General features: G+C 52.8%; 65 protein-coding genes. 60 read left to right on the plus strand and 5 right to left on the minus strand.

Features of this window, described 5'->3' with window-relative positions:
- From F4Y39_04385 to F4Y39_04425, 9 genes are all read left to right on the plus strand, one after another.
- A partial coding sequence (locus F4Y39_04385) for a hypothetical protein (protein ID MYC12945.1) occupies positions 1 to 702 on the plus strand: 702 nt, incomplete at its 5' end.
- A 38-nt stretch (positions 703 to 740) separates the two neighbouring features.
- On the plus strand, positions 741 to 1,769 hold the full coding sequence (locus tag F4Y39_04390; protein ID MYC12946.1) for a Gfo/Idh/MocA family oxidoreductase: 1,029 nt from the start codon (positions 741 to 743) through the stop codon (positions 1,767 to 1,769).
- Positions 1,770 to 1,876: 107 nt separating this feature from the next.
- Complete coding sequence (locus F4Y39_04395; protein ID MYC12947.1) at positions 1,877 to 2,905, plus strand: hypothetical protein; 1,029 nt, start codon at positions 1,877 to 1,879, stop codon at positions 2,903 to 2,905.
- A gap of 89 nt (positions 2,906 to 2,994) precedes the next feature.
- Positions 2,995 to 5,235 (plus strand): DUF3604 domain-containing protein, encoded by a 2,241-nt coding sequence (locus F4Y39_04400; GenBank protein ID MYC12948.1) that lies wholly within the window; start codon positions 2,995 to 2,997, stop codon positions 5,233 to 5,235.
- A 75-nt stretch (positions 5,236 to 5,310) separates the two neighbouring features.
- Positions 5,311 to 6,690 carry a sulfatase-like hydrolase/transferase gene (locus F4Y39_04405; GenBank protein MYC12949.1) on the plus strand — a complete coding sequence of 460 codons (1,380 nt, stop codon included), beginning with the start codon at positions 5,311 to 5,313 and terminating at the stop codon, positions 6,688 to 6,690.
- Between the two features lie 58 nt (positions 6,691 to 6,748).
- A complete protein-coding gene (locus F4Y39_04410) occupies positions 6,749 to 8,050 on the plus strand; it encodes a DegT/DnrJ/EryC1/StrS family aminotransferase (protein MYC12950.1) in 1,302 nt (433 codons plus the stop codon).
- Complete coding sequence (locus F4Y39_04415; protein MYC12951.1) at positions 8,029 to 10,215, plus strand: DUF3604 domain-containing protein; 2,187 nt, start codon at positions 8,029 to 8,031, stop codon at positions 10,213 to 10,215. Before F4Y39_04410 ends, F4Y39_04415 begins: the two co-directional genes overlap by 22 nt.
- A gap of 680 nt (positions 10,216 to 10,895) precedes the next feature.
- The gene (locus tag F4Y39_04420) at positions 10,896 to 12,560 is read left to right on the plus strand and encodes a sulfatase-like hydrolase/transferase (GenBank protein ID MYC12952.1); all 1,665 of its coding nucleotides are present in this window, start codon (positions 10,896 to 10,898) and stop codon (positions 12,558 to 12,560) included.
- A gap of 20 nt (positions 12,561 to 12,580) precedes the next feature.
- A complete protein-coding gene (locus F4Y39_04425; GenBank protein MYC12953.1) occupies positions 12,581 to 13,564 on the plus strand; it encodes a hypothetical protein in 984 nt (327 codons plus the stop codon).
- A gap of 61 nt (positions 13,565 to 13,625) precedes the next feature.
- Here the strand turns inward: F4Y39_04425 and F4Y39_04430 are convergent, their stop codons facing one another.
- Positions 13,626 to 14,672, minus strand: a complete 1,047-nt coding sequence (locus F4Y39_04430; GenBank protein ID MYC12954.1) for a hydroxyacid dehydrogenase — start codon at positions 14,670 to 14,672, stop codon at positions 13,626 to 13,628.
- A 280-nt stretch (positions 14,673 to 14,952) separates the two neighbouring features.
- Here F4Y39_04430 and F4Y39_04435 point away from each other — a divergent pair, with 280 nt between their 5' ends.
- The 5 genes from F4Y39_04435 (at position 14,953) to F4Y39_04455 (ending at position 20,626) form a co-directional block, all read left to right on the plus strand.
- Positions 14,953 to 15,759 (plus strand): phytanoyl-CoA dioxygenase family protein, encoded by an 807-nt coding sequence (locus tag F4Y39_04435; GenBank protein MYC12955.1) that lies wholly within the window; start codon positions 14,953 to 14,955, stop codon positions 15,757 to 15,759.
- A gap of 141 nt (positions 15,760 to 15,900) precedes the next feature.
- The gene (locus F4Y39_04440) at positions 15,901 to 16,953 is read left to right on the plus strand and encodes a Gfo/Idh/MocA family oxidoreductase (protein ID MYC12956.1); all 1,053 of its coding nucleotides are present in this window, start codon (positions 15,901 to 15,903) and stop codon (positions 16,951 to 16,953) included.
- A gap of 250 nt (positions 16,954 to 17,203) precedes the next feature.
- On the plus strand, positions 17,204 to 17,878 hold the full coding sequence (locus F4Y39_04445; protein MYC12957.1) for a sigma-70 family RNA polymerase sigma factor: 675 nt from the start codon (positions 17,204 to 17,206) through the stop codon (positions 17,876 to 17,878).
- Positions 17,872 to 19,452, plus strand: coding sequence for a hypothetical protein (locus F4Y39_04450; GenBank protein ID MYC12958.1), 1,581 nt, complete (start codon positions 17,872 to 17,874; stop codon positions 19,450 to 19,452). The genes F4Y39_04445 and F4Y39_04450 overlap by 7 nt, the downstream gene beginning before the upstream one ends.
- A gap of 247 nt (positions 19,453 to 19,699) precedes the next feature.
- Positions 19,700 to 20,626, plus strand: coding sequence for a hypothetical protein (locus F4Y39_04455; GenBank protein MYC12959.1), 927 nt, complete (start codon positions 19,700 to 19,702; stop codon positions 20,624 to 20,626).
- 24 nt (positions 20,627 to 20,650) lie between these two features.
- On the opposite strand, the gene F4Y39_04460 is transcribed toward F4Y39_04455, so the two are convergent.
- On the minus strand, positions 20,651 to 22,075 hold the full coding sequence (locus F4Y39_04460) for a sulfatase-like hydrolase/transferase (protein ID MYC12960.1): 1,425 nt from the start codon (positions 22,073 to 22,075) through the stop codon (positions 20,651 to 20,653).
- A gap of 38 nt (positions 22,076 to 22,113) precedes the next feature.
- On the opposite strand from F4Y39_04460, the gene F4Y39_04465 reads away from it, so the two are divergent.
- The 8 genes from F4Y39_04465 (at position 22,114) to F4Y39_04500 (ending at position 35,953) form a co-directional block, all read left to right on the plus strand.
- The gene (locus tag F4Y39_04465) at positions 22,114 to 24,117 is read left to right on the plus strand and encodes a hypothetical protein (GenBank protein MYC12961.1); all 2,004 of its coding nucleotides are present in this window, start codon (positions 22,114 to 22,116) and stop codon (positions 24,115 to 24,117) included.
- A 24-nt stretch (positions 24,118 to 24,141) separates the two neighbouring features.
- On the plus strand, positions 24,142 to 26,376 hold the full coding sequence (locus F4Y39_04470; GenBank protein MYC12962.1) for a hypothetical protein: 2,235 nt from the start codon (positions 24,142 to 24,144) through the stop codon (positions 26,374 to 26,376).
- A gap of 43 nt (positions 26,377 to 26,419) precedes the next feature.
- The gene (locus F4Y39_04475; protein ID MYC12963.1) at positions 26,420 to 28,519 is read left to right on the plus strand and encodes a hypothetical protein; all 2,100 of its coding nucleotides are present in this window, start codon (positions 26,420 to 26,422) and stop codon (positions 28,517 to 28,519) included.
- 34 nt (positions 28,520 to 28,553) lie between these two features.
- Positions 28,554 to 28,868, plus strand: coding sequence for an L-rhamnose mutarotase (rhaM, locus tag F4Y39_04480; GenBank protein MYC12964.1), 315 nt, complete (start codon positions 28,554 to 28,556; stop codon positions 28,866 to 28,868).
- A gap of 82 nt (positions 28,869 to 28,950) precedes the next feature.
- On the plus strand, positions 28,951 to 31,548 hold the full coding sequence (locus tag F4Y39_04485; GenBank protein ID MYC12965.1) for a hypothetical protein: 2,598 nt from the start codon (positions 28,951 to 28,953) through the stop codon (positions 31,546 to 31,548).
- A 64-nt stretch (positions 31,549 to 31,612) separates the two neighbouring features.
- Positions 31,613 to 32,995: a hypothetical protein gene (locus F4Y39_04490; GenBank protein ID MYC12966.1), complete on the plus strand. Its 1,383-nt coding sequence runs from the start codon at positions 31,613 to 31,615 to the stop codon at positions 32,993 to 32,995.
- A gap of 94 nt (positions 32,996 to 33,089) precedes the next feature.
- On the plus strand, positions 33,090 to 35,081 hold the full coding sequence (locus F4Y39_04495; protein ID MYC12967.1) for a sulfatase-like hydrolase/transferase: 1,992 nt from the start codon (positions 33,090 to 33,092) through the stop codon (positions 35,079 to 35,081).
- A 26-nt stretch (positions 35,082 to 35,107) separates the two neighbouring features.
- Positions 35,108 to 35,953: a phytanoyl-CoA dioxygenase family protein gene (locus tag F4Y39_04500; protein MYC12968.1), complete on the plus strand. Its 846-nt coding sequence runs from the start codon at positions 35,108 to 35,110 to the stop codon at positions 35,951 to 35,953.
- A gap of 76 nt (positions 35,954 to 36,029) precedes the next feature.
- Here the strand turns inward: F4Y39_04500 and F4Y39_04505 are convergent, their stop codons facing one another.
- Positions 36,030 to 36,947: a hypothetical protein gene (locus F4Y39_04505; GenBank protein ID MYC12969.1), complete on the minus strand. Its 918-nt coding sequence runs from the start codon at positions 36,945 to 36,947 to the stop codon at positions 36,030 to 36,032.
- Between the two features lie 20 nt (positions 36,948 to 36,967).
- On the opposite strand from F4Y39_04505, the gene F4Y39_04510 reads away from it, so the two are divergent.
- The 4 genes from F4Y39_04510 (at position 36,968) to F4Y39_04525 (ending at position 42,339) form a co-directional block, all read left to right on the plus strand.
- Complete coding sequence (locus F4Y39_04510; protein ID MYC12970.1) at positions 36,968 to 38,353, plus strand: sulfatase; 1,386 nt, start codon at positions 36,968 to 36,970, stop codon at positions 38,351 to 38,353.
- A gap of 118 nt (positions 38,354 to 38,471) precedes the next feature.
- On the plus strand, positions 38,472 to 39,899 hold the full coding sequence (locus F4Y39_04515; protein ID MYC12971.1) for a sulfatase-like hydrolase/transferase: 1,428 nt from the start codon (positions 38,472 to 38,474) through the stop codon (positions 39,897 to 39,899).
- Positions 39,900 to 40,088: 189 nt separating this feature from the next.
- Positions 40,089 to 40,835, plus strand: coding sequence for a phytanoyl-CoA dioxygenase family protein (locus F4Y39_04520; protein MYC12972.1), 747 nt, complete (start codon positions 40,089 to 40,091; stop codon positions 40,833 to 40,835).
- 19 nt (positions 40,836 to 40,854) lie between these two features.
- Positions 40,855 to 42,339, plus strand: a complete 1,485-nt coding sequence (locus F4Y39_04525) for a hypothetical protein (protein ID MYC12973.1) — start codon at positions 40,855 to 40,857, stop codon at positions 42,337 to 42,339.
- A 368-nt stretch (positions 42,340 to 42,707) separates the two neighbouring features.
- Here the strand turns inward: F4Y39_04525 and F4Y39_04530 are convergent, their stop codons facing one another.
- On the minus strand, positions 42,708 to 44,270 hold the full coding sequence (locus tag F4Y39_04530) for a hypothetical protein (GenBank protein ID MYC12974.1): 1,563 nt from the start codon (positions 44,268 to 44,270) through the stop codon (positions 42,708 to 42,710).
- A gap of 267 nt (positions 44,271 to 44,537) precedes the next feature.
- Here F4Y39_04530 and F4Y39_04535 point away from each other — a divergent pair, with 267 nt between their 5' ends.
- The 20 genes from F4Y39_04535 to F4Y39_04630 all read left to right on the plus strand — a co-directional run bounded on the left by F4Y39_04535 (position 44,538) and on the right by F4Y39_04630 (position 68,771).
- Positions 44,538 to 45,632, plus strand: coding sequence for a hypothetical protein (locus tag F4Y39_04535; GenBank protein MYC12975.1), 1,095 nt, complete (start codon positions 44,538 to 44,540; stop codon positions 45,630 to 45,632).
- A gap of 81 nt (positions 45,633 to 45,713) precedes the next feature.
- Entirely contained in the window at positions 45,714 to 47,183 is a 1,470-nt protein-coding gene (locus F4Y39_04540) for a hypothetical protein (GenBank protein MYC12976.1), read from the plus strand.
- A 111-nt stretch (positions 47,184 to 47,294) separates the two neighbouring features.
- Positions 47,295 to 48,776, plus strand: a complete 1,482-nt coding sequence (locus F4Y39_04545) for a sulfatase-like hydrolase/transferase (GenBank protein ID MYC12977.1) — start codon at positions 47,295 to 47,297, stop codon at positions 48,774 to 48,776.
- Between the two features lie 2 nt (positions 48,777 to 48,778).
- On the plus strand, positions 48,779 to 50,194 hold the full coding sequence (locus tag F4Y39_04550) for a sulfatase-like hydrolase/transferase (protein ID MYC12978.1): 1,416 nt from the start codon (positions 48,779 to 48,781) through the stop codon (positions 50,192 to 50,194).
- A 3-nt stretch (positions 50,195 to 50,197) separates the two neighbouring features.
- Positions 50,198 to 51,670, plus strand: a complete 1,473-nt coding sequence (locus F4Y39_04555) for a sulfatase-like hydrolase/transferase (protein MYC12979.1) — start codon at positions 50,198 to 50,200, stop codon at positions 51,668 to 51,670.
- 40 nt (positions 51,671 to 51,710) lie between these two features.
- Positions 51,711 to 53,051, plus strand: coding sequence for a sulfatase-like hydrolase/transferase (locus F4Y39_04560; protein MYC12980.1), 1,341 nt, complete (start codon positions 51,711 to 51,713; stop codon positions 53,049 to 53,051).
- Between the two features lie 70 nt (positions 53,052 to 53,121).
- Complete coding sequence (locus F4Y39_04565; GenBank protein ID MYC12981.1) at positions 53,122 to 54,270, plus strand: ATP-binding protein; 1,149 nt, start codon at positions 53,122 to 53,124, stop codon at positions 54,268 to 54,270.
- Between the two features lie 22 nt (positions 54,271 to 54,292).
- Positions 54,293 to 55,639, plus strand: coding sequence for a sulfatase-like hydrolase/transferase (locus tag F4Y39_04570; protein ID MYC12982.1), 1,347 nt, complete (start codon positions 54,293 to 54,295; stop codon positions 55,637 to 55,639).
- A gap of 62 nt (positions 55,640 to 55,701) precedes the next feature.
- The gene (locus tag F4Y39_04575; GenBank protein ID MYC12983.1) at positions 55,702 to 56,148 is read left to right on the plus strand and encodes a sulfatase-like hydrolase/transferase; all 447 of its coding nucleotides are present in this window, start codon (positions 55,702 to 55,704) and stop codon (positions 56,146 to 56,148) included.
- Positions 56,145 to 57,461, plus strand: a complete 1,317-nt coding sequence (locus F4Y39_04580; GenBank protein MYC12984.1) for a sulfatase-like hydrolase/transferase — start codon at positions 56,145 to 56,147, stop codon at positions 57,459 to 57,461. Before F4Y39_04575 ends, F4Y39_04580 begins: the two co-directional genes overlap by 4 nt.
- A gap of 170 nt (positions 57,462 to 57,631) precedes the next feature.
- Positions 57,632 to 60,142, plus strand: coding sequence for a PDZ domain-containing protein (locus F4Y39_04585; GenBank protein MYC12985.1), 2,511 nt, complete (start codon positions 57,632 to 57,634; stop codon positions 60,140 to 60,142).
- A 67-nt stretch (positions 60,143 to 60,209) separates the two neighbouring features.
- Entirely contained in the window at positions 60,210 to 61,058 is an 849-nt protein-coding gene (locus F4Y39_04590; protein MYC12986.1) for a hypothetical protein, read from the plus strand.
- Positions 61,059 to 61,071: 13 nt separating this feature from the next.
- The gene (locus tag F4Y39_04595) at positions 61,072 to 62,010 is read left to right on the plus strand and encodes an aldo/keto reductase (protein MYC12987.1); all 939 of its coding nucleotides are present in this window, start codon (positions 61,072 to 61,074) and stop codon (positions 62,008 to 62,010) included.
- A 10-nt stretch (positions 62,011 to 62,020) separates the two neighbouring features.
- Positions 62,021 to 63,655 carry a sulfatase-like hydrolase/transferase gene (locus F4Y39_04600; protein ID MYC12988.1) on the plus strand — a complete coding sequence of 545 codons (1,635 nt, stop codon included), beginning with the start codon at positions 62,021 to 62,023 and terminating at the stop codon, positions 63,653 to 63,655.
- Positions 63,656 to 63,683: 28 nt separating this feature from the next.
- Positions 63,684 to 65,255, plus strand: a complete 1,572-nt coding sequence (locus F4Y39_04605) for a sulfatase-like hydrolase/transferase (protein ID MYC12989.1) — start codon at positions 63,684 to 63,686, stop codon at positions 65,253 to 65,255.
- Between the two features lie 55 nt (positions 65,256 to 65,310).
- Positions 65,311 to 66,153 (plus strand): phytanoyl-CoA dioxygenase family protein, encoded by an 843-nt coding sequence (locus F4Y39_04610; GenBank protein ID MYC12990.1) that lies wholly within the window; start codon positions 65,311 to 65,313, stop codon positions 66,151 to 66,153.
- A gap of 15 nt (positions 66,154 to 66,168) precedes the next feature.
- Entirely contained in the window at positions 66,169 to 67,026 is an 858-nt protein-coding gene (locus F4Y39_04615; GenBank protein ID MYC12991.1) for a sugar phosphate isomerase/epimerase, read from the plus strand.
- 8 nt (positions 67,027 to 67,034) lie between these two features.
- On the plus strand, positions 67,035 to 67,526 hold the full coding sequence (locus F4Y39_04620) for a CocE/NonD family hydrolase (GenBank protein MYC12992.1): 492 nt from the start codon (positions 67,035 to 67,037) through the stop codon (positions 67,524 to 67,526).
- A gap of 62 nt (positions 67,527 to 67,588) precedes the next feature.
- Positions 67,589 to 68,065, plus strand: coding sequence for a hypothetical protein (locus F4Y39_04625; GenBank protein MYC12993.1), 477 nt, complete (start codon positions 67,589 to 67,591; stop codon positions 68,063 to 68,065).
- The gene (locus F4Y39_04630) at positions 68,028 to 68,771 is read left to right on the plus strand and encodes a hypothetical protein (GenBank protein ID MYC12994.1); all 744 of its coding nucleotides are present in this window, start codon (positions 68,028 to 68,030) and stop codon (positions 68,769 to 68,771) included. Before F4Y39_04625 ends, F4Y39_04630 begins: the two co-directional genes overlap by 38 nt.
- 94 nt (positions 68,772 to 68,865) lie before the next feature.
- Here F4Y39_04630 and F4Y39_04635 read toward each other — a convergent pair whose 3' ends face one another.
- Positions 68,866 to 70,668 carry a hypothetical protein gene (locus F4Y39_04635; GenBank protein MYC12995.1) on the minus strand — a complete coding sequence of 601 codons (1,803 nt, stop codon included), beginning with the start codon at positions 70,666 to 70,668 and terminating at the stop codon, positions 68,866 to 68,868.
- Positions 70,669 to 70,848: 180 nt separating this feature from the next.
- On the opposite strand from F4Y39_04635, the gene F4Y39_04640 reads away from it, so the two are divergent.
- The 14 genes from F4Y39_04640 to F4Y39_04705 all read left to right on the plus strand — a co-directional run.
- A complete protein-coding gene (locus F4Y39_04640) occupies positions 70,849 to 71,691 on the plus strand; it encodes a phytanoyl-CoA dioxygenase family protein (GenBank protein MYC12996.1) in 843 nt (280 codons plus the stop codon).
- Positions 71,692 to 71,724: 33 nt separating this feature from the next.
- Positions 71,725 to 71,964, plus strand: a complete 240-nt coding sequence (locus F4Y39_04645; protein ID MYC12997.1) for a hypothetical protein — start codon at positions 71,725 to 71,727, stop codon at positions 71,962 to 71,964.
- Complete coding sequence (locus tag F4Y39_04650; protein MYC12998.1) at positions 71,961 to 74,066, plus strand: hypothetical protein; 2,106 nt, start codon at positions 71,961 to 71,963, stop codon at positions 74,064 to 74,066. The genes F4Y39_04645 and F4Y39_04650 overlap by 4 nt, the downstream gene beginning before the upstream one ends.
- A gap of 13 nt (positions 74,067 to 74,079) precedes the next feature.
- On the plus strand, positions 74,080 to 74,886 hold the full coding sequence (locus tag F4Y39_04655) for an endonuclease/exonuclease/phosphatase family protein (protein ID MYC12999.1): 807 nt from the start codon (positions 74,080 to 74,082) through the stop codon (positions 74,884 to 74,886).
- A 33-nt stretch (positions 74,887 to 74,919) separates the two neighbouring features.
- A complete protein-coding gene (locus F4Y39_04660; GenBank protein MYC13000.1) occupies positions 74,920 to 76,008 on the plus strand; it encodes an aldose 1-epimerase family protein in 1,089 nt (362 codons plus the stop codon).
- A gap of 210 nt (positions 76,009 to 76,218) precedes the next feature.
- The gene (locus F4Y39_04665) at positions 76,219 to 77,580 is read left to right on the plus strand and encodes a TolC family protein (GenBank protein ID MYC13001.1); all 1,362 of its coding nucleotides are present in this window, start codon (positions 76,219 to 76,221) and stop codon (positions 77,578 to 77,580) included.
- A gap of 7 nt (positions 77,581 to 77,587) precedes the next feature.
- Entirely contained in the window at positions 77,588 to 78,787 is a 1,200-nt protein-coding gene (locus F4Y39_04670) for an efflux RND transporter periplasmic adaptor subunit (GenBank protein ID MYC13002.1), read from the plus strand.
- Complete coding sequence (locus F4Y39_04675) at positions 78,787 to 81,918, plus strand: efflux RND transporter permease subunit (GenBank protein MYC13003.1); 3,132 nt, start codon at positions 78,787 to 78,789, stop codon at positions 81,916 to 81,918. Before F4Y39_04670 ends, F4Y39_04675 begins: the two co-directional genes overlap by 1 nt.
- A 159-nt stretch (positions 81,919 to 82,077) precedes the next feature.
- Positions 82,078 to 83,496 (plus strand): hypothetical protein, encoded by a 1,419-nt coding sequence (locus F4Y39_04680; protein ID MYC13004.1) that lies wholly within the window; start codon positions 82,078 to 82,080, stop codon positions 83,494 to 83,496.
- Between the two features lie 17 nt (positions 83,497 to 83,513).
- The gene (locus F4Y39_04685; protein ID MYC13005.1) at positions 83,514 to 84,452 is read left to right on the plus strand and encodes a hypothetical protein; all 939 of its coding nucleotides are present in this window, start codon (positions 83,514 to 83,516) and stop codon (positions 84,450 to 84,452) included.
- 39 nt (positions 84,453 to 84,491) lie between these two features.
- Positions 84,492 to 85,781 (plus strand): hypothetical protein, encoded by a 1,290-nt coding sequence (locus F4Y39_04690; GenBank protein MYC13006.1) that lies wholly within the window; start codon positions 84,492 to 84,494, stop codon positions 85,779 to 85,781.
- A gap of 41 nt (positions 85,782 to 85,822) precedes the next feature.
- Positions 85,823 to 86,788: a carbon-nitrogen hydrolase family protein gene (locus tag F4Y39_04695; GenBank protein MYC13007.1), complete on the plus strand. Its 966-nt coding sequence runs from the start codon at positions 85,823 to 85,825 to the stop codon at positions 86,786 to 86,788.
- Between the two features lie 37 nt (positions 86,789 to 86,825).
- Entirely contained in the window at positions 86,826 to 87,710 is an 885-nt protein-coding gene (locus tag F4Y39_04700; protein MYC13008.1) for a carbon-nitrogen hydrolase family protein, read from the plus strand.
- Between the two features lie 52 nt (positions 87,711 to 87,762).
- Positions 87,763 to 88,225: mandelate racemase (locus tag F4Y39_04705; GenBank protein ID MYC13009.1), on the plus strand; the 463-nt coding region annotated here is incomplete at its 3' end.

The raw sequence follows: 88,225 nt of genomic DNA on the forward strand, positions 1-88,225 counted from the left end.
AACGAACAGGCCAAATATCTGGCCACTCTGGAGATCAACGCCCTCATAGACGGTGCTCTGGAAGGAGGCGCCACTGACCCTATCGTGCTGGACGGACACGGCAGTGGTGGAATCAATATCGAACATATCCACCGTGAAGCCCGGGTGATATACGGCCGCCCCAGGGGCTCTGCGTGGGAGATGGGATTGACATTTGAGGCGCAATTTTTGTATGGCCATCACGCGATGGAGAACACCCCTGATGGTGTGCTGTGTCACAGCTGGAGTTCCCGAAGCATTGCCAACTGCTGGTTGAACGATGAACTGATCGGCGAAATTGGCTTCAACATAGCCCATGCCGGTGAGGTTGGCGTGCCCACGGTTTTCGTCAGCGGGGATCGGGCTGCTATAGATGAGGCTCGACGTTATGTTCCCGACATCGAAAGCGTTGTCGTGAAAGAGGGGCTCAGCCGCACGGCTGCCCTCTCCCTCTCCCCCACTAAAGCTCGGGATCTGCTCCGAGAAGGCGCTCGCAAAGCTATGGGGCGAATCGGAGAAATCCCACCTTATACAATCCCATCTCCGTATATATTCGCGACCGAATATCAGTCCGCTGATAGTGCCGAGGCCAGAGCTACCCGTGAAGACGTTGAGCGAGTAGATACCCGCACCGTCAAAATAACCGGCGATACCATCGCTGAAATTAGTGCAAAAAGAAGATAGTGAACGTTCGAATTTCAGAAAAAATTGAGATATTTGCCATGAAGCGTTACAAACTCTTGATTAGCGGCTGTGGAAGCGCTGGCCGTAATGTGGCTCAGGTAGTCGATGGACGTGGAGAAATTGTGGGTCTCGTCGATCCACAGCAGGCACAGTTGGACATGATGCATGAGCAATATCCGGATGCCTTGACTGGCCACGAGTACGCTCAACTCCTGCGAGAAACGCAGCCCGATATTGTAGTCGTGGCAGGACCGGATCACTTGCACGCCGACCAGACTGTCATGGCATTGGAGCAGGGCTGCCACGTCCTGGTGGAAAAACCGCTTGCTACCACAGTGGCAGATGCCCAACGCATCCTCGACGCAGAGGCAGAGAGTGGCCGGCATGTCATGACCGACCAAACCATGCGCTACCTGCATCCCTGGCACGAAATGGCACTGATGGCCCAATCCGGTGAGATTGGCGATGTTTTCTTTGTCCAGGGCGATTACATCCATGACATGTGGAGCCATTATTCACCTGAGGGTAAAAGTCACACACCCTGGCGCATTGATCAGCAAAATCCCCAGAATATCCTGCTGGGCGGCGGCTGCCACCCACTTGATCTGATTTTGTGGACCGTCGAATCCCCGGTTACGGAGGTCTATGCCTATAGCAATAAGCTCAGCATCCCGGTATTTCCAGATGATGACTGTTATATTGTGATCCTTCAATTTGAAAATGGCGTCACAGGCAAAGTCTTTGTGACAAGCGGCTGCTCCGGACATGGCATGGGCGAGGGAATGGGCGGTGGTTTTTTAGCCGTATATGGCACCGAAGGCACGTTGTGGAAAGGCCAACTCTTCCGCCGTGGCCATGAGCCAGTTCCAATCGAAGAATCATCTGCTCATGAAGTAATTGGTGGACACGGCTGGGGGCGCTCTGTGGTCGATTATCTAAATCTGCTCGATGGCAAAATCAGTAATCCGATCCCGGCTCGATGGGGTGCGCGCATAGTTTCTATCTGTGAGGCAGCACTGGATTCGATTCGCACGAAGCGCCCGCAATCCCCTCATTGGTTTGAATAGCCCGCAACCAAAGAATCCCGGGAATCCCAAAGAGATTTGGATTCGCTTGTGCTTTTCTGAATTAAATTTTATACTGACCTGCAGTCAATCCTGACCGAGACTGGACAATGAGACCCATCATCTTCGAAGATGACCTTTCGCAACTGCTGGATCAGTTTGAGCCTTCAATGCTATTCGATGGCTCAACGGTCGATGAACTGGAGAGGTGGCAGGATCGATTTCGATCAACAGTAGTGGAACTGTTGGGCCTTCGCCCGGAACGGTCGGACCTTTCTCTGGAATTCCTGACTGAAACGGATTGTGGGGACCACGTACGCCATCGCATTCGCTACCAGACGGAGCTGGACGTGTTCGTACCGGCTTATTTGCTCGTTCCCAAGGAGTTACAGAATCGGACTCCGGGTCTCCTTTGCCTGCACGGGCACAGCCAGTTTGGGAAAGATGGTGTGGCGGGGATCGACAATTCACCCGAGCGGAAAGAAGAAATTGTAACGAAGGGATACAACTTCGGCCAGAAATTCGCACAGCAGGGCTACGTCACCCTGATGCCCGATCTACGCGGGTTTGGCGAACGACGGTCCAATTATCCAAATCCCCGGGTTGACTATTGCATGCGCAACTACCTTTGTGCAACGCTGATGGGCACAACCGTTGTGGCACTACATCTGTGCGATCTACAGGCTGCACTCGATGTGCTTCAGTCCCTTGATTATATCGACAGTGAGATGCTTGGCTGTGCAGGGATTTCGCTCGGAGGTCGAATGGCCATGATGATCTCTGCTTTTGATTCACGGGTCAAGATTGCCGTACCCTCGGGCTGTCTGAGCATGTACCAGGAACGTTATCAGGCTTTGAAGAAGTGCGGCGCACAACTCATCCCGGGACTTCTCCAGTATGGGGATACGCCGGAGATCTTCTCTCTCATCGCCCCCCGCCCTATGGTGATTGAATGGGGGTTGAGGGATCGACTGGCGCCACACGAATGGGCGGAGAGAGCATTGGTCAGAGTGCGGAAGGCATATGGGGCAGCCGGCGCTTCGGATCAGTTATTTGTCGATCAATTTGATGGCGGACATCAGTTCAACATGAAAGTCGCCAGTGATGTTCTGGACAAATGGAGGAACGGTGGTCTCTGATCACATTGCAAATGAATCCCATCCACCGAATCTTGAACATGAACTTGTTCTGGCGCCGTGATACGTCGAACGGCTGTTGAGGAGGACCCATGCCGAAATCACGAGTGCAGCGCGTCAGCATCACAGTCCAACCTGTACCGGGTAACGAGCCCGATGCGTTCGAGGTCGAATTTCACGGAAGTAACGGCTCACGTAGCTGTGGGCACGATCTGGAATTGCCCGCAGGCAAGTTGGGGATGTGGAAGATTACTGCCACCGCATCAGAAACCATAACTGCCGGCGGCGGTTTTCTTTTTCAGCGGCACTCGTTTCTGTTCTCGCATCGAATTCAGGACTACAACCCAGAGGGACGTGATTTCGTCACTCTAAAAACCCAATGTGATGCGACCTTACGCCTGATCGTCAATTCAGAAAAGCAGTCCCACCGTCCGGGATTCGCCCAGGTGCTGGTCGATGAGGGTGAGATGAAAACCGGTGATTCCTTCACCATTCAGATTGGCGATTCGAGCTATGGAGGCGCGGGGAGCGCCGTTTATGACGGAACGACTCTGGGGCGGATTACCGGCGCCGTGGATCGGACAGGGGATGGCGTCTATCGGGAACTGGCCTGCAACCCTTGCAGGATTCACATCACATCCAATCCTGTGCCGGCGCTGCTTCGGCTTCTGGGCCCGTCGATCGTTACGCCCGATGAGGCCTTTGCACTGCATCTGATGGCCTTCGATGCAAACCACAATATCTGCGAACAATTTGAGGGTCGAGTGACCTTCTCTGGTCCGATTTCAGCGGTTGAGGGTTTGCCCAAATCCATCTCGTTGGGCTCCAGTGACAGCGGGCTCGTGATTCTGGAAGACATTCGCATATCAGAACCCGGCCTTATCCGTCTGATCGCGGAAGACAAACGCCACGGTCTAAGGGCAGTGAGCAATCCCATCCTCTGCAAGGAACAGCACGGCCGCCGTCTCCTCTGGGGAGATCTCCATTGTCACGGATGGGGCGACATTAGCATGTCGCTACTGGACGATCCCACCTTCAAGATTCATCCTGAGCGGAGACACGAACAGTTGCGGAGAGTCGGCCGGCTGGACTTTGGAGCGCCTGGACCGGCCGTTCCGCCAATCCAGGAGGATCGACCAGAGTTGTGGCGTGCCTATCAGCAAGCCTATCGGAACAACGATGAGCCGGGGACTTACGTTCCTTTTCTCGCTTCAGAGGTTCACCCGAGACCTGGAGGGGATCGGAACGTAATCTACCGTGAATGGACTGAAACCTACCCCCCCACCTTCTGCACCATGGACGAAGTGATGGCCGAGTTTGGAGATCGGGAGGATGTGATCCTTGAAGCCCACATCGGGGGTGGTCCCCCCCAATGGTACGATTATCGTCCCAGTCACGAGCCGCTTCTTGAGGTCGCCAGCGGGCATGGCTGCTTTGAATGGGTGCTCCAGTGGGCCCTGCGCTGTGGCTTTCGCCCGGCCGTTATTGGATCGGGGGACACCCACCTTGCTACAATGGGCGCTCCAATCGCCGCCAAAGACTACTTCGGGAGGTGGCACAATATTGGTTTGAACTTCCGAGACACCGGGTATGGGAACGGACCGATCGCCGCCGTTTGGGCAGCGCGCTGCGAGCGTAACGAAATCTGGAAGGCAATTCGGGATCGGCGCACCTTCGCCACCACTGGGGCGCGCATCATCCTGACCGTAGATGTCAACGGACACACTGCGGGCAGCGAGGCCAAAATCTCGGCGCCTGCTGAGATCACCATTTGCGCGCACGCCTGTGCTCCCGTGCAGCGAATAGACTTGATTCGGAATGACCGTTGTCTCCACTCATGGCATCCCGATGCAATCGATATAGATCTGACCTATACCGACGAGATTCCGCTGCGAGAGGGAGCCTATTACGTTCGTCTCCGCCAAATCGACGGTGAATACGCATGGTCCACGCCAATCTGGACCTTCTGTCCGGATGGATCTGAGCAATATGACCTGCCCAGGTGGAACGCGCACGAGCCTCTTGATCTCACGAGCCTCAGGCCCAACCAGGCGGAGTCTTACGAAGCCGATCTGCACCGTTACCTGGAGGTGGAAGAAGAGATTGAAGAGTTTCACGATCTGACCCCTTTCGACGTAATCGAGGAAGTCACCGGAAAATGTGCGCTTTTCCTCGGATATTTTGGTATCGATCGAGATCCCATCAGTATTCGCTGGTATTTTGAATTCGACATGCCCAAAATCCATGTGGACTGGGGGTGGAGAGATTTTGGACTCCGACCGACCCCTCCCAGAGTGGAAGAGCGTATCCTGGAGTCTGGCGGGCATCTCTGACTTGAGTCTCTGCGTATAAAACAGACCGACTGGCTCTCGGGTCAAATTCTGGCATTGGAAAATAGGAGATAGGAGATGGATCAGCGGCCAACGGACGATTGGACCAGAGATAAAAATATAGGTGAGACAGAAGGGAGACCTCCCAACATCATCCTGATCCTTCCTGATCAACAGAGGTTTGATTCATTGGGATGTTACGGCAATCGGAATGCAATTTCTCCTCATATCGACCGACTGGCAAGTGAAGGTGCCTGTTTTGAATCGGCTTTTGTGACCCAGCCTCTCTGTTCCGCGGCCCGATCTTCAATCCTGACGGGACTATTTCCCCACAAGACTGAGGTCTGGGACAACGATGTGACTTTGACCGACCACACAACATCTTTTCCGAGGCTCCTGCACGATATGGGTTACACCACCGGCTACGTCGGTAAATGGCATCTGGGTCCGACGCCTGAGCCTTTCGATCGACCTGTATCGGGAAGACCGATCCAGCCTCCTCCGGACTACTTTGATGTCTGGCAAGGTCATGACGGGAGTGAATCACAATGGGTTGGAGAGCCCATGAAGAAATGGACCGTGCCCGACAATCACGAGTCTGCAATTCCCGATTTTGGTCGTGAAGAACCAGGCGAGTACCGTGTTGACTTCGAGTTCGACCGCGGAATCCAGTTTATTCGCGAACACCACCAGAATCCATTCTGCTTGATCGTATCTTTCCGGCCTCCGCACACACCGTGGACCGCTCCCCCGAAAAACTGCGAGCGATTTCAGGGAAAGGTCCAGTACCCCACGTACTATGCAATGGTTAACAGAATTGATGAAAACGTTGGCCGGATGGTGGATGTCCTGAATACTTTGGGCCTCGAGCAAAACACCTTGATTGTATATACATCGGATCACGGGCATGATTTTGTCTACCGATGGAATCCTCAGCCAAAACGGAATTGCTACGACACGGCGAGCAGAATTCCTCTGATCTTCTACTGGATCGGAAAGATCAAACCTGGAGTCCGAAGCGAACTCGTCAGTCACGCAGACCTGGTGCCCACCATCCTGGATCTCTGCGGGCTAGACATTCCCGATGGCCTGCACGGTCGCAGCGCGAGAGAACTCCTGCTTTCTGGCAAAGGTCCATGGCGTGACTCTGTTTATATTCAGAACCATCCATATCGTCAGGATGGTCTCTACTGTCCTCCGGAAAGTGACCCTACGATGTTTGAAAGGTGTATTGTAACAAATGAATGGAAACTGATCGTCAACTCAGAGCGACCTCCGGAACTCTATCATCGTCCCACTGATCCAGACGAAATAAACAACAGGCTCCGCGAACCCGGGCTGGAAGAAGTGCTGCGGACGCTGTTCGGGAAACTCGAAGATTGGGCGTGGCAAATTGGAGATGGGCAGGCGCTGAGCAAATGGCTTTTATACAAATGGAATAGAGGGCTGGACGGATAAGAACCTTTTTTGATTCCAAAAATCTCAACCAGGGTAAAGATTACTTTAGGAGAATACCATGGCACAATCACTTCTGGCAATTGAAGGGGGCCCAAAGGCCGTTACGGCTCCTGTAGGAGATGGGTGGGAAAATATCGGCCCGCTTGAAAAGTCGTACGTGAACGAGGTACTGGACGATCCGAACACAGCCCGGCGACATCTCGAGCTCTTCGAATCTGGTTTCAGCAAACTGGTAAAGACCCAGCACGCGATCTGTACGTGCAACGGAACCGCAGCTTTGCACTCGGCCATTTTTGCTGCGGGCGCCGGTGTTGGCAAAGAAGTGATCGTGCCATCAGTCACCTGGCATGCCACGATTTCACCCATCCTCCACTGCGGCGCAACACCAGTATTCTGCGAGGTAGATCCGAACACCTTCTGTGCGGATCCGGAAGATGTAAAGCAACGAATCACAGACAGGACATGCGCGATTGTCGTCACACACGTCTATGGGAATCCGGCGGATATGGATGGACTGCTGGACCTGATCGCCGGAACCGATATCAAGCTGATTGAAGACGCCTCTCACGCACACGGCGCTCTGTGGGATGGCAAGCCAGTGGGCAGCATTGGCCACATTGGATGCTTCAGCCTGCAGGGCAGCAAGCCAGTTACGGGATTGGAGGCCGGGGTGGTGGTGACAGATGACGATGATCTCTATGATCAGATGATGGCATTGGGACAGTACGGTCGTTGCGGGGGATCGTGGAAAACCGATCGGTTTAAGGGATTGCACAACATGGGCCTGGGCGTCAAATACAGAGCGAATCCTTTTGGTATCGCGATGGCTCGAGGGCGGCTCGAACGCCTTTCAGAGCTCAACGAAAAGCGCCGAAAGTGGTTTGCACAAATGGACGAGCTTCTCGAGAATGTAGAGGGGGTTGAGACTCAGAAGGCCTATCCAAAGGCTACCCGCGGCGGTCTCCTGTTGTATGCGGGTCTGGTCGATCCCGAAGCCTATGGAGTACCCGTGTCGAAGGTTCTGGAAGCGCTGGTAGCCGAAGGAGTGCGGACAAAGCCGGAGATAACGCCTTACGGGTATGGTGTAATGCATCTGGAGTCACTGTTCAACGATTTCTCATTCGAGGGCCTTGGGGGTCCCTGGGGATATCTTCCAGATAACGCGAGAAAATCGTATCGACCGGGCAGCCTGCCGATCAGCGAAAGGATACATAGCACGTGCTTCTGGCTATCTACCCCTGTAGATCCCGATCCGATCTGGGTCGAACAAACGGCAGAGGCATTTCAGAAGGTATATGACAACCGTTCGCGGCTTTCTGAATTAACGGATGATACCGTATGTCAAAAAACGCTCGCATAGAATGGATCCATGCCTCGATTCCCGGGGATGAACCCGACGGATTTGAGGTCCTGTTTCGGGGTGCAGATGGTTCTGTTGCATCGGGATCCACATTCAATCTGCCTGCTGGGAAAGTCGGCACGTGGGAGATCACATTTACTGCTGCAGCGGATGTGCAGGACGGTGGAGGATTCTGCTTCTTCCGCCGCGGATTCCTCATGGGCCACGCCCCTCAGCTGAATAACCCACTGGGACGCGACTATGTGACAATGGCGTCAAATTCTGACGCCGGGCTGGACCTGACTGTCAATTCCGACCACGGTCACGAACCCGAAGTTGCGAGAATCCGAGTATCGAAAGGGATCCTTCGAAAAGGAGATTGGGTCAGATTGCGAATCGGTGATCGCTGCGGGGGTGGTCCAGGTGCTGAAGTTTATGACTCGACTACAATGGCGCGACTGGAGGCAGCGGTAGATCGCAATGGCGATGGTGAATTTGTCAGAATCGCGGGTGGAGAGATCCGGATTCGCATTACTTCAGAAGCATCCGCAGATATGCTGCGAATTCTGGGACCATCCATTGTCGAACAGGGCGAATCGTTTCACCTCAATCTGGTCGCTTTCGATATCCATCGAAATGTGTGTGAACAATATCAAGGCGTCGTCCAGTTAACTGCCCCCGACAATGTATCGGGCCTGCCGGATCGAGCCGTGTTTGAGCCAGTACATAACGGCGTCCTGAGGTTGGAGGACGTGCAGATTAGCCACCCTGGCGTTTATCGCTTTGAAGCGAGGGATGGAGACCTTCGAGCCATAAGCAATCCGATATTCTGCCAGAAGTCTCCGGACTTCCGGCTGCTCTGGGGAGACTTTCACTCCCACGCCTGGGGCGATACGTCCATGGCGCTGATGGACGAGCCCAGCTTCAAGTTGGATCCGGATGCCCGACACAGGCAAGCCCGCGAAGTGGGACGGCTGGATTTTGCGGCTCCGGGCCCCATGTCGCCACCAGATCAGGCTGACGAACCTGAACTGTGGGAAGCCTTTCAACAGGCATATACCAATCACGATGAGCCCGGAATATATGTGCCCTTCCTGGCATCGGAAGTTCACACGCGCTCTGGAGGGGACCGAAACGTCGTGTTCCGGGAGATGGAAGATGGGTACCTGCCGACTTTTTCGTCGATGGAAATCCTGCTGGAAACCTACGGAGATCGGGAGGATGTTCTTCTTGAAGCCCACGTTGGAGGAGGACCGCCAAATTGGGACGCATTTCGACCAAATGTCGAACCACTGCTGGAAGTGGCCAGCGGTCACGGCGCTTTCGAGTGGCTCCTGCAGAAGGCCCTGAGGTACGGCTATCGACCGGCCGTTATCGGATCGGGAGATATCCATTTGCCCACACTGGGCGCCCCAATGGCCCCCCATTGCTTCCGGGGTCGGTTCAACAAGGTGCTCAACATCCGTGACACCGGATTTGGGTCGGGCCCTCTGGCAGGTGTGTGGGCCACTCGCTGTGAACGAAAGGCCATCTGGCAAGCTGTCGCTGAAAAACGAACCTTTGCAACGACTGGGGCTCGAATCATTCTGATGGTTTCGCTGGGAGGCAATCCCGCTGGCAGCGAGATACAGCTTTCAGGCCCAGCCAGGGTTCGTGTGGTAGCTCACGCATGCTCAACAGTGCAGCGCGTAGATCTCATCCGGAATGATCGACGCTTGATGACCTGGCGTCCGAACACGCTGGACGTAGATCTGACTTACGTGGATGAGCATCCGCTCAAAGAGAATGCCTACTACATACGCCTTCGCCAGAACGATGGAGAGTTTGCCTGGAGTACACCGATCTGGGCAAAGGCGGCAGACGGAGAATCTCAACCAGCATCGGACTTGCCGTGGTGGAATGAACATGAGACACCCGTTCAGGTGAATTCCAGCGGCGCCGAAAACCACACAAATGATTTGCTGCGTTACCTGGAAGTGGAAGAGGATCCGAACCTGTTGTCGGAACTCACGCCTGCAGGGATGCTGGATGAAGTGACGGGCCGATCTGCTCTTTTTTATGCATACCTGGAACCTCAACACGAACCCGTGAGTATTCGCTGGTATTACGAGTTTTCCATACCCCGAATCCATCTGGATTGGGGCTGGCAGGATTTTGGTGCAAAATCCGGCAGAGGAAAAGATTAACGCAATACGAACAACGGGGGTAGAATCAATGTCCGATCTGAATCCGATTCGCCTGCATTATGTTCGGGAATTCACCCGGTTGAGCCTTTGGTACGCGAACAAACGGCTGCGGGAAAATCTCGGCGATTTGGAAGATACCGTCAACGTGCGAGTCAATCTGTACCGGAATACCTCACTCTACGACGGCAACCACCATCCGGCAGCGGGAGATGAAGATCCCGAATGGAACGTCATTGTAGGGAAATTGGGAGAAATCTTCGACAAGTATGGTAATGATAGTGAATCCGTGGAGATCAGGGGACTTGCGATCCTCTGGCCACTTATGGAAGCGCGCATTCGCACGTTGGGTAACGAACAGCCCAGACCTGGTGACCGTTCACACGAATGTTGGAATCATGACTACAAGCACGAGGACTCGTTGAGCCTTCATATTGCCAATGTTTACCAGCCAAAATCTCCCCTCAGCGATATGCACATACAGTTTGCGGCATCGCTAATCAGGCTGCTCAGAGATTCGCAAGTACATCGGCCGGAAGTAAAAGTGGTTCGATGCGGCAGCTGGATGAATTCGGCACCGCGGTTTCAAATGCTGTTTCCCGAGGCCTGGATTCAGAGCGCTGAGAGAAGAACAGAGATGCGATACACGATGGGACACTGGGGGCAGTTCATGGACCGGCGGGGTGATTTTCACGAAAAGAATGGGGCATTTTTCCGGCGTACCGGCGAGATGCCCTATCCCAGTTCTTTGTGCAGGTGTAAGATTGAGATGGTTCTCGACCACCTTCACGAGACCTTCCCCGAAGCTGTGGCATATAACAATCAGCTGGGATATGTTCCAACGGCTTAAGATGCCGACATTGACAACGCGCACCGAGGTGACTGCTATGAATGTCGTTTATATCATGACCGATCGACACAACCCGGAGTTTTCCGGTTGTTACGGTAGTTCCATTACCCGTACGCCTCACATCGATGCGCTCGCCAGACGAGGAAAGAGATTCGACAGTGCCTATTGCCCAAGTCCTCTGTGCGCGCCTTCGCGGGGAGCGATGATGGCGGGACGGTATGTTCACGAGATCTCTACCTGGGACAATGCGTTTCCCTATTCAGGAGTGCCCAGAGGCTGGGGGCATTACTTTGCAGAAAATGGCGTCGTGCTTACGACCATTGGCAAGCTCGATTACAAACCGGGCAGTGATGCTGGAGTGGAAGATATGCGCCTGGCCAAGGCACGGGAGAGTCTGGACGTACACACGCTGTTCGAAGAGGGCCGCGTGCAACCCCGATACCATCACCTGCATCGATTGCGGGAAGCGGGTCCTGCAAGTGGGCGTGGGGAACACCAGCACGACGCGCAGGTCGCAGAAGAAGCGGTACAGTGGCTGATGTATGAACGCCCACAAGATCGCCCCTGGGTCCTGATCGTGAATATCAAACAGCCCCATCCCGGATGGAATCCGCCGCAGGAGCTATGGGACTACTACGATCCGCTGGTGCGAACCGAAGACCTGGACGAGCGCTATTCGGAACCCGTTTCTCGACTGCACCCCTTCCACCGGGATTTTGTTCGTTACACGTGCAGCGATCTTTGCACACCCGAGGAGTTGCGCCGTGGTCTGGTAGGCTACCACGGCATCTGTGAGATGGCAGATCGCAACGTGGGGCGCGTGCTCAAAGCCATAGACACCGAGAATCTCTGGGATTCGACGCTGGTCGCCTATGCTTCGGATCACGGTGGCAGCATGGGGGCACATCGCAATTCCGGAATGGGATCGATGTATGAGGATTCAATTCGCGTACCCCTGATCGTGGCTGGACCCGGCATAGAGTCAGGAGGGTCCGAGCCTGCACCTGTTTCACATCTCGATCTTTTCCAGACATTCTCGGAAGCCCTGGAGTTGCCTTCGCCAACACACATGCGGGGGACATCCTTGCTGGGATCCTTGAGGGGCGAGCCGGGTGCGGCGCTTCCCGAATTCGCTATCAGTGAATTCCATGGGCCGGGCCTTCCAGGAAGCGCATTTGCTCTTCGATCGGGTTCAGATAAATATGTGGCGTGCGTTGGGGAAAGACCGATGTTGTTTGACCTTGCAGAGGATCCTTTGGAGATGCAAGATCTTGCGGAGCGTCCCGATGCGTCTCAAAAACTGGCTCGGCTTCGGCGAATTCTATACCAGGTGTGCTGCCCGGAAGCGATTGATCAGAGGGCAAAGGCGGACCAGCAGGCGCTTCGCGAAGAACTGGCTAAAAGTGGAAGGCTTGTGGAGGAGTTGTGGAAACGAGGTTACGAACGGAATCCGGAACGCATGATTCCACGGCCGGAACTTGTCGTGCAAAAACCGTGAGATGATAAAGGTTTCTCGATATGTCACCTATCATACCACCTGACATCCAGCCAGCATCCACATCTGACCTTGCCGACTCAGATATCCGTGCAAAGCTCATAGAGCTTCTGGGGCTGGCTACAATCCCCGACAGGGTAGATTTCACAACCTTAGAAACGCGAGAAATCGAAGACATTCGCGTCACCCATCTGAGCTATCAGAACTCACTGCGCGAAACCGTTCCCGCCATCCTCATGGAACCACCTGGGCATACGGGAAAAATGCGACCGGGAATCGTATGCATTTCTGGCACATCCGGCTCTGCAGAACGGGTCGCGCATCCACAATTCCATCAATCTCCCGATGGTCCATTGATTGGCTGGGGACGTGAACTCGCGCGAAGAGGGTTCACGACACTGGCCATCTCGATCAAAGGCACAGAAGGAAGACGCCGCAGCATTGAAGAATGGGCAACCGAGAACAAGCTCCTGGCTCCGTATGGACGAAGCCAGATGGGCATTCTCGTCGAAGAAACACTCAGAGCCGCTCGAATTCTTTGCGCGATAAATGGCGTTGACAAAAACCGCATTGGCCTGACAGGCATGTCGCTTGGCGGCAACGCAACCTGGTATTCGATGGCGTGTGCACCCTGGATCGCGGCAGGCGTAACTGTCTGTGGTGGCCTTGGCAGCCTGGCCAGCGTCATTCACCAGAGCGACAACGAACGACACAGTGCTTATTACTACATCCCTAACTTCCTGTGTCATTTTGATCATCCGCGCGTCGTAGCCACCTGCATGCCCCCGCGACCTTTTATGATGATCTCGCCCACCCGGGACGAAGACATGCCGCGCCAAGGCGTCGATACCCTTATACCCGTTGTACAAAAAGCCTATGCCTCAACAGGGCACGACGATCGTTTCAAAGTCTATCAACCCGACGGCAATCATCGCTTTCTCGTTGAGTACTTCGAGCAGATGGTCGCCTGGTTTGACCATTTTCTGCTTTCACCCAAAGAGACTTAAAAAATGAAGACCTTAAATATTTGTCCTTTAGGGTGGGAGTAATCACTAAACCGACCTCTTTTTAATAAGTGGCGGGGCGACGGCCGCTACGGTCGTCCAGGGTGCGCTGGGTCAATTCGAAATAGGGCTCAAAGCCGTGAAAAAAGCGGTCTAGTTCGTCCACCATCAGTTCGAAAAAGCGCCAGTAGGCGGCCCGGGTGACGCCGGCGATATGGGGCGTAAGGAATACATTGTCCAGCCCGGTTATTTCGTGGCCGTCGGGGATAGGGTCGGGGTCGAAAACATCGAGGCCAGCGATAATATCGCCGCGCTTGAGGCGTTCGACCAGGGCGACCGAATCGATGATGGGACCGCGGGAGACGTTGACCAGTACAGTCCCCGAGGGGATCAGATCCAGTTCTGCCCGACCGATCATGCCCTGGGTCCCGGGGGTCTGCGGGGCCAGACAGACAATCGCATCGGAGCTCGACAGGACCTGTTCGAGTGAGGTCAGGAGAAAGCCCAGGGCTTCGGCCATGGATCCAGGCAGGTAGGGGTCGTAAACCTGAATGGCAACCCGGAAAGGGCGCAGCAATTCTATTAGGCGACGGCCGGCATGGCCGCAGCCGATCAGTCCCACGGTCTTGCCGGTGAGTTCGCCACGCAGGAAGCTGGGGTTGTCGCGGGTTTTGCGGCAATTTCCCTCCATGTAGCGGCGCAGATAATAACCGGCGTTGCGCAACGATACGAGAATAAGGCCCAGGGCCCACTCAGAGACAGGGTAGGACGAGCCATTGGTGGTGTCAACAACGCGGATATCCCGTTGCCAGGCCGCCTCCACGTCGATGCGCTCAGCGAAACGATCGCCGTTCAATTCGCCGATGAGGCGTAGCTCGGGGGCTTGTTCCATGAGTTCGGGGCCGATATGGGGCGCCCCCGAATAGACGACCAGGGCCTGGACGGACGCCAGCCGGCGCGACAATTCGGTCTGGTGACCGGGCTGGACCTGACCCGCTTCACAGGGGAGCCATGTCCAATTCGCAAAGCTATCCAGGCGCTCTAGATCGGCCGGGGCCAGATAGAGATCGCGCTCGGGACCGCCCAGCACCAGGATTTCGGGATCAGCCATGGAAGGCCTCCTGGAAATCTACTCGCTGATCTGCAGGTATGCAAAACGACAAACGCGCCATGGATTTCATAAACTTAAGCCTCAATAGGGTTGGGAACTGGGCAAGATCATAACAAAAACTTAACAAAGTTTAGAAACTGTTCAAAGATGATTTTACATCTCGCCCACTGCCGATGGTGCGTGAGTGTTCGCGGTGGGACTATGACAACAACGGAAAATAGCTTCTTTGATTCTAAGGGGTCCAAATTCACTGTTTTGACGAAAGGCAAGGCTGACGATAATGACCGAAGAACAACGCTATCTTTTTGATCTATGCGGTTTTCTGCACCTGAAGAACGTCCTGACTCCGGAGGAACTGGATGCGGCTTCGGAGGCTACCAGGCGCTACATCGACAGCGCACCGGAAGACCTTCCGCCGCATTTTGGACAATCAGAAAATCTCAAAGGCTTTGCTCACGGCTTCGCCTTTGACCGGGCGCTGGAAAAGCTGGTCTTTCTGCCCGCAGTCTGGCCCATCGTGCTGGAGTTGACAAACGGCAAACCTATGCTCGCCAGCGGTACCCTCATGGTCGACGATCCCGACGGACACACCGAGGCGAGTCCGCTGCACTGCGCCCGCGACGACTACGGCTTTGAGAGCGCCCGTTACGAGATACACCAGGGCCGTATCTATTGCGACGACTTTGTGGTGTTTCCCTACCTGGACGATGTACATCCAGGTGATGGCGGGCTCCTCGTGCTCCCGGGTTCGCACAAAAGCCAGTTTGACCGGCCACCGCAGCTATTTTCCCAGGGTCGCATCGAAGGAGAAGTACCGTTGGGAGTCATCAATATCACGCCCTCAGCTGGGGATGTGGTCATTATACCCGAATGCCTGACCCACGGGGTCCTGCCCTGGAAACCCGTCGATCGCCAACGCCGGGTGTTAACGTTGCGCTACCGCCCACACCACCGCCAGCCCGGCCGTCCCATTCCTGAGGCGGTCAAAGAGCGGCTGGCGCCCGAAACACTCGAATTGCTCGAAACGGCGCACTACACCCACAAAAAGGAAATCGCCACTCGACAACGGGTGTGCCTCAGCCAGTAATCAAAGGAGGCCTTTGTGGCCCATAAAAAGCAACCCAATATTGTATTCATATTGACCGACCAGTGGCGAGCACAGGCGACCGGGTATGCCGGTGACCCCAATGTGCAAACGCCACACCTCTTTTGATGGGGATAGAGAACGATGAACAATCCCTTGAATTTAGACCCACAGCGCAGATTGAAATTCGGTATTATCGGGATCGGAGAACGGTGCTGGCAGCACATCGAACGGATCAACAACAACAGCGATTCATGTCAGATCCTGGCGATATGCGATATCCGCCAGGACCGACTCGATTATGGCCTAAAAATCTGTCGCGGCACACCGATAACCTGTACGGATTACCGGGAAATGCTCAAGCACCCAGACCTGAATGTGGTCCTGATCACAACGCCGCACAACCTCCACGAGGCCATGACCATAGACGCCCTCAATTCCGGCTGCGATGTCATGGTAGAAAAACCCATGGCGATGAACGCCACCGAATGCGATCAGATGAATGCGGCGGCCCGTCTCAACAATCGCATTTTAATGGTAGGAGAGCAGCACCGATACTTTGCACTGAACCGTAAAGTAAAAGCGCTTATCGATGTCGGATCAATCGGCGATGTCATCTGTATCAATGCCCCGTCCTTCCGCGGCCCCTGGTCAGATGGCAAACGCTGGTTGAACTTTTTTACAACCTCTGGCGGCGGTCTGCTCTCCGAGTCTTGCCACGACCTGGATGCCTTTTGTTGGATCATTGGATCACGTCCTGTAAAAGTGGTCGGCTTCGGAGGGATTGAAGTCTTTCAAGATCAGGATACGCTTGATCATGCCCAACTACTGTACGAATTTGAAAACGGCGTGAAGCTCTCCTACGGATTCGGTATCTTTGTCCCGGGTGGGTACAGGGATATTGGAATCCTGGGAAGTCACGGACGGCTGGAATACACGCGATATGGAAAGAAGATTTATCAGTATAAATACAGACCGGGTGATCGGCAGCCGGGAAAGCCTATTGTTCACGATCTCACTTTGGAAATGGCGGAAACCGGGCATGCGGGAACAAATGCCATGTACCGGGAATTCATTACCTGCGTTCGAGAACGCCGTGAACCCCTTACTGCCGGCACTGTAATCGTGGATTCTGTTCGCATGTGTACAGCCGGACAGAAGGCGATTCGCCAGGGGAAGATAATTAATTTGAGGTGATGTTCCTGAATACAAACTTTTCGACGGCTATCCTAGCCCCGAAGGCTTTGAAACCTACTTCTCCAATATCTACAAAGGCATTTAAATTCATCCAAACACACGAGCCTTCCTAACGCTTGATTTTCTCACCAAACCTGCCTCATCTTCTTCACACACGCATTTAATCAATCTCGTGGGCAAATTCTCTCTGTTTGAAAACAAACCGTGTTCAAAAATAATTTCTTTGACCATGTAATATTTTTTGACCCAAATGGGACTTAAATACAGGAGGCCTTCTACAGTATCTATGGAAACACCAAAGACAAAAAAGTTAGACACCCTGGTTCGAGCAGCTCAGTTGGGCAAAAGCGAAGCTTTCGGGCATATTGTTTCTCGTTACCAGAGCATGGCATATGCCAGCGCTTATGCTCAGACCGGCGATTTTCACCTGGCTCAGGATGCCGCACAGGAAGCTTTTATTGAGGCTTTTCTCTGCCTGGATACTTTGCGAGAACCCGCTGCGTTTCCGGCCTGGTTTCGCCGCTTTGTGGTTAAACACAGCGACCGCCAACTGCGCAAGTCGCGGCCTCTGGTGATGGATCCAGCAGAGATTCAAACCCTGCCTTCAGATCTGCCCAATCCAGAGGTGCTTTTCACCCAACAGCAAACTCGACATGAAGTGCGAGACGCCATTAATGCTTTGCCGAGCGCACAACGCGAAGCCATTGCCCTCTTCTACCTGGAGGGGTATTCACAAAAGGAAATCGCGAAGTTCTTGGGTGTGTCGGTCGGAACCGTTGGGAAACGACTTTACGATGCCCGTAAAGGGCTAAAAAAAAGGATGGAGAACATGGTCAAAGAAACACTGCAACAAAACCAACCAGACGAATCGTTTGCTACGAGAGTGCGATTCTTTATCGCTTTGAAACAGCTTCAACATTGTTAGACGCCGATGCTTCACTCGCCCAGGCTGAAGCCGATTGGTGGACAGGCGCCGACCAGAATGTCAACCCGGGAACGACACCCATGACATGGGCGACATCGGTCGGTGATGAGGCCATGGTGGATCTATTGCTCAAACATGGGGTAGACATAAACACCGCAGACAAGGGCGGAAACACCCCACTATTGAATGCAGTTATGCAGGGACAGCACCAGATGGCTCAAATGCTGCTGGACAGAAAGGCCAACGTCGAAGCGAGAGGCTGGTGTAAACACACGCCATTGCATCGCGCAGTGATGCGCGGCGACGAGGTCCTGGTAGAACTGCTTCTCAATGCAAATGCCGAAATCGAGGCCGTAGATGCAAAAGGCTATACCGCCACTGACTGGGCAGTGCTAAAGGGCCGCCAGAATTTGGTGAATCTTTTGGTGAAGCGCGGGGCAAAAAAGCCAAGTGTTCCCGTACGCAAACCATTGAAAAAAACAAAACCTGTATCTCAATCTCGCTCAGTCATTGCCGGTGCTTCGGTTCTCGGACGCATGATAGATGCAGACTGCGCACCCATAGACGGCGAAGATCCAATAAGCGATTCGGAGCAACAGCTTGTATGCGGTGGGGTTAAAGACGCTGTTTTGCCGATTCTTGAAACCGGCATTAAGGCCGTAGATCTTTTTGCGCCATTTAAGCGGGGTGGTCACGTTGGTGTGGAGAAGTGCATTGGTGTGGGCGTACTGATGCTGGGTGAGCAGATTGCCCGCAACTTTATTGCGCAACATAATGGCCGAATCGTTTTTGTGGGATTTGCCGGAGAAGATCCAGCGGTGAAGTTTAAAGAGTGGCGGGAGTTCGTTTGTGATGGCAAGCTGCTAGAAGAGAACACCGTCTTCGTACTGGCTCGTGAAAAAGACGCTGAATCCAGGCACCACCATGTTGTTGAAACAGGCCTGACCATAGCCGACGGCTTTCACAACCAGGGCCATAATGTCCTACTGATCGTAGAAGCTGGATTGGCGCAAAAAAAAGGCATCATCCCATTTCTCAGATCGCGCGCGCTCGTCACACCAGAAGCAGCCATTACCACCTTCTATTGGGGATGTCAACCCTCAGATCTCAATGGTGATACTTTCGGTTTTTTAGATGCTGTTATTGCCATGAGCGGTCACCGAGCCAAGGAGGCTCTGTATCCAGCAATTGATCCTCAGCGGTCGCGCTCAATCCTTCTGAGTGACAACCGGCTTGAGATGGCTCACAAAGAAACGGTGGCGCAGGTGAGACAAACGCTTGTGCAATACGATAACCAGAATCTACAAGCGGCATTCAAAGAAGGGCGTTTGGTTGAAAGCCTGATTGATGAAAATATAAAAGATCTTGCATTACGCGCCCGGCGTTTGGCCCTCTTTCTCACACAACCCTATCACGGTACAGAATCTTGGATAGGCAAGCCGGGCGAAACCGTGGCTCTGCAAGATACGCTTGAAGGGTGCAGGCAAATTCTGGATGGCTGCCACGACGACGTGCCCTTAGGCTCATTTGGATTTATCGGTAGCATCAATCAGGTGCAGCGCAATTCGGATTGATGCCTCCGGTCGGTTTTTTATGGCGTAATACATAAAAAAAAATGCCAATCGCTGATTGGCATTTTTTTGTGACTACATTTTGAGCATTCACGCAAACCCTGCAAAGGAAATGTCAACTCCCTGCTTTTTTTGACATCAGGCTCAGAACACCCAGCAAATTGAATTGCCAGCAAGCGATTAAGGTATTAACATGCCTTATCTCAACAACCTGAAGGAAAACCGCAATAACAGAAAGGAGTTAGGTGCTATGAATCGAGGCCGTCCAAACCTGGAGCCTGATGCGGGCAAAATGTTACCGACAACCAATGCCGATGGGCTCCCGGTCATTCCCATGACCGAAGAGCACAAGTACCTGTTTGATATGAAGGGCTGGATTTGCCTGCCGGGATTGATTGAGGGCGATCAGTTGGCAGAGATTCACGAACACCAGATGAAGCTCGTTAAGGAGCCTGAGTCGCTTCCACCAGAAGAACGGAATCCAGTAGGAGGACCTTCTCAAGCACTGCTGGATCATCCCGTGATTGTCGGGATTTTGAATGAGATTGTTGCAAGTCAGCAGTTGGCAACCGAGGACTGTTATGGGTTTACATTTGAGCGCACACGCACTGACTATCGCGAGGCGGGATACGATCAATTCAAGCCTCACGGAGGCAGCGGCTATTTCAATCTCATCGGAAATTCACACATCTACCAGATGCTTCCGGGTAAGGTGCATTCAGGATTGACACGCGTGGTTTGGGAATTAAATGAGATCAAACCAGGTGACGGGGGCACCATGCTGGCTTCTGGTAGCCACAAGGCAGCATTTAAACGACCCGAGTCATTGAGCAACCGCGAGAGCGAAATTTGGGATACATATACATGTCCTGCAGGTTCTGCGCTGATCTTCACAGAAGCACTATGCCATACCGGTACTCTGTGGACAAACGAGCATCGCCAGCGGTTGAGCTTGTTTCACCTCTACAATGCCGTAAACAGCAGATGGGGAGGTCGCAGCGTACCCAAAGAAGTGATTGCTACAATGCCACCAAAACGACAAACGCTGTTTCGCGCCGTGTGGGTAAGCGGAGGGAATAACATACGATACAACAGGTATTATGACGAAGACAATGCGGCTTTTGGGGATGAAAAAAGCGAAACGCGGACTTCTGATCAGAGAGTCGTTGCTAATTAGACGTGCCGGTCTCGGAGGCTGTTTTCAAAGGTTCACGCTGTCCATGACAAACGCGCTGGCCGCGAGGCGGCGAAGCAGTGTGTCCCGCATCTCGTTCTCCGTATCCCGATGCTCGGGATCGCCGATCAGATTGTGCTGCTCATCCGGGTCCTGCTGCATATCGTACAGCATGTACCCCCTGCCGTGCTGATCCATGACGTACTTGTGGCGTTCGGTTTTCACCATCGTATTGCGCGAACCGCCGTAGAAAATCTCTGACAGTACCTCGGTGCGGTGGTGCGCGGTCGGCTCCGCGAACAAATGCCCCAGCGACTGCCCAAGGGACATCTGCAACTGGTCGAGCCCCAGGGCTTCCAGCAAGGCAGGGCCGACGTCGATGGTTTCCACCAGCGCATCGCATACGGTACCGGACGGTAGCCGTCCGGGCCAGCGCAGGATCAGGGGGACTCGCAACGCAGATTCGTGAAAGGTGCGTTTGAACACCCTGCCGTGATCGCCGGTCATTTCGCCGTGATCGGACCAGAACACGACACAGAGATCATCGAGCCAGCCGCGCCGTTCATATGCCGCAAGGATCTCACCGCACCAGTGATCGACAAATGTGATCTTGCCATCGTAATTTGCCCGGATCGCGGCGGCGATTTCAGCGGTCAGACCCGGCTCCGTCTTGAAGTCCTCCTTCTGAGCGACTTCGTCGGGAAGCGTGGCGGGTCGCGGCGGCACGCCGATGGCGGGCGGCGAATCAGCCGGATCATACATAGTGGCGTACTTCCCCGGCGCGTCCCAGGGGTCGTGAGGTCCGGGGAAGTTGACGAACAGACAGGTCGGACGGTCCCCGGGCGCAGAATCGACGAACTCGACCGAGCGCCTGCCCACGTACCCGTCCATGTGGTCGTCCTCCTCAAACACCGCCGGTTTGACGAGCTTTGGGTCGCGAACCCGTTCGCGCGTATCGCTGACGAAGAGCTCGAACAGATCCTTCTCGCGCAGGTAGTCGGTGAAGTACGAGTCCGAGTTAAGACTCCCCCGCGGTCCCCCGAGTTCGTCGATGACGTCAAAGCCGAGCGCTTGCATATACGGCTCGCCTTCGCGCAAATGAGACACCTTTCTGTGGCTCCAGAGGTGCGACTTGCCCACGGTTGCCGTGTGGTAGCCAGCGTCTCGCAATTGGGAGAATAGCGTCGGGTAGTTGATCGGCAGTTCGCCGCGGTTGTACCAGATGCCGTGGTTGTGAGGATAGGTGCCAGTGATGAACGACACGCGCGACGGCTGGCAGACCGGCGACACGGTGTGGCAATTGCTGAACCGCATGCCGTCGTTGGCAAGCGAGTCGATGACCGGCGTTTTGACCCGCGGATGACCGGCGCAGCCCATAGAATCCGCCCGTAGCTGGTCCGCCGTGAGAATGAGTATGTGTGGTCGTTCTTGTGCCATATGTATTCTTCCCATTGTTTCGAGTTGCGTGTGAGTGTAGAACTACTGCGTATATGCATAGTACAAACAAAAATGAACCTCAATCAAGACATTTCGTTGTGCAACGCCTCATAGCAAGACACAAAATGTTCAAAAAGATTGGATTTGGCAGATTCGCGGCGTGCATTCTGCTTATATCCATACAGTGTATGATCAGCACGCCGGTTTTCGCCGAGGCTTCGATGCTTGTTGAATCTGGCAATAGAATCATCCTTGAGAATGGTTCCGTCTCGATGACCATCCAAAAATCTACGGGACGGATTATCTCGCTGGCGCATCAGGGGGACTCTCTCCTATCTCCCAAACAGTTCGGATATTTCACCATCCTGGCCAGTTATGTCGATGATACGGATACAAATTATATGGCGGGCAAAGAGTCGAACGTGAAGGCAAAGTTTTTGCGCGACCAAAGCCCTGAGTTCAACATCCACGTCAATAATCCGGAAATGGTCGATATTTCATTCACCCCCAAACAACCCGCAGGTTTCCCGTTCAAGATGGAGCTCCATTATGTCCTGAGAGCGGGTGATTCGGGGTTCTATTATTATGTTGTAGCCAGCAAACCCGGGGATACGGGCGACGCCGTACTGACACAGCTTCGTTTTGGGATGCGCCTAAACGATTCGATGGTGAATATCAGGGTCAATGACAAGCTCTCTGGTGTGATTCCGGATAGCAAGGCAATATCCAGCGCAAAGGGCATGGTGATGGATGCCACACATGCGCTCCAATCGGGAGAAGTGGATACAAAGTATAACTGGTCATCTCCAACTCAGGAGGCTCTTGTACACGGTTTGCACAATGGAAAGCAGGGCGTGTGGATGGTCTCGCCGAGCAATGAATACCTCTGCGGCGGTCCGACAAAACAACACAATACCAGCCACGCGACTGATCGGGGGCCAATCATCCTGAAGCTGCTCTATTCTCACCACTACGGCAGCAGAGGGGATTACGTCAGCGGTAAATGGGAGAAGATCTTCGGACCGGTTTTTGTTTATATGAACAAAGGTGAAGATGCCCGGCATTTGTGGTATGATGCAAAGCGCGAGGGTGAAAAACATCGAAAGCGCTGGCCCTACAGCTGGCTGGAACATCCGGAGTACCCGATCGACAGGGCTGTGGTTACGGGACAATTCAAAGATACGGGTCTAACACATCACAGCAATGGATGGGTCGTTCTGGCGCGGCCCCAGGAATATCGAGGACTGAACTGGCAGCAGCAAGGCGCAGAGAACTACATCTACCGCGCCAGGATGGCGGCTGATGGTTCCTATGCAATACCGGCTGTCCGAAAAGGAAGATATACGCTTTATGCATTTGCCCCTGACATGATTGGTGAGTTTAGAAAAGATGACGTCACGATCGACGCAACCGGCGAAGTCAAACTCGGCAGTCTGCAGTGGTCACCCCGTTCTTTCGGCAAGTTGCTCTGGCGTGTCGGAAAACCAGACCGAACTGCTGCTGAATTTCGACGCGGAGATGACCATCGCCACTGGGGGCTATGGTTCAATTACCAGAAGGATTTTCCCGAGGATGTCGATTTCGCGGTCGGAAAGAGCAAAGAGCGAAGCGACTGGAATTATGCACATATGGCAATTTGGGAAGAAAAAGGCGGATGGCAACCCCGCATACAGCCTGCTGACCGGACTGGAGAAGGCAACTGGCGACTACCTACCTGGAAGATTCGATTTCAATGCGATGAGCCAATGTCCGGGCGCGCGACCCTCACAATCGCTCTGGCGTCGGTAAATCGCGATGGGGGAATCGCTATCGGCCTCAATGGCAAACCTCTGGATAAGATTACCGGTTTGGAGAACGACAGTGCGCTTCCCCGCAGTGGCATCTACGGGCGCTTCAGCGAGCACTTTATCGCGTTTGATGCGTCGCTGTTGCGCACAGGAGAGAATGTGTTGACGCTCGACCTCCTCCCACGGAAACAACACCGCGGGCAACGACAGAACTACCCTCACTTTGGCGTTATGTACGATTATTTGCAACTGGAAATCGATTTACAATAACCAACTTAAAACAGGAGTATTCACATGTATCCGGACAAAGAAGCTGATCTGCTCAAGGCGTTTTCACCTGCTGAACCCATATTTACAGTAGATCCCGATTATATCAAGCGGGCGCGCTCGTTGAGCAAACGGGAAGATAACCCGTGTGGGCAAGCCCTTAAAGCCCTGCTTGTGAAAGCGGATGCCGCTTTGAAGCAGGAACCGCTGACCATTGTGAACAAACCGATCTTGCCTGCCAGTGGTGACAAACACGATTACATGAGTGTTGGACCTTACTGGTGGCCAGACCCCGATAAGCCTGACGGTTTGCCTTATATCCGACGAGATGGCGAGGTCAATCCCGAGGTTGAAAAAACGGACCGCCCTTTGTTGGCAAAATTCATTTCAACGGTGAAAACGCTGGGGTTAGCGTATGGTTTTACACATCGAGAAGACTACGCTGCTCAGGCTGCATTGTTGTTGCGAACATGGTTTATGAATCCCGAAACCAGGATGAACCCAAACCTTTTGTTTGGGCAGGCCATACCCGGGATATGCGAAGGGCGAGGTATCGGGCTTATTGAGACGGCTGCATTTGCACGCGAGATGCTCCCTGCGGTCAGTTTTTTGCGCGACTACAGGAACTGGTCCCAAAAAGATATGGAAGATTTGCAGGCCTGGTTTCACGCGTTTCTCGAATGGATGTTGAAGCATCCTTATGGGGTTGACGAAGCGCGTCATGGCAATAACCATTCGAGTTCTTATGATATTCAGGTTGTGACATTCGCGCTTTTTGTGGGGCAATCAGATCTTGCGCGAATGATATTAAAAGGGGTGGGAGAAAGAAGGATTGCTGCTCAGATTGAGCCAGATGGTCAACAGCCTCTGGAACTCGCACGCACAAAGGCACTTGGATACGCGAGTATGAATTTGGAGCTTCTTTTAGAACTCGCTGAGATTGGCCGACAGTGGGGTATTGATCTCGCCAATTTTGAATCTACCGATGGGCGATCCATGCGACGCGCCTTTGATTGGCTTTATCCCTACTGGACGGGCGATCGCGAGTGGACGCTTCCACAGATTCAACCCTTTTCTGGGGAGCCCGCATTTAGATGTCTGAGGCTCGCCGCTTACCTTTATTTAAATATGGATTTTGAGCCTGTGAAAGCCGAATTGGCATGCGTGAATCAGAAAGAGAAAGCGCAACAAATCTACAATCTTTTGGTACCGCCATTTGAAGGAAGCGGTTTACACGCGCTCAGAATTTCCGAAGACGTCGTCATCCGTGATCCCCATGTATTGGTCGATCCAGAATTAGCGAACGGAGACCCCGCTCTCTTGCCCGATCCAGAATTTGTGAACGGAACCCCAACCCTCAGTGAAGTCGAAGTCGCGTTTTTCAAAGAGAATGGTTTTCTTGTGAAACGTGGGTTTCTGCAAGAGAAGGAGACATTTGACCGGATCGTGGATTATGTGTGGGAAAATGTGCCGCGTGAGATTGTCAAACGCGACGATGTGCAAACGTGGTTCGATGCACCACACGGACAGTGGACAGAGGCGGATGCCGAACAGGCAGGGCACTTTTCGCGCGGCACATGGAAGATGCGCTCGCGTAAAATTGGTACAGAGCCTTTTTTTGTCGATAAGATCGCCAACCACCCACGTATGCGGCAGTTGGTTTCATTGTTTATCGGCGACCCGGTTAAGCGTGCAAATCGGGTGCGAGGGGTCTATTGTATATTTCCAAAACCACCAAATTCAGAAAGTCGTTTGGCCCCCCATGGAGACCATACAGCGGCTCAATTGTCTGCAATGGTTTTTGTAGATACGGTGCCTCCGCACTCTGGTGGCTTTACAATCTGGCCGGGGTCACATTACATGAGTCACCTGTATCACACTACTGTTTACGGTCCCCTTGACCCCGACCTCGCAGAGCCATATAGCAAAGCCCGTGACAATGTGCTGAGAGAGATTGCGCCAGTGGAGTTTTCCGGCAAAGCAGGGGACGTTGTTTTCTGGCATCCTCGCCTTATTCACGGGGGAGGTGTCAATCGCTCTGCTGACCGCGATCGCCCTGTCGTGCGTCTCGTCGTTCCTTGTGAGTATCAAAGAGATGGTATGACGCCATATTTTAACCTGTCGCACGGACCGGCACCAAACCGTCAGTGGTGGGTCGATACCCGGAACTTTCGAGAGGATGTGCCAGCGACCGTTGACAATATGTGGGATGGATGGGCATTTGATACCGGTACAACAGACGCCGGGGACTGCTCAGCGTGAGCGCAAATGAGATACCTCCTTATGGCTCCAATAGAGAAATAATATGCCCGAAGCAGATGCTAAAAACAGTTGGTTTCGATCCCTTCTGGAATTTGGTGATTCACCCGCCGACAAGCGTATCACCGAATTAATGGCAGAAGAATTGGAAACGCGTCCACAACGCATTCAACAAGCCTTTGAAGCAGGTGCAAAATCAGACTTCTCGGGCAAAGACCGTCAGATGTTTGATCAGATGTGGCTCAACCAAAATCTAAACGAAGTCAACAAAGAATTGACAATAGATTTTCAAACCGAACTGGCAAACCTCGCAGAATGTGAGGAGAAAGGCATACAACCCGGGCAGAGTCTCTACAGCCTGTGGCGCAATCCAAGGCTAATTACATTCTACAATTGGTTTGGGTCTAAAAGTACACAGATGCCAAATCGACTCACGCCTGAAACAGAGCGAATTTTGCTGACTTTACTATGGGCGCGAACCAGGTACAAGAATGATATTTCTGTCGCAAAAAAGAGCACCTGGTGGATCGCGGGTAGTGAGAATCACGACCTGAATACAAAAGCCTGTAATCTTTTAAGTGCGCGTATTTTTGCCAATGAACCCGAGTATGTTGACCGCATTTATCCCGACCTCGGTTATGGAGATGGCATCGGATATGGCGAGTCGGGCTATTGTGGGCAGGGCAGCAATGATCGACACGGTGGTGGGCGCGCAAATTGGGCGGACGGAAAATCTTATAACGCAGCCGATCATTACGATGCCTGGTTGCCCTATCTCAATGACTATTTCACTGAGCGTGCAAAGCGGGGATTCTTTCTTGAAAATGGTTCGCCTACCTATATGAAGTACACCATCAGTTATATTCTTATGCTCTACAATTTCTGTGGTGATGAGGGGCTAAAAAAGAAAATTGGCATGTTTTTAGATCTGATGTGGGCCGATTGGGCACAGCTACAAATTGCAGGTTTACGAGGTGGTCCCAAAACGCGCCACCACAAGACTGCTGGTGGATACGATTCTATGTCGGATCTTGCCATTTTCTACCTGGGTGGTGAGGGCAAAACCTCGTTCAACTATCCGCAACAACTCTTAAGCGACTATGCCTGGCCAAGAATCGTATGGGAATTAGCTCTGGATCGAAAAGGGCTCGGGTCATTTGCATATCTCTCTCGGGGCATTGGAGAAGAAGAACCTACCAGCCCTCGTCCATTGGGCACGGAGCGCACCGTGATGGGAGATACGCCATCGCGGTTTGTCAAATACACATGGGTAACGCCAGATTATGTGCTGGGTACTCAGATGGATCACCCTTATGCGCTTTACAACCACCTATCAACCGCCGGGCGCTGGCAAGGTCTGGTGACCAAAGATCCCAACACCCGTCTGGCAACCATTGCACTGGATACGCCAGAAGGAGAATGCGAAGGTGAAAATATCTACGATATGGAATTGGTGTATCACAGCGTCCAGCATAAGCAAGTGCTGATCACCCAACAAAGAAGACGTTGGGCACAATCCAATCCAGACTGGTATCCAGCCAATGACAATCGGTATGATCGGGAATTCGGGTTATTCTTAGGCAACGGATGGGATCGTATTGATGAAACAGATGGATGGATATTTGCAGAGAAGAGAAATGTCTATGTGGCAATACGGGTTATTCTTTTGGAAGCAGAGGCCGATGCCAAAGCCTGGGCAAAAGGGACCGATAGATACCGGGGCAACGTGGTTCTTAGAAACGACAGCTATAGATTCAATAACGATCAGACGATTTTGCAACTGACCAACAGATACAGTCCCGTTCTGATAGAAGCAGGTCGCAAGGCAGATCACCCAACATTGGAAAATTTTAAGCGTATGATTTTGCAGGGCGAACTCACACTCTATAGAACCGTGGTAACAAGAGAAACAGGCATTGTTGTCGTTTACAAGAGTGCCGCGCCTGAAATGGCAGAAATAGTATTTAATGCGGCCAATACAAGCGATGTGCCTACAATTGGTGGAAAGTATGTCGATTATGAGCACCCAAAAGTTTTCGACAGCCCTTATATCCAATCCAATTATGATAGCGGCCAGATTGAAATTTGCAAAGGCGATTACAGACTCAACCTCGACTTTAACAATAATTTAAGGGACGAATGCTAACACCCTTCATCCTCAAAGTCAGGAGTAAAATATCATGCAACGCAATGCTTTCAAGATGCAGCTAAAGCCCGGTTACGAGGCCGAGTACAAAAAGCGCCACGATGAAATTTGGCCGGAGTTGGCTGAAGAATTGAGCAAAGCTGGCGTCTCGGACTATTCAATTTTTCTCGATGAAGAAACACTGACACTCTTTGCCGTGCAGAAGCTATCCGACGACAATACTGCAGATGAGTTGCCGGAGACCGCAATCGTCAAGCAATGGTGGGCCTACATGGCCGATATCATGGATACCAACCCCGACAACTCGCCGGTCTGCATACCGCTGAAGGAAGTTTTTCACCAGGATTAGCAGAGTGTTTATAATGCGAATCATCAACCGTATAATGCTGATCGTTATACTTATAACTGGGCAGACACAAGGAGCTGAATCAGTGAAGAAGAATTTTACCTCCGAAGCGGTCGTGGCTGGCTTTGAACAACGAGTGGATGCGATGTTTCGCGCTGAATCCGGCAAGCCGTTGGTGCGGGCAAAGAAACAGAAGCCACTCGATCCCGGGCGAGGAAATTATGTGCGGGCCTATTCCTATTCCATGGTGGGGTTTGCCGCACGTTGCCTCTACCTGAACGAGATGCTGGAAGAAGCCAATGCCGCACTTGTCGAAAATGCCCAGCATTATCTCGACAATCCCATGGACATCAATGATCGCGACAGTTTTCACTGGCATGCGGAGATCGTCATGCGGCTGATTGAGATGTACGGCGCCAACGGTAGTAATCGCATCACCAAAAAGACCGAAGCCCTCGCTCTCAAGCCAATTTGGGAATACGTCAGGAAGGTTTCCAGGCTTGATAAGGCGGAATACGAGAAATCCAGGACCTGGCACATCTACCTGTCGGAGAATCATCATGCCATGAGTTTTACGGTCTGCTGGCAATTTGCCAAAATCGCGAAAAATCGGCCCGAATACAAGGATCTCAAGTATGATGACGGCGCTACGGCGGCGGAACATTATCGGGCCTGGAATGCGTATTTTGTGGTTTACTGCCGTGAACGTGCGCGCAAAAGCCTGTGCATCGAAATGATGTGCGACGACTATAACAGCACATTGATCAAGGGTTTCTACAATTTCTACGACTTTGGTGACCCGCAGGTGAGATGGTCAGCCGGGCTGTTGCTCGATCTTTATTTTGCCTATTGGGCGCAGGAACAGATTGACGGCGTTCAAGGTGGTGGGCGGTCGCGCATCTATTTCTGGAAAGGGCTTAAGCAAAATCGGGATCATGGCAATGCGCCGCTGGCCTGGTTCTACTTTGGTATCGGCAAGCAGCCTGCTGTTTATGGTCATGACGTAAACGCGGCTCTCAGCGACTACCGACCACCAGCCGTGGTGGCCGATATCGCAATCGACGTGGCAGGACGAGGACGCTACGAGGTGCGGCAGCGTCCTCAGGGTCTGGGAAAAACGGGGCGCCCTTTGAAGACTGCTGATACACAAGTGCCGACCAGGATGCGAACCGATGGAGGGGGTATTCTGCGCTACAGCTACTGCGATCCCGCCTTCATCATGGGAACGCCGATGACGGAAGCGAGGCCTCTGAAGGATTGGGCTGCGATCAGTGCGCAAAACCGCTGGCAAGGCGTGATCTTTGCCGGCGAACACGATGCGCGTATTGTTCCCATCGTTCGCCCCAAAGACAACCGGGTGGCCATGAATGCACAGTGGTCCGTGCAGAGCAAAGGCAGCTTGATTACCCAGAAGCTCAAGCACCATAAGGACGGTGCCGAGATGATCATCTGGATGTCGAAGAGCGGGTTGAGCGCGCCAGTGGAAGAGGATGGCGTGGTCTATGTGGAGGCCAAAGGCGCTTATGCGGCAATCCGCGTAGCCACAGGCGGTTTCAAGTGGATGGATGGCGAGTTTGAAACGGATCGCTTTGTTCCCGAAAACGCGACCATGATCCCCAATGATGAATACGCACCAGTGATCATTGAAGTCATGGCCAGGAGCGATGTCACGAGTTTCGACGCTTTCAAAAAAAAGGTGAAGGTCTGTGAAGTTCATATAGATGGGACGGTGCTGCGCTACAAAACCATCTATGGCGATCAGTTGACCTTTGATACCAGCGCCAAAGCGGTCCCCTCAATCAATGGCAAGCCAATCGACTACGCGCCAAAGAAAGTCTTTGAAAGCCCCTTTCTCAATGCTGAGTGGAACAGCGGGGTTGTCACCATCAGCAAGGGAACGCGGAAGAAGATCTTGGATTTTACAACAGACAACCCCGGGTTCCTGTACACCAGGCAGGGTAGTGATCCTTCCTGGTCGTCCATTCTCGAAGAGAAACAGATTCCGATCGGTACGAACTCCTCTGCGGGAATAACAGGTTCAATAATTGACGTCAATAACGAGGTGGTAGAAAAGGGACCCCATGCATTACGCCCCATAGAAAGTGAAATCAATATTCACACACCGGGCAATAGTTTGATTCCTCGACGCGATTTTCACAAATGGTCGCGATGGTATCAAGAGGACGGAAACACACAGGTGTTTCGCCTTTTTGATGGCGAGCACAATGTGCGCAATGCACGTGCCAATGCGGCCCGGATCGAGGCGTTTAGCAAAAAGAGGTGGAACCGCGGTACCTGGCATGAATGGATTGGCACCTACACGATTGTGAAAGCGCAGGGGTGTGGCATCTTTCAGGTGAAAAACAGTGGTGAAGACTGGTCTATAATGTTGGTTATGACCGCTGATGGTGACGTCGTATTCCAGCCGCGCAGAGCGACTTCTAAGACAGTATTAAAGAACATGGAAGGCAAGTCTTTTGATGTCCGCATTCGCGACAACGGCCATACATCTGAATGCTACATCAATGGAGAATTTGTAGGCCGCCACGACTGGGAAAGACCCAGTGGTCGCAGTACCTTTCGATGGGGTATGTACGTGGGCGGCAAGAAGCTTTCCAAAGATGCCTTATTATTTGTAACAGGCGCTACAGTAGATCCTGAAGGATCCCCCACCAGGAAGTAGATAGTGGCACTCCTGAAAATTGAGCGTCCTTCTTATTTCACCGATTGCATTTGGAGGTCAGGCTGTGGACACTGAGAAACAAACGGATTTTTCTGTTGTTCCCTTTGGAAGTGGGGGACAATTAAAAATGATCTATGACAGAAGGCAGCGCCCTCAAGCCATCTATATCAACAATCGAGTATATATCGTTTATAATGGCGGGGCACCAATGGATGCTGAGACCAGAGAAAAGACATATCCTTTTGTTATCTCTTTTAACCCCGAGACAAAGTCCTTTTCATCTCCCCTACAGCTGGGAACCAAAGGCTCAAACGACCAGCATTATTGCCCCATAATCTGGGCTGATAATGATGACCTTTTACATATTTTGTCAGGTTGTCACAAAACGCCAGGAACACATTTAATATCCAAAAAGGTAGCGGATATTGGAAACAGTGTAGAAGACTGGTCTCCAGCCCCTGAAATAAGAAACTCGCTTTCTTACCCTACGGTTTATCACATATACAATAATAGACAAGTGGTTTATTTCCGAACAGGAGAGCACAGAAGTTCGTGGTCATATTTAATTTCAGACAATGAAGGTAAAACCTGGTCAGGACCTGAAAACGATGTCACAGATTTAAACATGGGGGAAGAAACAGCAACAGTAGATGATCCGATGGACTTGAATGAGTGGTCTTCTTATCACACTTGCTTTCCGAGTAAAGATGGAAAGTTTTTGCACGCCGTATTTTGTTCTTATGATGACAATAAGAAGGATATCCCAGAAAAGTTTTACAATCCTCGTTATGGAACCAAAAAGAATCTCGGGATCAAATACAACCTCTATTATGTAAAAATCAACCTTCAAACGCATGAGGTCGCGAATTTTGATGGCGAGACAGTCAGACCGCCCATTGATATTGGCACTGCAAATGACAAATGCAAAATTTGGGATACCGGTTGGAGAGGCGCAGGCGTTCCACCTGATATTGTCATAGATGAAAATGACAATCCGGCCTTTTTGCATGTGCTATCAGAAGACGTGCCCGACAGGTGCAATTACTATTATGTGAGGTATATTAATCATGAATGGATACAGACGGTTATCACCCCTGCCACTGATGATTGGAACAGTTGCTATCTCAGGCAGGATGAAAGTGGCACGCTGCATGCTTATCTGATAGTAGGTGATCACAAATTTATAAAAGGAAAACGTGGCAACATGGACTCCAAAGGTGGAGGAGATATTGAAGAGTGGATCTCCACAGATAGTGGATTCACCTGGCAAAGAGCGAGAGATTTGACGCCACGTGCCCCGGAGTATGCCGGTTGGAAATTTAACAATATTCAACCGATTAAAGATCCAAAAGGAAATGTAAGAGATGGCATGCTCCTCTTTTACGGGTGGAAAGACAGTGAACTGTGTAAAGCGAAAGGGTTTCTGATTATAGACCAGAAATGGTGAGGGGTTACAACGCGATTGGCAGTTCGCATTTTTATCGTCTGATGCGTATTGATATCCAATCATCACAAAATCTTTTTTCTCGAGAACCAGATAGATGACAAAACAAGACAGACCCAATTTCCTCTGGATCAGTAACCACGATTCCAGTGCCTGGAACTACGGTTGCTACGGAGATCAATACGCACATACCCCAAATATTGACCGCCTATCGGCAGAAGGTGTGCGCTACACCAACGCGTTCACCGCTGGCCCAATCTGCTCACCGTCGCGCACGGGCATCTATACCGGCATGCATCCGACCACGCTGGGCACACATCATCACCGCAGCGCGATCATCCGCCCCGCAGGAGTTGAGTTGTTAAACACAATGCTGACGGACGCCGGTTACGCCTGCACGCAGCCGGATAATGACATCAATCTATACGTCTCCAAAGAGGAGCGTGAACAGTATTACAACGCTGAAGATTTCTGGGAGAATCGTCCTGAAGATAAGCCGTTCTTCATGTATTACAGACTGGGCAGTTCCCACGCAAGTGTATTCAAACTGACGCCCGAGGATGCGCGGAAAGCGCGTTCCTCGCTCTTGAGCGACGACGAGTTGCACGATCCGAATGATGTGCCGGTTCCGAGCTTTGTTCCCGACACCCCCCTGTTCAGGGAACGGATGGCGCTCTTCTACGACGCCCTTGCCAATGTCGATAAGCAGGTCGGGGAGATCCTGGACGAGCTTGAAGCACAGGGGCACAGTGAAGACACTATTGTGGTCTATTGGGGAGACCATGGCACGGGTTATCCCCGGGGCAAGATCCACGCATACGACGACGGACTGAATATCCCACTGATCATGCGATTCCCGGAGAAGTATCAGCACCTATCCCCGGCAGAACCCGGTAGTGCGGTTGATGAACCCGTCCTGCACCTGGACCTCTGCGCGACGACCCTGCAACTGGCAGGTGTCCCTATCGCCGAACACATCCAGAGTCGCAACCTGTGCGGCCCCAACAGAGATGAATCGAGGGACTTTGTCTGCAGTGCCAGGGATCGGCTGGACAACAATCCGGAAGTAATCCGCACAATCCGCACAAAAAAATACCGTTACTTCCGCAACTTCCTCCCCCACCAGCCATACGCTTCGTTCTATCCAGACGGCGGATTCTTTGCGAAGGTCCCGGAGGAAGGAACGCCGGAACGCGCCTTCTGGGAGACCTCTTGCCTACCGGGCAAACAGAAGGTCCACGACCCCGACGGCGTATTTCTGATGCTCGGCCCGCCGGTCATGATCAAACAGGACGGGTTGCCTGAGCATTACCGGCAGTTCCAGATCTGGCAGGATCACAAACCCGCCGAAGAGTTATACGATATCGAGAACGATCCCGAAGAGATAAATAACCTGGCAGATGATCCTGCTTACAGCAATGTGAAGGATGGCTTGCGACAGAAGCTGTTCGACTGGATGATCGAGACCCGCGATCTGGGGTTGATTGATGAACCGGAAATTGCTGCACGAGCAGAGCAGTACAACGGCATTTGCCATGCAGTCGGGGCCCACTGTGATAATTACGAGCGAATCCTGGAAACAGCAGACCTGGCACGCATGGGTGACGAAGCAAAGGAAGAACTCGCAAAACGACTTGGTGATCCCGACTGCGCCGTGCGTTTCTGGGCTGTTACCGGCCTTTGCTCGCTCGGTGTGGAACGCGAGATGATCAAGCAATTGTCACCGCTCCTTGACGATCCCTCAATCAGCGTCAGCCTGGCCGCCGGAGACTATCTGGTGCGGGCAGGCGAAGGCGCCCTGGCCCTGCCTGCTTTTGAGCGCGCGCTGTCGAGCGATATCCTCTGGGCGCGGCTACGAGCCGGTGCCTATCTGTCATACCGCAGCCGCGAAGAACTCCAGCCCATGAAACCGCTTATTCCCGCCCTGGCGCGGGCCATAAATAAACAGGAGATGTTCGGACCGGAACACAATGCGCAACTCGAAAAGAACAATTACACAAGCGGGCTTGGTGGGCAGCGGGACGGCATCGTCAGGGTGTGGGTATTGGAGCGGGTGATGAAGAGAATTGAACTGTCCGCTAACTTTTAAAAATTGTTGAATGGAGGATAGCTCAGATGACAGAATCGTCAATTGATCTGGACTGGTATGCGCTTTCAGCGCAAGAAATCAGGCAGTTTGATGAGCAAGGCTATCTCATTGTGCGCGACGTGCTCGATCAGGACATGATTGACCGGGTCGTTGAGGCTGCTGATCGGTTGATTGCGAGTGACGACCAACACATGCGCACGGGACGACTGGGCTTTAAGAATTGTATTGTGAAAGATGATGCTTTTATTCCCCTGCTAACCCACGCCAAATCGCTGTCGGTTGCGGTACAGCTTTTGGGTGCACATATCCAACTGATGGTATCACAACTTGCTTATAGAGGCTCTTCCGATCCCTCGAAGAAAGTTCGGCGGGTCGGATGGCATCGCGATTATGGTGCAGCGACAAAAGTATTGGGAAATCATGTGCCCCGTGTTTTGTTAAAGTGCGCGTTTTATCTCAATGATCTGACCGAACCAAACTCGGGTGTGACGCTGGTTGCGCCTGGCTCCAATCGCCACAGCAACCCCATTGAAGTCCCTGAAGGAGAGCCTGGACCAAAAGGTTATGTTGAGGCTTCTTTAAAGGCGGGTGATTGCCTGTTCTTTGAAAATCGAACCGGGCATGCAGCAGGTATAAACACATCGGGTAACATGCGAAAGGCGATCATGATTGGTTATGGCTATCGTTGGGTGATGCCGCTGGACTATCGGAGTCAAGAGCCTGCCTTTATGGATAAACTGGATGAATTGGGTCGGTATTTGGTGGGTGAAAGATATCCAAAAATAGAGGGGTACAAAGCTGGCGGTGGAGATAGCCCGCTTACGCCGTGGTGTGAAGAGAACGGTGCGCCAGAGATCAGACCGGTTGTTTAAGAAGGAATCAAATCTTTTTGATATTTCTGTGATTCGTTGACGCGCTTTTGTGTAACGCGGTATTATGGGATGAGGCCTATGGCGTCCAAAAACCCCAATGATCCGCCTTGGGCCAGGTCGTGTAGCATTTTTCGCACGAACAAAAAAAGCGCATCATAAAACGTGGTTTAGCCGCAGTATTGACCGACCCATTGTGGCCGAACAAGTGTTGAAAAAAAAGGATATCACCGCGCTTCGGTGTCAGTTCGATACCGGGTTCCAGATCTAACGAGGGGATGTCCTTGTTCAGATCTTTCAGGTGCTTGTACTTGACCGGATCGGATTCAGCCAGGGCGCGTATCTTGCTGGGCGAACCAGGCCAAACACAGGTCCCTCCGCCCTGCGGTTCGATATCGCTTAGATAGAGGAGGCTGGTGATGCGATAGGGCCCGGGAAAGGTCTTGGGCACATGCTTCGGGTTGAGGCCGTCGATGTGCGGGTGCCGTGGCATGGTCCATTGCCCCGGACGCCCCAACAAATTTAGTGCAAAGATCGCTTCGGGTGAGTGCAACGAATCAATCGGTTCGCCCAGCAGCTGCGCTACAGCGTTGAGGTAGTCGTCTGTGGCGCAGGCCATCAAATCGGGATCCTGCACCCCGTTAAAGATCACCGCACCGCTGCCTTTGTTATACGTATCGGCGGTCTCCGGCACCATCGACCAGGTGGACGCATCCCCCGCGTCCATGTCCATCAGCTTCCACATCGCCGCTTCGGCTTGAGCCGCGATCTGATCAGAAATCAGGCCGGAGGCCAGCAAGTAGCCATTTTGTCGGTAAAAGGTGAGTTGATCTTCGTTTAGAGCCATAGAGTATTCCTCATTCGATGGTTTACAAGCCTTTTCTGCCATGTCCCATAATAAGTTAATTTCTGAACTACGGCAAATACTCTTCATTTTTTGTTTTTGTGGGCTATATTGATTATCAATATTTGTTTGATTATCATGAGGTATGGACAACTTTTTCGTATCGTGATTGCATTCTGATTGTTGTGCAATTAAGTAGGGAGGTTTTTGTGGCCAACAAAGAGAAGCCCAATATTGTATTCATTTTGACCGATCAGTGGCGCGCACAGGCAACAGGGTATGCGGGAGATCCAAATGTTAAGACACCCAACCTCGATGCCCTGGCTCAAAAGAGTATTCGGTTGGATACGACTGTGTCAACGTGCCCGGTTTGTTGTCCGGCTCGTGCCTGTCTTTTGACCGGGCAATATCCACTGACGCATGGGATCTTTTTAAACCAGATTCGGCTTGAGCCCGATACGACCACATTCGCTGAGGTTCTAAAGTCACACGGTTATGACACCGCATACATTGGCAAGTGGCATTTGGACGGAGATACCCACGAGCAAAATTTCATCCCACCTGAGCGACGGTTGGGCTTTGACTTTTGGCGCGCGCACGAATGCTCGCACAATTATTACGATTCGCCCTATTATGATGACTCGGGCATTATGAAAAAGTGGGAAGGATACGATGCGTTTGCACAGACCGATTGTGCGATTGAGTATCTGGAGGGCAGGCAGAATGAAGACGATCCCTTTTTCCTTTTTGTTTCATATGGCCCGCCTCATAACCCTTTCCACAAAGTGCCGGAAGAATACAGAGCGCTCTACAATGAAGATGAAATCGTATTGAGAGACAATGTGCCTGCTGAGTGTGAGGCGATTGCCCGGAATGATATGTGGGGTTATTATGCGCATATTACGGCACTTGATCACTGTGTTGGGCGTGTTGAAGAAGCACTTGAACGCCTCGGGATGACAGAGGGTACAATTCTTGTGTTTACCTCTGATCACGGTGAAATGAATGGGTCGCAAGGCCATGATCGGAAAATACGGCCCTGGGATGAATCTATGCTTGTGCCCTTTCTGTTGCGATTGCCAAATGGGATTGGTCGCCAAATCGACACCCCTTTTGGCATACCAGATATGATGCCGACGTTGTTGGATCTGGTGGGCGCGCCTGTACCGGAAGGCGTCGAAGGGGTGAGTTTTGCCAAACACATGCTCGGTGAAGCCGATGCGCCTTTGGAGGCTTCACTTTTTGGATGCTACGTTCCGTTTGCCAATTATTCTTATGAACATGGTGGCAGGGAATATCGAGGCGTTCGCACGAGCCGTTATACTTATGTGCGTGACCTGGAGGGGCCCTGGTTGTTGTATGACAATGAGGCAGATCCTTATCAGTTGGAGAACCTTTGTGGTCGGCCTGAGGTAGAATCTGTTCAAACGCATCTGGAAGGTTTGCTTTCAGATCTGTTGAAGGAACATAATGACGCGTTTGAGAACGGGCAGGAATTGTTGGATCGATGGGGGTATGAAATCGTCAATCCCCACGCATTTCGCAGGAAACAAGTGTGAACGAAAATCAAAAAGTACTGTGAGCGAAAACGGATTGCAGCTTCTTTGGTTTAACAAGTAGGGAATACCGCGAACGACAGAAGATCGGCATTTTGAACGACAAATTTGAGGGATAGATATGAATCAACCGAATATTCTTTTTGTGTTCACAGATCAGCAACGCACAGATACCATGTCGTGTTACGGCAATGATTGGATTCAATCGCCGCATTTGAATGCGCTTTCGGAGCGGTCTTTTGTTTTTGAGAATACGTATGTTGGTCAGGCTGTGTGTACGCCATCGCGGGGTACGCTGATGTCTGGGTTGTACCCTCATTCGCACGGATGTGTGGCGAATGGGATTCATCTACGAGAAGATACAAAGTCGATTGCGGAAATGATGCCAGATACATATCGCAAGGCATATATGGGCAAATGGCATTTGGGCAACGATACCGTTCGCCAACATGGGTTTGATGAGTGGATCAGTATTCAGGATAATTTGCGGCATTTGAATACGATTCAAGATGCGCCGATGAGTTCCCACTATGAGTGGTTGGTGGCGCAGGGCGTTGAACCACCCTCGCATTTGGCACCGGACTTGAAACAATTTTCTGCAGGAGATCGCGCGCGTTTGCCAGCGGAACAACAGGTCGGGGCGTTTGTCGCGCAGGAAGCGGATCGGTTTATTCGAGAAAATGTCGATCAGCCCTGGTTGCTGGTGTGCAGTACGTTTGAACCGCACCCTCCATATACAGGGCCGTATGACGGTTTGTATGATCCTGAGGAATTGCCGGTTGGCCCGACGTTTTTGAAACAACCTGAAGGGCATTCGCGATTTAATCGGGTGCGAGCAGAGCATTATGCAACGAAGAAGGAGGCAGGTGAAGATTTAAGTACGGAATTGGGATGGCGAAAAGTGAGATCGCAATACTTCGGAAATATGAAGATTGTTGATGATGCTGTGGGGCGGATCATTCAGGCATTGGAAGAGACAGGGCAACTGGAGAATACGATTATTGCTTACACGAGTGATCATGGAGAAATGGTGGGCGATCATGCGATGATGGAAAAGCGGACGTTTTACGAAGAGTCTGCGCGAGTGCCGTTTTTGCTCAGTGTGCCGTGGTTGAATAAGGAACAGAAACGAATCGATGGTGTGTTTGGGCATGCGGATTTGGTGCCGACACTTTTGGATCTGGCGGGCGTTGAAGTTTCAGATCAGTGTGAAGGGGAGAGTTTGGCTGGTGCACTCACCGGTGAGCGCGATTTGAAGGATCACGTTGCATTTATGGAGTGGAATGGGATTGGCGATCGCAATTTAGGGAATCCAAGCATTAACTTGATGGCGACATTGCCCTGGCGATCTGTGGTGACGGGTGATCGCTGGAAGTTGAATTTGTGTGCTGGTGATCAGTGTGAGTTGTTCGACCTTAATACAGATCCTTATGAAGAAAACAATCTGTTTGATGTTCCTGAACATCGCGATCGCATTCGCGATATGGCGGCGAAGATTCGATTGTGGCAACATGAAACAGGAGATACTGTGCCTTTGCCGAGTGTTTAGAATCCCCTCTGTGTTTTTATCAATACTGATTTTCTGGAGATGTAATGGAGCAAATATTAACGCAGGAACAAGTGGAACGCGCGCGCCTGAAATCACGCCGGTTGTCTAAAAAAGATAGGGGACGGAACAGAGGAAATAGAAGCGAACCAGGGTCTGGTTTACCTGACCATATAGAAAGGGAGATTCTCCGTGACACTTGAAGAAAAATTCATATTTGACCTGCAAGGATACATCGTTGTCAAAAATGTACTCTCTCAAGCCGAAGTAGACGAACTCAATGCAATTGCCGATCAAAAAATGGCCGACCAAGAGGAAGTGAATAACGGACTCAAGATTCCCCGCAGAGTCTCGCTCTGGGGCAAACCCTTCCAAAATCTGTTTGACCACCCCAACATGATTCCTTACCTCAGCGAACTCCTCGGCCCCCAATTTCGTGCCGACCACGACTACGGCATCTTTATGCGTCAAGGTGGGCGCAAAGGTGGCCTCCATGGTGGGGACCATCGTGCAGGTACGCACTATTACAAATATCGCGACGGCGTCATGCGCAATGGCTTGACCGTAGTCGTCTACTTCCTTGCACCCGCCCCCCCAGGTTCTGGCGGATTCTGCTGCGTACCCGGTTCACACAAATCCAATTTTGCCCTCAACGTCCCTGAAGAGGTTCGCTCCTTTAAGCGCATCCCTCACTACCTCGCCAATCCAAGTGCAGAAACAGGCGACGCCCTCATCTTCACAGAAGCGACGATGCACGGAACCTTGCCCTGGACTGCTGAAAACGAACGCAGAACCCTACTCTACAAATTCACCCCCGGCCACGCTTCCTACGCATCAATATACTACAATCACGAAGACTACGAAGACCTGACCGAGCAACAAAAACGCGTTCTCACGCCCCCATCCGTCCGCCGTCCTAACGTAGTGGAAACGGCATAGAGACAGCAAGGAGAAGGCAATGGATAGAATTAGAATAATGGCATCGCTGTTTATTCTCGCGACTTTTACGATTTCCGTAGCGTTTGCTGCCGATTCCGAGAAGGATTCTGGTATGAATTGCGACATGTTCAATATTGAAGAGATTCTGGACGAAAGTACGCTGGATATAAAGACGTTGGAAGATTGGCACACGGACAAGCCGACAGGCACGACGCGACAGAAGCTAATCGAAATCAACGTCGCCGAATGGTGGCCTGGACAAGATTATCGGATTCCAGTGCGCATGATTGTGCCGCTCGAAGGTAAAGCAAAGGGCTTTCATATCACAGGAGGAAGTCCATATGAAGCACTGATGAAAGATTCGAAACCAAACGCCTTTCAGGCAAAACTGTTAGCCAATGGCGTTGGCATTGTCAGGACTGTTGTCAAGGTGTTCAATCAGATCCCGGGAAAACAGGGACTGGAACAAGAGATGGGGCAATTGTTTCTGAAAGACCTTAACCCGCGATACACGACGGTCTGGATTTGGTCGATGACTTTAATGCGGGCTGTAACCGCCGCGTATGCGGAAACCGATCATTTTGAAAAAGGCAAAGTGGCCGGCTCAGGCGGCTCCAAGAACGGCATATCGCCTGCTACCGCCTTGATTAATGACGAGCGTTTTACCGCGACATGCTCCAATAGAGCCTTTGCTTACTATTCTCCGACTCGAAGATTCGACAAGGAAGAGATGGATAACGTGCGAGCGGCAAACAAAGCATTCTTTGAGGCTGTCAAGGCAGGCAATGTCGATTTAAACAAACAACGCGCGCGTTGGTATCAAGCCAATATGGTGGGATCAAAGAGGAGTCTGCATGAACTTGCGTTGAAAGCGGGAAGATCCTGGGACGAAATACACCACCTGGCAGATTGCATTCTTAGCAGATTGTGTGTGACAGAGAATTGGGATCGGCTAACGGAGCGAGGCGTCGATATGCTTTTTCAGCCGGGAACACATGACTACGTTGCATTTGACATTCTTTGGGGCGCGCGAAATCATCCTCAGTTGCCAGTCTATTACGAACCCAGTGGTGGACACAGACAAACACCGCATAGCGCGGCAGCAAAAAATAATCAGAATCTCAATGCCTTCCTCTGGAATCACTTCTTTGGCGGCGAGCCTTTGCTACAGCCTCCGAAGTCAAATTATACAATCTCCAAGGACAAACTAAGTGTCAGCGTGAGTTTTAATGAAGGACCTCAGCCGAAAAGTGGACGCATATGGTGGATCTACGATCGCGCTCCGGCAGGTTCCGCCCCATTCTTGCACGAGCAAATCCCCGCAGACCAATGGATGGAGATGGAATATGATGCAAAGACTGGCGTATGGACGGCAGCCATACCGTTAAAGGAGGGGTTTTCTCGGATCGATTTCTTTAGCAATCATGGACGAGAGGTTAACGGCTACAAGCAGTATCTTTCATGCCCTTATACCCGAGTGGAACTTTCGCCATCTCAGCATTGATGGCTAAGGTGAAGCAAATGGGATCATTGGGGTTGCGCGTTCGTTTTCCTAAAAATTATGGCAAATCCTACCAGTCTACAACCGATCCATCATCGAGATCGTAACTGGTGCTGCGGGGCCGGGGTTCGCCAACCTGTGCCATGAGTTTATCTTCATCGATGCTAATACCCAAACCAGGCTCAGTTGGTATTGTTCATCTGTTAGACTCCTGACTGATTGATTTTCTCCAAATGAAAAAACTGGTTTTACTGATGTGATTCCACCGTATTGAATCGTAAACTTCCAGTCCCATATTGTGCTCCTCCAATCAGGTGGTTTTAGTTTTTTGCATGGTCACTTCCCTATTTCTCTGTAAGTTGAAATTGTATTTATTTTTCACCTATTTCAGTTTCGCCAACACGATCCTGAGGATTTATCACCATCCATAAACGCAGCACATTTTCCATTAATTCTGGGCCACCTGTTATGGCTTCATAATGTTCACTTTGGTTTGATGCTTTTGGCAGAGGGGATTGATCACTCAGAAAAGTTTCTACCGATAAGTCCATATACGTTTTTGCTTTGCTTAAAAAACGTTCTGCCCCTGTTAATTCATACGCACTCATCATCATATTAAATATGCTGGAATAATTGCTGGGATAAAGTACTGCTGACGGCGGAGGATCTTCGTTGTAATAGGCATTCACCGCTTTCATAAAAAGGATTCTATAGCCTTCAATACCTGTTAGTTTATACCGCGCATAACATTTGTTTGCCTGCTCGGTACTTCCCGATCCCACCCCATAACCAGCCGACCACATTTCAGTCCAGGCATCCGTTCCAGTACTTGACCTCCGAAAATTCCCCGGTACAAGGGTCATAAGATTAGCAGATTCAAGAAATCCTTTTCCGCCTTTTGACGGATCGTGATCAAAACTTAAATACAAAGAATCTGTTCCTTCTGACAATTTCTTCATCCTATTTGCAAGGTCTGCGGGCATAAAATCCTTTGCGCGATAGAGATTGGATGCCAGATTCATACTTTGTTTCAAAGAATATTGCTCAGGAAAATCTGATGCATATAAGATCGCACCTTTATCGGTTGTATTTCGCTCATAATAATTCAATACGGTTTCAATGGCGGTTAAAAAAACTTCTTTGCCAGTTTCCCGATATGCTTTTGTCCAAACATAGATATAATTGCCGCCATGTGCGGGAAAAGCTCTTCCTTTTCCAGGACTATGCGTGTCATAACTGGCATGTCGGCTAAACTCGCCCGCTTCTGGTCCTTCGTGCGCATAAATCTGGTGTTCCCATAATCCCAGTGCAAACTTTTCAGCAGCTTCCGGATTAAATTCCCACACCTTGTCCCAATAATTGAAAATTTTGTACTCGTGTGTCAAAGATCGAGTACCCATTTTAATAGGCGCCTCTGTAAAAAAATCCCAACCGATGTGTTCTCCCCAGGCCATAAATCCCGTTTCAGGACTTTGGCAGTTGGCAAAAAACCATTTGATTGCTTTATCCGCTTCCCGTGCATACTTGTCATCTCCTGTGATTTCCGTCAAGTGATAAAGTATGCTGTATAAACCATTATCTTTTGACGTATTTGAACCACGCCAAGTGCGATCGCCATTGCGGATACCTTTGGGTGCATCGGGAGGATTTTCGCGATATACATTTCCGGTTTCCCGGTTAAGCGTTGTGGCAAAAAGGGGCGAATGTTCTTTTCCGTAACGGTCGCGCCCGCGGGTAATCATATAATCGGCATAAGCCTTTACTATGAGAAAGTATTTAGCACCTTCCGATTTTGACAAATCAATCGTGCTCAAATCTTTGGCTGGCAGCTCGGTGGGGCTTTGGGCCGCGACGTTGCCCGAGGTCAAAGCCAATAGCAATGCAATGGTCAGACCCCTGCCTATCTTCGCACCTTTGAATGGTCTTGCTTTCATCTTTCTTCCTCCTCAATGCATTTGAAATCACCAAAACTACTGCTGGTGTCCAGGGGCAGGATCCGGATGCATACTACAACAAGGGACGGACATGAAGCAAGCGAATTTGTTCAGGGTGATTTCCGAGCAAAATTCCAAATAACATACATCGCCTTCCGTAAGTACCTGTCTTTTAAGAATTGTTGAAATCCAACTCTTTTTTTTGTACAATGGTTCAGTATTGAAGTTCGTACAATGGTTCAATATTGAAGAAAGAGGGCTTATTCCATGAATACAGCATTGGCAGCACTGAGTACAGAAGAGATCCAACAATTTATTACGAACGGATTCCTCGTGAAACGAAAGATCCTCGACCCCAAACTTTGTGCTGCTGCACGAGATAGGTTGTGGGCAGGAAACACTTCAAGTCATTTGCGCCGAGACGACCCTCAAACCTGGCTAAACGGTGTCCCGGAGGCAGATCGTCAAAGCACCCCTGATGGCATGAATGATCGCACCGGTGACCACGGCTGGCGATTGCGTGAACTCTCTGGCGACGAGGACCTGATCAACTTGCTTCCACGCCGTGTATTCCCGTGGTTTGAGCAACTTCTCGGCGAAGGTGAAGTTGTGACACCAGAGGTAACTTCCTCCGCGGCCGATCCAGATCCGCGTGGAAGTCGGTTGCGTGGTTGGCCAGTCTGGGGTGGCAAGGAGTTGCGCGGTATGTATTGCGTGTTGCCGAGAGAGCGTCCGAGCGACTCACCTGCTCTGGCGGATGCCGTCCGTGCCGGTGCACACATTGATCCCGAGCCGGTGCATCTGGTGGCGAGCGCATACGTTGACCAGGTTCCCAAGGGTGGAGGTGGCATTGCTCTCTTTCCCGGCAGTCATCGCTTGCTCTACGAAGCAGAGCCGGATTCCGCAGACCTCGCTCGCTATTCAATTCTACATTCGCCCCATCCGGAAAGCGGCGCTGCGGCATTCGTGCTGCCGCAGCCCCCAGGTCTCAAGGACGCACTCGCCGACATTGAGCCCTTTGAATTTTTTGGTGACGAGGGCGATGTGGTTTTGTGGCACGGACGCATGTTCCACTCGGCAACGCGGAACTACAGCAATCCTCCGCAGATTCGACAGATGATTCTTTATGATGCTTACAAAAAATCTGTATATGACAGAGTATATAACGGCCGTTATGTCAAAGGGCCACGACCATCGCCACCGCCCAACGTGAGAAAACTCCACGAACTTGAACTTGGGCCAGAAGTTCCCCCGCCAGAGCCTCGCCCGGAAGGTCCGGGGCTTTGGGATGATTGGAGCGAGGCTGTTCGCACGGTTGCAGCTTCTTTCGCATCGAGGCCATCGGCGAGACGGAGCGCCTGAAATCAGGCCGGTTGTCTAAGAGACAGCCTGGAACCAAAATAGGTCTTAGCGAGCCACACCAAATCTGCAAAGGAGAAGGCAATGGATAGAATTAGAATAATGGCATCGCTGGTTATTCTCGCGACTTTTACGATTTCCGTAGCGTTTGCTGCCGATTCTGAGAAGGATTCTGGTATGAATTGCGACATGTTCAATAGTGAAGAGATTCTGGACGAAAGCACGCTGGATATAAAGACGTTGAAGGACTGGCATGTAGATGAGGTGACAGGCACGACGCGACAAAAGCTCATCGAAATCAATGTCGCCGAATGGTGGCCGGGACAAGATTATCGGATCCCGGTGCGTATGATTGTGCCGCTCGAAGGCAAGGCGAAGGGCTTTAGCATTACGGGAGCCAATCCCTATGAGACGTTGATGAAAGACTCGCGCCCAACCGACTTTCAGGCAAAACTGCTGGCAGGTGGCGTTGGCCTCGTTAAGACGCACGTCAAGGCGTTTAGGCAGATTCCGGGGAAACAGGGTTTGGAGCAAAAAATGATGCGCAGGTTCATGAAAGACCTGAATCCTCGATACACGACTCTCTGGATTTGGTCGATGACCTTAATGCGGGCAACCACCGCGGCGTATGCGGAAACCGACTACTTCGAAAAAGGCAAAGTGGCCGGTTCGGGCAGCTCCAAGAACGGCATGTCGCCTGCGGTCGCCTTGATACATGACGAGCGTTTTACCGCGACATGCTCCAACCATGCGTTTGCTTACTTTTCGCCGACTCGAAGAGCCGACAGGGAAGCAACGGCGAAAGCTGAAGAGGCAAACAAAGCATTCTTTGAGGCTGTAAAGGCCGGCGATATCGACCTGGATCCAAAACGCGCCAAATTGTATCAAGGCGTTATGGTGGGATCTGAGCGCAGTATGGGTAAGATGGCGCTGAAAATGGGGAAATCCCTGGACGATATGCAAAGCTTTGCGGATCGCTTACGGCCCGGGGTGAGCGTTACGGAGAATTGGGATCGTCTGATGGAGCGCGGCGTTGATATTCTTTTTCAGCCGGGAACGCATGACTATGTCGCCTACGATATTCTCTGGGGAGCGCAAAACCATCCCCAGTTGCCTGTCTATTACGAACCTAACGGTGGGCACTCGCAAACGCCGCATGTCGCTGCTGCAAAGGACGAACAGAATAAAGACGCCTTCCTCTGGCATCACTTCTTTGGTGGCGAGCCTTTGCTACAGCCTCCGAAGTCAAATTATACAATCTCCAAGGACAAACTAAGTGTCAGCGTGCGTTTTAATGAAGGACCTCAGCCGATAAACGGACGCATATGGTGGATCTATGATCGCGCTCCGGCAGGTTCCGCCCCATTCTTGCACGGGCAAATCCCCGCAGACCAATGGATGGATATGGAACGCGATGCAAAGACTGGTGCCTGGACTGCAACCATACCGTTAAAGGAAGGGTTTTCCCAGATCGATTTCTTCAGCAATCATGGACGAGAGGTTAACGGCTACAAGCAGTATATTTCAAGCCCCTATACCCAGGTGAAACGCTGAGCTGATGGATTTGCGACCCAATTTGGCATAGGATTTTCATATTGCAATCAAGAGAAAATAGAAGCGAACCATGGTCTGGTTACCTGACCATATAGATTACGGAGAACCAAAATGAACGATGATCAATTGAACCGTCCGAGCAACATTTTATACATCTTCACCGACGATCAGAGCTTTCGGTCTGTGAGTTGCTACCCCGAGGCGCATTCGTGGATCAGTACGCCAAACATCGATCGTCTCGCCCATGAGGGGATGCGTTTTTCCAACTGCTATACCAGTGCCTGGTGTGCGCCTTCACGCGCCACGTACCTGACCGGAAAATTGCCGCATGGCGTGATGAGCATGCACCTGCCCTCGAGCTACCCAAACTATGTCCGCGATCCAGACCAGTGTCCGTACTGGCTCGAGAATCTCCGCGAGAACGGTTGGTACACAGGCATCGTCGGCAAATGGCACACAGGTCCCGATCACGGTCACGGTCGGTACTGGGATTTTTCTGCCATCTGGGACCACAGCCAACCCGAAAAATATGGGCCCTATTATGTCAATCAAAATATGAGTATCAACGGGGGGCCGCCGGAACCGGTTGGCGGCTATTCTACCGATAACTACACGGAGTATGCACTTGAATTTCTCCGCGGACGAGCAGAAGAACCGGATAAGCCCTGGCATCTCTGGCTGTGCTATGACGCAGTACACGGCCCCTGGAAAGTGGCTGACCGCCATCTCCAGGACTATCCAGATGTTTCCCAGGTCCCCACGCCAGAAGACATCTATCCGCCGCGCCCGACCAAGGCGACACATATGCGGGACTATGGTGTTTGGCGCGAGGGAGATCAGGGCCAACCGGTAGGCATCCGGGATGGACGGACACTCACCGATTGGGAACAACAATACAACCGGGGCGTGCGCGCACTGGATGAAGGGGTTGGCAGGGTGATCGGCGCCATAGAGGAGATGGAGCAGTTGGATGATACCCTGGTCGTCTTTACGTCGGACCAGGGATTTGCCTGGGGACAGCACGGCTTTCGACTCAAGGTGGCGCCCTATGATGCCAATATCAAAGCGCCGATGATCATGCGGCTGCCGGGACGGATTCCTGCAGGCACAGTATGCGATGTGCCAATCGGCGGCCAGGATATCCCGCCTACCTTTCTCTCGTTGATCGGCATGGAACAACCCTGGAAGATGCACGGGGAGGACCTGACACCATTGCTCTCCGATCCCAACGCCGAATGGGATCGCCCGCTGCTGATGGAGTGTACGGGTCATTATTTTGGAGAAGATACCGATGTCGGCTGTGGCGAGCCAATAGGCAATCCGCCTATCCCCTGGTGGGTATCTCTGTGCACGGGAAAGTACAAATATATCCGCTGGCTCGTCCCCGGGGAGATCGAAGAGATGTACGATCTCGAGAATGACCCCGAGGAACTGGAAAACCTCGCTTTGGAATCCGATCACCACGAGTTGCTCGCCCAACTTCGGCAAGGGACGATTGATGAGCTTCGACGCACGGACGCGGGAATGGTCGATAACCTGCCACCAATCAAGGTAATGACCAGAGAGCAGCTTCTCGGCGGGGCTGACAGGTAACAATGCGGGGATTGGAGCGGGTGATCATTATGGGCACAAAACCAAATTTTCTCATCATTGTTACAGACGATCAGGGCTACGGCGATCTGACTGCATTCAGTCATCATGCGCCAGACGTGCAAACGCCAAACATGGACCGGCTCGCTGAGCGCGGCGTTCTCTTTTCACAGGCCTATGTGACAGCTCCCGTATGCAGCCCTTCGCGTGCTGGATGGAATACGGGGAGACACCAGGTGCGTTGGGATCCGAAATCTTCCTTTTTTTGCGGACATCCTGAAACAGAAAAGAACATCGCCGAAATCATGAAGGCTAACGGCTATACCACAGCGCGTTTCGGCAAGAACGATTACGGCCTGGGCTTTCACGATCACGAGGCTCACGAATATCCGTTGAACCACGGCTACGACGAGTTTCTTGGATTCTCGGCACACGGCCACGACTATTTCCTCCTCACCAAAGACATCGAAGACCGCACGCCCGATCCAAAAGGGCACAGCGCGGTTGTTGGGCCGCTCATGCACAACCGGGATTACAAAGAATTTGGGCAAGGGTATCTGACGGAAATCTTCACCGACGCGACAATCGATTTTCTCGAGAGCCATCAGGAAGAACCTTTCTTTGTGACACTCTCTTACAACTCCGTGCATCACCTGATCCACCAGGTGCCCAAACGATACCTCGACAAGCACGGCGTAAGGGAGATTCCAAACTACGACCCGGAGACCATGGGCGGGTATGGGGACTGGTTCAAAAGGTATAGAATCCTCGGCGAGATCAATGCCGACGAGTTTCGCAGATACTATCTGGCGAACCTGAATTGCCTCGACGACAATATCGGTCGCCTTCTGGACACGTTGGATCAGCTATCGCTTGCAGACAACACCATCGTGATCATGTTTTCAGACAACGGAGGCGCACCGAACACCGGTGCCTGCAACCTGCCGCTTGCCGGGAGCAAGTTTACGCTCTGGGAGGGCGGGATTCGCGTGCCATTTATCCTCGCCCGTCCAAATGAGTCGGCATCTGGAACGATCTGTAACAGGACGATCTCAACACTCGATATTCTTCCGACCTGTTTACAGGCGGCAGACATCAATCAGCCAGAAGGTTTGGACGGTCAACCCATCCCAAAAGATGTCACAAAAATCGCAGACCAGCGAGACCTCTTCTGGCGCTGGGGCGATAGTTATGCCGTGCGCTCTGGTGATTGGAAACTGTTGCATAAAGGTGGCAGGAGAGGTCAAGAGCCGTCCTGCGATGGGATCGTTGAACGCACAGAGCTTCTCCAGAATACCTGTCTGTTTAACCTGAAGGAAGATCCCTCAGAGAGCCAGGATCTGATCGATCAGCATCCCGAAGTCGTGGAACGCCTGCAGGATCTGTACGCGGCCTGGTCTGAGGAAGTCGATGGGGGCTAAGAGATGAAAAACATTGTCGTAATCACCATTGAGCATCTTGCCGCTCGCGCATTGGGATGCTATGGCAATCCCGTCGGAGCGACACCTCATCTGGATCGCTTTGCCAGCGAAGCCATCAGGTTTGAAAACTGCACCGTACCTTCTCCGCTCTGCGTCGCATCACGGGTCGCATTTTTCACGGGTCGTTATCCCAGCGTTACAGGTTCCAGAGACAACACGCTGTTGATGCAAGAAAAGGAAGGATTTCATCTGCCAGGGCTATTGAAAGATGCTGGTGTCGGCTGTGGCCTATTTGGGAAAAACCACTGCTTTCCAGATGCCGAAACTGCAGGATTTGAAGCGTGTATTGAAGAATCGCCACTTCGGCACAAGCAGCGAGAAGCCTATGGGAAGCCATTTCCTGGGCCTGCAATACCCATCGACCCATCCGTGTTCGAATCACAAACAAGACGTTTCCGTTGGGGAGATCACCCAAATCCAATCTGGTATGGCGGAACCTACCCTTTCGATCCTGCTGAAACGCCAGCAAGAGCCAACGTGAATCATGCCCTCGATTATCTCGAACGGAAGGGTGACGAGCCTTCGTTTGTGTGGTTGAGCTTTTCCGATGTTCATCCGCCCTATCGGGCTCCCGAACCTTTTGCCACGATGTACAGACCAGAGGACATGCCTCTCCCACATAGACCAGAGAGTGAATTGGACTCAAAACCGTTCGTTCAGCAAGTCTATTATCACGGCGGGTGGCTGCATCTCATGGATGACGAGCAACTGCGCCAGACAATGGCGTACTACTATGGCATGCTCAGGCACCTGGATGAATGCCTGGGCAAATTCTTTGATGGACTAAAAGCGCTTGGTCGTTGGGACGACACCATCATTGTTGCCACAGGTGACCACGGTGAGTACCTGGGCGAACACGGACTCATTCGGAAAACAGCTGCATTCTACGACTGCATTGTCCAGGTCCCATTGATCGTAAGGGGTTTGGAACATGCACGGGATGGTGCAACAAACGCACTGCAGATTGAGCAAATCGACTTGATGCCCACATTACTCCAGAGTAGCGGAATCTCGATCCCGTTGGGTGTTCAGGGTAGAAGTGTGACAGATATGATGTCGGGTATGGCTCCAGAGAGAGACTGTACCTATGCGGAAGTTGGCAGCCGTCAGCCATTGCCAGAGGGAGGACCAGAAGCAGAACTGGACGCGCTGAAAGCCGGCATAAGTCGGACGGAGCCCGTACCGGAATTGCCGCTGGTTGAGTCGGGAACGTTCTTCCTTTCTCGGGGTCGCATGGTTCGAAACGAGAAGTGGAAATACGCACATTATGTGAATGATCGTTCTGAACTTTACGACTTGCAGAACGACCCGGGCGAACTGGTGAATCTGGCAGGAAATCCGGATTATCGAGATCGGGAAGAAGCAATGCGCAGCAGGCTGCTGGAACGAACAATTGAAGCTGGCGACCCTCGTTGACCTCTTGCTACAATTCGTCCGCAACGCGAAAGGAACAGATATGGAACGACCGCATATCATTCTCATAACAACGGACCAACAACATCACAGAATGGCGAGCTATTCCGGTGACCCTTATGTCAGTACGCCCAATTTGGATAAACTGGCTGCAGGTGGTAAGAGATTCGAGCTCACCTACGTTTCCAATCCAGTTTGTGTCCCATTCAGGTACGCCCTGGTCTCAGGCCATATGCCGCACACTTTTGATGGCCTGGAGCATAACTCCAAGGGGATGGCTTCGGAACATCCGCGGATTTTGGACCATATTGATACGCCATTGATGGGGACACTCCTCCGAAATTGTGGATATGATACGTACGCCGGCGGTAAGCTGCACGTAGAGGGCACCCAGGTTTTCACAAAAGAAAAGGCAGAGGAATTCGGATTTGAGTCGCTCACAACCGATCAGAGGGATGAGCTTGCGGAGAGATCTGCTAATTTTCTCAAAAACAGAGATTCCGATCGCCCGTTCTTCCTCTGGGCATCGTTCATTAATCCACACGATATATGTAAAGTCCTGGATGAGGATGGGAAGCCGACACATCCTTCGGATCCAGGAGACAACTTGCCTCCCTTGCCGGATAATCACGCACCCCCTCAGGATGAGCCAAAGTGGATGCAGAGATTCCGTGATGGGACACTGGGAGACGAGGAGACAATCGAAATCGGCCTCAACCGAAGATTCGGTCAGCGTGCAATCCACTGGACCGAACACGAGTGGCGGACCTACCGTGCGGCTTACCGTTTTTATATGGAGGACCTGGACCAACAGTTGGGTGTGATACTGGATGCGCTCGATGACACCGGTCTGCGGGAGAGTACGGTTGTCATATTTACAAGTGACCATGGCGATCATGATGGGGAACACGGATTGACAATGAAGCGGTCGTTCTACGAAGCGTCGTCACACGTACCGCTCACGATCAGTTGGCCTGGAAGAGTTTCTCCAGGTCAGATCGATGCTTTGGTCAATAATGGGATCGATCTGCTTCCGACGTTATGCGACTTTGCCGAAGGAGAAATTCCAGATTCACTACCCGGTAGAAGCTTGAAACCCCTTGCTCTGGGCGAGCAACCCGATTGGCGGGAATTCGTCGTTGCCGAAACTGTTGGCGGTAGAATGGTAAGGTCTGCCAGGTACAAGTACTCCATTTTCCACTACAATGGTACGTCGGAAGAAATGCTTGTCGATATGGTTTCGGATCCCACTGAAACAAAGAACCTCGCCAATGATCCTGAATTCATTCAGATCCTGACGGATCACCGAAACCGACTATCTGATTGGGTCCAGGCACACGCCGACACGCAAGGCGCCACCTACCTGAAAGCCCTGGCACCGTAGGGGCGTAAAGGCTTACCGCCTACTGTGTTTTATCCTTGCAAATCGGGAGTCAGACTCCCATATTACAAGAATGAACATCAACAGAAAAATTCAGACAAAGGTCTCTGAATACGCGAGGTACTTCCCTGTCACGGCAATTCTGGGGCCTCGCCAGTGTGGAAAGACCACCCTGGCCAAGACGTGGCTTGCTGAACAGCCGGCGTCACACTATCTCGACCTTGAGCTCCCCTCCGACGTCGCACGTCTGGCCGAGCCTGAAGATTACCTCCGCCGCCATCGGGATCACATCGTCTGCCTCGACGAGATCCAGCGCGTCCCCGAATTGTTCCGCGTACTTCGCGGGCTCTGCGATGAGACCGGTTCTCCGGGACAGTTTATGGTGCTGGGATCGGCTTCTCCAGATCTGCTCCAACAGTCGTCTGAGACGCTCGCCGGTCGCATCGGTTTCATCGAACTGGCGCCCTTTGTCGAAGAAGAGATCGGGGTGGAGAATCAGTCAAGGCTCTGGCTGCGAGGCGGATTCCCGCGAAGCTATCTGGCCCCATCAGACGGAATGAGCCGGGCGTGGCTGGACAGTTTCATCCAGACGTTTCTCGAACGCGACATTCCTCAACTGGGTATCCGCGTACCCGCGATAACGCTACGACAATTCTGGGAGATGTGCGCTCACCTGCACGGGGATCTGTGGAACCACGCCAAAGTGGCTTCTTCCCTGGGCGTAACGGGCAAGACGGTTGGACATTACCTCCGCATCCTTGAGCAGGCCTACATGGTAAGGCGGCTTTCGCCCTGCGCGGCCAACGTCAAGAAGCGCCTTGTGAAGAGCCCCCGTGTTTATCTCAGAGATACCGGCATCCTTCACCGGTTGCTGCGTTTGGATTCTTTCGACGACCTGGATGGCCATCCGGTTCGCGGCAACTCCTGGGAAGGATACGTCATCGAGCAAATCGCCGCGGCGGTGCCCGACGCCGAACTGAGCTTCTACCGGACCTCGGCTGGCGCTGAGATCGACCTGCTGATCCGACGGAGAAATAAGCTCGTCGCGGTGGAGATCAAAGCATCGTCGTCGCCCCGCCTCGAGCGCGGCTTCTGGTCGGCGCAGGACGATGTCCAACCGGATCAGTCCTGGGTGGCGGCACCAGTGGGTGCACCGTTTGCCTTGAGCGAAACGGTAACAGTTGCGCCACCTGCCGTCATCTGCAATGCACTGAATTCGTGAATCGATATTAAGGAGAACCGCAATGGCTGAATCGAAAAGACCCAATATCGTATTTGTCTTCGCCGACGATTGGGGGTGGGGTGACTTGAGTTGCTACGGCCACCAGTTTGTAAAAACGCCAAATCTGGATCGGCTCGCTTCGCAGGGCATTCTCTTCTCACAATTCTATGTTTGCTCGGGTGTGTGCTCACCCAGCCGGGCAGCGGTCATGACGGGTCGATTTCCTGCCCACTGGGGCATACATGGCCATTTTGCCCGTCACGAGCAGAACGCCCTACGCGGCATGCCAGACTGGTTGGATCCCGATGCAACGACCATCACGGGTCTCCTGCAACAAAGTGGCTATGCTGTTGGCCACTTTGGCAAGTGGCACCTGGGAAGTGGCGAAGAAGCACCTAATACCACGGCTTATGGAATTGACGAATCCAAAACATTCAATGCGGTCGGACCCCCCATTGAGATTCCCGAAGGCAGATCTCAATCTACAGAGGTAATTATAGATGAAACCATATCCTTCATCGAAAGACATCAGGATGAGCCTTTCTTTGTTCAAGCGTGGTTGCTTGACACCCACGCCACTCTGGATCCTACAGAGGAGCAGATGGAACCCTATATGAATCTTACCGCTCAGGGCCTGGAAGACAAACACAAAGGTGCACTACGCATCTACTATTCTGTCGTTACCAACGCAGATTACCACATTGGACGGCTCATGGATCGGCTGGATCAACTGGGCCTTTCCGACAACACGATTGTCATCTTCTCAGCTGATAACGGCCCTGAGGATATCCACGTCCGAAATGCGTCACACAGTGGCGTCGGTTCTTCTGGTCCCTTTCGAGGTCGTAAAAGAAGCCTCTACGAAGGCGGTGTGCGAACCCCTTTCATTCTTCGGTGGCCAGGCAGTGGCGGACCAAAAGGCAAAGTTGACAACACGACGCCCTTATGTGCCGTAGATCTGTTGCCTACTTTTTGTTCCATCGCTGGCATAGACATTCCAGACAACATTGGTCTGCAGGGCGAGGATATGACAGCCGCCTTTCGAGGTAACTCGGTAGATCGCACGACGCCGTTGATGTGGGAGTGGCGATTTCGAGTTCACGGCCATTGCCTTCACAAAAGCCCGATCCTTTCAATCCGCGAGGGTGACTGGAAGCTGCTTCTCAACCCGGACAGAAGTCGTGTCGAGCTGTACAACATTCCTGCAGATCCGATGGAACTCGTCAATCACGCCAAATTTGAAGAGCCCCTGGTCAAGCAGATGTCAGAGCAGGTCATGGATTGGCAAGCCACACTGCCGGAAGGCCCCATCGATGATGATGCTGGATCCAACGCTTACCCGTGGCCCGGGACAATTTTCGAAAAATAAAATGACTGTAGAAACAAAGATTATCGACTAAAAAGCTCAAAGAGCGCATCAGGGGAGTCATTATGCAGTCACAAAACAAACCCAACATCATCGATCAGATGGGGGCGAAGTGGCTGGAAGCGGCCCTGAACGGCATCTGCGACCTGCCGAACCTGAAACGCCTCCAGAGCATGGGCGTAACCTTCACCAATGCATTTTCCAACAACCCGGTCTGCTGTCCGGCTCGGGCGGGCATTGCCACGGGACTCACCAGCCGAGGCCACGGTCTGCTCTCCAATGGCTACCGACTCAATCCCGACATCCCCACCTTTATGAAGACATTGCAGATGGCCGGGTGGCGAACCGGCGCGTTTGGCAAGATCCATTTCTATCCCTTTGACTCAGAATACTACCCGTACCCGGACTACACGGCTGGGATGTGGTACACAACACCGAAGACAACCGGACCGGCGAGTGGCACGACTGGATCGAAGTGGATCGCTGAGGATGCTGCCGCACTCAAGGAATGATCATTATGGCCACAAAACCAAATTTTCTCATCATTGTTACAGACGATCAGGGGTATGGAGATGCGGGTTGTTATTGGGATACAGAGGTCGATACACCAACGATGGATGCGATTGCAAAAAATGGGGTGCGTTTTACACAGTTGAGGGTCAATCCACTTTGTGCGCCAACGCGTGCATCTCTTTTTTCTGGGCAGTATTCTTTGGAATGCGGCATGTGGCGTGGCCCATCACTGCCGGGGCAGAAAACAGATACGTTGCCAAGGCGCATTCATGATGATGTAAAACTTTTACCCGAGTTTTTGAAGGAAGCAGGATATAAAACTGGCATGTTTGGCAAGTGGCATTTGGGATATGATGCACCCAATGTGCCCAATGAACGCGGTTTTGAAGAATTTGTCGGATTTTTGGGTGGTGCACACCCCTATTGGCCTTTTGATGGTAGTCGCCTTTTGCACAATGACCAGCCCATGGTGCATGAAGATCATTTGACGGATGTGTTTACTGGTTATGCGATTGACTTTATTCGGAAACATCGTGATAAGCCGTTTTTTTGTTATGTGCCTTACAATGCTGTGCATGGTCCCTTGTGGCGAGAACAGGCACCCAAAACATCGGGCAAAGCCGAGTGGTTAAAAAAGTATGAAGATCGCGGTATTGAGTTCCCCAAGCGCGACTATTGTGCGGTGCTGGATCATATGGATGATGGTGTGGGTAAAATCATGGCGACATTGCATGAGTTGGCTATCGTAGATAACACACTTGTCATCTACTTGAGCGATAATGGTGCAATGATTGATAAATTTCCAGGCAATAATGGCCCTTTACGCGGGCAAAAAGGAATGACATATGAAGGTGGAATCCGCGTGCCTGCGGTGATGCAGTGGCCGGGTGTTATTCCCAAAGGGATGGTATCTGATGCAGGTGCTGTGCATTTTGATTTGTTTGCCACTGTGCTGGATGCGGCTGGCATTGAGATTCCCAAAATGAATGGACAGCATCCAGTTCATGGAGTGAGTTTGCTTGCGCATTTGAGATCACATGGGCAAGAAGATTTGCCAGGGCGGTATGTGTTTTGGGATTTGTTTGGGAAAATGGGAGCGGTAAAAGACGATTGGAAACTGGTTGGTACAGGCCCTAATCATCGCGGGCAATTTGCCGAGGCTATTCCGGTTATTGAAGAATTGCAATTTGAATTGTACAAGCTCGATCAGGATATTGGCGAAGCCAATGATTTGGCCAGTCAATATCCTGATATTTATAACGATCTTAAAAGCCAACTCATTGACTGGTTTCAACGGGCGAAAGGATCGTGATGATGGGTGATAACAACAGCGGTTCCTACCCGAATATCGTGATCAGCCCTTTTACACATCCACAGAGACAGGATAAGAGATGAAAAGCATTAATGCCTGGGAACTGTACGCGACCTGGTCTAAGGAAGTCGATGGAGATCGAAAAACAGGTTATGATAAGGAGTGATTTTATGGGGCAGACGCTTTTTGTTTCATCTAAAGGTGACGATAGAAATTCTGGCACCGAAGAACAACCTCTTGCTACGCTAAAACGGGCGCAAGAGGTTGTTCGTGCATGCAAACAAAACGGGCCGATAACAGTGTGTTTGAGACAGGGAACTTACTATTTGAACGAGACGCTCATTTTTGGTGCAGAAGATTCTGGGACGAAAGATGCGCCCATTGTTTATCGGGCTTATGAGGACGAAGAGGTTGTTGTTAGTGGGGCAGAGTCTGTGAACTTGATTTGGGAAAACGCCGGAGATGGGCTGGTGAAGGCTAAGGTGCCTGAGGGCTTGGATTTTGATCAGCTTTTTATCAATGGTGAAAAGATGGTTCGCTGTCGCTATCCAAATGCTGATCCGCGAGATGGGTTTTTTGATGGCAGCATTCGATGGGTTTCGCCAGAGACCTCTCAAGATGCCATTGATTCGGCGCGCTTAAAAGGATATGCCAATCCGGTGGGTGCTTTTGTACACGGGATGATGTCGATGGGGTGGGGTACATTGCACTTTCGTATTTTGGAAAAAGATCCAGATGGGGTTTACACCTTTGAGTACGAGAAGGATCGGAAGGTAGAAGGTGGGTGGCAAAACAGTGGGCGAAGAACCAATCCGTATGATGTGTTGGCTGAAGGGCGGATGTTTATTGAAAACGTGTTTGAAGAATTGGACGCGCCTAAAGAATGGTTTTTAGATCGAGAAACTCATACACTGTATTTCAAGCCTGAAGAAGGACAGACTCTTGACGATGCCACAGTGGAAGCTGTGGTGCTGAGGCATTTGTTTGAGTTTCGAGGGTCGGAGGACAACCCCGTTTGTTATATCACTCTGGATGGGCTGACACTGACCCATACGTCTTACACGTTTATGGAAACGGATGTCATACCAAGTGGTGGAGATTGGAAGGTGTATCGGGGAGGCGCTGTTGTTTTTGAAGGCGCTGAATTGTGCACCGTTCAAAATTGCTCGTTTGAGCGCATAGGTGGGAATGGGGTTTTTATTCAAGATTATAGTCGGGACGTCACTGTGAGCGGGTGTCGGTTTGTAAAGACGGGTGCGAGTGCTGTTTTACTTGAGGGAAATAATTCTGCCGTGAGGTCGCGATGGGCACATTGGTGGGGGTGGCCTGAAGGTATGCGGGGTGAAACACCGATGGTAAATGGCAGGCCATTTGAGAATGAGAGTATGGCAAAGTTGCCGTCTGAAATGCTGGATGAAGGACAGGAGTTGGTCGATTTAGAAGCAGGGCCTCAGAACAATAATTATCCGGCCCGGTGTGTGATTCACGACAATTTGATGACGCAGTTGGGCAGTGTAGAGAAACAGATTGCCGGTGTGTTCATTTCTAAGGCCAAAGAGATTACAGTCAGTCATAATAGTATTTACGATGTGCCGCGTGCTGCGATCAATGTGAACGATGGATGTTGGGGTGGACATGTGATTGAATGGAACGATATTTTTGATACGTCAATGACCACGCGAGAACACGGAGCTTATAATTCGTGGGGACGGGATCGGTACTGGATGAAGCTAAAGGGCGAGGCAACACCTGAAGAATTCGCCCGCATGCGCACGATGGCGAAGCTGGATTGTGTCGATCCAATTGCTTTGCGCCACAATCGGATTCAATGTGCGCATGGATACGATATTGATTTAGACGATGGGTCTGGGCATTATCACATTTATGGCAATTTGTGCTTGCAAGGTGGTATCAAGTTGCGTGAAGGCTTTTTTCGAACTGTAGAGAACAATATTTCTACCTTATTCAGCCCACACGTTTGGTATCCCAATAGCGGCGATGTGGTTCGGCGAAATATTCTTGTTCGTCGAGAAGCTTATTCACCGCGTGGAATGGGAATGGCGGGTTGCCAGGGCGAAGATAATTTGGTGGATGAAAATCTGTTTGCGGTTTATGAGCCTCCGGAAGATCACAGGGCGTTGGGTCTGGACGTGCATTCGAAAACATGTGATCCAGGTTTTTACAATCCATCATCTGGAGATTATCGGGCGAAATTTGGATCTGAGGTCGGATTTGAAAATTTCCCTATGGATCAATTTGGTGTGCAAGATTCGAGGTTCAAATCTGACGTGCGCATCTGGTCTGGTCTGGGGCAAGCGTTTGATAAAAACGCTGAGTTTTGGGGCACCTATGTCAATGCTGATCTGTATGACTGGATGGGGGCGACCTTGCGTAGTCTGGTAAATTATGGTAGGGAATCTGCGGTGATTGGGGCTGTGGAATTAGAGCACAATGATGGTGTTTTGGTAATTGATGTTCCAGCAGAGTCAGAAGCCGCTCAGGTAGGGTTATTGGGCGATACTGTAATTTTGTCTGTGGACAATGCGAAGGTGAGAAATATTGAGGATTTGCAGCACATGCTATCCATAGGTGGTGGTGTTACAATTCAGTTTTTGGGCGACGAAGGTATGCGAGAGATATCTTTTATGCCGAACAATATTCCCGAGTTAAAAAAAGACTGAAGGACAAACATTTCAACTCGCCTACAAAACTGTTACACATCTACAGAGACTGGAAAGGAGTCAACCTATGCAACCAGTCCATCCAATGAGCGACGAGGAATTGGACGCACACGTAGCCGACCTGCAAGAAAACGGTTATGTCATCCTGCGGGAGCAAATCGCACCCGGGTATCTCGACCCTCTTCGGGATATCGCCCAGCGTGCTGCGGATGATTACATCGCCGAGTGGCGAGGGGGGATGAAGTTGCCAGAAGTGCGCATTCTCGATGGAAACGGGAAACGCAACTTCACAATCAATCCAAATGCCCGCATCTGTTATATGTGGGGCGAAGCGGCCATAGAGCTTCTCGACCACGATACCGTTCACGCGATCTGCGAACGTGCTATGGGTACTTACTATTTATTAGATCTCATTGCTAATACTGTGCGCTATCATCCGGATGCGCGGCAGGGACGCTTCCATCGCGACTTCAGACCCGGCCTCACGGAAGAAGGTATGCACAACGGTCTGTGGTTCTTTTTTATACTTGACGGCTATTCAGAGAAAAATGGCGGTACAAAAGTGATTCCGCGCACCCATTGCTTTAAAGCCGATGAACCCGAGATCATGGATCCCGAGCCGGATTCAGACAGCAACAAGATTCAGGCGACTGGCGATCCGGGTGATCTACTCATTGTAAACGCGGGGGGGCTACATTGCCCTGGCGTAAATCAGACGCCTGATCCCCGGCGCACCCTGAACATCCGCGTTGTTCCAAAAAGCGAGCGACTGTTCTGCAATGCCTGGGAATTGGCCGGGCCTGAACTGCAAGCGAAAGCCAGTGAAAGGGTTAAGCGTTTTATGCAGCCGCCCGCCGACCTTGTTGCCGAACTGCGAACCGACTGGCGCGTGACGCCTCGTCGGGAAAAATCATAAACGGAGGAATATCATGCAGTATAGAACGCTTGGGAAAACTGGGTGGAATGTAAGCGCTGTCTCCATGGGATGCTGGGGCATCGGCGGACAGTGGGGCCCGGTTGAAGAAAAACAGGCCCTCGACACCATCAACGCTGCCCTTGATGCGGGCGTTAATTTGTTTGATACCGCGGATGGCTACGGTTGTGGTCAGAGTGAAATCTACACAGGCAAAGCGCTGAAAAGCAAGCGATCTGAGGTCTATATCGCGACAAAGGTTGGCAACTGGGGACGCCGTCAGGGAGATCCTCTCGGGTACAAGACGATATACAGCATCATAAATTGTTGTCACGCAAGCCTTTACCGGCTCAATACAGACTATATCGATCTGTATCAGTGTCACATCGGAACCCCGGAACATCCCGAAATCTTTGTCGAAGCCTTTGAGTTGTTAAAGAAAGAGGGAAAGATCCGTCACTACGCGATATCCACCAACGATCTGGATTCGCTCAAAGCGCTCAACTCAGAGGGCGCATGCGCATCGTGTCAGATCAACTACTCACTCTTTAACCGGAGGCCTGAGAATGACATCCTCCCCCACTGTCTGGACAACAATATCGGGGTATTACTGCGAGGACCAATAGCTCAGGGTCTTTTGGCGGATAAATTTACCGCAGATACAAGGTTTGAAGACATGGTTCGAGATCACTGGAACCCAGGAGAAAGTCAACGCGATGATTTCCTCGCCAAACTCGACAAGGTTGCGGCACTGCGCGAGTTAGTACCCGAAGGCATGAACATGGTTGATTTCGCGCTCAGGTTCACCCTCGCCAATCCTGCCGTTACCTGCCCCATTCCCGGAATGAAGACACCCGAGCAGGCAAAACAGAACGCTGCCGCTGCCGATGGGGAACTCGATAAAGCCACCCTGGACAAGATAGACACGATCTGCCCGTCCGGAAAATCAGCATAGAGAAATCATTATGCAGTCACAAAACAAACCCAACGTCATCCTTTTCATGGTCGATCAGTTGTCGGCCAGGTGGCTCGAAGTGGCTCGGGACAGAGGAATCTGCGCCCTGCCGAACCTGGACTGGCTGCGTGAAAACGGCACGTTCTTTACCTGGACATTCTCCAGCAATCCAGTATGCTCACCTACCCGGGCAACGATTGCCACCGGGCTTTGTTCAAGAGCACACGGTCTGATCATGAACGGATACGCGCTCAACCCTGAGATTCCGACCTTTATGCAAGCGCTGCAAAAGAAAGGATGGCGGACTGGCGCTTTCGGAAAGCTGCACCTCAGGCCGCATCACGAAAGCCTCGTACACGACTACCACCCCTATGGTTTCGATGTCGTACACGGCACTGAGGATGACCGCGCCGGCGAGTGGCTCGACTGGGTCAAAGAGGCGCATCCTGAACATTATGAAGCGGCCCTTTCAACGGCCTGGCCCGCTGTTCCAGGTTACGCCGAATACGGTCCCGACGGCGTCGATCTGAGACCGGCCATACGCGCCGCTAAAGAGCGTCATCCACACCCCACCGAGGCGTGGCCCCAGAACTCTCCCAAAGCCTATACGCTGCCGTTTCCCGAGGAGGTATCGCAGTCATCGTGGATAACTGCAAGGGCGCTGGATTTCATCCGCGATACCGGTTCGGATCAGTCTTTCTTTGCCCATATCAGCTATGTAGCGCCCCACGGCCCGTTTTGTCCCCCAGCCGAATTCATGGACCGCGTCAACCCGGAGAAAATCCCTGCTCCTGTCCCGGCTGATTGGCTCAACGATCCGGATGCGCCCGAATACTTTCTGAAAATGGCGCGGGTATTGCACGGCGAGAGCGACGACCGACCATCCTGGATGAAAGATATGGCTGTTACACCCGGTTCGGATGGACAGCCCCCCTTGATACCGGATCTCAGCCACGAGCGTCATTGCTACTTTGCCGACATTACCCACCTGGACGAACAACTGGGTCGGGTCAGGAGGGCTTTGCAAGACGCCGGGCGTCTTGACAGCACGTACATCATTTTTGTGTCTGATCACGGTGAATTTCTCGGTGATCACGGCTTCTGGCAAAAACAGGAACGCCACTACGACGGCGGTATTCGGGTGCCACTGATCATTGCTGGTCCCGGCCTGCAGAAGAACGCCATATGCCAGGAAATCGTGCAACTGGAAGACATCTGCCCCACCATTCTCGAAATGACCGGCGTGCCCCTGCCTCACCTACGCTTTCGCCATTTTGGTGGCCGCCTGGACGACAGGGCGCCAGCAATTTCAGGAAGGTCATTAGTCGAGCTTTGTCGTGGAGAGGTGCCGGACGATTGGCGGGAGGAGGCGTATGTTGAATCTTTTCCATGCTTCGGTCCAGGGACTCTGGGAGCCTGGGCGCGCACCGTACGCACATCCAGATACCGATACACGTTTTATCCTGATGGACACGGCGAGCAGCTATTCGACCTCGAGACGGATCCACACGAGCAGAAGAATCTCATCAACGATCCGGAGCATGCCTCTTTACGCCGCGAGTTGAAAGATCGCCTGATGGAACAGATTATCCGTCAGGATTATCCCGTTTCTCCACGTGATCTGTTCTGGTTTGGTATTCATTAAAAAAATTTTACAAAAAAGTGACTTATCGATGAACCCAAACAACAAACCCAACATCATCTTCTTCATGGTCGATCAGATGGGGGCAAAGTGGTTGGAAGCGGCCCTGAACGGCATCTGTGACCTGCCGAACCTGAAACGTCTCCAGAGCATGGGCGTGACCTTCACCAATGCGTTTTCCAACAACCCGGTCTGCTGTCCGGCTCGGGCGGGCATTGCCACGGGACTCACCAGCCGCGGCCACGGTCTGCTCTCCAATGGCTACCGGCTCAATCCCGACATCCCCACCTTCATGAAGACATTGCAGATGGCCGGATGGCGAACCGGCGCGTTTGGTAAGATCCACTTCTATCCCTTTGACTCGGAATACTACCCATACCCGGACTACCGGGAATATGGCTGGGATGTGGTGCACAACACCGAGGACAACCGGACTGGCGAGTGGCACGACTGGATCGAAAAGGAGCATCCCGAACACTATGATGCAATCATGTCAACCCCGGCGAACTGGAATTCTCAGTTGCCTTATTACGATTCGTATGGCGAGCGGAAGGTCAACCTGACCGAAAGGATGCGCCGGGCAAAGAAGAAAATGGCATGGGCTAAACGCGATGACGGAGGGAACAAAACCCGAACCGAAGGCTACTACCCCCTGCCCTTCCCTGAAGAGATTTCTCAGACCAACTGGATTACGGAACAGGCCCTGAATTTCATCGATGAAACGCCCGCCGATCAACCTCTATACACCCACATCAGCTATGTGCAGCCCCACCCCCCGTTTCATCCACCTGCGCGATTCCTGGAGATGGTCAACGAGGATCTCATCCCCGACCCTGTCGGTTACGGCACGGACCACTGGAATGGACCTGACAGGATCCCCAACTGGCGCTACTACCGCAAGCTCTACTTCGCCGATTTTATCCACATCGACGAACAGATCGGCCGCATCCTGGAACGATTGGAACAGGTCGGCAGGATGGAGAATAGCTACTTCATCTTCGTCTCCGATCACGGCGAAATGCTCATGGACCACAATCTGGGTGGAAAATCCGCCAGACACTACGACGCCGTCATCCGCATCCCGCTGATTGTAGCCGGACCAGGCCTGAAGCAGGGTAGCACTTGCGACCTCTTCGTACAGCACGAGGACATCTGTCCTACCGTGTTGGATATGCACGAAACGCTTCTGGAACAGCACCCGAGGCCCCTGTCGCGGCGTGGAGTTGGCGATGGCCATCCGCTATGTGCCGGCCGTTCGCTGATGCCTCTGTGCAAGGGAAAGCGGGTTTCGGACTGGCGGCAGTCGGCATTCTCCGAGTCATTCGGCGGCCTGTGCGAGTCGCCCTTCCATGAAGGGATCATGAAGTTTCCCTGGAAAGAGACACTGCGAAACCGTGAGTTCCGCTACTCGATCACGCCGGGGCGCGATGACGGGGAAGAACTCTTCGATCTCACCAGAGATTCCAGCGAACTGGTCAACGTCGTGCATGATCCGGCGTATCAGCAGGCGCGTCAGCAACTGATGAAGGAAATGATGCACCGCGTCATGCTCCAGGAATTCCCGCTACCACCGCGTGACCTGGTGGTGATCGGAGCCCATTAGAAGTACAGATTCGCGCAACAAACCCATTGAAAACTAAATCACCAGGAGACTGAAAATGCGAGAAGATATCAAATCTCTCCAGGAACATCTTGACGAATTCAAAACAGTTGGATTTACACTTTTCCCAAAGATGCTGGACGATGTCTGGGTCAAAGCCATGCGGGATTCATTTGAAGAAATCGGTGATCGCATCCCCACTCCCGATGGCAGCCGGCCCCAGGTCTTTGTCGATGTGTTAGAACACAAACCCGATCTCATTCTCTCAGCCTTGTCAAATAAGCGCCTCCTGGACTTTGCTGAAATGATCGTCGGACCTCATGTCCAACTCGAATCCATCACATACCGGCGCACGGCACCACAGGACCCAAACACAAACCCGGTACTGGGTTTTCACCGGGACATGTTTGCCGAGTTTCCTCAAGAAGGCATCTACCATAGACCTTTACTCTTCAATGCCCTGAGCTATTTACAGGATCTCGATGATGAAATTGGCCCCCTGCGAATTATTCCAGGTTCTCACATGAAAGCCCTGACTTTAACACAAGAAGAAAGAAAGCAACCCCATCCCGACGAAGTGATCCTTTATCCCAAATCTGGAGATATCGCCGTATTTCACAATGCTATCGTACACTCGGGAACAGCCAATTACTCAAAGGAATACCGATACCTTTTCTTTTTAACGATGAATCACTCCTGGCTCAAACACAGAGCCAATTATTCTGGGCCGATTTCTGAGGCTGTCAAAGCGCGAGCGCGAGCGACTGGAGATCGTCGATTGCTGCGTCTATTGGGCGAAGATGCAAATGTATTTCGGCGAGCCAACAGTGGATTTATGCAACCAGATGAGCTGATGTGGGAACAGTGGAGTGCTGAAGACGCTGCTGACCTCAAAAATTAATCAAAGAAGGTTTTTATGAACACAACTCCAACCGTCTGCATTGCCGGTGTTAACGACGAACCCAGTCCATCGTGGGATCTGGACGAAGGTTTGGATGTGCTTGATGAACTTGGCATCAAATTTATTGAACTGCGTGCGGCCTATGGTGAAATGGTTGACCAGATGAATGACGACACGTTCGTCCGTGTCGCAGACCGTGTCAAAGAACGGGGTTTTACCGTCACCACTTATCTCGGTCAGGTGGGTCGCACAGTACCCGACGAAGCCAATCGCGCACAGGACATATCGCACATCACCCGCGCCGTTCAACGTGCCGACTACGTTGGCACAATCCAACTGCGCACGATGGGATATAAAAAAGGCGACGCAGGAACCGACTGGTTTGCAATCGCCATTGAAATGTACACCGCAATGACCGAAATAGCTGCCGCGGAAAATAAAATCCTTATACTCGAAAATCCACCCAATAAAACGTCCGCCGTCTGCACCGCCTCCGAATGTTTAAGAGCACTTCAAGCTGTTAATTCCCCGAATTTCCGACTCAACTTTGACCCCGGCAACTTTGGTGCACACGGCGAAGTTGGAATCGACATTTTTGAAAAATTGAAAAATTACATCACCAATGTCCACGTCAAAGACATTCGAGAACCTGGCGACACCAGCACCTACTGCATTGCTGGCGACGGAAAATGCGGATATCCCGAAATCTTCAAACGCCTTTGCCAAATGAACTACTCAGGCTGTATCACCGTAGAGCCGCACTTGCTTCATTCTCAGAAATTCCACGTCTCCGGCCGAGAGAACTACATTAAAGCCGCCAACCGAATCATACACCTTCTCGAAGAAGCCGGTTTTGCTGTGCAGAGAAGTTAATCACCCGTATGCTGCGACCAAACGACATAAAAAATGTAATCGTCTTCCTACTTGTCCTTTTTGCCGCTCCGGTTTGGTGTTTTGCCGATATCAAATTGGATAAGGACGGCAACTACGTCGAGTTTACTTATGCCACGATGTCCGATGGTGTAAAGATCGCTGTAGCTGTAGGGTACCCAAAAGGATTCGATCCGCAGGATCAGATTCAAAAGTGGCCGGCCATCCTGGAGATGAGCGGTTATCCTCAAGCGAGCCGGCCGGTATATAGAAGCGATCGCTACGGGGAGCGCTACATCACTGTGAGTGCGTCGCTGCGCGGGACTGGCGCTTCGGGTGGGGCGTTTGCCGCCTTTAGCGAACGCAATATCAAGGACGGATACGAGATTATCGAAAATTGGATCGTCAAGCAGCCCTGGTCAAACGGAAAAGTAGGGATCCATGGGCACTCCTGGTCGGGAATCACAGGATTTCTGACAATCCGCCTGCTGCCGGCGACCTGATGGGGATCTATGTACAGCCTAATAATTCCGATGAGTGATGAATCTTGCAAAGGAGAACGTATATGAGTCCGGCGAGCAGAGAATCCGTTCAGACCGCTGGAGCGACAACACCTGACCCGCCGAAGTCCACCACTGGAGCAGTCGAGATCCAGGGATTTGAGGAAGCGGTAACCGATACAGAGGCCGCAAAGAACTGGCAACCTGTTTCCGACCGAAAAATCCGGGTAGGCATCGCAGGCTACGGCGTCTGTAGTTTCGGCGCGAAATTCCATTTTCAGGACCACCCAAATGTGACAGTCGCTGCCGTTGCCGATCTGGATGCCGATAAGTGTGCCGAACTTTCAAAGTTATGCCGCTGCGAGACGACGTATTCCTCGTGTGAAGAGATGATCCATGACGATTCGCTCGAGGCCGTCTTTATTGCCACCGATGCGCCGAGCCACGCCCGGCGCCATCGAAGCGCTCAAGGCTGGCAAGCATGTCGCTTCGGCTGTCCCGGCTGTGTTTGGATCCCTGGAGGATGCCGATGCGCTCTTTGAGACCGTCAAGACGACAGGTCGCAAGTATATGATGTTTGAAACGTCCTATTTTCATCATGACCTCTATTGCATGCGGGAGATGTACAGGGCCGGAGACCTGGGTAAGGTTATCTACGCCGAAGGCGAATACTGGCACTACTTTGGCACGCCGCTATCTGCGCATAGGGGGTGGCGAACGGGCTTGCCCCCGCAGTGGTATCCCACACATTCGAATGCTTACTATGTGGGGGTGACCGGTGGCAGCTTCACCGAGGTTTCATGCATGGGCATACCAAGCTCAATCGATCACCTGAAGCCAGAGAACAATGAATTTCAAAACCCGTTTGGAACTGAAATCGCCCTGTTTCGCACCAGCGAAGGCGGCATGGCCCGCATGGCGGTCAGTTGGGATACGCCGGGGCAGGGTGGGGAAAGAGGCCGGATACGCACGCAAAAGGGGACCTATTACGGCGAGTTTCGAAGTGGCCAGAAGGATCAGGTGCCGCCAGCCATCACTCGTCCACCGCTTCCTCCAGGGGTCGGTGCCGGTGGCCATGGAGGTTCCCACGGTTATCTGATGAGCGAGTTCGTCGAGGCGATTCTGCTGGATCGCGACCCCCTTATAGACATTGCTCAATCCCTGAATATGACGGTCGGCGGCATCGTCGCCCACGAGTCGGCACTTAAGAACGGTGAATTGATGAAGATCCCGCAATACGTTCTGTAAATCAAGGAGGAAGGAGATCATTCTGACCAACAAAAAAATACCACAACTCAGAATGATTATTCCAGACATTTCGGCCTGGCAACTGGACTGGGAATTACCGGTCCCCGTTCACCAGCTTGACAAAGTCTCCCGGCTGGAGCGCAAGCCCGGGCGATAGGTGCAGAGCATCGCCCATCGGATCCGGATCCGCCTCTGTGTAGGGATAGGCGATGGTTGCGCCATCTTCGTGCTCGGCCAAGAAGGAGACCGTCTCTCCGTCGCTCTGATCGGAAAGCTGCCAGCCCGACAACTGGTCGGCAAATGTCTCGAGCGAATCGCTCTCCTCGGGAACCTGAACTTCGACGTAGAGCAGAGCGACGAGCGGGTTATCTTCCTGCTGCACATCCTCTCCCCCGTGGAGTCTGACTCGCAAGCGCAGTTCACCGTCTTCGCCATAGGCCAGCGTCGCGCGGCTACGAATCGCTTGACCGTCACAGTCTAGCAGCAGGACGACAACACCCAGGTAGATATCTCCATAGGAAACAGCCACGGATTGCCCTGGCAAAAGGCTCACGGGTTTTCCGCCCCAATCCACATTGCCAATGCGAACGGACTCGATCTGATCCCTCAGTCCGAACAGGACGCGAGGTTCACAAATGAACGTAGGATCGTCCAGAAACTTACTTCGCTGCTCCTCCTGCAGATCGTAGTACAGTCTGCCGACCACCTGACTGCCGTTCTGACGCGACAGGAATGTGGCGCACGGCTGATGCGTAAAGGATTCGTCCGGAAGGAATGGGACACTGGGTCGCAGGGCCTTGCTGTTCCGGACCAGCAGGATATACGACGGAGGCGAGTGGCCGCCCACAGATTGTAAACTCTGAGATGCCAGCCCGTAAGCCTGCGTAATGACGTGGGTCCGACGACTACCCAGCGAGATTCCCCGATCGAGTATTTCGGCTCCATCCGCCATCTCGTTCGCCAGGGACCGAACAGGTTCCGGCGGTACGTAGTCGAACAGGCTCGGCATCAGGACCGCAAGCTCGGCCGGAGCAGGGGTGCCAAATTTAACGTGGGCATACGAAGCAGCCCCGATTGAACCGTTCAGCACATCTCCCTGGTAAGCCCTTGCGGCAGCACCCGCCAGAAATCCACCGGGCATCAGGTTGAGCGCCATCTGATAGGTGATCAAATCCATGGTGCGCCGCAGCCTGTCTTTGAACTCGCCATCTGGCGTGTAAGCCCACGCCGCTTCCATACCTGATAGCGTGACGGGTGTGTACGTCGGGCTATTGAATTCGTGGAAGCCGTCCTCCGAAGTGCCTTCGACCCAGGTGTTGAAGTCGGCCACCGCTTCGGCGTGGATCGATGGATCGTCCAGCACACGGGCAAGACTGACCAGGCCGCCGAGGTTGAGAAAGTAGATGTTGGTGTACTGCCATCGGACTTTGTGGTCACGGATGCCGAGCAACGCGTTTGGAAAGGCGCGCTCGAGCGCAGCCTTCGTGTCATCCTCCAGCTTGTCCTGGAAGTTGACGTACGTGAAGACCAGGCCGATCGTGAGGAAGGAAACGGCGTTCTTGTCTTTAACCCGGTCCCAGTGGGTCATCCAGAAGAAATTGCCGAAGGTCTCGGACTTCGGTCGCAGGTCCTGGTGGTCCAGGATTCGGCGAATGATACGGTTGGCCTCACCGGCATCGTCCGTCCCGTAGGTGCGGTCGTCGGACAGCAGCAGGAGGATGGCGTAGTCCAGGGATTGCTGGGCGACGGTGTGGCCGTTGAAACGGGGAAAGAACGGATTCCAGCGGACGATGAGCGCAGCATCCGTGTCGTACGCCATGTCAAATGCCTTCCGCATACGATCCCTAAGGATCGCATCACGCTGGTGCTGTTTGCGGAGTTCTGTATCCGCTACCATAGTTGACCTCCTCAATGGCTGAAGACGGCTCATTGAAGATAAGCTCGATGGCGTTGACTACCAACTGACTTTTGACGAGCCTGCTGCCATGTTTTTGATCCATCGTGCAACCGGCATATTTTTTGAACAAAAGCTCGCATAATTAGGTATAATATCCCTGATAACCGAAAGGATTGAGACATGACGAATGAGCAGGCGCTGACAAAGCGGCGGGAGTTGGTCGAATCGGGCTATACCATCGTACCTGGTGTGATGGATACGGATCTGCTGCACAGGCTCAGGACATGGTCCGACCGCATCTTCGAACGCGTGACAGTTCCCCACAAAATCCGGTACCAGGGCAGCGATATCTTCGTCAACACGGAACGCCGATGGCGTGAGGGAACGCCGACAGCCGAGAATCGGTTTCCCGATCCGATCGCCGCGGAGATTATCGATCAGCCTGCGCAACTCAAAGCCTGCCGACAAATTGGGCTCGAGAATCTCGTATCGGACGACACCGTGATCATCCTGTCCAAGCCCGGATATGGTCCGCCCCTCTACTGGCATCAGGACTTCATGAAATGGCAGAGCCCCGAGGCCGCGACGCCCTGGCCGATACGCATCTTCTTGTCCTACTACCTGACGGACACCACGCGCGAGAATGGATGCCTGCGCATGATCCCCGGCAGCCATCGGAAACGCCACGAACTGCACGACATCCTGCCCAAAGCTCACGGATCGGAGATCCAGGCAATCGACGACCTGACGCATCCCGCGTTTGCAGACTACCCCGAGGCGATAGACATCCCCTTAAACGCCGGAGATCTGGTCATCGCAGATGCGCGTGTCCTCCACGGCGCGTGGCCCAACCAGACAGCTGAACGCCGAACGCTGCTCCTTGCCTGGCACGACGTCTTTTCCTTTCCCAATCCGCCCAGTTGGTGGGACGGTGACGTACCCGAAGAGGTTCGGAATGCGAATCCCTCGAGCGAATACGAGAAATCCCACGAATTCAGGACACCCTCGCACTACCTCACCTGACGCTTCTATGAGGACACAATAAAGAAAGATCACATGGCATACGTCATACTTATCGCAGAAGGAGATGCATCCGACGCGCTTCAATCGACCTGGAGCGAAAAATCGGAGCGCCTCCAAACCCACACACAGTCACCGGGCGCCCTGGTACTCTACGACACCAACCTCGCCCGCGAATTCGTGCGAGATGTGAAAAACCGCATCGACAGCGGCAAACTCGTCGTTTTCCGCTGCGACGAACCACACGAAACCGTAGAGTCGGGAGCGTCCGCATGATCGACTATCCCCCACTCGACACGAGCGCGCCGACTTTTCCATCCGAGGCCGACCTCGTTCACCTGATGTGTCGGCACGTGCCATACATCGAGCAGTACTGGGTCGATGAGGACGAGAAACACGGCTACTTCGGCTCCCTCGATGAGAACGCGTTTCAACCCCCGGGCGGACCGATCAACGAAATGATCATCCGATCCCTGGGCGATGAACTTCGAGGGTACGCAGCCCTCCATCAAAGCGCGTTCTTCGATCCGTCGCTCGCCGGAATCGAGAAACCCATCCTGCTCGACCGATTAAACCGATGTCTCCGCTGGATCTGCGCGCATCACCTGAGCGGATCGCGACGGACAGAACCGCTCGAATGGAATGGTCAGTGGGGCGACGACTGGGAATCGTCCCTCTGGATCGCGGACATCGCAATGGCAGCCAACCACGTTGCGGACGAACTGGAGCCGGACGTGCTCGAAGCCGTCCATCGCGTACTCGCCTTTGAAGCGGACCGATTTCTCGGCGTCGATCCCCCGGACGGACGCTGGCACGACACGAAGGAGGAGGAAAACGCTTGGGACAGCTATCTTCTCGCCTGGGCGCATTGCCTCCTACCCGACCATTCCCACGCGGACGAATGGCTCTACCGGGGCAAGCTATTCGCCATCAACACCTTTACCACCGACCTCGATCGGGTCGATACGCGACTCTTCGACGGTAGGCCGCTGAAAGACTGGATCTGCACGCAAACGTCCCACCCCGACCTCACCGTGGAAAACCACGGCTCCTTCCATCCGGGGTACCTCGCCTGTGGCGTCCTCCTGATGATGGGGCGCCTCGCCTTCACACTGACGGGCAAGACACCTCCCCCCCACTACCTGCACCGCGTCCACGATGCCTGGAAGGTGCTGAGGCGATTCTTCCTCTACAACGGATTTACGGCCTACCCATCCGGTCAGGACTGGACCTACCACGAATCCGACATCAACTACCAGCACGCCGTCATGTTCGAGGAATTCGGCGACCGATTTGCAGGTCATATGCTGTGGCAGAACCTCGTGTATCTGGACGAGTCGATGCGGGACGCAGAAGACGGCCGATTCAACGCCCGAATGCCACACGCGGCTGGTGGTCGCTACTTTCAGTTCGAAACGGGCATCATGGGGCAACTGGGCGTGCTCGTGATTGCCGGCGTACCCGATGTCTCGCCGATATCCGTCGAGGAATTCAGACGCGAGCAGGTCGGAACTGAGACCTATCCCTATGTATGGCTACAGGTTCGCCGCAGCAAGCAGGGCCTCTTCTCATTCGCCTGGCGATCCCTCGCACACAGCGTGATGGGGATGGTCGTGCCGGCTGGCGGAGAGGACACGCTGGGATCGGACCAGGACGCCTTTATCGGACGTTTCGAAATCAACGGCGAGCGACTGAATCCCACGCCGCTCTTCCACACCGATCACACATCGGAGAAAGGCTTCACAACCACGGGCGCAATCGAGTACGCGGACGGCCGCATTCGACAATCGATCGCAGTCGTTGCGCTCGAAGACGGAGAAACTTCGCTCGTGATAGACTGGACAGTCGCGGATGTCGCGCTCTCGCTCAACGAGGGATTTGGCGTCTATATCATGAACGATTTCCTGAACGGCAACCGGGTCCCGATCTCCTTCGAAGGCGGTCGGCGCACCATACGAGGCGTCGGCGGACGAGCACGGGTGATTGAAACCGGCTCGACCTGGATCAAGATCGCGGGATGTCTGGGGATCGAGACGTGTGGAGAGCAGCTTCTGTATGAAGATGCCTCAGAGAGAAATACGCCCGAGCGGTGGAGGAATCTACTACAGGATCGCGTATTCCTGCGTCCTGAAGTGAGCGGTAGAACCGTCCGCGACTACGCGTGTGTCATACGCCAGGGTCGTGCTGGAACGCGCCGCATAGGCCATGGCATGGAGAGACTGCAAATAGACCAGGATGGGATCAGAGCCTATCGCTTTCGGTCCCGCACCACCGACGTGATCGCCATTGCAAACTTCACCACAGTGTCCGAGTCCATAGAACTGGCGGGCCGATCAATCGATGTCCCGGCGATGGACACCGTGCTAATCGAAAATTGAATGAGGAGATCCGATGGCCGACGAGAAGACGATCAAGTTTATGACTTACAACCTGAAATATGCCAGTCCCACGTTTGAGCCACCCTGGGAAGTACGGCGCGATATGCAAGTGGCACTGATTCGCAAACACAATCCTGACATCATTGGTACCCAGGAGGGCTTGAAGGAGCAGATCGACTATCTGATGGATCATTTGCCCGAATACGTGGTCATCGGAGAAGGCCGAAAGGGAGGGGATGATGACGAGCATATGGCCATCTTCTTCAAGCGCGACAGATTCCGACTCAGGGAAATGGACAGTTTTCAGCTATCGGAAACGCCGGAAGTCATCGGTAGCGGCCCTGACATCAATCCTCGTATGGTCACATGGGCCCGCCTCGCGATCATCAACAGACCGGCAGATAGAGAAACGAGTCCCTACCCAATGGACTACAGGGGGCACTGGGAGAATAATCAGGAATTTTATGTCTTCAACACGCATCTGGCCCCAGGCGAGGGAATGGCTCTGGCAAGGCTGAATAGTGCAAGATTAATCGTCGAGCGGGTCCGTGCGCTCGACCGGTTTGGTGAGTGGACCAGGCCCCGCCCTGTATTTCTGTTGGCAGATTTCAACGCAAGACCGGGGAGCGATGTCTATAGAACATTTGTCGGGGATGGCGTACTGAAAGACAGTATAGAAGGCGGCAACGGAATCGACTGGATTTTGTTCAGAGGGGACGTTGAGGTCCGCTCGTATGAGGTCGTGGACTACAATATCGACGGTGTTTATCCATCCGACCATAAACCGGTTCAGGTCGAATTTCAGATCCTTGATCATTAACAACCGATTAGTATTTGCTACAGGAGGTCCCCCATGCCCAAGCTCTTCGGCCGCAACTTCACTCGCCGACAACTGCTCAACCGCGTCGGCGACATCAGCCAGCTTATCTACGCCCGCCGAGCCGAGCGCAGTGAAGGATTCGAGCGCGGCGCCGACCTCATCGACGTATTCAACGCTTCGGGCCTGGGGTTTTCCGTCTTGCCCGGCCGCGCCCTAGACATTGCCTCGGCCCACTACAAGGGCCAGTCGCTGTGCTTCCGCTCTGGACCCGGAGACGTCGGACCGGCCTTCTACGAGCCAGAGGGCTTCAAATGGGGACGCGGCTGGTTCGGCGGGCTAGTCACCTCTTGCGGCCTCGACTTTGTCGGCCACCCAGAAGTCGATCCCGAAGAAGAAAACGCCGAGATGCCACTGCACGGTCGCCTCTCGTACATACCGGCGAAGAACGTCGGCATTGAGGCGGGCTGGGAAGGCTCGGATTACGTCGTGCGCATCCGCGGCCAAATGCGACAGGCCGAGGTCTTTGCCGAGAATTTAGAGCTATCGCGCGAGATTTCGACCGTGCTCGGCGAGCGAAGCATCCACATCCGCGACCGCATCGAAAACCTCGCCGTTGACCGTTCGCCCCTCATGTTCGTGTATCACTGCAACCCCGGCTTCCCCCTCCTCGACGAAGGAACGCGCCTCGTCCTCCACAGCCGCGAGAGCACCGAGTGGACCGAGGACCGCCCCGTCGGTCCCGAGGAATACACCGTGGCCAAAGAGCCGCAACCGCGCGCCCACGACGATGTGTACGTGCATCGGCCCCACACCGACCGCCGGGGACGCGTCCACATCGGCCTGCTCAACGAAAAGCTCGGCTTGGGATTGTATTGGCAGTTCAAGCGCAGCGAGATCCCCATCGTCAACCACTGGCAGCACTTCCACAAGGGCACCTACGTCACCGGCATTGAGCCGGGCAACTGCTCGGTACTCGGTCGCGCCTGGAACCGCAAGCACGGGACTTTGCAGTACATTGAACCGGGCGAAGTGCGCGAGTTCAACATGGAAATCGGCGTGTTAGATGGGGCGGATCAGATGCGCGATTTTGAGCAGAAGGTCGAACGGGGCTTGACCAGGTAAGGCCGCTCCAAACAGAATGTTGCCGACGGCGAGCTCGATAAAGCGGACAAGATAGACCCGATCTGCCCGCCTGGAAAATAATTGGCAAATAAGTAAGTGGTTACTTGATCCCATAATCCTATTTGGTTATTATATTGTGACGGTTTACATTACAGGCTGTCATTTTGTATTGAAACGGATGTTTGTGGCCATTTGGAAATTATCTTACACATGCTATATGTTCGCTTGTTTCTTTTGATCTGGGCCGTGTTTGTTTTTGGGTGTTCGCCCAGGTCTGCAAATCTTACCCTTCCTTTTGAACCTCCCAAAGCTTTTTCCAGTCATGCCTCACATGCGCCTTCTGAACGGTGGTGGACCGCTTTTGGAGATGCGCGTATGGACAGCCTGGTCAATCGCGCATTGCAGTCCAATTTCAATTTGGAGACGGCGTGGCATCGGTTGCGAAGTGCACAGGCTGTTGTGGATCGCGAAGGGGCTGGTCGGTTTCCAACGCTGGAAGTATCCGGGCGCGGTGAGGTTCAACGTCCCGATTCTGAAAATAATGCGCAGATCCGTTTGGGCATCACGTCCGAATACGAAATAGACCTGTGGGGGCGAATTCGTTCGGGTGTGGATGCCGCGCGTTATCGAATGCGGGCGACTGAGGCGGATTATCAGACTGCGGCATTGTCGCTTTCAGCAGAGGTCGTGCGTACTTATTTTCAGTTGATAGAAGCACAAAGTCAGCACGAACTTTTTGAGCATCAGATCGAGACCAATCAGCAAGTGCTGAGTCTGATTCGAGCGCGTTTTGGCAGTGGGCAGATTCGCAGTGTGGATATTTTGCGACAAAGGCAATTGATCGAATCCACACGCGAACAACAAATCGCGACAGAATCCAGAATCGAGGTATTAGAACACCAACTCGCTGTTTTGTCGGGCTATGCCCCTCAGGATGGAATTGTCTATACGCATCACGCCTTGCCAGATCTGCCACCTCTGCCGGATACGGGTTTGCCTGTTGAGTTGATTCAGCGGCGTCCAGATGTCAAAAGGGCTTATAACCTGCTGCTGGCGGCGGATCGCGATGTGGCGGTTGCTATCAGCAATCGGTATCCGCGTTTGAGCCTGACAGCATTGGCATCGGGTGATGATCGCGGTTGTCTGTTTAAAGATTGGGTGGGCAATCTGATAGGCAATCTTTTGCTACCTGTTATCGATGGTGGTGAACGGGGGGCAGAAATCAAGCGCAATCAAGCCAACAAAAGCGCGCAACTATCGGCTTATGGACAGACGGTTTTGACGGCATTTGCCGAAGTGGAAAATGCATTGGTTCAAGAACAAAAACAGGTTGAACGCATCGCGAGTCTCGAAGCGCAGGTCGCTCTGGTGAGGCAGACGTATGATCAGTTAAGGCTGGAGTATTTAAATGGCATCAGCGATTATCTCGACGTACTTACCGCGCTGACAAACGAACAGAGGCTCCGGCGAGGGTTGATCTCTGCGAAACTCGATTTGCTGGAATTCCGCATTGCGCTTTATCGGGCGCTCGCAGGTGGTTTTGAAATTGCTCGTAATAACATAAACGGATAGGCATAACGTGGATAGCAAAAAAGCGCTGATTATTTGTTTTTGTATTCTGGTTGTGGGTGCAGGTATTACTGCGCTGATTTTTATGACGGAGCCTACGGCGACTCGCGTTGCGGCGACTAAGAAAACCGCGATGCTCGTCGATGTGTTTGAGGTGCAACGCGGTACGTATCGCCCTGTGATTGTGGCGACGGGGACGGTTGAAGCAGAACAGGATATCATCTTGAGTCCACAAGTCGGTGGACGGGTACTTTCGCTGTCATCAACTTTTACGCCGGGTGGGTTTGTCAAAAAGGGTCAGGTACTGCTGCAGATTGATCCGGCAGATTATCAGAATGCACTTTTGCAAAAAAAGAGCGATCTGCGTCGTGCCACTGCTGATTTGAATATTGAGATGGGACGGCAGAATGTGGCGCAGAAAGATTATCAGATTCTGAATGAGACGCTGTCGGGTGAGCTTGAGGCGCTTGTGCTGCGCCAACCTCAGCTCAATGCAGCTCGGGCACGGGTAGAAGCGGCGCAGGCGGCAGTGAATCAGGCTGAACTGGAATTGCAGAGAACAACCATTAAAGCGCCTTTTGACGCGCACATTTTAAGTCGCAATGCCAATGTGGGTTCTCTGGTTTCCCCACGCGATAATCTCGGGCGTCTGGTTGGTCTGGATACATACTGGGTGGTGACGACCGTTCCGCTTTCCAAAATTCCGTGGCTTTCTTTTCCCAGCAGCGAGGCAGAAAAGGGATCGTTGGTGCAGATTCGCAATCGTGTGACCCAAAAAAAAGGTGCTTATCGCACAGGCTCTCTTCACAGACTCATTGGTGCATTGGCAGAAAAGACGCGTATGGCGCAGGTACTGGTTTCCGTTTCTGACCCGCTTGCTCATCGGGATGGATCTGATCATCTATCTCCGTTGATGATTGGCGCATTTGTCGAGACGCATATTGAGGCCAACGAAATTCCCAATGTGGTGCGTCTGGCACGCGATTATATCCGGGCTGGCAATACGGTCTGGGTGATGAAAGACGGTCTGTTGCGGATTCGGTCTGTTGAGATCGTTTTTCAAGATGCCGACTATGCTTATATATCGGATGGGTTGCAAGATAAGGATCGGGTGGTTACGACCAATTTGTCTCGAGTCGCTGATGGTGCAGAATTGCGTGTGAAAAGCGTTGGAGAGGAAGATCCTAAAACCCTGGGAGACACCCGGTGATGAATGAGACACAGGATACATTTGAAGAAACACGAGGTCCGATTGCCTGGATGGCGCGCAATGCTATTGCGGCCAATCTGTTTATGATCATCCTCATTTTGGGCGGGATCTGGACAGCTTTTCATATCCAGAAGGAGGTCTATCCGCAGTATGAACTGGATATCGTCTCGGTCAGCGTGGGCTATCCGGGTGCGGCACCTGCGGAGGTGGAGCAGGGGATTTTACAGCCGATAGAAGAAGCTGTGCGCGGTGTGCAGGGGATCATGGAAATGACGTCGCAGGCTCGCGAGGGGCGTGGGAGTGTGACCATTGAACTGGTGGCAGGCACCAACCGGGGGAAAGCCTTTCAGGATATTGATCAGGCAGTCAATCGGATTCGGACATTTCCCGATGATATAGAACAACCCGAAGTCAGCCTGAGGGCACAACAGCGCAATGTGATGGATATTGGGCTGTATGGCGATGTAGATATCGGTACGCTGAGAAGTCTGGCCGAACAGCTAAGGGATCGATTGCTGAGCGATCCGACCATTACACAGGTCGAGCTTGGCAATGTGCCAGAATACAGGACGCATATTGAAATTCCCCAGCACAGGTTGCGTGAATACGGTCTTACACTACGCGATGTGGCACGCGTGATTGTTTCGTCGAGTGAAGACATTCCTGCGGGTTCTGTGGAGACGGGTACGGGTGAAATTTTGTTGCGCATGAAAGAGCGCAAGCAGTGGGCCGATGAATATGGTCGTATTGTGATTATCCCTTCAGAAGGAGGTGGTGGGGTTACACTGGCGGACCTGGCAAAGATCACCGATGGCTTTGAAGAAGGCGGATTTCACGAACGGTTTAATCGGCAGCTTACAGTTGGTGTGGATATCTATCGGATTGGGAATCAATCGCCACTTGAGATTGCCGAGGCCGTTAAAAATATCATGGCAGATTTTGAGACCACCCTGCCGCCTGGTGTGAAGTATCGGATCGACAGCAACAGTGCAGAGGATTACAAAGATCGGTTGTTTTTGCTGATCGAAAACGGGATGCTGGCTATTGTGATTGTTTTGCTTATTCTGGCGATGTTCCTCGAGTTTCGGCTTGCATTTTGGGTGATGATGGGGATGGCCATTTCTTTCATAGGCAGTCTGGTGTTTCTGCCTGCTATTGATGTGAGCATCAATATGGTTTCTATGTTTGCATTTTTGGTGGTGCTCGGCATTGTGGTGGATGATGCGATTGTTGTGGGTGAAAATGTGCATGAATATCGGGAACAAGGTATGGGTCCGATGCAGGCGGCCATTGCGGGTACACGCGATATTGCCAGGCCGGTTACGTTCAGCATTTTGACTACGATTGTGGCCTTTCTGCCGCTTTTGTTTATGCCCGGCACCACGGGAAAATTCTGGTGGCCATTGCCCGCGGTTGTGATCACTGTGCTGGCCGTGTCTCTTTTGGAGGCGCTATTTATTTTGCCTGCGCATCTCGGGCACCTTTCAAAGCGCGCTGTTTCGCCGGTAAATGGCACTGCGCATCGCTGGCAACAATCTATTGCCAGCCATTTCAATCGGTTTATCGACCAACACTATCGCAGGTTTCTGGATGTCTGCATTCGGCATCGGTACGTTACGATTGCATCTGCTATTGCTTTGCTGATGATGGTGGGCGGTTATGGATACAGCGATCATATGGGTATGATTATGATGCCCGAAGTTTCTGCCGATGAGATTGAAGCGGGTATCCGATTGCCTGTGGGGACCACGCGGGACCAAGCTGCGCGGGTTGCACATGATGTGACCGAATCGACCCATCACATGTTTGAAGCGCACAACCTTTATCGCGTGGCCGAAGGGATTAAAACCAATGTGCGCAGGGGGAGTTTTATCGATGTAGAAATTGTGATGAAACCGCCCGATGAACACGATATGACGACAGGAGAGATCATCTCACTATGGCGCGATAACATCGGGGATATTGATGGTGTCAGTCAGATTACGTTTGAGGCCGAGAGTGGGCCGGGCGGTTGGCAACAGGATATCAGTGTCGATTTGAGCCATTCGGATATTGACGTGTTGGCCAAAGCCAGCCGGGCATTTTTAGAGCGCGCCGAAGGGTTTGAAGAGACGCACGATGTGAGTGACAATTACAATAAAGGCAAATCGCAGTTTGATTTTGTGTTGCGTCCGGAAGGCCGAAATTTGGGATTGACGCCGGTTGAGGTAGGGCGTCAGTTGCGCGATGCATTTTTCGGCGCACTGGCGATGCGTCAGTTGCGCGGTACAAATGAAATTGAAATGCGCGTGAAATTACCGATGGCAGAGCGAAAGGATATTCGCCATCTCGAAGAATTTGTTGTGCGTACACCTGATGGCACAGAAGTGCCTTTGATGGATGTGGTAGATATTGAGCGTGGCGAAGCGTTTACAAGTATTAATCGGCGAGATGGTCGGCGCGTGGTGACGGTGAGTATGGATGTGGAACCCAAGCGAGCGATGACGCGCGTTATGGAAGCGATTAAAACCGATGTGTTGCCACAAATTCGCGCTGAGTATCCGGGATTAACCTGGACGTTTCAGGGGACGCAGGCTGAGATGCGCGAGTCAACGCAGGCGCTGTGGGGCGGTTTTGCCATGGCGATGGGCATTGTGTATATGTTACTCGCCATTGCATTTGGCAGCTATGTCCAACCCTTGATTGTGATGGCGGCGATTCCGTTTGGGATTGTGGGCGCTGTGATCGGTCATATTCTGCTCGGTTATGATTTGTCGCTTATCAGTTTGATGGGGGTGATCGCCCTGTCGGGTGTTGTGGTAAATGATTCACTGATTATGATCGATTATGCAAATAAAAGGCGTGCCCATAGTTCGGCTTTTGAGGCGATTCACACTGCTGGGCTTCGGCGCTTCAAGCCTATTATTCTGACGACGTTGACAACGTTCGGTGGTTTGACACCGATTATTTTGGAGACATCCCGCCAGGCTTATTATCTCATTCCCATGGCAATCTCTCTCGGATTTGGTATTGTTTTTGCGACGTCTATAATTCTTTTGTTAGTGCCCTGTCTGTATATGATTCTGGAGGATATTGTCTCTCTCGTCACAAATGCCCGGTACAGTTTGAGCCGTTCGACGGACGGATTTTAAAAAAACAGAATGGTGAATAAATTGGGATACAGATCCCCACTGGATAGGTTGTCCAGTGGGGATTCTCTACAATTCTGCCTTTCAATCCACGCCTTACACCACTTGACCTGACCCCTAAAAGGCTATATATAATTCTTTTCTTTAGATCGGAGGACGCTGATGAACCCTGAAACCATGCTTGAGAAGGTGTGCCGTTCGCTGGATATTCTGATTGCATTGGGAGCGACTTATGAGGGGTTATTCCCCTCGATTATTGATCGATCGACCCATCAGATGATGACGAAAATGCCGCCGGGGATTGCGGGACAGCGGGACGGCGACCGGTCACACCTGGGCAGCAACCTGATCCACGATCAGGCGGCGCTAAAGACGATGTACGCGCTTGCCGAGGCGCTGGACCGCCCGGATTATGCACAGGCGGCAGACCGGTATTTGCAGCGGTTTGCAACCCACTGTACGGATACAATAACGGGTATTTTCCCCTGGGGAGAACACGCGTACTGGCACCTATTGGAAGATCGGGTGGCAGACAGTTATCAGTTGCGGGAGGAAGCAAGGCCCAGTAAGACGACACACGATCACCTGCGACAGGCACCGCTCTGGCTGTGGGAAAAACTGTATGCCTTCAATCCGCCATGCGTCGAGCGCTTTGCCGAGGGAATCAACGGACATTGGACCGAAGGAGAGCCACTGGAATACATTCGGCATGCATATATCGATGAGAAACGACCCTATGCCCGGGGGACGCGGTCCTGCGATTTCCCGAGGCATGGGGGATTTTACATTTTCGATTGGGCATTTGCCTACTTGAAGACAGAGCGGACGGATTTTGTACAACAGATCGAAACCATGCTGGACTACTGGTGGGAGAAACGAGACGACCTGGGCCTGCTGCAGACGGAGAGCCGGTCGCCCGAGGACGATGTGGATTTTTATCGAATCAATGCGCCTGGGCAGACGCTCTCCCTGGGGGTGAGCCTGCTCGAATCCGCCGAGTTGATTGCAGGTGCGTTACCAGATCTGGCCACTCGCATGAGAGAACGGGCGGCCGTTTATATCGACGGTTTTTTAAAAGCTCCCCACGATCTGGAACGGGGTATCTATGTGAATTCCTTTCACCGGGGTTCCAACGAGGCTAAAGGAACGATGCCGGTTTGGGGCAGCGTATATGGAAACTGGCCCGCCTGTTATGCCGCACTATTTGCCCTGTGTGGCCATCGCATTCGGCCCCATCAAGGGCTTTTTGAGTGGGCCGTCGCGGTTGGAAAGAGCTATCTGGAAACCGATTTCCCGGATGACATTGCCGTACCGGCGATGGATGCCGGATTGGGGTTGGAGTTGTTGGCAGATTTATATGATCTGACGGGAGAAACCAGGTGGCTGGACGGGGGCCTGGCCCTTGCCGAGAAGCTTATGGCCATTTATATGGATGGCGACCTGCCGAGGGGGGCATCGGGAATTGATTGGTACGAGTCGCAGATGGGACCGAGTTTTTTACAGCATGGATTGGCGCGGATTGCACTGATGGCCCGCGATGGTCTCCCCTGTATTTTGGAGGGAGATTATACGGCGAGGTAAAATGAGGGAAATAGATCATGGACAAAAACCAATGGCTGGATCCACAACCCTGGGAGCGAGACGTCGATACACCCTGTCTGTCCCTGGGCGCAGCCGGTCAATTTGACGACACCCACATTTTTGCTCCCTGTGTCGCTTTGGAAAACGGGCGCTATTACATGTGGTACAGCGGCTCGCGCGGCGAAGTAGATCTGCGGGTTTTTGCTCTGGGGCTGGCCACCAGCGACGATGGCCTGCATTTTACACGACACCCCGCCTCCCCGGTTTGTACCCTGGCCGATGGCAGTCACTCCATCCTCACCCCCACCCTGGTACGCCACCCGGACGGCTCCCTGCGGCGCGAGGCGGGCAAGCTGCGTATGTTTTTTTCCTCGACCGATTTTCCCTCTGGCGACACGCGCCACACCCTGCACGCCATGACCAGCGACGACGGACTTCGCTGGGATACGCCCTCCCCTCCCCTATTGGAAAACGCCTACGCCCCCACCCTATTTTGGGAAGACGACCACTACCGCCTGTGGTACACCGATGTGACCGCCGACCCCTGGACCATACGCGCCGCCCACAGCGACAACGGCTTTGAGTGGCAAGTCCATCCCCAGCCGGTGTTGGAGTTAGACCAGGAATGGGAGTTCCAGCGCCTGGTCTATCCAACCGTTCTCAAAGAAGACGGTTATTATCTGATGTGGTACGGCAGCTATAGCAGCTATCCGCCCGAGGTCATGAAAACCTCCATCGGATTTGCCATCAGCGAAGATGGCCTCAACTGGACTAAAAGTCCTCACAATCCGATCTTTGGTCCCGATCCTTCGCGGTCCTGGGAATCGCACTTTACCACCAGCCATTCGCTCTTGCGCCTGGCCGACGGCTCCCTGCGCCTGTGGTACGCTTCGCGCACCAAACCACCTTTTGTACACAAATATTACGCCATCGGCACCGCGCGATGGTACGCTTAATGCTTTCAATAAATACACCCGATCAGGAGGTCACCTTAGATGGCGCAAGAGCAACTCGAATTGCGCGAGGCAAGCGGCAACGAAAAACCGGTGTTTGGCATCTCGGAGTGGATGTGCTACTACGCCAACTACGACAAGCCGTGCCCGGGACCTGAAGCACTGGACGAGTGCATCGACCTGCACCTGCAAGCGGGCTGCGACCATCTGGTTTGGAATCTGGGACGTTCGGTGGTGGACTACTGGTCCGAGTTGCCCCATATCACGCGGATGTGCGAAAATGGCGACCAGGTCGGCGGCATCTCCTGGAGCTTTGTTCGCAAGGTGATGGACGAGGTGTGTCCGCTGCGGCACGCGCTGGCGCTGTGCCGCGACCGTGGGGCGCAACTGTGGGGCCGCCTGGGGATGAACCGCCACTATGGCCGGACGGACTGGATAGGGGTCACGTCCAGGTTCGCGCTGGACAATCCGGCCTTCAGGGAAGTGACCAAGCCGGGCAACGAGGACGCCAGCCGGCTGTGCTACGCGCTGGCGGAAGTACGGCGCGAGCGGATCGATATTTTGCTCGAGTGCCAGAGGATCGGCGTCGATGGGCTGGTGCTCGACTTCTGCCGGCAGATGCCGATGCTGCTATACCATCCGGCGCTGGTCGAGCCGTTTATGGCGGAGACGGGGGTGGATCCGCGCGAAATCGACTCGGACGACTTCGAACAATACCGGGTGTGGTTTCAGTACCGGGCCGATGTGCTGACCGAATTTATGACCGAACTGCGGCAGGCGGTGCGCGTCCAGGAGGGCAAATTGGGTCGGCGCTGCCCAATCATCGCCCGGGTGCCCGACAACGCGCGATGGCTGATACTGGCCTATGGACTGGACAGCGAGCGCTGGTGCGAGGAGGATCTGATAGACGGATTGATGTTGAGTCCCTTTCCTCTGACCCGCGAGGATCTGGACCTGCACGTCGGCTATCACGCAGCAGTGGCACACCGACACGGCAAACTGTGCATTGGCGGTGTGGGATCCAAAGGGCTGATCGAAAACCGGGTAGAGAAGAATACGGGTTTTTATGCGCCGCAACCGGCCTATGCACTGGCGGCACAACAGTACGCGGTGGGGGTCGATGGCATGAGCCTGTACCAGAGCGAGACGCTGGTGCGGATGGCGTATCTGGCGCAGTTGCTGAGCGACGTAGGCGTGCCGGCGATCGTGGCGGAGCAGGCGAATGCGCTACCCAGACCGACCCGACCGCGACCGGAGATCGGCATGGACTGGCACGCGCATATAGAGGGCCGACACAGCTTGCGGACGGAGGCGGGCGACGCCGCGCTCTAATGGACTGTCCAGCACGATTAGCATTGTGAAAGGAGAGATATATGGCACGATTCGTAAGAGTTGGATCGATTCAGTTCAGTGCATTTGCCGATTTGCAGCGGGGTGAACCCGAGAGCATGGAAAAAGTACTGCGCATGACCCGAAACGACCTCAATTCATTGAAAGGATACAATCTGGACCTGGTGTTGACCTGTGAGCTGGTCGAAGGATACGGCCAGACCCTGGAAACGGCCGAGACCGTGGAACAGCCGGGTCCGTTTTTGTCAATGTACCGGGATTTCGCCAGGGCCGAGTCATGCCACGTGGCTGGATCTATCAAGCTCCGCGAAGGCGACGACGTGTTCAATTCGATTGTGTATATCGGCCCTGATGGCTCAGTGATCGGTGCCTATCACAAGACGTACCTGACGGATAACGAGCGAAAACAGGGGTTGCGCTCGGGTGACGGCCCCAAAGTTTTCGACACCGCGATCGGTCGCCTTGGAGGGGTGGTTTGTTTCGACCAGAAATTCGAGCAACTTCGGTTCGATTACCGGGACCTGAAACCGGACATCCTCACATTTCCCAGTGCCTATCACGGCGGATTCCTTCAGCAGCAATGGGCGTACGAATGCCAGTGCTACTATCTGACCGCGCTTCGGTTCTACGGAGGCGGGGTGATCGATCCCCTCGGCCAGCCCGTGAAACTAAACACCAACTATTCACGCACGATGTGCGCAACGATCAACCTGGACCGCGTGCTGGTCAAACGCACTGGAAACTCCGGCAAGTTTCCTCTGATCGAGAAGAAATACCAGGATGAGGTCACGATCGACGTGCCGAGCTATATCGGGACCGCCTTGATCCACAGCAATTCGGATAAGCGCTCGGCCATAGACATTGTGAGAGAATTTGAGTTGGAACTATTCGACGATTTCTTCGCCCGCAACATCCGGCAGAACGATGAGAACCGCCGTCTGAACGTCGGTTCGCTCAAGGAGATTTATTCGGTTCGTTCGGCCGTATGAGTACACATGAATAATCACGCATCGGAGAGAGGGTCGAATGGCATATCCCATGAACAACACAAAAACACGTATCGCATCGGTCGCCATGCACAGCGCAATGGGCGACCCCATGACCAACCTCGACCGAATTGCCGAGTGGTCGAGAGAGGCTCACAGGCAAGGTGCCACATTTGCGCTCTTTCCCGAAGAGTGCATCACGGGCTCGATGAACAAATCGGACATTCCCCCCGAGGAGTCCATGCGGATCGCAGAAGCAGCGGCCGAGAAATCAATTCCGTTCCTCGAATCGCTCTGCAGCGAACTCGACATGACCCTTGTCGTCGGTACCATCGAGCCAGCGGGCGAACGCTATCGCAACAGCGCCTACATTGTAGGGCCCAGCGGTTACCTCGCGACCTTTACCAAACTGCACATCCCGAATGAAACCGAGCGGACCTGGTTCGAACCGGGGAGCCAACTCCCTATCGTGACATCGCAAGGCTGGACCTTCGGCGTGGGGATCTGCTACGACCTGAGGTTTCCGGAGATCTTCCGAACCGCCGCACAGGAGGGCGCAGACTTTTTCCTCCTCGCCGTGGGTGCAAGCGGCCGCGCTGACAACGTCACCCCTGACGGCGATCAGACCGAACAGGCAGACGAACATCGACAGCTTGCCGCCCAGGTCTTGCCAGCGAGAGCCGTGGACAATGCGCTCTACATTTTCTACGCCAACCAGGCGGGAAAAAGCGGCAACGCCTGGTTTCCGGGACTCGCCTTCGCGATCGATCCGAACGGCCAATTCATCGACGAACACGCGCCAGTGGAAGGCATGATCGTGACCGAGGTCTCGAGAGATTTAATAGAGAAAGCGCGATCATCCGGTTGCTTCACAGCGAACGAGGCCAGGCCCGATCTTTATGCGTCACCTCAGATCGTGAGATGAGTAGTCGTGGAGCGGAAGTTAAAACCAAACACACAGCGAAGGAGAGTGCACCATGGCGCGAGATATTGAGATCACCCGCATCACCTCGACGAGTTTCGCCTATGAGATCGCCGATATGGAGTTGGAGGAGCAATTGGGCTTCGACACGGTCTATCGCAAGGGCGGCCGCCTGACTCTGGGCGGCGGCTTGCTGACCATTGAGACCAGCGTCGGCATCAGCGGCATTGCGTCCGGTGGCATCGATTCCCGCCCGGCGCAGTACCTGCTCGGCCGCAACCCGCTGGACCGCGAGATCATCTGGCACGACCTCAAGCGCTCGCGCCGCGGGCAGGACGGCACGCCGCCGGGCGCGGTAGATATCGCGCTGTGGGATTTCGCTGGCAAGCTCTACGACGCGCCGATCTACGAACTGTTGGGCGGGGGTTGGCGCAAGAAGCTGCCAGCTTATGCCTCGACCTATCACGGCGACGAAAACGGCGGTTTGACGACGCCGGACGACTTTGCGCAATTCGCGC

This window comes from Gemmatimonadota bacterium, assembly GCA_009838845.1.
In the GTDB taxonomy this organism is placed as follows: Bacteria; Latescibacterota; UBA2968; order UBA2968; family UBA2968; genus VXRD01.

What these genes read in the sequence shown, in the direction of transcription:
- F4Y39_04665 (MYC13001.1), top strand. Translation starts at nt 76,219, where the DNA reads ATGCTATATGTTCGCTTGTTTCTTTTGATCTGGGCCGTGTTTGTTTTT.
- F4Y39_04415 (MYC12951.1), top strand. Translation starts at nt 8,029, where the DNA reads ATGTCAAAAAACGCTCGCATAGAATGGATCCATGCCTCGATTCCCGGG.
- F4Y39_04575 (MYC12983.1), top strand. Translation starts at nt 55,702, where the DNA reads ATGCAGTCACAAAACAAACCCAACATCATCGATCAGATGGGGGCGAAG.
- F4Y39_04430 (MYC12954.1), bottom strand. Translation starts at nt 14,672, where the DNA reads ATGGCTGATCCCGAAATCCTGGTGCTGGGCGGTCCCGAGCGCGATCTC.
- F4Y39_04530 (MYC12974.1), bottom strand. Translation starts at nt 44,270, where the DNA reads ATGAAAGCAAGACCATTCAAAGGTGCGAAGATAGGCAGGGGTCTGACC.
- F4Y39_04600 (MYC12988.1), top strand. Translation starts at nt 62,021, where the DNA reads ATGCAGTCACAAAACAAACCCAACGTCATCCTTTTCATGGTCGATCAG.
- F4Y39_04580 (MYC12984.1), top strand. Translation starts at nt 56,145, where the DNA reads ATGATCATTATGGCCACAAAACCAAATTTTCTCATCATTGTTACAGAC.
- F4Y39_04455 (MYC12959.1), top strand. Translation starts at nt 19,700, where the DNA reads ATGAATCGAGGCCGTCCAAACCTGGAGCCTGATGCGGGCAAAATGTTA.
- F4Y39_04390 (MYC12946.1), top strand. Translation starts at nt 741, where the DNA reads ATGAAGCGTTACAAACTCTTGATTAGCGGCTGTGGAAGCGCTGGCCGT.
- F4Y39_04540 (MYC12976.1), top strand. Translation starts at nt 45,714, where the DNA reads ATGGATAGAATTAGAATAATGGCATCGCTGGTTATTCTCGCGACTTTT.
- F4Y39_04675 (MYC13003.1), top strand. Translation starts at nt 78,787, where the DNA reads ATGAATGAGACACAGGATACATTTGAAGAAACACGAGGTCCGATTGCC.
- F4Y39_04655 (MYC12999.1), top strand. Translation starts at nt 74,080, where the DNA reads ATGGCCGACGAGAAGACGATCAAGTTTATGACTTACAACCTGAAATAT.
- F4Y39_04635 (MYC12995.1), bottom strand. Translation starts at nt 70,668, where the DNA reads ATGGTAGCGGATACAGAACTCCGCAAACAGCACCAGCGTGATGCGATC.
- F4Y39_04650 (MYC12998.1), top strand. Translation starts at nt 71,961, where the DNA reads ATGATCGACTATCCCCCACTCGACACGAGCGCGCCGACTTTTCCATCC.
- F4Y39_04445 (MYC12957.1), top strand. Translation starts at nt 17,204, where the DNA reads ATGGGACTTAAATACAGGAGGCCTTCTACAGTATCTATGGAAACACCA.
- F4Y39_04555 (MYC12979.1), top strand. Translation starts at nt 50,198, where the DNA reads ATGAAAAACATTGTCGTAATCACCATTGAGCATCTTGCCGCTCGCGCA.
- F4Y39_04515 (MYC12971.1), top strand. Translation starts at nt 38,472, where the DNA reads ATGAATCAACCGAATATTCTTTTTGTGTTCACAGATCAGCAACGCACA.
- F4Y39_04645 (MYC12997.1), top strand. Translation starts at nt 71,725, where the DNA reads ATGGCATACGTCATACTTATCGCAGAAGGAGATGCATCCGACGCGCTT.
- F4Y39_04570 (MYC12982.1), top strand. Translation starts at nt 54,293, where the DNA reads ATGGCTGAATCGAAAAGACCCAATATCGTATTTGTCTTCGCCGACGAT.
- F4Y39_04595 (MYC12987.1), top strand. Translation starts at nt 61,072, where the DNA reads ATGCAGTATAGAACGCTTGGGAAAACTGGGTGGAATGTAAGCGCTGTC.
- F4Y39_04585 (MYC12985.1), top strand. Translation starts at nt 57,632, where the DNA reads ATGGGGCAGACGCTTTTTGTTTCATCTAAAGGTGACGATAGAAATTCT.
- F4Y39_04695 (MYC13007.1), top strand. Translation starts at nt 85,823, where the DNA reads ATGGCACGATTCGTAAGAGTTGGATCGATTCAGTTCAGTGCATTTGCC.
- F4Y39_04565 (MYC12981.1), top strand. Translation starts at nt 53,122, where the DNA reads ATGAACATCAACAGAAAAATTCAGACAAAGGTCTCTGAATACGCGAGG.
- F4Y39_04605 (MYC12989.1), top strand. Translation starts at nt 63,684, where the DNA reads ATGAACCCAAACAACAAACCCAACATCATCTTCTTCATGGTCGATCAG.
- F4Y39_04410 (MYC12950.1), top strand. Translation starts at nt 6,749, where the DNA reads ATGGCACAATCACTTCTGGCAATTGAAGGGGGCCCAAAGGCCGTTACG.
- F4Y39_04500 (MYC12968.1), top strand. Translation starts at nt 35,108, where the DNA reads ATGACAGAATCGTCAATTGATCTGGACTGGTATGCGCTTTCAGCGCAA.
- F4Y39_04685 (MYC13005.1), top strand. Translation starts at nt 83,514, where the DNA reads ATGGACAAAAACCAATGGCTGGATCCACAACCCTGGGAGCGAGACGTC.
- F4Y39_04470 (MYC12962.1), top strand. Translation starts at nt 24,142, where the DNA reads ATGTATCCGGACAAAGAAGCTGATCTGCTCAAGGCGTTTTCACCTGCT.
- F4Y39_04560 (MYC12980.1), top strand. Translation starts at nt 51,711, where the DNA reads ATGGAACGACCGCATATCATTCTCATAACAACGGACCAACAACATCAC.
- F4Y39_04425 (MYC12953.1), top strand. Translation starts at nt 12,581, where the DNA reads ATGTCACCTATCATACCACCTGACATCCAGCCAGCATCCACATCTGAC.
- F4Y39_04610 (MYC12990.1), top strand. Translation starts at nt 65,311, where the DNA reads ATGCGAGAAGATATCAAATCTCTCCAGGAACATCTTGACGAATTCAAA.
- F4Y39_04475 (MYC12963.1), top strand. Translation starts at nt 26,420, where the DNA reads ATGCCCGAAGCAGATGCTAAAAACAGTTGGTTTCGATCCCTTCTGGAA.
- F4Y39_04680 (MYC13004.1), top strand. Translation starts at nt 82,078, where the DNA reads ATGAACCCTGAAACCATGCTTGAGAAGGTGTGCCGTTCGCTGGATATT.
- F4Y39_04550 (MYC12978.1), top strand. Translation starts at nt 48,779, where the DNA reads ATGCGGGGATTGGAGCGGGTGATCATTATGGGCACAAAACCAAATTTT.
- F4Y39_04405 (MYC12949.1), top strand. Translation starts at nt 5,311, where the DNA reads ATGGATCAGCGGCCAACGGACGATTGGACCAGAGATAAAAATATAGGT.
- F4Y39_04590 (MYC12986.1), top strand. Translation starts at nt 60,210, where the DNA reads ATGCAACCAGTCCATCCAATGAGCGACGAGGAATTGGACGCACACGTA.
- F4Y39_04700 (MYC13008.1), top strand. Translation starts at nt 86,826, where the DNA reads ATGGCATATCCCATGAACAACACAAAAACACGTATCGCATCGGTCGCC.
- F4Y39_04545 (MYC12977.1), top strand. Translation starts at nt 47,295, where the DNA reads ATGAACGATGATCAATTGAACCGTCCGAGCAACATTTTATACATCTTC.
- F4Y39_04660 (MYC13000.1), top strand. Translation starts at nt 74,920, where the DNA reads ATGCCCAAGCTCTTCGGCCGCAACTTCACTCGCCGACAACTGCTCAAC.
- F4Y39_04625 (MYC12993.1), top strand. Translation starts at nt 67,589, where the DNA reads ATGAGTCCGGCGAGCAGAGAATCCGTTCAGACCGCTGGAGCGACAACA.
- F4Y39_04535 (MYC12975.1), top strand. Translation starts at nt 44,538, where the DNA reads ATGAATACAGCATTGGCAGCACTGAGTACAGAAGAGATCCAACAATTT.
- F4Y39_04440 (MYC12956.1), top strand. Translation starts at nt 15,901, where the DNA reads ATGAACAATCCCTTGAATTTAGACCCACAGCGCAGATTGAAATTCGGT.
- F4Y39_04400 (MYC12948.1), top strand. Translation starts at nt 2,995, where the DNA reads ATGCCGAAATCACGAGTGCAGCGCGTCAGCATCACAGTCCAACCTGTA.
- F4Y39_04465 (MYC12961.1), top strand. Translation starts at nt 22,114, where the DNA reads ATGCATAGTACAAACAAAAATGAACCTCAATCAAGACATTTCGTTGTG.
- F4Y39_04460 (MYC12960.1), bottom strand. Translation starts at nt 22,075, where the DNA reads ATGGGAAGAATACATATGGCACAAGAACGACCACACATACTCATTCTC.
- F4Y39_04525 (MYC12973.1), top strand. Translation starts at nt 40,855, where the DNA reads ATGGATAGAATTAGAATAATGGCATCGCTGTTTATTCTCGCGACTTTT.
- F4Y39_04690 (MYC13006.1), top strand. Translation starts at nt 84,492, where the DNA reads ATGGCGCAAGAGCAACTCGAATTGCGCGAGGCAAGCGGCAACGAAAAA.
- rhaM (MYC12964.1), top strand. Translation starts at nt 28,554, where the DNA reads ATGCAACGCAATGCTTTCAAGATGCAGCTAAAGCCCGGTTACGAGGCC.
- F4Y39_04495 (MYC12967.1), top strand. Translation starts at nt 33,090, where the DNA reads ATGACAAAACAAGACAGACCCAATTTCCTCTGGATCAGTAACCACGAT.
- F4Y39_04620 (MYC12992.1), top strand. Translation starts at nt 67,035, where the DNA reads ATGCTGCGACCAAACGACATAAAAAATGTAATCGTCTTCCTACTTGTC.
- F4Y39_04435 (MYC12955.1), top strand. Translation starts at nt 14,953, where the DNA reads ATGACCGAAGAACAACGCTATCTTTTTGATCTATGCGGTTTTCTGCAC.
- F4Y39_04395 (MYC12947.1), top strand. Translation starts at nt 1,877, where the DNA reads ATGAGACCCATCATCTTCGAAGATGACCTTTCGCAACTGCTGGATCAG.
- F4Y39_04615 (MYC12991.1), top strand. Translation starts at nt 66,169, where the DNA reads ATGAACACAACTCCAACCGTCTGCATTGCCGGTGTTAACGACGAACCC.
- F4Y39_04640 (MYC12996.1), top strand. Translation starts at nt 70,849, where the DNA reads ATGACGAATGAGCAGGCGCTGACAAAGCGGCGGGAGTTGGTCGAATCG.